Consider the following 115,343-nt stretch of genomic DNA (forward strand, 5'->3'; position numbering starts at 1 on the left):
CGGCCATCCTGTCCCTGAAGCCCTGCCAATCAAGCCAGGCCGAAAGGCCCACTATGCATTAGAGTCAAACCGGACCACTCAATAGGGGCAGGCTACGCGGTCCCGCGAAGATGCAGGACAGTTAGTCGCAATTCGCTGCATACCGCACCCTGTTCGGCGAGGAGAGGAGGATCGGCCGCCTGAAGTGTTCCCTGGCACGATCCACGGGCTAAGGGGCTCGCCAAAAGTAAGCGCAGAGGCAGGCAGATCGGAACGGGTGCGGTCGGCGCGGCGGCGGTGTTCAGAAGGAACAGATGGCTGCGCTCTGGACCGGGGCAGAGCGCTCTTCGCCATCCATGAAAATACATATCGCCACGGCAAAATGTGACGATGTTTGAGGTGGCATTCCGTTGCAACTGGTTGCAAATCTCAAGCGTGAGCCAAGGCTGCGGGGGTAATCTTAGATGGACGCGTGAAGCTCAGAGTTAAGGTGCCGCAGCACGTTCGGAAGGCTGGAAGTGAACCCATCCGACGTCTGGAATGTCTTGCAAGCAGTCTGCCGCGAAGCTGGCAGTCGAGTAGCCGAGGACGATCCTAGCAAGGTCTGCATCCGGCATTTCTCGTTCGTTGAATCGCCGCTGAGGTGCCGCTGGCGTCAAGGTTCTTCGCTGGACATAATCACGCTCGGGACATCGGCGGGGCAAAATGGAACAGCTGCCAAGCACATGCGACTTCGCAGTGATGAGCGACGCTCATCTCCTTCAGCTTCGAGCTGAGCTTCACGCGGAGCTCAGGAGGAGAGGTATTGCCCGAAGCGTAGGGCAAATGGCCGAACACCATGCAATTCGCTACTATAATCAAATGCCTGGGCGGCCCAAGCTGCTGGCGGCTCCCGTTGGCACTGCGAACGTCGATGCCTTGTCCAGGCGCGGTGAGCGCTACTCAATCAAGGGCGTAGTTGATGCGAAGAAGACGGGAACTGTCTATCCAGATAGCATCGATCCCGAAAAGCAGTTATTCGAGTACATAATCGTCGTTAAAATGCGACAGGATTGGTCATTGGACTCTATTTATGAGTTCACCTGGAAGCAATTCTTGGAGTGCCGAAGCTGGGACAAGCGAATGCACGCTTGGTATCTGGGGTTGTCCGTGAAGACATTGGCTACCGCGGAGCGGTTCCCTCCACTTTAGACTGGACTTAGCAAGTTGCCGTCGCGATCGAATTGTACGAATCGATCTCGCTGCGACAGTCCGCGCCTAGCGGCAGGTCACATGAAAATGTCCGTGCTGATCAGGCGAATAAACCCGTGCAGGTTGGTGTAATGGGCGAAGTTGCGCATCAGGAACATTGTGCGCACGTCGCCAAGGGATATCCTCGTTCCTGCGCAGGTAAGAGCCGGAATCACTGACGACGTTGAAGACGGCGTTGGCGAGGCAATAGACGCTGAAGCCGTGCGCCTCGTATTAGTTCTCCCCGCGCCCCGGCCATCAGGTGACCGGAGTGCGCGGGGCCTGCTGAGGCAGTTCGAAGCCGGCCTGGACCATCTTCTGAACCATGTACTTGAGCGCGTTTCGCTCAGACGCTGGCAGCCGGATGTCGCCACGGGTCAGACGCTTTAGGGCAGCGTCCGAGTTCGGTGTGAGCAGCCGGCGGCTACGGGCGAAGATGAGATAGGGCTGAGTGTCCGCCAGCATCGCCACTAGAACGTGATCAAAATCGACGTCCTTGTCGACCTTCTGGGCAGCGATGGTTTCCTTGCGGGCCAACTCGGCTTCGTCATGCTCGATGAGCAGGCCGTCCAGGCGATCATCGAAAATGTACTTCGAGGCCGCCACAGCGGCCCAGCACGCCTGCTGCTTGCAATACTCGCCGACGTTCTTCATCGCGGGAGGCGTATCCTTGATGGTCTCGGCGACCTGAGGTGCGATCCGTGCCAGGGCGTCGGCAATCTCGGCAGGCAGCTCCTGCCTTTGCCAAACGAGGGAGAGCGCGATCTCCTGGCCTCGGTTCTGGAGGTGCTGGACCAGCCAAGCGATGGCGTAGGTGACGATCTGCGCCTTGTACCCGCGATCTGCCTGATACCAATCAGATCGTCCGACGAGCCGATCTAGGCCGCGGAAGATGATGGCCTCGGCGACGATGGCTCGGAACCAGTGCTCGTTGAAGCGGACATCAGAGACCTCCCAGGCCTTGCCGGTCTTTTCCGCGAATTCCAAGAAGCACTTCTGGGCGCCGCGGCTCACGATGTGAGGGCGGCAATCGAACGTGACCTCAAATTTGGCGAGATCGGTCTTGTCGATGAACTGCTCCCGCGGGAACTCCAGTTCGAAGCGCTTGCGCTCCGCCTGCGTGCCGTAAGCCAGCCGGTCGCGGTACTGGCCACGAGCGCGCTCGTAAAACCATTTCGAGCCGGATAGTGCGCCGGGTTTTGGCGGGGCGGACATGTCGCGCGAGAAGCGCTCCAACACTAGGTGGATCGGATGACTGGAGAAGAAGTCGGCTTCGCTGATCTTGTTCTGCGTGTTGGCGTACCGCGAGATTAACGGCACGACCTCTTCGAGACGGTCAGGATTCACGACCGACAGCTTCATCTGGACGAAGACACGGCTGAGGTCGGCCTTGCGATCCTTCCGGGCACTGTCGCTGGCATAGAGAATCGAGGCCGTAGTCTGGCCGCCGTTGACAATCTGGAGGTTGTCGATGGACGCGATGCCCAAGCCGCCGCCGTCCAGCGGCGCAGTGGTGATGCCGGCGGCGGTGGCGGTCAGCCCGTTGTTGTAGGCGAAGAACATCTCCGGCGCTGCCTCCAGTGTCTTGATGATGCCGGCGTTCACCCTGGTCCGCGCCTGGAGGAAGGTGCGGACGTTCTGCTCAAGCAGCTTTGCGCCATGGAGGCCGTAGATTTCCGCGAGGAAGGTTCCAGGAACGGCGACGAGGTACGAGGTGTGCCCGCCATCGATGCTGTGCGCCGGCAGACAGGGCAATGGAGAGCCGTTAACCGCGGTGACGTCAATTTCGATGGGCTCGACGCCCCCCTTCGCGCTGATAATGCTGGCGTAACGGGCAAAGTCGAGTACGCTGCATACGAAAGGAACGCCCAGCACCTCGCCGGTCATCTCCGGCTTGCGACGCGTGGACAGCCGGGCGTTCGAGAAGATGACCACACGGATGCGCTTGATCTGGCTGCGACCGTTATAGATCGGCCAAGCGGCCTGGAACGACGGGCTCGTCTCGTCCACAGCATTGATGAAGGCCGGCTGCACCGCCAACTCACAGAAGCGGCGGACACGCCCGAAGAGAGTGTCGATCTGGGCGGCGTTGAGCGTTTGCAGTTCCTTACCGGATCGGAAATCCGAGACGGCCAGATAGAGATCGCCCCGGTCGCGTTCGAGGGCGAACCCATCGACCTGATAGGCCCCGCGCCGTTCGTTGCGGGCGGGCGTGTAGGTCAGGTCGATGCAGTCGCCATTCTCCGAGGCGAGCTTCGTGTAGAGCCGAAAGAAGGCGGCGGGTTGCGGATCGGCAGAGGCCTCCGCTTCAAACATCAGATCCTCCCAAAAGCGGTCGAAGGCGTCGTCGAGATCCCCTGTGCTCACGCGAGGCCCTCCGCCAGGGTCTTGTCGAGATCGACGGCGAAGCTCTGGCAGGCGCTCAGCAGGATCGCATAGGAGACCGCGTGGACGCCGGCCGGCAACATGACCGGCGTCAGGCGCGGGAAGTCGTCGCGCACCTCAAACAGCCGCCGGTCGATCAGAAGCCACTGCGGCTCGTCATATTCCTCTCTCCGGACATAGCGGCAGCCCTCCAGCGCCGTCTCAAACTGTTCAAGGATAACGGGTCCGGCGGCGACAGAACGCTGCGTGAGATCGTCGACGAGGGCGTTGAGTGAGACCGCCCCGCCGCCGGCCGGCGTGCGAGCGACCGCTTGGTGACACAGCAACAGGCGGCTGCCCGCCGTATCAAGCTGCGCTTCCGAGGAGATCAGCAGGCGATGGTCTGAGGTTGAGAGCTGGGTCTTCACCTCGACCTGCAAGGCGCCGAGGGCGAAGTCCTGCTCGTCGCGATGCGCCCCGCGCCAAGCCGCGACGCCGCCGCTCACGCCTACCCGTGGCACGACCTGATCACGCAGAAAAAGTAGCTCACCGACGAGGCCGATGATCTCCTCGATCGTCAGCAGGCCGTCGCGGCGGCGGCGGAGCATATTGTGCCAGTCGGCCAGCCGACGCAGGACCAGCCGTAGGCCGGGGCCGTTGGCACCACGCGGCTGATCGGCCGTGGCGTCGAGCAGATGCCGGCACAGCGCCCGGAAAATGTCGAATTGCTCGCGGTCCTCGAGCGTCAGGAGGAGGCGCGCGCCTTCACTGAGCCGGCGCTCCACCGAAAGATCGATGCCGTTGAGCTTCGGCGGCCTCGGCAGCTCCCGACATCCGTCGTCAGCGGTTAGGGCGAAGATGTACTGTCCGGCATGATTGCGCCCCCGGAAGAAATCGAGCGGATGGGTAGTCGAGGCCCGCCTCACATTGTCGGCGTGCTGATCGGTGGCAGGCGCGATGTTGTGCCAGTCGCTCTCGTCCATCAGACTTCTCCGGCCTGGACGGCATCATCGTCATCGTCATCCTCACGAGCGAACGCTTCCTCGATCTGCTTCCGATAGACGGCATTGACTTGGTAGCTCCGCTCGCTGGTCGGCTTTTCCGTCTGCGGGAGGCAGAAGCTCAAGGTAACGACTGGCCCTTTCAGCTTCAGGTCGGTTAGGCCCTCGCCAGGAGAGAAGACGTGGATCAGCAACATGGGGCGGACGCGCTGTGCGCAGTAGGCCTTGTCCCCGCGCAGTCGGCCGCTGGCCTTCTCGGCGTCACCCGCTTCGATCTGGTCCTCGGTTAAGCCGATCTGTGCATCGTTGGGATCAGCGACGCGATTTCGCCCGCCGGTTATACGGAAGCCGCCTTCCACTACATCGCCGGACGCCCGCGTCCGCAGCGGGAAGGAGAGATCGTCCCGCAGGACGGGCTTCGCTTCGCCACCGGCGGGATGGGGAATGGCCACATCCCACTCCGACATCTCGTCCCGGACCCGGTCAGCGAAATAGTCCTCGAACAGGCTGACATCACCACTGATCGGCCCCAGGTCGCCATGGGCCGCGGAGAACCGGAAGGCCTTTAACAGGATCATGACAGATCGTCCTGACCTCTGCTTCCAGACTTTGGCCTGAGCCGTCGACTTCTCCGGGCAGGGCGCGCCCAGCTCCTTAACGAACGCGCGGACGGCTTTAAGATTGCCTTCGTTGACCTGCTGGTTGTTCGGCAGGATGTAGCCTTCCAAATGCCGTACGGAGTAGTCCTGCGCGATCTTTATCTGGGTCGCGGTGCGCATCTTGTTCGCAGCAGTGATGCGGATCGCGGTCGGACTTTCCCGAACCTTCAGCCCGAAGTGTTCCGGAGTCATGCCGAGGTCGTGCATGCGGCGGACCTCATCGCGCAGCTCTTCGATTGCGCCGTTGATCTCGCGGTAGTGGTTGAGGGCGAGCTGCGGCAGGTAGACTCGGCAGATGTCTTCGTAGCCTGGTCGGTAACCGAACCAGCGGGCCATCTGCATGAGCGTGTCTGAAGCGGCTGTGTTGCGCAGGATGTAGGAGACGGTCAGCCCCTCGAGGGTCAGGCCGCGAGAGAGCGCGAGGCCGCCGATGGCGATTACATGCAGGCCGTTCTCGCGATGGGCGCGGTAGTCGAGCGCACCGCCCTTCATGTTTACCGTCACCGGCTGCACGCGCGCTGCCTCCGCCAGCACGGCCCTGACGGCGTCGAAGGTTTCCTCGTCTTCCCCGAACTCGCGGTCGAAGTCCTCTTTGAACTGGGCGATCACCGGATCGAGCAGCGCGTCCTGCCCCATGGCCAGGGCGGCGGAGTTCTGTAGGGTCTGGAGGTAGACGTAGACCTGTCCGTGAACCTTCTCCTGGATAGCGTTGAAGCGGCTCACGTTGATCATCATCGTGCAGTGCTGGCGGCCCTGGCCGCGTAGGATGCGGATAGCGCGGGTGAGTAGAAACACGCGGACCGCGGTCAGCAACGACGGCGGCAGAGTCACGGGGTCCTCCGCCTTGTGGTTCAGCGGCAGGCGCGTGACGTGGTCCCTTATGATCTCGACCATCGGCTGGCGGAGGTCGCCGTCGTCGGCGAACACGCGGGAGGCGCCGACATAAGTGTTCGGCGGATCGAGCGTTTTGATGAAGTGCTTTGGGAACAGATCGTCCTTCAGCATTTCGTTGTTGGAGTCGGGATCGATAAAGATGTTGGCGAATGGCGTGGCCGTATAGCCGACGTAGGACCGCCGTTCGAACAGCCCCATGATCTCTCGAATAACCGCGTTGATCGCCGTTGTCGCCTGGGGGTCTTTGGAAGTGTTAATCGAGGCGTTGTCGGCCTCGTCATCGATCAGCAATAGCGGCGACGTAATGATCTGGCCGTGGCCTTGTTCAATCAGCCAGTCGCGCAGTTTGGACAGCGGCGCCTTGTTCTTCTTACAGACGAATATGATCGGCTCGTTATGGGCGGCCAAGCTGAAGACCACGCCGCCTCCGGGGTCGCGGGTAAAGTCCTTGTCCCGCGACGTCCCATATGCGGGGAAGCGCTTCTTCATAGCATAGGTGAGGATCGGCAGCGGTTCGGCTGCCAGGGCATGGAAGATCGACTTCTTGCCGATGAAGGTTTCGTCCAAGCGTTCCTGGGTCTGGGCGCGCAGTGAATTGGTAATTCCGGCCAGCAGAATAATGGTGCGATAGCCGGCATCGGCCGCCTTGCAGATCAGAGCCGAGTAGTTGGTCGTTTTGCCAGACTGGACGTGGCCCATGACCATGCCGCGGCGGGACCCAGTGATGGGCGTCAACGGGTTGCCGGAGAAGTCGAGGATTTGATCGGTGACAGCGTCCAACGTGGCGACGACCGGCGCCGCCAGCGAGCCGCCTTCCAGATAGTACCGCTTCAGACGGTTCCAGTAGTAGAAGTCGATGGAGGCGCTGCTGTCCTTCAGCCAGGGCTTGAAGTCGCTGAAGACGGAATAGCCGCGTGTCTGGGTCTGGGTGAAGCTCGCCTCCAGTACCCGTAGCACCTCCGCCCGTTCCTCATCATCGAATCTGAAGGGTGAGGCGTCGATCTCGGCGCCGATGGCGCCGTCCGGCAGCGCGCGGCCGTTGCTGACTTCGTCTGCGTAGCTCTTCCCGATGCTCATGGTCAGATAGGCCAATTCGGCGCCCAGATCACGCATTAACCCAGCCCTTTTCCTTGAGTACGGCTTCCGTGGCACCCCAGGCCTCGCACCACGGCTCGGTCACTCGCAGCAGTGCTTCCAGAGAGGCGAAATCGCCACCGGCCTGCATCAGGAGCATCGGGAGCGCGGCATTGAGGTCGGCCTTGAAGATCACTGGATCGGTGAGCGTCTGGTGGATCGCGTCCGGCACGCGCGCGGCGTCCTGAGCGAAGGCGGCAACCGGGAAAGCCTGTTCGATTACCTTCAGCGCGGCATTGGCAGTCTGCTTCCGCTCGTCATCACCTGAATCCAGCAGCGCCTCAATCACCGGGTGCTCGCGGTTGATCGCGTAGCGGACCTCGCCGTCGCGCGCGTACCGGCTCCAGACGGAGGTCGTGCCGGCCCGATCCAGACGGCCGCCCCGCGAGCGGAACACGCGTGCGGAACGACGGCGAAGGCCGTCGACTATTTGGCGAAGGCGATTGCGCAGTACCGCGGGAAGCTGCGCGTCCGACTTGTCGATGGTAATCTTCCAGATGTGGTCGAGTGCGTTGGGGATATCCACTCGGACCCGAACGAGCTGCGATAGCTCGCCATGACGCAGAAGTCGAAACCAAGTGCCGCTGATGATAAGGCGGTGATTGCGGTAGACGTAGAAGCCCTGATTCCGGAGGAACCCTTCCTCGCCACCGAGCTGGTCATACTGGTTCGGCAGCAGCTTCGAATAGTGCGGCAGGATAAAGGGCTGGATATCGATGGTCCGGCCGCCGATCTCCAGCGGCTCTGCCTCAAGCTGCTGGGTAGCCTCGTGGTCGCGATAGAACGGGTCCAGTGGCTCGATCTTCCGTTTGTTGAGCCGAAGCGTCAGTTTCCGCCCGCGGACCTCCCCGGCCAAATAGCGGTGGAAGATCAGCGCCAACCGGTTCCCCGCGTGAACGATCAGCGCATTGAACTCCGCCTGTGTGATGCTGCCGTTCTCCGACAGCCGGTCGCAGTTGGTCCAGATCACCTCGACGCCGTCCTTGGTCAGCAACTCCGGGGAGGCCAAAGACGTGATGTCGCCGGCGTCGAGCACGCCCATGCGCCAACCGTCCACATCGGCCAAGTCCCACAAGCAGCCTGTCAACTCGCCACCCCGGCGGCTGAGCACTGTCAGGCGAGCACACTGCGAGAAGGAGGCCGACTTCATGCCCCAGCCGAAGCGTCCGAGGTCATCGGGGGCTCTCTCGGCGAGGGGGTTACTGCTGGCTGGCCGCATGGCTACCCGCAGTTCCTGGCCGGAGAGGCCATGCCCGTCATCGCGGATGCGGATCTCGGGGCTCCCGTCGTTGAATCGGCAGTCCAGGACGACCTCGCGAGCGCCGGCCTTGATGCTGTTATCGATCAGATCAGCCAGGGCGCCTGGCAGATCGTAGTTGCCGAAGCTGCGGGCCGATATCATCAGCGAAGCGGCATCAGGAGGATTCGTCTCGTACTTCATCCCGCGATCAGCCCTTCCGCCGACCGCGCGCCGTCCTTGCGTTGACGTGATGACATCCGATTCTCCCCCGGCACCACGCTATTTTATGCATTCAGGTCAGTAATCGTGAGTGGTAAAATGTAGTTTACGCAGCTCAGGCGGCCTCTGGATCCGCCTTTTCTTGGGCCTGATGCTCGGGCTGGCAAAGCAGGTCCCGTTTCAGGCGGCGGGCGACGGCCTCGGCCAGAAGCGGCGGCACGGCATTACCGATCTGGCGGAACGCCGCGTTCATCGCGCCGGCGAATCGAAAGCTGTCGGGGATCGACTGGAGTCGGGCCGCTTCGCGGACCGAGACAGTGCGCTTTTGCCCGTTATCCCAGTGGATATGCGAATAAGTGTCCTTGCCCATGTGCGCTGTCAACGTGCGCGACGGCAGAGCCGGGTTCAGCTTCCACCACTTGTTTGGGAACTTGCCCGGATCATACGGCGGCACATGCTTGGCGCGCAGCACTTCCCAGGCCTCCGATCCCTCCTGGGGCGGGCAGGCCAGAGCCTCCAGCTTCTCTTTGAAGATAGTTTCGGCGACAGAACTGGCGTGCGGGTAGTCACCGCCGTGCTTCATGCGCCGGAAAATCTCGAAGTCGCGAGGCGTGATCCGCACCACGTGACCATCGGTGTCGGCGTGTGAAATCTTGTGACCCGGCCACGCCCGCATCTTTTTCGCGAAAGCGCTCAGGTCCGTGGAGCTGGCGTAGGGCAGCCGGTCGGTAAGCTTCCGCCGTCGCATTTCCGCCGGCGCCGAGAAATGCTCGGTAATGCGCGGCAAATCGCCGAGCGCAGCCTTGACCGAGACTGCCTCCGGTAGCCCCTGACGAGCGCGCGGAATCTCGCCGAAGTGCGAGCCGAGAGCGGGAACATACTTGAGTGCCACCGTACGGGCGCTCTCGTAGCCAGATGGCAGCTTGGCGGCGTGGGTCGGCTCCGGGAAACCCGGCGCGAAGCCCAATGAGCTATCTATGGCTAACAGGAACAAGCGTTCCCGCATCTGCGGCACGCCGTAATAGGCAGCGTTCAGCAAGGTGTAACGGGCGCTGTAGCCCAGGGTCTCCAACGTCTGGCAGATTTTCTCCGGCACGTTGTGGCCGCCGTGATTGAGGATGTCTGGGACATTCTCTATGAGAATCGCCACCGGCTGAACGGCTTCGACGTATTGCAGAAACCGCTGATAGAGCTTGGCGCGCGGGTCGTTGACGTATGCCTCGTCGTCGCCGGTCACCGACCGCAGCTTCGAGCGTCCGATGCGAGCGAAGGCCTGACAGGGAAGGCCGGCTGCAAGAACGTCGAACTGGTCGACAACGTCACCGTCGAGGCCGATCTCCCTTGCCAACGTCGCCGGGTCTGAAGTGACCATGTCGCGGGCAAGGCTCCAGGCTGCCCTTCGCGTCTCAACCGGTGGCTCGAAGTTCAGGGCGTAGCTGGCCGCCGCGGTTTCATCGAACTCGACATGGCCCAGCAACTGGAACCCGGCGGATACCATCCCGAGTGACATACCGCCGCAGCCAGAGCACAACTCGAGCGCGCGCGGCGCGCTCCCGCCGCGCACTCGCTCCAGCTTCGCTTGCCGGGCCGCAGTGTTGATCTTCATCGGTCTTCAGATCGTCCGAGGTAAGCCGACAGGCGCGAGGCCACTAGTACCGAATCCTTAGCATTGCACTCCCAGATTACCAAGGTATCCCAGCCCTGGTTATGAAGCTCTTGCAGTGCTTTCTGATCGCGTGTGACGTTGGTCGCAAACTTCTCCGTCCAGAACTCGACGTTCGATTTGGGCTGGTAAGCTAGGTGGCAACCCGGATGCCGATGCCAGTAGCAACCGTGGACGAAGACGACCTTCCGCCTGCCGGGGAAGACCAGGTCGGGACTGCCCGGAAGGTCCCTACGATGCAGGCGGAACCGGAAACCCAGGCGGTGAGCGATGCGGCGCACCACCATCTCCGGCTTAGTGTTCTTGCCACGGATGCGGCCCATTAGCCGTGACCGTTCCTGCTTGTCGATGATGTCCATCAGCATGATCTGTGCCGGCGACCGGCGTCTGCCAAGACGTTTCGAAGCCGCTGATCTTACAACATGGCGGTTAGCATCGCTATTGGGGGCTTATTCGCCTCTAGAGCCAAGCTCTGCAAGGCCCGGTTCTGGACCAAAACCAACGGCCGCTGCTGCCGCCAACGCGACCTTCGATCCCGCGCCGAATGCTCTGAATTCAGTTTGGCCTGTCGACGCTAACACCTCATCCGCGAGTCGATCCCCTCTCGGCTTTTGTTTTCGTAGACCCGGCGGCGCCCGGTCGGAAGCCCTCGAGGAGATGGGGTGTTGTGGGCGCGGTATGTCGACAGGCAATCCGTGGGACGCGCCCTTGGGCGCGGGCATTGGTGGCATACTACACTAGGTTTCCCATCCCGTTGGAGCCGGTGGCATGTTCACGACGATGTCGCCGATAACACACTGAATTTTGCAACCCGTTGCACCACGATGCGCATCGGCAATGGCACCATCGGTGAAATGAGGCCGCCCATCGGGATCGGTCCTGTCGAAAAGCGCGCCGTACCGAGCTTGCGCGCTGTCACCTAGGCCCAGGACGGTGAAAGAAATTGCAACGAAGTGAGTCATGGCTGTTGCGCAACTACGGTTCGAGTCCTGATAGCGGACACGAACGGAAGGAAGCTTGCGCTCCGGCCGGGCCGAATTTAGGCGCCACCTCGCACAATTCCGCTACACAAACGAGCCCCACAGCCTCCTGTATATGTCTGATTTGACTGAGAAATTGGCGTCGAAGGGCGTTTCCTGCCGGGCCCACCATCATAAGAGGCAATGCGTATCGAGCCGTCGAAGACGATTCCGCCATTGCCGGCAGTCACCCAGCCCGCTCCGACCTGACCGACCAGAGACGTTCCCGAGGGTCAAAGAAGTTGTGTGAAACGTCGCCACCACTTCTTACCGATTGCGCCAGCGCGCCCAGCCCAAGAAGCATGACCGACGCCAGGGCGGTTGTCGTCTGCAGCCAGAAGCGGCGGGATGTGCCCTGCCGGCATGGCACCGGCGATCCGCTCCCCGTCGCGCCCTCTTGGCCGGCACGCGCTCGCTCCGCGCTCTCCCGCATGCCACCGTCCCCCCAAAGTAAGTCAATCTTACTTAAAGTCGGGTCGCGATCGATACGCCCGGACCAACCGTCGCTCCCATACTGACGAGGCCGGCAACCGCGGCGAACGAAGGCGCGCGTGGAGGGGCCGAGGACGTGGCGTCCTGCCGTGGAGCTTTCCGCACGCGCATCCGCCTGTTCGACGCTGCGCAATTGGTCATCCGACGTTCGAAAACAGTCAATCGATGAATGGAGCGGGGCGTAGGCTTTCCCTTGCGACGCCGCCAGCAGTGTGATCGCCAACACGGGGAACAGCAATGATTTCACGCAGTCTCGTTGCCTGCCTCACCTTGTCTGCCATGTTCGTCGGGTCGCCTGCCTTCGCCAACGACCCGGCGGCGTGCGCCAAACCGCGTTTCTCCGATGTCGGCTGGACCGACATCACCGCGACAACCGAAATCGCCAGGCAAGTGCTGGAAGGGCTGGGCTACAAGCCCGAAGTGTCCGTCCTGTCCGTCGCCATCACCTTCAAGGCGCTGGAGAATGGCGACCGCGACATCTTCCTCGGCAATTGGATGCCGCTGCAGGAGCCGACCCAGGGCCCGCTGGTCAAGGCCGGCAAGGTCGAGATCGTCGCCGACAACCTCAAGGAAGCCCGCATCGGCTTCGCGACCTCCAAGGCCGCCTACGATGCCGGCCTCAAGACCTATGCCGACATCGCCAAATTCAAGGACCAGCTCGGCGGCAAGATCTACGGGATCGAATCCGGAAGCGGCGCCAACAACACCATCTCCAAGATGATCGCCGAGAACACCTTCGGCCTGAAGGGGTTCGACCTCGTGGAATCGAGCGAGCAGGGCATGCTCGCCCAGGTCGCGCAGGATATCCGCCAGAACAAGCCGGTGGTGTTCTTCGGCTGGCAGCCACACCCGATGAACGTCAACCTGCCCATCGCCTATCTCACCAAGGGCAATGACGTGTTCGGGCCGAACGATGGCGGCGCGACCGTGGTCACGCTGACGCGGCCGGGCTATGTGAAGGAATGTCCGAATGTCGGCCGCTTCCTGTCCAATCTCGTCTTCACCGTCGCGATGGAGGATCGGCTGATGAGCGACATCCTCGACAAGAACATGCAGCCGGATGCCGCAGTGCGCGCCTGGATCAAGGAGAATCCCGCCGCGCTCGACAAATGGCTCGACGGCGTCTCGACGCTGGACGGCAAGCCGGGCCTGCCTGCGGTGAAGAGCGGCCTCGGCCTCTAGAGCCGCGCCCGGCGTGCCGCCGAGGGTGGCACGCCGAACTGCCGCCGATAGGCGCGCGAGAGCGAGGCGATGGCGGAGAAGCCCGTCCGCTCGGCGATGTCGGCGATGGGAAGGCTGGTATCGAGCACCAGACGTCGCGCAGCGCTCAGCCGCAGCGCGACGTAATAGGCTCCCGGCGACACGTCGATCGTCTTGAGGAACAGCGTTTCCAGCCCGCGGGTGGACAGGTCCACCCGCCGGGCGATGGCGGCGATCGTCACCGGCCGGTCGATATGGGTTTCCATGATGCGGATCGCCTTGGCGACGCGCGGCTCGTGCTGGCCGATGCGCCCGAGCGAAACGATCGGCTGGACATCCGAGCCGGTGCGCATCTCCTCATAGATGTAGAGGCTGGCGACATCGAGAGCCGCCGAATAGCCGTTGCGCGCGCGGATCAGCGATAGCATGCAGTCGAGCGCCGGCGTCGCCCCGCCGGTGGTGAACACCGGCTCGTCGACGACGAAACGGTCCGGTTGCACATCCACATGCGGGAAGCGGGCGGCGAAGTCTTCCAGGTCCTCCCAATGCGTGGTCGCCCGGCGCCCGTCGAGCAGCCCGGCAAATCCCATCAGCCACGACCCGGATTCGATGCCGCCGACGATCTTCGAGCGCGTCGCCCCTGCGCGCAGCGCCCTGAGGATGCGCGGCGTCGCGTAATTGGCCGCCTCGAAGGCGGCGAGCACGATCAGCGCATCCTGGGGATCCGCGGGCGCGAAGGCGCCGTCGACCGGGATCGGCAATCCGCAGCTCGCGACCGGCATTTGTCCGTCCATCGACACCAGCTTCCAGCGATAGGCGGTACGGCCGAGCACGCGATTGGCGCCGCGCATGGGATCGAGCGTCGCCGCCAGCGAGAGCAGCGACAGCCCGGAGAACAGCAGCAGCGTGACGTCCAGCGTCTCGTCGGAATGGGTGAAGATCATCGCTTCGCGAAGTGGGAAATCCGTTGCGCAAATAGTTGCGTCACGGTTTCGCTTCCCCGTCAAGCTTCGCGGAGTTTTACGGGAGCGCTGAGATGCCCTTGTCGATGAACCGCGATGTCTTCATCACCTGCGCCGTCACCGGCGCCGGCGACACGGTGGGACGTTCGCCCCACGTGCCCGTCACGCCGAAGCAGATCGCCGAGAGCGCCATCGAGGCCGCCAAGGCCGGCGCGGCGGTGGTGCATTGCCATGTGCGCGATCCCGAGACCGGCGCCGCCTCCCGCCGCCGCGACCTGTTCCGCGAGGTGACCGACCGCATCCGCTCGGCCGAGGTCGACGTGGTGCTGAACCTCACCGCCGGCATGGGCGGCGACCTGGTGTTCGGCAGCGTGGAGGCCCCCTTCCCGCTCAACGAGGCCGCCACCGACATGGCCGGCGCCACCGAGCGCGTCGCCCATGTCGCCGAGTGCCTGCCGGAGATCTGCACTCTCGACTGCGGCACGATGAACTTCAATCTCGGCGACTACGTCATGACCAACACGCCATCCATGCTGCGCGAGATGGCGCGGCAGATGACGGCGCTGGGCGTGCGGCCGGAGATCGAGGCGTTCGACACCGGCCATTTGTGGTTCGCCAAGCAACTCGTCGAGGAAGGGCTCATCGAGGCCCCCGTGCTGATACAGCTGTGCATGGGCATTCCGTGGGGCGCGCCGGATGACCTGAATACCTTCATGGCGATGGTGAACAACGTGCCGGCGGGCTGGGTATATTCCGCCTTCTCGATCGGCCGCAACGCGCTCGCCTACCCCGCCGCCGCGGTGCTGGCCGGCGGCAATGTCCGCGTTGGACTGGAGGACAACCTCTATATCGGCAGGGGCCAGCTCGCCACCAATGCCCAGCTGGTCGAGAAGGCCGCCACCGTTGTCACCGGCATGGGCGCACGCGTCATCGGCCCGGCCGAGGTGCGCGAGAAGCTGAAGCTGGTCAAGCGCTGAGGAGGAATGACGATGCTCGCACCCATCTCCCGCGCAGCCTGCATCGGCGGCGGCGTCATAGGCGGCGGCTGGATCGCCCGCTTCCTGCTCGCCGGCATCGACGTAAAGGTGTTCGACCCGCATCCCGAGGCCGAACGCATTGTCGGCGAGGTGCTCGCCAATGCCGAGCGCGCCTATGGCCTGCTTACCCAGGCGCCGTTGCCGGCGCGCGGCCGGCTCAGCTTCTGCTCCAGCCTCGCCGAGGCGGTGAAAGAGGCTGAATGGGTGCAGGAGAGCGTGCCGGAACGGCTCGATCTCAAGCACCGCGTGCTGGCGGAGATCGACGCGGCCGCCCCCGCGACGGCACTGATCGGCTCCTCGACCTCCGGCCTCAAGCCTACCGATCTTCAAGAGGGCCTGACGCATCCCGAGCGGCTGTTTGTCGCCCATCCCTATAACCCGGTCTACCTGCTGCCGCTGGTGGAGATCGTCGGCGGCAGCGCCACCGCGCCCGCCACCATCGAGCGGGCGAAGGAGGTGCTGGACGCCATCGGCATGAAGGGCGTGGTCATCGCCCGCGAGATCGAGGCCTTCGTCGGCGACCGGCTACTGGAGGCGCTGTGGCGCGAGGCGCTGTGGCTGATCAAGGACGACATCTGCGATGTCGAGACGCTCGATGACGTGATCCGCTATTCCTTCGGCCTGCGCTGGGCGCAGATGGGGCTGTTCCAGACCTATCGCATCGCCGGCGGCGAGGCCGGCATGCGGCACTTCCTCGCTCAGTTCGGCCCCTGCCTGCAATGGCCGTGGACCAAATTGACCGACGTGGTCGACCTCGACGATGCGCTGGTCGAGAAGATCGGCGCGCAGTCGGACGCCCAGGCGGCTGGCCTGTCGATCCGCGAATTGGAGCGGATCCGCGACGAGAACCTCGTCGGCATCGTGCAGGCCCTGAAGGCGGGCCGCGGTGGCGAAGGCTGGGGCGCGGGCAAGCTGCTGGCGGATTTCGAGCGGCGACTGCTCGCCGGCGCCCCGGCACCCGCGCCTACCGACCCGACGGCTCCGCTGGTACTGGTCGAGACCCGCGTCTCGCCTGCGTGGATCGACTATAATGGCCACATGACCGAGCACCGTTACCTGCAGGTCTTCGGCGACACCACCGACGCGCTGCTGCGGCTGATCGGCGTCGACCTCGCCTATGTCCAGGGAGGGCACAGCTACTACACGGTGGAGACGCATCTGCGTCATCTCGACGAGGCGCGGCTCGGCGAGACGTTGCGCACGACCTGCCAGATCCTGTCGTTCGACGAGAAGCGCCTCCATCTGTTCCACCGGATGTTCGCCGGCAAAGGCGAACAGGAGCGCGAAATCGCCACCGCCGAGCAGATGCTGCTGCATGTCGACACCGCGAAAGGTCGCGCGGCCGCGGCGCCGGACGCCATCCTCGCCCGCCTTCGCACCCTGGAATCGGCGCATGCACGGCTTGCCATACCTCATGGCGCCGGAAGGGCGGTCGGTGAAAGGAGACAGGCGGTGGGAACCGATTAGCGGTGATTAGATCGCATGCCCCCTGCGACAAGGCCACTTCCCAGGCTTCGGCATCCGCCCTGGCGGGCCGCCATTCCGTTTCACATCAAGGTATGAGGTACGGAAACCTGGGGGTGGAACTTCCCGGCGGGACATTCCAATGCACGGCCCAACCCCTCTATGAGGCCGAGGCACGGCAATTCCGCCTGAAGCGGCCGCATCCGACGGGTGCATGGGCAACCGGGCGGTCCGACCGCCCTTGAGGGTCGCCGAGCCTCCCCTTGATACGCCGCCAGGCCGGGAGCGAGGGCGGGGAATCATCCCCGCCCGCTGGGGTCACGGCAGCTGCCGCACCGCGCCCTTGGCGGCGCTGGTGGCGAGCGCGGCATAGGCCTTGAGCGCCGTCGTCACGTTGCGCTTGCGCGGTTCGGCCGGCTTCCAGCCCTTCGCCTCCTGCTCCTCGCGGCGGGCCGCGAGTTCGGCATCGTCGACCGCCAGATGGATGCGGCGGTTCGGGATGTCGATCTCGATGGTGTCGCCCTCGCGCACCAGGCCAATGGTGCCGCCTTCCGCCGCTTCCGGCGAGACATGGCCGATGGACAGGCCCGAGGAGCCGCCGGAGAAGCGCCCGTCGGTGACGAGGGCGCAGAGCTTCCCGAGCCCTTTCGATTTCAGGTAGCTCGTCGGGTAGAGCATCTCCTGCATGCCCGGCCCGCCGCGCGGCCCTTCATAGCGGATCAGCACGATCTGTCCCGCCTTGACCCGGTTGCCGAGAATGGCGGAGACCGCATCGTCCTGGCTCTCGAACACCCGGGCGGTGCCGGTGAAGGTCAGGATCGACTCGTCGACGCCCGCCGTCTTCACGATGCAGCCGTCCTCGGCGAGGTTGCCATAGAGCACCGCCAGGCCGCCATCCTTGGAGAAGGCGTGCTCGGCATCGCGGATCACACCGGTCTCGCGATCGGTGTCGACATCGTCGTAGCGGGCAGACTGGCTGAAGGCGATCTGGGTCGGGATGCCGCCCGGTCCGGCGCGATAGAACTCGTGCACGGCCTCGCTGGATGTCCGCTTGACGTCCCAGCGGTCGAGCGCGGCCTTGAGGTTCGGCGCGTGGACCGAGCCGACCGAGGTGTCCAGCAGCCCCGCGCGATCGAGCTCGCCGAGAATGCCCATGATGCCGCCGGCATGGTGCACGTCTTCCATGTGCACATCGCCGATGGCCGGCGCGACCTTGCAGAGCACCGGCACGCGGCGCGACAGGCGGTCGATGTCGGCCATGGTGAACGGCACCTCGCCCTCATGGGCGGCCGCGAGCAGATGCAGCACGGTGTTGGTGGAGCCGCCCATGGCGATGTCGAGCGTCATGGCGTTCTCGAAGGCGGCGAAGGTTGCGACGGAGCGCGGCAGCACGCTCGCATCGTCCTCCTCATAATAGCGGCGGGCGAGATCGACGATGAGATGGCCAGCCTCGACGAAGAGCCGCTTGCGGTCGGCGTGGGTCGCCAGTGTCGAGCCATTGCCGGGCAGCGACAGGCCGAGCGCCTCGGTGAGGCAGTTCATCGAATTGGCGGTGAACATGCCCGAGCACGAACCGCAGGTCGGGCAGGCGGACCGCTCGATCGCCTTCACGTCTTCTTCGGAGACGCGGTCGTCGGCGGCGGCAACCATCGCATCGACGAGATCGAGCGCCTTGGTCTTGCCGCCAAGCACCACCTTGCCGGCTTCCATCGGGCCGCCGGAGACGAAGACCGTCGGAACGTTGAGGCGCAGCGAGGCCATCAGCATGCCCGGCGTGATCTTGTCGCAATTGGAAATGCAGACCATGGCATCGGCGCAATGCGCATTGACCATGTACTCGACGCTGTCGGCGATGAGCTCGCGCGAGGGCAGCGAATAGAGCATGCCGTCATGGCCCATGGCGATGCCGTCGTCGACCGCGATGGTGTTGAATTCCTTGGCGACGCCACCCGCCGCTTCGATCTCGCGCGCCACGAGCTGGCCGAGATCCTTCAGATGGACATGGCCGGGCACGAACTGGGTGAACGAATTGACCACCGCGATGATCGGCTTGCCGAAATCATCGTCCTTCATGCCCGTGGCGCGCCAGAGGCCGCGCGCACCGGCCATGTTGCGGCCATGGGTGGTGGTGCGAGAGCGATAGGCCGGCATGGAATTCCTCCAGACTGTTTGCCGCGCTTATGCGCTTTACCCGGATATGGCGCAACTTGGCAAACGGGGACGGACGACCGGCCGACGACATCGCCGAGACGAGGCCGACGCCTCGGAGCGTTACGGCCTACCCGTGATCTGGCGAAAGCCCGAGGATTTCGGCGCCTCCATCCCCCCGGCTTCAGAAGCGGCGCCCATAGCACCGCCGGGCTCATCTATCCGTCGTCATCGCCCGTCCCGGTGCGTCACGCCGGCAGGCATTATTACTTTTATGTGACAGTTTCAGTCGCTATCGATGCCTTTCATGCCTGCTGGGAGCCGGTCTCTTCGCGGCAGGGATACCGGCCAGAAGCCGGGAACGAAGAGGAATGTCGACATGCCGGAAGGCAGCGCCACCACGCAGCCAAGCGTGACCGCCAGTGCACACGTGCCGGACGCCTGCGAGATCGAACTGAAGCTGCTGACAGATGCAAGCACGCTTGCCCGGCTCGTCGATGCCCCCGTCATTTCGCGCAACGCCACATCCAAGGGCGTGGTGAGGCGGCTGGAGGCAACCTATTACGACACCTCCGCTGCCGAGATCGCCGGCCTCGGAGCGTCGCTGCGCGTCCGGCGCAGTGGCAAGCAACATATCCAGACATTGAAGCTGGCAACGCCGGCGAACCCGCTGCAACGGCAGGAACTGGAAGCACCCGTGCCGGATATGGCGCCGCAGCTGGACATTCTGCCGACGAGCGATCTGGGCGCACCGTTCGAGACGCTGCAAAGTGCCGATCTCATCGCGATATTCACCACCAGGATCCGCCGCCACACGCGGACGGTGACATTCGGCGGCGCCGTGATCGAGGTGGCCTTCGATGAAGGCCTGCTGATCGCCGGGGAGCGGACCGAGGCGGTCTGCGAGATCGAACTGGAGCTTAAATCCGGCGAGGTCGGCGCCCTCTATGAGCTCGCCTTGTCGCTGCTGGAGCACGGGCCGCTTCGCGTCGGCACCCAGAGCAAGGGGGAGCGCGGATATGCGCTTGCCTTCGGCACGCCGCCCCTGGCCCAGAAGGGTTTCTCTTCCGGCATCGAGCCGAGCGATACCACCGACGAGGTCATCGCCAGGACGCTCGCGGCCTGCCAGCGTCATGTGATGGCCAATCTCGTGGCCGCGCAGCATGGGCAGGATCCGGAAGGCGTCCATCAATTGCGGGTCGCCCTGCGGCGGCTGCGGACGGCGATCTCGCTCTTTGGACGAGAGATTCCGGCCTCCTCACTTCAGGCGCTGGTTTTCACTGCCAGAAGACTCGCCAGCGGGCTAGGCCCCGCCCGAAACTGGGACGTCTTCCTGACCACGACGGTCGCCGAGATCGAGAGCCGGCAGCTTCCGGGGATCGAGTTCACCGATCTCAAATCCACCAGCGGGCCATTCCGCGAGCGCGGTTACGAGGCGGCCCGGGCCGACCTCATCGATCTCGAATGCACCCGCTTCCTTTTGTCCCTCGGCCGGGTGATCGAGCGGCGCAGCTGGCGCAACGATATCAGCAGCGAAGCTCTGGCGGTGCTGACCCAGCCCGCCCGGGAGTTTGCCGACCGCGCGCTGGCGCGGCTGAACCGCAAGGCCCTGAAACAGGGCCATCATTTCCGGCGGCTCGCGCCGGAGGCCCGCCATGAATTGCGCCTGACATTGAAGAAGCTGCGCTATGCGGCGGAGTTCTTCCTGCCGCTCTATGAAGACGACGGCGTCGTGCAGAAATATTTGAAAAGGCTGTCCCGGCTGCAGAACATCCTTGGCGCCGACAACGACGCCACGACGACGCAGTCGCTGCTGCGCGAGGTCGAGGCAAGCACGTCGAATCCGCAGGTGCACAAGGCCATCGGGGCGATCACCGGGTGGCAGGGGCGCGACAACATCGAGGCGGCCAGGGCGCTCCGGCAGACCTGGCAGCAATTCATCGACGCCGAGCCGTTCTGGCACTGACCGCGCGAGGCGCCCGGCACGGCGCGGGAAGGTGCTACCCGAGGCGATACCCTCTGCCGCTGTTCTGAGCGATGCTTGGCCTCGCTCTGGCTACCGGCCATTCCTCCCTTGGATGGGATGAGGCGGCGCCAGCAATTCGTCACGATCTTGTCACGGGGCAAGTGGACACCTCGGACTGACACGGACCAAATGCGGGTGCCCGAATGGATTATTTCAAGCGTTTCAACTTCCTGTTCGCAACGCCCGCCTTTGACCCGGAGGATCTGGAGGGCGCCCGCTACCATCAGATCGTCGAGGAAATCGAGCGTTCCGGCTTCGAGGTGGTGCGGGCGCGCAATCTGGAAGACGCCGAGATCGCCGTACAGACCGATGCCGCCATCGGCTGCATGATGGTGGACTGGGGCAAGAAGGGACTGGAGGGCAAGACCGCCTCGCTCATCAATCTGATGCGCCGGCGGGGATTGGACTTCCCCATCATCCTGCTCATCCGCCGCAAGCGGTTCGAGGACGTACCGGTGGAGGTGCTGGACTTCATCGACGGCTATGTCTTCCTCTCCGAGGAGACGCCTGCTTTCATCGCCAAGAACCTCATCAGCCGACTGAAGCAATATGCCGAGACGCTGAAGACGCCGTTCTTCGGCGCGCTGGTGGATTATGCCGAGGAGGGCAACCAGCTCTGGACCTGTCCCGGGCACAATGGCGGCGTGTTCTACTCGCGCAGCCCGATCGGCCGGGTGTTCATGGAGCATCTGGGCGAGGCGGTGTTCCGCGACGACCTCGACAATTCGGTGCTCGATCTCGGCGACCTGCTGACCCATGAAGGGCCGGCACTGGCGGCGCAGAAGGAGGCGGCGAAGATTTTCGGCGCCGAGAAGACCTATTTCGTCCTCAACGGCACCTCCACCTCCAACAAGGTGGCCCTCGCCGCCCTCGTGACCGATGGCGACCTGGTGCTGTTCGACCGCAACAACCACAAGGCCGCCCATCACGGCGCGCTGATGATCTCCGGCGGCATCCCGGTCTATGTCCCGACCGTGCGCAACGCCTGGGGGCTGATCGGCCCGATGGCGTTCGAGGCGCTGGACGAAGCGCATCTGCGCGAGCAGATCCGCACGCATCCGCTGGTGAAGGATCCCGAGCTGTGGCAGAAGCCGCGCCCGTTCCGCGTCGCGGTGGTGGAACAGTGCACCTATGACGGCACCATCCACAGCGCCGAGATGATCCTCAAGCGGATCGGCCATTTGTGCGACTACATCCTGTTCGACGAAGCCTGGGCCGGCTTCATGAAGTTTCACCCGCTCTATGCCGGGCGCTTCGCCATGGGCCTCGCCGAGCTCGGCCCTGAGGCGCCGGGCATCATCGCCACCCAGTCCACCCACAAGCAGCTGGCAAGCTTCTCGCAGGCCTCGCAGATCCACATGAAGGACCGCCACATCACCGGGCAGAAGCGGCGGGTGGAGCACCGGCGCTTCAATGAGAGCTTCATGCAGCACGCCTCCACCTCGCCCTTCTATCCGCTGTTCGCCTCGCTCGACGTCGGCGCGCAGATGATGAAGGGACGCTCGGGTGTGGTGCTGTGGGACGATACGATCCGCCTCGGCATCGAGCTGCGGAAGAAAATCCGCGCCGTGCGCCGCGAGTTCGAGGAGAAGGAGCCGCGCGTCGAGCGGCGCTGGTTCTTCGAGCCGTTCGTGCCGGACCGGGTGGCGATCCCCGACGTGTCGCGCCCGGACGCCGTGCATGACGTGGCGTGGGAGAGCATCTCCACCGACCAGCTCGCCACCAACCCGGCCTTCTGGCACCTCTCCCCCGGCGCGGCATGGCACGGATTTGCCGGCATGGAGCCGGGCTTCGCCATGACCGATCCCAACAAGCTCACCTTGCTGACGCCCGGCTTCGACCCCGCTACCGGCGCCTATGCCGAGCACGGCATCCCGGCGCCGGTGGTTGCGCAATATCTGCGCGAGAACCGTATCGTCGCCGAGAAGAACGACCTCAACTCGCTGCTGTTCCTGCTCACGCCCGGGGTCGAGGCCAGCAAGGCCGGCACGCTGATCTCCGGCCTGGTCGCCTTCAAGAAGCTGCATGACGACAATGCGCTGCTCGAGGAGGCGATCCCGGAATTCTACCGTCGCCGGCCGGCGCGCTATGCCGGCGTGCGGCTGCGCGACCTGTGCGGGGAGATGCACCGCTTCTTCCGTGCCGCCAATGTCAGCGCGCTCCAGGCGATGCAGTTCTCGGCCGCGCACCTGCCGCAGATCGCCCTCTCGCCGCACGAGGCCGCACGGCGGCTGGTTCGCAACGATGTGGACTATCTGCCCATCGACGCCATCGCCGGCCGTATCGCGACGACGCCATTCGTGGTTTACCCGCCCGGCATCGCCACCATCGTGCCGGGCGAGCGGCTGACCGAGCGCGCGCAGCCGATGATCGACTACCTCAAGATGTTCGAGGCCTGCTTCAACACGTTTCCCGGCTTCGACGTCGAGATCCAGGGCGTCTATCGTGAGACCGACGCCGCCGGACTTGTCCGGCTGCACACCTATGTGGTCGCGGAGTAAGCCGGGAGTGTCAGTTCGCCCATGAAGCAGGAGCCAGTGGTCCTCATCCGCCCGACCCGGGATGCGGACGTCGATGCCATGCTGGCGATCTATCGCCGCCACATCCACCGCGGCGTCGAGGAGGGCGTGGACGACAGCGACACGCCGCAGCCGGACGACCTGCGCGAGCGGCGCAAGAACCTGAAGAGCCGCCGCTTTCCCCACATCGTCGCGACGCGGGACGGCGAGGTGGTGGGCTATGCCTATGTGGTGCTGTTCCGCAAGCGCCCGGCCTATCGCTACACCGTGAAGCACTCGATCTACGTGCATCACCAGCATATCGGCCAGGGCATTGGCAGCCGGCTCATGCGCGGGCTGATCGATGCCTGCGCGGCGGCGGGCTTTCGGCAGATGATCGGCTATATCGATGCGGACAACACCGCGTCGCTGAAGCTGCACGCGCGGTTCGACTTCGTCCGGGTCGGGCTGCTGCCGGGCGTCGCCTATCGCTATGGCCGCTGGGCGGACAGCGTGATGGTGCAGCGCTCGCTCGGCCCCGGCTCCACCGCCCCGCCGCCGCCGCCCCCGCTCTCCACCCGCTGAAGACTTCGGGGGCAGCTGGAAGCCGGCGGTGCAGATAGGGTAGCGTGAGGCGAACGGCGATTGGCTGTGTTGAGGGAACCAGAATCCCGCCGATGACGATCTTTCCAAGGGAGAATTGCCGTTGTTTCCCGATGCCGGCACCCGCCTGCAGGCGATCATCTTCGACTTCGACGGCGTCATCCTCGATTCAGCCGGCCTGAAGACGCAGGCCTTTGCCGATTGTTACGCTGGAGAGGACGCGGAGAAGATCGCCGAGGTCGTGGCCTATCAGGAGCGGCACGGCGGGATCGGCCGCCGCGAGAAGTTCGCCTATTTCGAACGCGCCATCTTCGGACGGCCGGGGGATTCGGGCTCACTCGATGCGCTGTGCCGGCGCTTTGCCCAGTTCGTCGACACCGCCCTCCTCGATGCGCCGTTCGTTCCGGGCGCGGAACAGGCGCTCGCGACCTTGCAGGGACGCCTGCCGCTGCATCTGGTGTCCGGCATGCCGGAGGTCGAGCTGAAGGCGGTGCTGGCGCGCCGGCAGCTTTCCGGGCTGTTCACCTCCGTCGCCGGCTCGCCCAAGGCCAAACTGGCGGAGTTCCGCCGCATCCTGAGCGAGGGCGGCCATGCACCGGAGGCGGTGCTGGCGGTGGGCGATTCCCTCACGGAGTTCGATGCCGCGCTCGAGCTCGGCATTCCCTTCCTCGCCATTGTCGCTAAGGGCGCGCCCGACTTCTTTCCGGCCGACCTGCCCCGCCGCCCCGACCTGTCCGGCTTTCTCGATCTGGTTGCGGGATAGCCAGCCCGTGCGGGGCGACCGAGGAAGGACGGTTCAGTTCATCCACAAACCGCCGGTGACGTTGATCGCCTGCCCGGTCATGTAGGCGGATTCGTCGGAGGCGAGGAAGGCGACCACGCGGGCGATATCGTCGGGCACGCCGACGCGGCCGATGGGGATCAGGTGCTCGCGTTCCTTGGCCGTGGGCAGGCCCTGTTCGCGCGACATGCGGTCGGCGTCGTCGCGCATCCGGGTGCCGACGATAGAGCCGGGACACACGGCATTGACGTTGACGCCGAGCGGCGCCACCTCCGCCGCCAGCGACTGGGTGAACGCGATCACCGCCGCCTTGGACGCGGAATAGGCGGCATAGTTCGGCTTGCCGATCTTGCCGAACCACGAGGCGATGTTGACGATGCGGCCGGTGCGCCGCGCGATCATGTCCGGCAGCACCGCCTTCGCCACATGGAACACGCTGTCGGTGTTGATGCTGAACACCTGCCTCCAGGCGGCGGCATCGATGTCGACGACCTTGCCGACGGCGGTGATCGCGGCGTTGTTCACCGCGATGTCGATCGGCCCGAGCGCGGCCTGGATCCGCGCCGCCGCCTCCTCTACCGCCTCATGGCGGGCGACGTCGACGGCGAGCGCCAGCGCCCGGCGCCCGAGCCCGCGGACGGCTTCGGCGGTCTCCTCGGCGCCGGCGGCGTCGAGGTCGAGAATAGCGACGTCGCACCCCTCCTCGGCGAGGCGCGTGGCGACGCGGCGGCCGATGCCGATCGCGCCGCCGGTGACGAGGGCGACGCGTCCATCGAGATGGTACATGGCTTTCTCCGGCTCAGTGCGTGCGGCCCGGCGGGCGCGACCTAGTGGGAGTCCTGGCCGTCGAGGCCGGGCAGGTAGATGTCCTTGATGCGCGGATCGGCCGCCATCTTGGCGGCGGGACCCGAGCATTGCAGCGAACCGTGCTCCAGCGCGTAGACGAAGTCGGCGACCTCGAAGGACAGGTCGATGTTCTGTTCGACCAGGATGATCGACACCCCGCTCTCCGCCAGCTTCAGCACGATCTCGAAGATCTGATGGATGATGATCGGCGCCAGCCCCAGCGAGGGCTCGTCGAGCAGCAGCAGTTCCGGGCTGCCCATCAGCGCCCGGCCGATCGCCACCATCTGCTGCTGGCCACCGGAGAGCCGTCCGGCCGACTGGTGGCGCCGCTCGCCAAGGATCGGAAACAGCGCATAGACCTGATCGCGCAGCTCGGCGAAGCTCTTGCCGCGCCCGGGAACGTAGCCGGTGATCAGGTTCTCCTCGATGGAGAGCTGGAACACCCGCCGGCCTTCCGGGCAGTGGCCGAGGCCGCGCCGCACCATCTGGTACGGCTTGAGCCCGGCGACCTCCTCGCCCTTGAAGCGGATCGACCCCCGCGTCGCCCGGTTCAGCCCGCTGATGGTGCGCAGCAGCGTGGTCTTGCCGGCGCCGTTCGGACCGATGATGCAGACAACCTCGCCGGGCAACACCTCAAGGCTGATGCCATGTAAGACCTTCACCCTCCCGTATCCGGACTCGATTACGTCGACCGCGAGCAGCGGCTTCGATATCCTTGATGGCTCCTGGCTGGCCAAGATACGCCTCCTGCACTTCGGTGTTGCTCCGGATCTCGCCGGCGGTGCCATGCGCCAGCACCCGGCCGCGATTCATCACCACGATGGTGTCGGAGATCGACATGATCAGCTTCATGTCGTGCTCGATCAGCACCATGGCGAGACCGGGCGCGCGCAGCGCCAATATATGCTGCTTCAATTGCTCGGTTTCGCCATGGTTGAGCCCGGCAGCCGGCTCGTCGAGCAGCAGCACGCGCGGTTCGGCGACGATGGCACGGGCGAGCTCGACCAGTTTCTGCTGGCCATAGGCGAGGCTTCCGGCCTGCCGCTCGGCGTAGGCGGCGAGCCCCAGCCGCTCCAGCACCGCATGGCACCGCGCGCGGCGCTCCTCGGCGGCCGCACGGCCGCTCAGTCCGAAGGTATTGGCGATCAGGCTGCCGGCCTTGGGCGGCACCAGCGCCACTTCGAGGTTCTTCACCACGCTCATGCCGTCGAACAGGCGGATGTTCTGGTAGGTGCGCGAGAGGCCGGCATGGGCGATGCGATGTTTCGGCAGCTTCTGCAGCTCGGTGTCGCCGATCAGGATGCGCCCCGATGTGACGCCGTAGGAGCCGGCCGCCATGTTGACAAGGGTCGACTTGCCGGCGCCGTTCGGGCCGATCACCGCGGTGATGATGCCGGGCTTTACCTCGAAGGTGACGTCGTCGATCGCCGCCAATTCGCCGAACCGCTTGGTGACATGGTCGAATCTCAGCATTTGCCGCCTCCCAGCCGGCGCATCAGCCAGCTCGGGCCGAACTGCCGGGCGATGAGGCCGCGCGGGCGGGCGAGGATGATGATCACCAGCGCCATGCCGTAGAACAGCAGCCGGTAGTCGGCATAGGCGCGCAGCAGTTCCGGCAACAGGATCAGCAGGGTGGCGCCGAGCAGGGCACCGAACGGATTGCCGAGCCCGCCGACCACGATCACCAGCACGATGACCAGCGATTCCCAGAAGGTGAAGCTCTCCGGCGAGACGAAGCGCTGCATGGCGGCGAAGACCACGCCGCAGGCGCCGCCGATGAAGGCGCTGAAGGCGAAGGCGACCAGCTTCACGCGGGTGGTGTTGATGCCGCAGCCGCGCGCCGCATCCTGGTCCTCCCGCACGGCGGAAAGCGCGGTGCCGAGCGCGCTCTCCTGAATGCGCCAGACGAACAGGAACACCACCGCCAGCATCGCCACCAGAAGATAGAGGAAGTCGTCCGGTGTGCTCAGCGTCCAGCCGAACAGATGCGCCTCGTCGATGCGCGCAATGCCCTGCGGGCCGTTGGTCACGCCGTCGAGGTTGTTCATCAGCACGCGGATGATCTCGCCGAAGCCGAGCGTGACGATGGCGAGATAGTCGCCGCGCAGGCGCAGCACGGGAATGCCGAGCAGGATGCCGGCGATGCCCGCCAGGCTCGCGCCGATCAGCAGCACCAGCGCGAAGGGCAGATGGATGTCGAACTGGCCGGAAGCCAGCAGCGCCCAGGAGTAGGCGCCGATGGCGTAGAAGGCGACATAGCCGAGATCGAGCAGGCCGGCATAGCCGACGATGATGTTCAGCCCCAGCCCGAGAATGGCGTAGAGCAGGATCATGTCGAGGATACGCAGCGGATAGGCCGGCAGATGCGGCCCGACGATGAGGAGAAGGACGGGCACGGCGAGCAGCGCCAGCGCACCCGGCCACAGCTTGCGTGTCGCGGCGGTCGGAGGCGTCGATGCGCGGCGGGCGGGGTTTTCCATCGGCGGTGCTTCAGAAGTCACTCTTGTACACCATGGTTTCTTCGCTGACGTGCTCACCGAGCAGGCCCGCCGGGCGGAACAGCAGGATCAGGACGAGGACGGAGAAGGCGAAGATGTCGCGATATTCCGTGCCGATGAGGCCCCCGGTCAGCACCGGCATCCATGCCGTGGCGAAGGTCTCGATGAAGCCCAGCAGGAAGCCGCCGAGCACCGCGCCGGGGATCGAGCCGATGCCGCCGAGAATGGCGGCGGTGAACGCCTTCATGCCGATGACGAAGCCCATGGTGAAGGTGGCGACGCCGTAGAACGAGGAATAGAGGATGCCGGCGACGGCGCCGAGGCCGGGGCCGATGAAGAAGATCAGCGAAATCGCCATGTTCGGGTTGATGCCGACCAGCGAGGCGGTCTCGGCATTCTCGGCCACGGCGCGGATGCGTACGCCGAGATTGGTGCGGTTCACGAACAGTTCCAGCGCGGCCATCAGGATCACCGCGACGAGGAAGATGGTGATCTGCTTGTAGGTGATGATGGCGCCGAACACGTCGATCACGCCGCTGGGCAGGAACGACGGGTAGATCAGCGGCCGGCGGCCGCCGATCAGCATCACCGCGTTCTGGATCACCACCGCCATGCCGAGCGCGGAGAGCATCGGCGCCAGGCGCGAGGTGCCGCGCAGCGGCCGGTAGGCGACGATCTCGACGCTGACGCCGGCAAGGCCGATCACCACGAAGGTGATGAACCCGACGAGCAACCCGCCGGTGGGATGGCCGGCGACGCCAAGCGCGCCCGCAAGCGCGAGACCGATGAAGGCGCCGGCGGTGAACAGCTCGCTATGGGCGAAGTTGATCAGGCGCAGCACGCCGTAGACCATGGTGTAGCCGAGCGCGATGAGCGCATAGATCGACCCGACGGTCAGCGCGTTGATCGTCTGCTGGAGGATGAGGGCGCCCATGGCAGCCTTTCGATCGGTTGCGTGCGATGACGGGCGGAAAGAGGTCCGGCGCGGGCCGGAGACGCACCCGAAGGTGCAAGCACCGCGCCGGACCCAAGGGGCTTCACGACGAAAGGGGGGCCGCGTGAAGCAAATGCAGGGGAGCGGAACGCTCGGGCGTTATTGCACCAGCCCGAACTTGCCGTCCTTGACCGCGTAGAGGAACAGGAACGGCTTCTTCAGCTCGCCTTCCGGCGTGAAGGCCACGTGGCCGACGATGCCGTCGAAGTCGCTCTTGGCAATCTCGGAGACGATGCCGGCGCGGGTCAGCGGCGCGGGAGCCTTCTTCATCGCCTCGATGATGATGTTCGCCTCGACGAATCCATAGGCGGAATAGGGACCCGGCTCCTCGCCGAAAGCCGCCTTGTAGTCGGCCGCGAACTTCTTCAGCGCCGGCGAGGAATCATAGGGAGGCGCCTGGAACGACACCACCGTACCCTCCGAAGCCGGGCCGGCACCGGCGATGAAGTCCGGGGTGAAGGCGCTGTCGGCGGCGAAGAACGTCGCCTTGATGCCGAGTTCGCGCGCCTGCTTCACGAACAGGCCGACCGCCGGCATGACGCCGCCGAAATAGATCACGTCCGGATTCTCGGCGCGGATCGAGGAGAGCAGCGCGCTGAAGTCGACGTCGGTCTGGGCGATGCCGGAGAAGGAGGTGACGGCACCGCCGCCCTTGGTGAAGGTGTCGCGGAACACTTCGGCGACGCCCTGGCCGAAGGCCTGCTTGTCATGGACGATGGCGGCCTTCTTGGCGCCGAGCTTGGTCAGCGCGTAGTCGGCCGGCGCGCCGCCCTGCGACAGGTCGTTGGCGATCGGGCGGAACAGGTTCTTGTAGCCGGCCTTGGTCACCTTCGGATTGGAGGCGTTGGTAACCTGCGGCATGCCGCAGCGATTGTAGATGTCGGACGAGGGGATGGTCACGCCCGAGTTGAAGTTGGCGACGACGGCCAGCATGCCGGCATTGTCGCAGTGCTTCTGGGCGATCAGCGTGCCCTGCTTGGGGTCGCCGCCGTCATCGTCGCGCACCAGGACGAGCTTCTGTCCCTGGACGCCGCCCGCCGCATTGGCCTCGCGTACGGCCAGTTCCATGCCGTTCTGCCAGGTGGTGCCGAACAGCGCCTCGGCATTGGTGGTCGGGCCGGCCGTGCCGATCAGGATGTCGGCCCGGGCCGCTCCGGTGAGCGCGGCCACGGCAACGGCAGCGCAGAGCATGTTCTTCAAACGCATGTCAGTTCCCTTCTCTCTGGGGCCCGTTTCGGACCGTTTCTGCGCAGGGTGCCAACACGCGCCGGCAACCTGTTCTTCAAGCTATGTGGCGCGCCTTGCCCAGCCGCCCTTCGGCCAGCGACGCGATGAGATTGCGCGAGACGCGCTGGATGTGCGCCCGCAGCGTGTCGCCTCCCCGCCGGATGTCGCCGAGGCGGGCGAAGGCGATGAGCGCGCGATGATCGGCCAGTTCGCGCTCCACATCCTCCGCCACCGCGATCTGCAGGTTCACGTAGCGGTTGGCATTGTCGTGCACGGTCCGCAGCAGCTTCAGCGCGATCATATGACCGCTCGGGCGATAGAGCGCTTCATGGAAGCGCCAGTTGAGCTCGCCCCAGTTCTCGACGCTGCCGCTCGCCATGGCCTCGTCGGTGACGGTTTCGGCCAGCACGAAATCGGCTTCCGTCATGCGCGGAATGGCGGCCTCGAACAGCCAGGTTTCCATGCGCAGGCGGATCTCGAACAGTTCCTCGATCTCCTCCAGCGACAAGGAGGACACTACCGTCCCCTTGTGCAGCTCCGACACGACGAGGCCCTCGGCCTCCAGCTGGCGGATCGCCTCGCGCAGCGGGACGCGGGAAACCCCCAGCTCGGCCGCCAGCTTTTCCTGGCGCAACGGGGCGCCCTCAGCCAGCTGACCGGTGATGATCTGATGCCGCAGCTCGGTGACGATCTGATCCGTCAACGATTGGCGGCCGACTTTCGCGATCATTCCATTCGCTCCATATTGAATACGATATTCAATTGTCATAGATCAACAAGCACATTTAACAGGCACAAATGTTCAATAATTGCCTATTTTTTAGACTTTCTTTCCGATTTTTCGAGCCTATCCTGAATATTGTATTCAATCCTCTCTGCTGAGAGAGTGGAGCAGACTCATGTCGGAACAAGCGGGCGGCACCTCCCAGACCGGAACCGCCACCTATGCCGGCCACGTGCTGGCGAAGCAGCCGGGCGAGGCGATCAGCTATTGGCAGCCCGTGCCGGCCAACGGCCATATCGACGTGATCTTCGCCCCGGAAGTGGTGCCGATGGAGTTTCCCATCGGCTTCGGGACGCAGACCGTGCCGCCGGGCGGCTATGTACGCGAGCATGCTCATGACCGGAACGAGGAAGTCATCTTCGTCGTCAGTGGCAAGGGACGTGCCGTGATCGACGGCGTCGACCATCCGATGCAGCCGGGTTCGGCCTTCTTCATCGGCCGCAACCGCCGGCACATGTTCATCAACGAGGGCGAGGGCGATATCGTCTGGACCTGGCTCATCGTGCCGAACGGCCTGGAGGACTTCTTCCGTCTCATCGGCCGCCCCCGCCAGCCGGGCGAGCCGGCGCCCGAACCGTTCCCGCGCCCGGAGAACGTGCTGCAGATCGAGCGCGACACCGTCTTCGCCGCCCAGCCGGTCGACCAGCGCCAGCCCTGAGCCGGCCTCCCGTTCGGCACCGCGGCCGACCCATTCCTGACTGTCGAGGATTCCATGCGTCTCAAAGACAAAGTCGCCATCATCACCGGCTCCGCCGCCGGGATCGGTGAGGCGGCGGCCGAGCTATTCGTGCGGGAAGGTGCCCGTGTCGTGCTGGCGGACCGCAACGGCGAAGGCGCCGCCCATGTCGCCGAACGACTGGGCGCCAACGCCGTCGCCATGACGGTCGATGTCAGCCGCAGCGACGAGGCCAAGCGGATGGTCGACGCCGCCGTGGAACGCTTCGGCCGGCTCGACATCCTCGCCAACAATGCCGGCTACGGCATTCCGGGCACGGTTGTAAACACCGAGGAAGCCGACTGGGATGCGCTGATGGCGGTCAATCTCAAGGGTGTCTTCCTGTGCTGCAAGCACGCCATCCCGGTGATGGCGGCGCAGGGCGGCGGCACCATCGTCAACACCGCCTCCAACGTCGCCACCGTCGGCATCTTCGACCGCGCCGCCTATGTCGCCTCCAAGGGCGGCGTCGCCGCGCTGACCAAGGCGATGGCGCTCGATCATGCCGAGCAGAACATCCGGGTGAACTGCGTCGCGCCGGGCGTCACCTGGTCGAGCTATTTCGAGAAGATGGTCGCCGACCATCCCGATCCGGAGACCTTCAAGGCCAAGCTCAAGGCGCGCTCGCCGATCAACCGCTGGGCCCAGCCAGTGGAGATCGCCAGCGCCATTCTCTGGCTCGCCTCCGACGAAGCCTCCTTCGCCACCGGTGCGATGTTCACCGTCGATGGCGGCATGTCGGCCTGGTGAGGTCGATGGCCCCGGCGCGCCAGATCTCTCCGCACCAGGTGGCCCTGATCGGCTTCGGCGCCATCGGCCGCGCGCTGGCGGACGAGCTCGGCAAGGATTCCGCCTATCGCCTCGCCGTGCTGCGGCGCGGCGGCGCCCTGCTGCCGCGGCAGATCGAGGCGCTCGATACGTTGGACGCGCTGATCGCCGCCCGCCCTGCCCTGGTCGTCGAGGCGGCCGGACAGGGCGCCGTCGCGGCCTACGCCCCGGCGTTGATCGAGGCCGGTATCAGCCTCGTCATCACCTCCACCGGCGCGCTGGCCGAGGACGCCCTACTGCACCGCCTCGTCCTCGCCGCCGAAACCAGCGGCGCCCGGCTGATCGTGCCGGCCGGCGCCATTGGCGGGCTTGATTATCTCACCGCCGTCGCCGGCCTGCCGGGCGCGCGGGTGCGCTACACCTCGCGCAAGCCGCCGGCCGCCTGGGGCGAGGAGTTGCGGGCGCTCGGCCATGCCCCGGAGGCCCTCTCCTCGGCGGTGGTGCTGTTCGAGGGTGGCGCCGGCGAGGCCGCGCGGCGCTATCCCCGCAATCTGAATGCCGGGCTCACCGTCGCGCTCGCGGTCGGTCCGGCGCTTGCCGATGTGCGCGTCGTCGCCGACCCCGCCGTGACGGACAACACGCATGAGATCGCGGTGGAGAGTCCGGCCGGCAGCGCGCTGATGCGCTTCGCCAACCGGCCGGCGCCCGACAACCCCAAGACCTCCCTTCTCACCGCCCTCAGCCTTGCCGCTGCCGTACGGCGCCATTTCGCTCCCCTGGTCATCTGAAGGACACCGCCCGGCATGTCGCGCATTCTCGTCATCGGTGCCGGAATCGTCGGTCTCTCATGCGCCCACGCGCTGCGCGCCGACGGCCATGACGTCTCGGTGCTCGACCGCGACCCGCCGGGCGACAAATGTTCCTTCGGCAACGCCGCCGGCATCGGCGTCACCGAGATCATCCCGGCCTCGGTGCCCGGCCTAGCCTGGAAGGTGCCGGGCTGGCTATTCGATCCCTTGGGGCCGCTGTCGCTGCGACTCCGCCATTTCCCCAGGCTGGTGCCCTGGCTGCTGCGCTTCCTGAAGGAAGGCCGTTGGGACCGCGTGGAAGCGATCGCCGCCGCGCTCGCCACCCTGTCGGCCCGCACCTATGACGATCTGCTGCCGCTGCTCGCCGAGCTCGAGCTGACGGGCGACCTGCACCGCGTCGGCGCGCTGTGGGTCTACGAGACTCGCGAGGGCTTCGAGGCCGATATGCGCTTCCACCGGCTGCGCCGCCGGCATGGCCTCGTCTGCGAGGAAATGAGCGGCGAGGAAGCACGGCGGATGGAGCCGGCGCTCGCGGGCAGCATCCGCCACGCGATCATGACGCCGCAATGGTCGAACGTTGCCGACCCGAAGCGCGTCGTCGACCGGCTGCGCACTCATCTCGAAGCGCGCGGCGTCGTCATGAACAAGGGCGAGGCCGTCGGCATCGCCGGCCGAGAGGTGGCGACGACCGACGGCCGCCGGATCGGCTTCGACCGATTGGTGGTGGCGGGTGGCGCCTGGTCCGGCCGGCTCGCCCGGCAGATCGGCGACCGCGCGCTGATCGAGAGCGAGCGCGGCTACAACACCACCCTTCCCTCGCCCGGCGTCTCGCTCTCCCGCGAGGTGATCTTCGCCGAGCGCGCCTTCGTCGCCACCCCCATCGCAGCGGGGCTGCGCATCGGCGGCGCGGCGGAATTCGCCGGGCTGGACGCCGCGCCGAACTATGCCCGCTCGGACGCGCTGGCCGAACTCGGCCGCCGCTTCCTGCCGGGCCTGAACACCAGGGGCGGCACGCGCTGGATGGGTCATCGCCCGACCACGGCGGATTCGCTCCCCGTCATCGGCCGCTCGCCGAGGCGCGACGATGTCTTCTACGCCTTCGGGCACGGCCATACCGGCCTCACCTTCGGCCCCACCACCGGCCGCCTGATCGCCGAACTGGTCGCCGGAAGGCAGACCTCCGTCGACGTCGCCCCCTTCGCCATTCAACGCTTCAACTAGAGAATGCCGAGAGCTGCCATGACCTCGCCTCCCGCCAGCCCGCACACCTTCCTCTGCGTCGACGCCCACACCTGCGGCAACCCGGTGCGCGTGGTCGCCGGCGGCGCGCCGTTGCTGCCCAATGTGCCGATGGCCGAGAAGCGGCAGATCTTCCTCCGCGACCATGACTGGGTCCGCAAGGCGCTGATGTTCGAGCCGCGCGGCCACGACGTGATGTCCGGCTCCATCCTCTATCCGCCCTCGCGCGAGGATTGCGAGCTGGGGGTATTGTTCATCGAGGTGTCGGGCTGCCTGCCGATGTGCGGGCACGGCACCATCGGCACCGTCACCGTGGCGCTGGAGCAGGGCTTCGTGGTGCCGCGCGTCGAGGGCAAGCTGTCGCTGGAGGTGCCGGCCGGCAAGGTGGAGGTCGAGTACACCCGCAACGGCCGCTTCGTCGATCAGGTGCGGCTGTTCAACATTCCGAGCTACCTGCATGCCGAGAACGTCACCGTCGACATTCCCGGCTTCGGGGAACTCACCGTCGACGTCTCCTATGGCGGCAATTTCTACGCCATCGTCGAGCCGCAGAAGAACTGGTCCGGCCTCGACGGTATGACCGCCGCGGACATACTGAAATGGAGCCCGATCGTGCGGGCGGCGGTGCAGGCGGCGGTGGCGCCGGTGCATCCGGAGGATCCGCGCATCAACGGCGTCAGCCATGTGATGTGGGCGGATGGCCCCAAGCATCCGCAGGCGCATGCCCGCAACGCGGTGTTCTATGGCGAAAAGGGCATCGATCGCTCGCCCTGCGGCACCGGCACCTCGGCGCGCATGGCGCAGCGCGTCGCCAAGGGACGGCTCAAGGTCGGCGACGACTTCGTCCATGAGAGCATCATCGGCACGCTGTTCCACGGCCGGGTGGAAAGCGCCGCCGAAGTCGGCGGGCGGCCGGCCATCCGCCCGAGCATCGGCGGCTGGGCGCGCGTCTACGGCCACAACACCATCACCGTCGACGCGCGCGATCCGCTCGCCTTCGGCTTCCAGCTGGCGTGAGCGGGGGAGACACGCGATGATCCTCGAGGAACGCGACTACCACATCGTGCCGGGCCGCATGGGCGACTTCCTCAAGACCTATGAGACCCTGGGCCTCGACATCCAGAAGCACTTTCTCGGCGCGTTCGTCGGCCATTTCGTCACCGAGATCGGCGAGCTCAACCACGTCGTCGCTCTCTGGCGCTATGACAGCATGGCCGACCGCGAGGCCCGCCGGGCGAAGATGCTCGCCCATGGGCCGTGGCAGGACTACCTCGCCGCCATTAAGGGCATGATCCAGAGCCAGCAGACGCGCATCCTCACCCCCACCGCGCTTTCACCGATGCGCTGAGGCAGCGACGCCATGACCGCACGCCTGCCCTCACGCGACCAGCTGATCCCGCCGACGCTGCGGCCGGGCCGCGCGCTCGTCGCCGAGGGGCAGGCGCTGGCGCGGGACTGGCGGGTGGGCCGCAACGCCTTCCTCGATGCGGAAGGGGTAGCGAGCGAGGCGGCCTACAAGCGCCGCGAGGCCGCCGCCGGGCGCATCATGCAGCATGCCCATATCGGGTTTCGCAGCGTCGAGCGCACGGTATCGGCCATCGCGCAGGTGCACGAGACCGCGGCGCGGCATGGGGCACGGGTCAACCGTTTCGGCATCACGCTGGACATGTCGATGGGCTATCCGCCCGAGCTGCGCAGGGGCAGCCGGCGCGGCACCGGCATCGTGCTGGACGATGCGGAAAGCTTCGCCCGCATCACCAATGCCGCGCCGGCCGCCGCGCATTTCGGCGATTTCATGCTCGGCCTGCCCGGCGCGCTGGAGAACGCCAAGGGCGCGCTGGCGGCCGGCGCCACCGCCATCGGCAATCTCGGCCAGTATTTCACCTTCCGCCTGCCGGACTGGGACGACGACGTCGCCACCACCCACGCCACCGTCGCCGCGCTCGGGCTCATCGCCGCCCAGCCGGTGGAGGTGCTGGTGCATTCCAATCTCGACGACGGCTTTGCCGGGCTGTTCTCCGACATGAGCTCGGCGCTCGGCATGGTGCTCGTCGAGAAGCACATCGTCGAGACGCTGATCGGTGCGCGGCTGTCGCACTGCTTCGGCCACCATTTCACCGCGCCGCTGGTGCGCATGGCCTTCCATGCGGCGCTCGCCCGCGTGACCGATACGCCGGGCACCATGATCTTCGGCAACACGGTGAGCTACAAATCCACGCCCGCCGGCAATTATGCCAGCCTCGCCTCCTATCTGCAGGCCGATATCTGGGCACTGACGCGCACCCATTCGGGGCATGCGGTGAACCCGGTACCGGTCACCGAGAACGAACGCATTCCCGATATCGACGAGATCATCGACGCGCAGCTCTTCGCCCATCGCCTCGCCGAGCACGCCGGCACCTCGGCCGGCCTGATCGACCTCGTCCCGGTCGACGCGCTCGCCGACAGGCTGGTCGAGGGCGGTCGCCGGTTCGCCGCACGCACGCTGGCAGGGCTGGCCGAGACCGGCATCGACACCGGCGACGCGGCCGAGATGATGCTCGCTTTGCGCCGTATCGGCCCCAAGCGGCTGGAGGCCGCCTTCGGCGCCGGCGCGCCCGACGCCTCCGCATGGAGCGGGCGCCGCTCGGTGGCGCTCGCCGAATGGGTGGAGGAGCTGGAGCACGATGCCCGCGCCTGGGCCGCACGCGTGCCCGCGGAGGCCGCCGCCCGCATCGCCGGCTGGCGCCCCGTCGCCTGCGTCGCTTCGAGCGACGTGCACGAGCACGGCAAGAACCTCATCGCCCGCACGCTGGATCATCTCGGCGTGGCGGTGGTCGATGGCGGCACCTCGGTCGATGCCGACGATCTCGTCGCCGCCGCGCTGGCGGCAAGGGCCGACCTGATCGCCATCAGCACCTATAACGGCGTGGCGCTGCGCTATGCGCGCGAGGTCAAGGACGCGCTCGCCCGCGCCGGCGCCGATCTGCCGGTGTGCATCGGCGGCCGGCTCAACCAGGTGCCGGACGATTCCAATTCCGGCCTTCCGGTCGATGTTCGCGAGGACATTAGCCGGCTCGGCGTCATGCCCTGCGACACGCCGGAAGACCTCACCCGCCGGCTCGCCGACCTCGCCAACGCCTCTTCCAAGCCCAACGCCTCTTCCAGGCCCCAGGAAACGCCAAAGGACACGCAATGACCCGCTGGACCGGAGTTTTTCCCGCCGTCACCACCAAGCTGCGCGAGGATGAGAGCGTCGACCTCGCCGCCACCCAGTCCAGCATCGACCGGCTGATCAGGAGCGGCGTCTCGGGCGTCATCGTGCTGCCGATGCTGGGCGAGAACGCCTCGCTCACCGCCGCCGAACGCGAATCCGTGATCCTTGCCGCCAAGGAAGTCGTCGCCGGGCGCGTGCCGCTGCTCTCCGGCCTTGCCCATGTCGGCATGGCCGACGCGCTGGCCTCCGCCCGCCACTATGAGAAGCTGGGCGCCGAGGGACTGATGGCCTTCCCCTCCATCGCCTATAAAAGCGACCCGCGCGAGACGGCCGCCTGGTACCGCACGCTCGGCACCGGCTGCGGCCTGCCGATCATGATCTACAACAACCCGATCGCCTACGGCGTCGACGTGACCCCGGCGATCCTCAACGACCTCGCCGACGTCAGGAACATCGTCTGCATCAAGGAGGAGACCGGCGACATCCGCCGCGTCACCGACCTCTACAATGAGTGCGGCGACCGCTTCTCGGTGTTCTGCGGCGTCGACGATCTGCTGCTGGAAAGCGCCGCGCTCGGCGTCACCGGCTGGGTGTCGGGCATGACCAATGCCTGGCCGGTGGAATGCGTCGAGCTGTTCAACCTGTGCAAGGCCGGCACGTTCGACGAGGCACGGGCGCTCTACCGCATCCTCACCCCGGCCTTCCATCTCGATACCGATGTGAAGCTGGTGCAATACATCAAGCTCGCCGAGAAGGTGGTCTATGGCGCGCCGGAATGGGTGCGCGCGCCGCGCCTGCCGCTGGTCGGCGCCGAGCGCGAGCGGGTGCTCGGCGTCATCGAGGCGACGGTGAAGGCGCTCGCCGCCTCGCAAAGCCGCGCCGCCTGAGGAGGGAACGATGCGCTTCAGCCGCATGATCACCGTGGTCGGCGCCCATGCGGCCGGCGAGCTCAACGAGGTCATCACCGGGGGCGTGCGCGATGTCCCCGGCAGGACCATGTTCGAGAAGATGCAATATGTGCAGGCGCACCGCGACGAGTTGCGCAGGTTCCTCTTGAACGAGCCGCGCGGGCGGGTCTCGCAATGCGTGAACCTGGTGCTGCCGCCGACCACGCCCGAGGCGGATGCCGGCTTCGTCATCATCGAGTCGGACTATTACGTGCCGATGTCCGGCACCAACACCATCTGCACCGTCACCGTGCTGCTCGAGACCGGCATGATCCCGATGCAGGAGCCGGTCACCGAGCTGATCATGGAAGCACCGGCCGGGCTGGTGAAGGTTTCGGCTGAATGCCGCGACGGCAAATGCGTCAGCGTCACCTTCGACAACGTACCCGGCTTCGTCTTCGCGCTCGATGCCAAGGTGGACGTGCCCGGCCTCGGCACCATCGATGTCGACGTCGCCTATGGCGGCATGATCTACGCCATCGTCGATGCGGCGAGCCTCGGCTATTCGCTCGACCTGAAGGAAGCCGGCGAGCTGGTGGAAGTCGGCGAGCGCATCAAGAAGGCGGCGGCCGAGCAGGTGCCGGCGATCCACCCGGAAAACCCGGAGATCCACACCATCAACCAGACGCTGTTCGCCGGCCCGCTGGAACGCACCGCCGACGGCCTCGCCTCGAAGAACACCGTGATCGTCTCGCCCGGCCGGCACGACCGCTCGCCCTGCGGCACCGGCACCTGCGCCCGCATGGCGGTTCTACACGCCCGCGGACAGTTGCAGGTCGGCGAGCGCTTTAGCCACCGCTCGCTGATCGGCACCGAATTCATCGGCCGGCTGCGCGGCACCACCGACCTCGCCGGCGTCCCGGCGGTGCTGCCGACCATCACCGGCCCGGCCTGGATCACCGCTTTCCACCAATATGTGCTCGACCCGACCGACCCGTTCCCGGATGGCTACCGGCTGGGCGACACCTGGCCGGGCTATACCGGCGAGCAGCCGATCTGAACGATCCGGGAGATTCCATCATGCCGCTGATCGCCACCTCCGATGGCTGCCGCGTGCATTACGAGGTGCGCGGCAGCGGCGCGCCGGTGGTGCTTATCCCCGGCCTCGGCGGGGACGGGCGCTTTTGGACGCCGGCCGCCGAGCGGCTGGAGGCGCGCTTCCGGCTCATCCTCGTCGATCATCGCGGCGCCGGGCGCAGCGACCGGCCGGACGGCCCCTACACGATCGGGCGCATCGCCCGCGACGTCGTGGAGATCATGGACGCCGAGGGGTGCGCGACCGCGCATCTGGTCGGCCATTCCACCGGCGGCACCGTGGTGCAGACGCTGGCCCTGGATGCGGCCGGGCGGGTCGGGCGCATCGTCGTCTCGGGAAGCTGGCCGGGCCCGGATGCCCGATTCCGCGCGCTGTTCGCGGCGCGGCTGGCCTTGCTCGAAGCCAACCAGCCGGCCATCTACCAGGCCTTCACCCATGTGCTCGGCTATGACGCGGCCTGGATCGCCGCGCATGAAGCCGAACTCGACGCCGCCATCGCCCGGGCGGGCGAGGCGCTGGCGCCGCTGGCGGTGGCGGCCGAACGGATCCGCATGCTGCTGGCCTATGACCGCGCCGCCGATCTCGGCCGCATCTCGGCACCGGCGCTGGTCATCGGCGCCCGCGACGACGAGATGATCCTGTTCGAACAGTCCGAGCGCATCGCCCGCGCCATTCCGGGCGCGGAACTCGTCGCGTTCGAGGGCGGGCATTTCTACCCGCGCACCCGCGCCGAGCCGTTCGCGCGATACGTGGATGATTTCCTGGCCCGCTGAACGGGCGGCATCCAGCCGACTCGCCGGGCGGGCGATGGCCCGTCCGGCGCACGCCTCGCCCCTCAACTGGGGCCGAGATCGATAGTCTTCAGCGGCAGGTTCCGCATCCGCTTGCCGGTGGCGGCGAACACCGCGTTGACCATCGCCGGCGCCCGCCACCGCGATGGTCGGCACGCTTTCGCCAAGGCGGCCTTGGCGCAACGTCAGAACCGGGCGGCGGCCTGCTCGTGCGTGCTTCAACCGCGGTATCGCAGGGCGTCCACCAGCACGGAGAAGGCGGCGGAGGGCTGCCGCCGGCTCGGGTAATAGAGGTGATATCCGGGAAATGACGGGCACCAGTCCTCCAGCACCTGAACCAGCCGCCCATCCGCCAGATGCTCGCGCACCCCGTCTTCCATGACGAAGCCGAGACCGAACCCGGCGGTAGCGGCGGTGACGATCATGCGGACGCTGTTGAAGGCAAGCTGCCCCTCCACGCGCACCCGGAGCTCGCGGCTATCCTTCTCCAGCTCCCAGGCATAGAGGCCGCCCGAGCTCAGCATGCGCAGATTGATGCACGGGTGGTCGGCGAGGTCGTTGGGCGTGCGCGGGATGGGGTGACGTTCGAAATAGGCGGGCGAACCCACCACCACCATGCGCAGATCCGGCCCGATCCGCACCGCCACCATATCCTTGGCAAGCGCTTCGCCAAGGCGGACGCCGGCGTCGAACCGCTCGGTGACGATGTCGGTCAGGCTGGCATCGATGCTGAGTTCGACATGGATGTCGGGATAGTCCGGCAGAAACCGCTCCAGCGCCGGCCAGATGGCGGTTTCGACCGCATGCTCGGCGGCGGTGATGCGAATGGTCCCGGCCGGCTTCTCGCGCAATTCGCTCAACGAGGCGAGTTCGGCGCTGATGTTGTTCAGCGCCGGCCGCAAGGTGCCGAGAAGGCGCTCGCCCGCCGCGGTGGGCGCGACGCTGCGGGTGGTACGCGTCAGCAGGCGCAGGCCGAGCTGGGCTTCCAGCCGCCGGACGGTATGGCTGAGCGAGGACTGGGAGGTGCCGAGCCGGGCTGCGGCGCGGGTGAAGCTGCGCTCCTCCGCCACCGTGAGGAAGGCATTCAAATCGACCAATTCCTCGCGGCGCATTCATGAACTCCGGATATAGCTCCATGCAATCTATGGCGTCTAATACCGGGAATAGCTCACGAGTAGGTTATCGCCGACAGCGGCGCGCATGAGGCGCCCGCGCGGGGAACATCGAGCGTGGCGCTGCTCGCCGCGCCCACTGAGTACCGCTGATGAAGACCACCGGCTATGCGCCCAGTCGGCCGAAGCGGCGCTCGCCCCATTCGATTTCGAGCGCCGCGAACTGCGCGCGGACGATGTCGCGATGGAAGTGCTCTAACAGCCTTGCCGGCAAGGTGGAACTGTCGCTCACCTCCTGCACCGTGCTGGAGCACGGGGTTGTACATCTGCGCTATGCGGTGCAGACAACCGAAACCTGATCGGCCCGGGCCCCACCTCCGGTCCCGCGCCGCGCGTGGGACTTCGAGACAGAACGGCAAACGCCATGACCGCCGAACCCGATATCGTCATCGTTGGAGCCGGTGCCGCCGGCATCGGCGCCGCGCGCCGGCTGGCCGGTTCCGGCCTGGCCGTGCAGGTGATCGAGGCCCTGCCGCGCACCGGCGGGCGGGCCTGGACGCGCCAGGCCGCGGGCGTCCCGCTCGACGTCGGCTGCGAATGGCTGCATTCCGGCGATCGCAACCCGTGGACCCGCATCGCCGGGGAGACCGGCTTCACGGTGGATCGCCGCCCGCCGGCATGGGCGAGCCAGCACCCCGATCTCGGCTTCCCGGTGGCGGAGCAGGAAGAGGCCGACCGCGCCTTCGCGGAATGGAGCGAGCGGCTCGCCGCCGTCGCCGGCACCAGCGATTGCGCGGCCGACGCGCTCGAGCCGGGCGGGCGATGGAACCCCTATCTGCAGGCGTTGAGCGGCTTCATCAGCGGCGATAGGCTGGAGCGGATCTCGATCCGGGATTACTGCGCCTATGACGCGGCCTCCACGGGCGTGAACTGGCGGGTGAAGGAGGGCTACGGCACCCTCATCGCCGCGAGCTTTCCCGAGAGCGCCGCCCTCCGGCTGGCCACGCCGGTGGAAGCGATCGGGCTGGAGGGATCCGGCGTTTGGCTCGCAACCCCGGCGGGCACGATCAAGGCCCGGCTGGCGATCCTCACCGTATCGACCAATGTGCTGGCGGGCGGCGCCATCCGGCTGCCGCCGGCGCTCGATGCCTGGCGCGAGGCCGCCGCCCGCCTGCCGCTCGGCCGCGATGAAAAACTGTTCCTGGAGATCGTCGGCACCGGCCCCTTCGCACCCGAAAGCCATGCGACCGGCGACCCGTACGACGCGTCGACCGGCACCTATTACATCCGTCCCTTCGGCTGGCCGGTGATCGAATGCTTCCTCGGCGCCGACGGCGCGCGCAACGCCTCGCAGGAAGGAGCCGACGCCGCGTTCGAGCGGGCAATCGGGCAGATCGTCCGGGTGTTCGGCGCCCAGGCGCGGCACCACCTCCGGCCCTTGGTGGCCTCCGATTGGTTCGGCACGCCCTCGATCGGCGGCGCCTACAGCCATGCCCTGCCGGGGCATGCGGCGGCGCGCGGCGTGCTGGCGCAGCCGTTCGACGATCGGCTGCTCTTCGCCGGCGAAGCGACGCACGCGACCGATTTCTCGACCGCGCACGGCGCCTATGAAAGCGGGCAACGTGCCGCCGAGCAGGCGATCGCCATCCTGCAACGCCATCGCCGGTCGTAGCGGCATCCGATTGCGCGCCATGGTCCGGCAGGGTCGCCTGCGCCGGTGACGGCACGGCACACCTTGCGAGGGCGCCGACATCCGAACCGATATGAGGTATTATAGAACCTAAATCGGGTGAAATTTACCGGGCATTAACCATCCCGGACCCATGCTCGCCTTCGAGCCGGCCTCACCGAGAGGATGCGGCAGCTGGGCAGGGCGATCATGCTGACGAGACCGCAGCAGTCAGGAAGCGGATGGAGGCGAGGCCTCGGCTCTTCCGTGGCGGTGCTTGCGGTGCTGCTCGCCGCGCCGGCCGGCGCCGCCGACATCGCCTGCGATCTCACCGCTACGGCCCTGAGCTGCGCGGGGTCGGCGACCGGCGCGGATTCCACCGCCATCGGCGAGAGCGCGGAGGCGACGCAAGACGGCACCACCGCCACGGGCCAGGGTGCCAAGGCGTTTGGCAGCAATGCCAGCGCGTTCGGCCAGCTCGCGGTGGCGAACGGCGTCTCGTCAACCGCCGTCGGCCAGAACAGCGCCGCCAATGGCACCTCCTCCACCGCCATCGGCCGCAACGCCGCCGCCAATGCCGACCAGGCCACGGCGATCGGCGGCGATGCCGCCGCCAATGCGGTGGCCGCCACCGCCATCGGCCAGGGTTCGAGCGCCAACGGGCTGAACGCCACCGCCATCGGCCAGGGCGCCAACGCCAATCTCGATTACACCACGGCGGTCGGCTCCGGCGCGGCCGCGCAGGGAACCAACGCCTCCGCCTTCGGCTATGGCGCGCAGGCCAATGCGACCGGCACCACCGCCCTCGGCCAGGGCGCCAGCGCCGGCAAGGAGCAGGCCACCGCCGTCGGCCAGGGCGCGGCCGCCAATGGCACCGGTTCCACCGCGCTCGGCCAGCAGTCGGTCGCCAATGGCGATTCCTCGACCGCGCTCGGCCACAACGCCACCGCCAATGCCGAAGGCGCCACCGCCGTCGGGCGCATCGCCGCCGCCAATGCCGCCAGTTCCACCGCGCTCGGCTGGAACGCGACGGCGAACGGCGTCGGCTCGACCGCGCTCGGCCAGGGCGCCATTGCCGCGTTCCAGGGCTCGACGGCAGTCGGCCAGGGCGCCAATTCCTCGGCCGTCAACGCCACCGCCATCGGTACCGCGGCCAATGCCTCGTTCGAGAATTCGACGGCCATCGGCAGCGGCGCGACCACCACCCGCGCCAGCCAGATCGCGCTCGGCACCTCTTCCAGCACCTACACGATGCCGGGCCTCACCTCCTCGGCAAGCCGGGCGGCGCAGTCCGGCGCGGTGCAGATCGTCACCACCGACGCCGCCGGCAATCTCGCCACGGCGCCGTTCAGCGACATGTACAATCTCGAAAACGTCTATCAGCAGATCGACCGGGTGCAGGAGGGCGTCGCCATGGCGCTCGCCATGGACACCCCCAACCTGCCCTACGGCAAAGACGTCGCGATGAGCGCCCAATGGGGCACCTTCGGCGGCCAGAACGCGATGGCGTTCTCCGGCATCGCGCGGCTGATGGACGATACCCTGTTTCTCACGGGCGGCATCGGCTTCGGCCTCCAGGAGGGCACGATAGGCGGCAAGGCCGGATTGGTGATGGCATGGTGATCCTTCGTGTCGCTCTGCTCGGGCTCGCCGCCGGCACCGGGATCATGCTGGGATGGCCGGCGCACACCAGCCAGCCGGCGGGCTTCGTCACCGCACCGGCGCCGGAGCCGGCCGCACCCGCCATGTCCACCACCGCACCCGCCCTGTCCACCGCCGCGCCGGTGCTGACGCCGGTCGCGACCGCTGCCGCCATGCCGGGCGAAAAGCCGCACACCCCGCCGGCGCCGGTGCTGCTCGCCCTGCTGCGCAGCACGCTGGCCGCCGTCAATCAGGCCAATGTCACCGGCAATTATTCGGTGCTGCGCGATCTCGGCGCCCCGGCCTTCCGCGAAAACTACAACGCCGCCGAGCTGGCCGACCAGTTCCGGCCGTGGCGCGACAACGCGCTCGATTTCGCCGCCATCCTGCTGCTCGACGCCAAATTGTCGCGACCGCCCTCCATCGACACGAACGGCGTGTTGCGGCTGAAGGGCTATTTCCCGACCGCGCCGCTGCGCATCGGCTTCGACCTCGGCTTCGAGGCCATCGCCGGCAATTGGCGGCTGGCGACGATTTCCGTCGATGCGCGCAAGCTGGAAACCGGCGACGACGAGATCGCCATGGCCCGGCCCAAACCCCTCGCTCCGCCCCTCGCTCCCCCTGCACCGCCGCCGGCGAACGTCGCAACGGCGCCGGTCGTCCCTGCGCCGGTCGCCCAACGCGCCGCGAGCCCCACGCCGGCCGCCGGACCTACGCCCGCCGCAGGCCCCGCGCCGGCCACGGTCGCCAAGCCCGCCCCGTTCGCCATGGGGCCGCCGGCCCGGGCCGGCAGCTGGTGGAACTGACCGACACGCCCGAAGCGCCGGCCAGCCCCGCGCTCATTCCCGCCCGAAGGCGAAGCGGATGGCGAGGTTGAGGCAGGCAGGCAGCACCGACATATGCGTTTCGCCGGGCACCAGCGTGTAATCGGTGCGCAGGCCGGGAATCGCGCCGAGGCGCTCGGCCATCCGCCGGGTATTGTCGACGATGCGGCTTTCCTCGAAGGCGGCGAGGCGCTTGGCCTCGTCTTCCGCGCCGACCTGGAACGGCGCGAGCGCCTGCTCGTATTCCCCGGCGATCAGCAGCGCCTTTCCGTTCGCCGCGCGCCGCCCGGCGATGAAGGCCTCGGCGGCGCGCACGATGCCAGCGCCTTCCCACCAGATCGCCGGGCTCGCCGAGATCCAGCGGGAGAACGCCTCCGGCCGGCGGAACAGCGCATGCAGCACGAACAGCCCGCCGAAGGAATGGCCGAGGATCGCCTGCCTGGCCGGATCGATCGCCACCTGGCGGGCGATCTCCGGCTTCAGCTCCTCCTCGATGAAGGTGAGGAAGTGGTCGGCGCCGCCGGTGCGCACCTCGGGGCCGTCCGGCGTGTAGGGCGGGTAGCTCTGGCCCGGCGGCGGGCCCATGTCCCAGCTGCGCCGGACGCCGTCATAGGCGGCGTCCACCGGATAGCCGATGCCGACCATCACCCCCCAGCCGATGCCGGTGCCGAGCGGCCAGGCGGCCTGGACCCGCATGATGTCCGCCGCCGTGCCGGCGACGGCATTGGCGTCGAGATAGTACAGCACGGGCCACCCGCCCTCCGGCGCCTCGCCCGGCGGCCGGTACAGGAAGATGCGCCAGGGCGCGCCGCCCGCGCGGGAGGCGATGTCGAAGGTGACGGTGTCGGGGATCACGGCGGCGGTCGATGCGGGGGTCATGAGGCGTGCTGCTTTCGGGACAGGAGCCAGAGGAAGGCCGGGGCGCCGACCATCGAAGCGACGAGGCCCGCCGGCATCTGCCAGGGGAAGGCGACGACGCGGCCGGCGAAATCCGCCAGCACCATGATCAGCCCCCCGAGGAGAGCTGCGCCGTAGAGCTCCGGCAGCGGACGCCGCAGGCCGACGAGCCGTGCCAGATGCGGCGCCATCAGCCCGACGAAAGACAGCGGCCCGACCAGCAGTGTCGCCATCGCCGTCGCCACTGCGGCGAGCACCAGCGGCAGCAGCCGGCTCAGCGTCGGCGGCACGCCGAGGGCGCGCGTCGCGGCGGCTCCCAGCGGCAGCATGTCCATCCAGCGGGCCAGCAGCGGCAGCAGCGCCAGCACCAGGGCGGCGGCAGCCAGGCTGGCGGCCGCCGTCGCCGCCCGCAGGCCGTAGGTCGAGCCGGCCATCCAGTTGAACAGCAGCACCGCACGCGGGTCGCCGCTCGCCATCAGCACGCTCACCAGCGCATCGAGCAGCGCGCCGACGGCGATGCCGACCAGGATCACCCGCTCGGGCGCGCCCCGCGCGGTGCGGCCGAGCGCCAGCAGGGCGAGCAGCGCCAGCAGGGCGCCGAGCGAGGCGGCGGCGGTCTGCTGCACCGGCCCGAAATCGGCCAGCAGGAACAGCGCGACGGTGAGGCCGCAGGCGGCGCCGGCGCTCACCCCCATCACCTCCGGGCTCGCCATGGGATTGCCGGTCATGCGCTGGAGCAGGCAGCCGGCGACGGCGAGCAGCAGGCCGCCCGCCAGCGCCGCCAGCGCCCGCGGCAGCCGCAGGCTCCAGAGCGATGCCGGATCGCCGGGCCACGCCAGCGACCATCCGTCGAGACCCGGGCCGACACTCACCGAGACGAGGATCGCCAGCACCAGCAGCCCCGCGACGAGCGCCAGCACCCGCGCCGGACCGCCACGGCCCGGGCCGGCGCCCGTCGGCAGCCCGGCCAGCGCAGGCGGCGGCAGGCGCAGGCGCGGCACCAGCCACAGCAGCAGCGGCGCTCCCAGCAGCGCGGTGACCGCGCCGGTGGGCAGCATCTCGCCATAGGCACCGGCGGCGAGTTGCACCGCCTGGTCGGTCGCCCACAGCAGCAGGGCGCCGAGAAGCGCCGCGACGAGCAGTTGCGCTCCCGCCCGCCGGGCGCCGCTGATGCGGGCCAGCGCCGGCGCGGCCAGCCCGATGAAGCCGATGCAGCCGACCGCGGCCACCACGCAGGCGGTAAGCGCCACCGCCACGAGGAGCGTGCCGAACCGCGCCGCCACCAGCGACAGCCCAAGGCTGCGGGCGCTGGCATCGTCGAGCCCGAGCAGCGCCAGCGGCCGCACCAGCAGCGCGGCGGCGAGGCCGAAGGCGGCGAGGCGTGGCGCCAGGTACGCCGGTTCCGACCAGTCCTGCTGGCTCAGCGAACCGGCCCCCCACAGGAACAGGCCGGCGAGATAGTGGCTGTTGAACAGGGTGATCGACGCGGCGAGCGCGGCGCAGGTGAGGCTGGTGACCATGCCGGCGAGGATCACCACCAGCGGCGAGAAGCCGCTGCGCCGGGAGAGCAGCAGCACCACGGCAAGCGCGAGCCCTCCGCCGCCCAGCGCCACCCATTCCCGACCGAAGCCGATCAGGCCCGGCGTCCACACCAGCACCGCCGCCAGGGCGAGATTGGCGCCGGCCTCGATGCCGAGCGTGGTCGGCGAGGCGATGGGATTGCGCAACACCTGCTGCAGCAGCGCGCCGGCAAGGCCGAGCGCCGCCCCGGCGAGCAGGCTGACCGCCAGCCGCGGCGCGAAGCTGTAGGCGACGAGCATCTGCGCCGGGGACATCGCGTCCGGCGCCAGCAATGCCGGCCACCACGAGGCGACCGGCAACCGCGCGGCGAGGTTGCCGGCGGTGGCGCCGATGGCGAGGAGGCCGAGCAGGATCGGGAGGCCGGCCGAGCCGAGACGGCGCAGCCATCCCGCGCCGCCGCCGCCGGGAAGCCGCCGGGCGGCGCGTTCAGCCATTGCTCGGCCCCTCCGCGAGCACGCTCGCCAGCAGGCGGGCGAAACGCATGGCCGAAGGCAGCATGCCGAACATCAGGGCCGCTTGCATGCGATGCACCTGTCCGGCGCGCACGAAGGGCAGGCTGTTCCACAGCGGGCTCTCCGCCAGCCGGGCCAGCGTGTCGGGAGAGATCGGCTCGAGATAGACCAGCCGGCTTGCCGGGCTGTCGGCCAGCGCCTCGATCCCGACGGTGCTGAACCCCCAGTAATTGCTCGGCCGCGTCCAGCCATTGGTGAGGCCGCAGCGCTCCATCACGTCGCCGAAGAGGCTGCCGGCGCCGTAGATGCGCACATGGCGGGTATCGAGGAAGTTCACCACCATGATCGGCCGTCCGGCCACGCCGCTCTCGGCGAAGTGCCGCCGCATCGCCGCCATTTCCGCCTCGGCGCGCGCGACGAGCGCCTCGCCCTCCGGCGCGCGCCCGAGCGCGACGGCGAGCGCGCGGGTGGCGGTGACGCTCCGGTCGAAGGGATGGCCGACCGGCGGCGCGTAGATGGAGAATTCGCGGGTCGGCGCGATGGCTTCCAGCAGCGGCCGGATGCCGGCGAGATAGGGCGTGGTGACGATGAGATCCGGCCGCAGCGCGGCGAGCAATTCGAGATTGGGCTCGCGGTCGTTGCCGATATTCATGATATCGGCGGGCAGCGCCGGCTCGACCACCCAGTCCCCCCATCCGCCGGGGTCGGGCAAAGCGATCGGAGGCAGGCCGATCCCGATGAGGGTCTCGGCGAGGCCGAAATCCATCGAGACGATCCTGCGCGGCGGTCGAGCCGGCACTTCGGCGCGCCCGGCACCCGCCAGCAGAGGTTGGGCGAGCGCGCCGAGACAGAACCCGCCGCGCAGCACGGCCCGGCGGGAAGGAGGCGTCGTCGTGGTCACCAGCGGTACTTCACACCGGCGAGGACGGTGCGCGGCGCGCCGAGATAGCAATAGCCGGCGTCGCAGGTGACATATTCCTCGTCGAGCAGGTTCTGGGCGTTGACCTGGAAGCTCCAACCCTTGAGCTTCTCGTTGAGCACGCCGAAATCGTAGCTCAGCTTGGCGTCGACGAGGGTGTAGGCGTCGTTCTCGAAGGTGTTGAGCGAGTCGCCCCAGGTGGCGCCGGTGTAGCGCACGCCCGCGCCGAGGCCGAGGCCGGCAAGCTTGGAGCCGGACTGGAACTGGTAGTCCGCCCACAGCGAGAAGGCGTTCTGCGGCTGGCCCGAGGGCGTCAGCCCCACCGTCGTCGGGTCGCCGGCGACATTTTCGAGGTCGAGATAGGTGTAGGCGCCGCGCAGCCGCAGGCCGGCCCCGAGATTGGCCACCGCCTCAAGCTCGAAGCCGCGCGCGCGCACCTCGCCGGTCTGCACCTGATAGAGCGGATTGGTGTCGTCGGTAACGAGACCGTTCTCCTGGTTGATCTGGAACACCGCGGCAGTGAAAAAACCGTCGAAGCCGGCCGGCGCGTATTTCACGCCCGCCTCGATCTGCTTGGCCGTAGTTGCCGAGAAGGGATCGCCGTTGATATCGACGCCGATATTGGGCGCGAAGGAGGTCGAGTAGGTGACGTAGGGCGCGATGCCGTTGTCGAACAGATAGGTCAGGCCGACGCGGCCGGTGAACTCGCTGTCGTCATTGTCCTCGCTGGTGCCGTTGAGCAGGTCGTCATCCTTGGCGTCGACCCAGTCCTGCCGGCCGGTCAGGGTGAGGATCCAGCGGTCGAGCTGAGCCTGCTCCTGGATGTAGAGGCCGGTCTGCTTCTGGCTCTGGCGGTAGCGCGAAGAGTTGAACGGCGGATCCTCGGTGGTGCCGAGCGGTTGGCCGGTGTTGTAGCTGAAATCGGCTGCGGTGCCGAAGCCGATGCCGCCATCCAGCGACAGATAGGTGTAGTCGAGCCCGACCAGCAGCTTGTGCTGGACGGCGCCGGTGGCGAAGTCGGCCTGCAGTTGGTTGTCGACGGCGAAGCTGTCCAGCAGGTCGTGCACATAGCCGGTGTAGCGGCTGGCGATATTGGTGTCCGGGTCGAGCGAGGTCAGGCCGGTGTAGCGCACCGTGGTGTCGGCATTGCCGTAGCGCAGGTTCTGCCGGAAGGTGAACACGTCGTTGAACGCGTGCTCGGCGAGGTAGCCGACGCGCCACTGTTCCTGCGGCTGGCTGTTATAGTCGCCTGGAGACCGGCTGAAGGTCTCGGTGCCGGAGCCGTCCCAGCCATAGAAGGGCAGCGAGGCCGGGGTCTCGGATTTCTGATATTCGCCGAGGAAGGTGATCTTGGTCTGGTCGCTCGGCTTCCAGGTTAGTGCCGGGGCGATGAAGTTCATGTCGTTGACGCCGCCGCCGAGCGTGTTCGGCGAGCCGGCGTCGCGAAACAGGCCGGTCAGGCGGTAGAGCAGCGTGCCGTCCTTGTCGAGCGGCCCGCCAATGTCGAACTGGCCTTGCCACAGATCATAGTTGCCGCCCTGCAGCTCGACCTCGCCGAAGGCTTCCTCGGTCGGCCGCTTGGAGGTGACGTCGACCAGGCCGCCCGGCGAGCCGAGGCCATAGAGCGCCGAGCTCGGGCCGCGCAGCACGGTGACGCTCTCGACGCCGTAAGGCTCGATCTTGAACACCGACATGTTGGCGCCCGGCCAGCGCAGGCCGTCGCGGTAGATGCCGGTATAGGTGGCGTCGAAACCGCGGATGGTGAAGGCGTCGTAGCGCGGGTCGTAGCCGCTCTGGCCGGTGCGCACGCCGGGTGTATAGGCCACCGCCTGGGTCAGCGACTGCACGTTGCGGTCGTCGAGCTCCTGGCGGGTGACCACGGAGACCGATTGCGGAGTCTCGATCAGCGGCGTGTCGGTCTTGGTGCCGGCGGTGCTGCGGGTGGCGACATAGCCGACCGTGCCGTCGCCGCTGCCCTGCACGGCGATGGTGTCGAGTTCGATGCCGACGGTCTCGCCGGAGGTTGCCGCCGAGGCGGCCGGGTCGACGATGGTGACCCGGTTCGGCGCGGTGAAGCGATAGCCGAGGCCGGTGCCGCGCAGCAGCGCGTCCAGCGCCTGCTGGGCGCTCATCGTCCCCGAGACGGCGGAGGAACGCCGGCCGCCGAACTTGGCGGTATCGAAGAACACCCGCACCCCGGCCTTCTGCGCGAAGGCGAGCACGGCAGCGTTGAGATCCTGCGCCGGGATGTCGAAGGCGATCCGCGCGGGCGCGACACTCGCCGCCTGCGACGAGGGCTGCGTCTGGGCCTGGGCGCCCTGCATCGGCACCCCGAGGGTCACCGCCGCCACGCCGAGAACGAGGGCATGGCGGGCCGCACCGCCGAGATAATGCCGCCGCAGGCGCTGCGCGCCGCCGGTCACCCGAAGCCTCATCGATCGTCCTTCCCTGCCAGATCGTGCAATCGCCGGCCGGCTCGCGCCGGCTCGCAGGAAGGAAGACAACTGACGGGACCGTGACCGTAAAAAAAGTTGCGGCTTCGGACATATTTTCAATAAAGCACTGTGATCAATGGATAAATCGACCGCGAGCCGATTCCGAGCTCGGCGGTTATGGTCTCGATGGCATCGTCGAGATCGCGGGTCGGGAACACGCCGCTGACCCGCCGCTGCGCCAGCTCATCGTCGAGGATGACGATGCGCCCGCGACGGTAGCGGTTGAGCGTCTCCACCACATGGCCGAGCCGGGCGCCGTTGAACACCAGCAGCCCGCGCCGCCAGGCCGTCGCCGTCGCGATGTCGCGGGTGCGGACACGGCCGATGCCGCCATCGCGCCGATAACGCACCTCCTGCCCCGGCGACAGCACGACCGCCTTGCCGGCTTCCGCCGTGCCGGGCGCGACTTCCACCTGGTGCTCGATGGCCAGCACGTCCGCCGCGTCGCCGCTCTCCTCGACGACGAACTGGGTGCCGAGCGCAGTGGTGGAGCCGCCGGCGGCTTCGGCGACGAAGGGGCGCGTCTCGGCGCCGGCCTGCGGCGCCACCGCGAAGAAGGCTTCGCCGGCCAGCAGCCGCACCCGGCGCTCGCCGGCGCTGAAATCGAGCGCAATGGCGCTGGAGGCGCCGAGTTCCACCGTGCTGCCGTCCGGCAGCGGGACGGTGCGCAATTCGCCGGGCGCGGTGCGGTAATCGGCGGCGAGCATCAGCCAGGGATCGCCGAACTGGAAGCGGGCGACGCCGGCCGCCAGTACCAGCAGCCCGACCAGAGCCCCGGCGCGCGCCGCCTTGCGCGCGGCCGAGACCCGTCGGCGCGGCGGCACCACCGCGCGCAGCGGCCCGGGATCGAGACGCAGCGCCGCGAGCTCGCGCCAGGTGGCGCTCGCCTCCTCGAAGGCGGCGCGGTGCTCGGGATCCTGGCCCAGCCAGCGGCGCAGCTCACCCTTCTCCGCCTCGCTCAGCGGCGACCCGTCGAGCCGCGCCACCCACTCCGCGGCCCGCTGCTCGATGGCCTCCGCGTCCTGCTCCCTGTCGTTCACCGGTCGTTCCATGAAACGTCGCATCCGCCCCTATAGGACAACCGAGCCGGGGCGTGGCCGTAAAAATCGCCTCAGCGCGTCCGCAGGCGCCGGGTCATATGGGCGATCGCCATGGCGAGATGCTTCTGCACCGCGCTCTCGGAAAGGCCCAGGCGTTGGGCGACCTCGGCATGGGTTAGGCCGTCGATGCGGTTCAGCACGAAGATTTCCTGCGTCCGGCGCGGCAGTTCCTGCACCAGCAGATGGATGCGCTCCAACTGGAGGCGGGAATCGACCGCCTCCTCGGGAGAGGGCTGGTCGGCGGCGATGTCGCCGAGCGTTTCCGGCGCGACCACGTCGGTGCGCCGCCGGGCCTCCTGCTTCAGGTGGTTGAGCAGCAGGTTGCGGGCCACGGTGTAGAGATAGGCGCGGACGTCCTGGACGCGGGTTTCCCGTCGCTCGATGACGCGGACGAAGGTGTCCTGCACGAGATCGCTCGCCATGTGCTGATCGCCCAGCCGGCGATTGAGGTAGCGCCTCAGCTCGGTCCCATGCGCCGAGAAGACGAGCGACAGGTCTGGCTGCATGCGGGAGCGATCCACCATCCGCTTCGAGAGGACATCCGGACGCGTTTAACATGCGTGGGCGCGCGAAGTAAGCTCGGGAGCATCCAATTGGAATCGCTATAACTTGTGAGACGCGAATCCGATTTGAACTGTTCTTAACTCTACACGCCTCCACCTACCGAAAACCGGCCTCCCGCCTCCGGTTGCGCGGCCGACTACCAGTAACGGACTGGTGATTAGATGATGCCCGTCATGAAGCCTAGCCTTTGCGCGGGAGCGTAGAGGTGTTCGCCGTGGGCCGGGAGTTCGGCGGCGCAGCATCCGCGCGTCCTCATCCCTGAAGGAGAGGGCGAGAGATGAAATTCACACTCAATGGATCCGAACGCACCGTCGAAGCCGATGGCAACATGCCGCTGCTATGGGCGCTGCGTGACGTGGTCGGACTGACCGGAACCAAGTTCGGCTGCGGCGCGGCGCTGTGCGGCGCCTGCACCGTGCATGTCGACGGCGCGCCGGTGCGCTCGTGCCAGACGGCGCTTTCCGATGTCGAGGGCAAGAGCGTCACCACCATCGAGGGCGTCGGCGGCGAGGTCGGCACCGCCGTCGTCGCGGCGTGGCGCAAGCTGGACGTGGTGCAGTGCGGCTATTGCCAGTCCGGCCAGATCATGTCCGCCGTCGGGCTGCTCAGCGAGAACCGCAAGCCCACCGACGCCGACATCGACGCGGCGATGGACGGCAATGTCTGTCGCTGCGCCACCTATCAGCGCATCCGCGCTGCCATTCACGAAGCCGCCTCCAACCTCGCGTGAACGCCATGCACATCATCAAGCCCGCAGACTACGCCCGGATGCTTGAGCGCCTCGCGCCCGCACCGGCTCTCGCCGCGCCCTCGCGCCGCGGCTTCCTCAAGGCCGCCGCGGCCGTTTCCGGCGCCCTGGTCATCGGTGTGCGCCTCGGCCCGTCCGAGGCCTTCGCGGCCGCGCCGACCGATGGCCCGATGCCGAACGCCTTCGTGAAGATCGCGCCGGACAGCACCGTCACCGTGCTGATCAAGCATCTCGACATGGGCCAGGGCGTCACCACCGGCCTCGCCACCATCGTCGCCGAGGAAATGGACGCCGACTGGAGCCAGATGCGCGCGGCCTTCGCGCCCGCCGACGCCCAGCTCTACAACAACCTCGCCTTCGGCCCGGTGCAGGGTACCGGCGGCTCGACCTCGGTCGCCAATAGCTGGGATCAGCTGCGCAAGGCCGGCGGCGCCGCCCGGCAGATGCTGGTCGCCGCCGCCGCCGAGAAATGGAAGGTGCCGGCCGACAGCATCACCATCGAGAAGGGTACGCTGAAGAGCGGCAGCCACACCGCCAGTTTCGGCGAGCTGGCCGCCGATGCCGCCCGCCAGCCGATCCCCGCCGAGGTGAAGCTCAAGGACCCGAAGGACTTCAAGCTGATCGGCACGCGGCTGCCGCGCCTCGATTCCGCCGACAAGACCGACGGCAAGGCGGTCTATGCGCTCGACATCCGCCGCCCCGGCATGCTCACCGCCGTCATCAAGCGTCCGGAGCGCTTCGGCGCGACGGTGAAGAGCTTCGATGCCGCCGCCGCCAAGCAGGTGCCGGGAGTGGTCGACGTGGTCGCCGTCCCCGCCGGGGTCGCGGTGCTGGCGCAGAACACCTGGGCGGCGCTCCAGGGCCGCGAGGCCCTCACCACCGTCGAGTGGGATGAGAGCAACGCGGAGAACCGCGGCACCGCCGAACTGCTCGACGCGTACAAGAAGCTCGCCGACACCGCCGGACGCAGCGCCGCCAAGCGGGGGGACGCCGCCAAGGGCATCGCCGGCGCGGCCAAGGTCATCGAGACCGAGTTCGCCTTCCCCTATCTCGCCCATGCGCCGATGGAGCCGCTGAACTGCGTGATCGAGAAGACGGCTGATGGCGTCACCATCCATACCGGCTCGCAGTTCCAGACCATCGAGCAGGCGGTCACCGCCGGCATCATGGGCCTCAAGCCCGAGCAGGTGAAGATCGAGACCGTGTGGGCCGGCGGCTCGTTCGGCCGGCGCGCCACCACCACCGCCGACTATGTCGCCGAGGCCGCCACCATCCTCAAGGCCATTGACGGCCGGGCGCCGGTCCATCTTGTCTGGACCCGTGAGGACGACATCAAGGGCGGGTATTACCGGCCGATGTTCTATCATAAGGTCCGCGCCGGGGTGACCGCCGATGGCAGGATCGCCGGATGGGAGCAGAGCATCGTCGGCCAGTCCTTCATGATCGGCACGCCGTTCGAAGCCTTCGCGGTGAAGGAAGGCGTCGACGGCACGTCGGTGGAAGGCGCGTCCGACACCCATTACGACATCGGCAATCTGATGGTGGAGCTGCATTCGCCGCAGGTGAAGGTGCCGACGCTGTGGTGGCGCTCGGTCGGCCACACCCACACCGCGCATGTGGTGGAAGTGACGATCGACGAACTCGCCCGCGCGGCCGGCCGCGACCCGGTCGAGTTCCGGCTCGAACTGCTGAAGGACAAGCCGCGCCACACCGGCGTGCTCAAGCTGCTGGCCGAGAAGGCCAACTGGGGCACCAGGCCTGGCACCGGCAAGGGTCGCGGCATCGCGCTGCATGAGAGCTTCAACACCGTGGTCGGCAGCGTAATCGACGTCTCCGTCGTGAACGGCCAGATCAAGGTCGACAAGGTGGTGTGCGCGGTCGATTGCGGCATCGCCGTCAACCCGGATGTGATCGCCGCCCAGATCGAGGGCGGCGTCGGCTTCGGGCTCGGCGCGGCGCTGCATGACGAGATCACCCTGGACAAGGGCGTCGTCGAGCAGGCCAATTTCGACACCTACATCCCGCTGCGCATGTCGGAGATGCCGAAGGTCGAGGTACACATCGTGCCGTCGGCCAACGCGCCGACCGGCATTGGCGAGCCGGGCGTGCCGGGCGTCGCCCCGGCGCTGTCCAACGCCATCTTCGATGCCACCGGTCAGCGGCTGCGCTCGCTGCCGTTCCGGCTCGAAGACTTCAAGGCATGACCTACCGGACGGGGGAGGGCCGCCACCGGCCCTCCCCCGTCCGACGGCGTAAGGCATAGTGCGTACCCCGCGTTGATCCGGCAGGGCGGAATGACCGCCGCAGGAGAGCGGCTCGGATCGTTCGCTCCCGATGCGAACCGCCGGCCACACCACGGGCACGAGCCGCCGCCGCCCTGCTGACACCCCCGAAAATCTCATAAACGGCAAGGGTTTGAACCAAAGCTCCCTCGCCGCCCGGACACGCCGGACGCCGGTGATCCGGTGTGCAGCTCTCCACCTCCCGCCCGCTGGCCCGGCTGCCTCTCCCCGATCGCCATTCAACTGTTTCTAATTTCGAACTGTACAAAGCAGAGACTGGCGTTTTCCGGGAGGAACGGCTATGTCGGATTCTCGCATTCGGGGACGACGGACCGAAGCGCTGAAAAGCCGGGGGCACGCTCGGCAAAGTGAGAGAACGCATGCTGACAAGTTCGACCGACCGGGCGGCGGTCATTTCGGCATATTTCGCTGAAACCGAGCGGTTGATGAAGCGCCTCACCGAGGTGAGCGACGACGTGGCCAGCGCCGCGGAAGCGTGGATGGCGGCGCTGACCAATGGCGGCAAGGTGATCTTCTGCGGCAATGGCGGCTCGGCCGCCGACGCCCAGCATCTCGCCGCCGAATTGATGGGCCGCTTCCTGTTCGACCGCGAGCCGATGGCGGCGCTGTCGCTCACGGTGGATACGTCGGCGCTGACCGCGATCGGCAACGACTATGGCTACGAGAACACCTTCTCGCGCCAGCTCCGCGGCATCGGCCGGGCCGGCGACGTGCTGGTCGGCATGTCGACCAGCGGCAACAGCGCCAATGTGGTCAAGGCCTTCGAGGTGGCGCGCGAGATGGGGATCGTCACCATCGGCCTCACCGGCGCCAATGGCGGCAGGATGACGGCGCTGTCGGACATCCTCATCGCCGTGCCGCACGGCCAGACCAACCATATCCAGGAAGCGCATATCACGGTCGGGCACCTGATCTGTGCGCTCGTCGAGTCGACCCTTTGCTCTCCCAAGCGCTGATCCTCTGCGGTGGGCTCGGCACGCGCCTCGGTGAGCTGACGGCGGCCACTCCGAAGCCGATGCTGCCGGTGGCCGGCCGGCCGTTCCTGGATCACCTGATCCAGGAAGTCGCCCGCTACGGCATCACCCGCATCGTGCTGCTGGCCGGGCGCTTCGGCGAGCAGATCGTCGAGGCGTTCGACGGCAAAAGTCTCTACGGCGCCGATATCGAGGTCCTGGTGGAGCCTGCTCCTCTCGGCACCGGCGGCGCGCTGGCTTTTGCCGCGCCGGTACTGGATCCCGAGTTCCTGCTGCTGAACGGCGATTCCTGGATCGATGCCGATCTCGTGCGCTTTGCGCGCGCCTTCCACGACGCCCGGGCCGCCGAGCCCGGCCTCGCCGCGCAGATGCTGCTGCAGCAGGTGCCGGATGCCGGGCGCTTCGGCAGCGTCACCCTCGACGGCCATCATGTCCGCGCCTTTCTGGAGAAGAGCCCGGAACGCGCCGGCAAGCCGGGCCTCATCAATGCCGGCGTCTATCTGCTGAGGCGGGAGATTATCGATCTCATCCCCTCCGGCACGGCGTGCTCGCTGGAAGCCGACGTGCTGCCGCGCCTCGTCGCCGCCGGCCGGGTGGCCGCGGTCGCCGCGCCGCCGGGCAGCTATTTCATCGATATCGGCATACCCGAGACCTTCGCCCGCGTGCAGGAGGAACTGCCGCGCGTGCGCACCCGTCCGGCGATATTCTTCGACCGCGACGGCACGCTGAACCGCGATGCCGGCTACACCCACCGCGTCGAGGACCTGGCCTGGATGCCCGGCGCCCGCGAGGCGGTCGCCCATGCCAATGCGGCCGGCTACCTGGTCTTCGTGGTGACGAATCAGGCCGGCGTCGCGCGCGGCCATTATGACGAAGCCGCGATTCTCCGCTTTCACCGGGCGATGCAGGACGAGCTGTCGGCGGTCGGCGGGCACATCGACGCCATCGAATGGTGCCCGCACCATGTCGACGCCGCCGTCGAGGCCTATCGCCGCGACTGCCGCCGCCGCAAGCCGGGACCGGGCATGCTCGAGGACCTTCTCGCCGCCTGGCCGGTGGACACGGCGCGCAGCGTGATGATCGGCGACACCGAGGCGGACATGCAGGCCGCCGCCGCCGCCGGCATTCGCGGCCGGCGCTACGAGGGCGGTTCCGTGCTGGATCTGCTGCGACAATCGATCTGAACCCCGAGGCACGACATGTGGATCAGCAGAACTCCCTTGAGGGCGAGCTTTCTCGGCGGCGGCACCGACTACCCCTCGCATTTCCGCGCGCATCCCGGTGCCGTGCTTGGCGGCACGATCGACAAGTACGTCTACATCCAGGCGCTGCCGCTCGCCGCGATCGCCGAGCAGTCCTTCCGCGTCACCTACCGCACCACGGAGAGCGTCGCCCGGGTCGAGGACATCCAGCATCCTGTGATCCGCGAGGCGCTGAAGCTGCACGGCTGGACCGCGCCGCTCAACATCGCCACCATGTCGGATCTGCCGGGCTCGACCGGGCTCGGCAGTTCCTCCTCCTTCACCGTCGGCTTCCTCAACCTGCTCAACCGCATGCGCGGCATCGAGCTGACGCGCTATGAGCTGGCCCGGCAGGCGATCCATATGGAGCAGGACATTCTCAAGGAGAATGTCGGCGTGCAGGATCAGATCCACGCCGCCTTCGGCGGTCTGGCGCGCTACGAGTTCACCGGCGATTCGTTCTCGATCGAGCCGCTGCGGCTGACCACCAGCCGCCTCACTCTGCTGAACAGCTCCATGCTGCTGGTCTATACCGGCGGGCAGCGCAGCGCCTCCACCGTGCTGCAAAGCCAGGACCAGCGGACCAAATCGGGTGCCAATGAGAGCTATCTGCGCGAGATGTACGAGATGACCCGCATCGGGGCCTCGCTGCTCGAGGCGGCCGGCGACGACCTGTCGACCATCGTGCGTTTCGCCGAGCTGCTCGATCATGGCTGGCAGTTGAAGCGCCAGCTCGGCAACTCGGTGTCGAACTCAGCCATCGACGAGCTCTATATTCACGGCAAGGAACTGGGCGCCTGGGGCGGCAAGCTGCTCGGCGCCGGCGGCGGCGGCTTCGTGCTGTTCCTCGCCGACCCGAACCTGCACCCGGTGTTTTCGGAACGTTTCGGCAGCGGCAACGTCGTCAAGGTGGCGCTCACCAATGGCGGCTCCACGGTCACCAATATTCACTAGGCCACAGGTCACCAGAGGCACCGGGGGCGCAGCCGTAACCGGCGGACAAATCGACACCAGCCCGCCACGCCCTCCCCTTGCATCCAACCGATCCGCTCAACTACGGATTGGCATGTCGGCCCGAGACGCAGACAAGGACGTTCCATGAGCACAGGCCGCATCATCCTCGTTCCTCCCGCCTCACCGGGCAGCAAGGGCGATGAGGGCATGCTGCGCGGTGCCCTGGAACTGTTCCGCCACCATGCGGTCGTCATCGTCAATCCCGGCCCGGAATGTCTGTGGCTCGACCGGCTCGCTTTGGCGTCGGAGGGATCAAGCGTCAGCGAAGCTCCCGGGCCGATCCGAGACTTCAGCGGTCAGCTACGGCCGAACGACGTCCTTTTCCTGCTCGGCGCCGACATCATAGACGGCACGTGCGGGCTTGAGCCGAGCTTCGAGCGGCTCGATCTCGTGACGGAAGCGCTGCTGCACGGGCTTCCGGTTTTTGTCTCCTGCTCGTTCCGTTCGCGGGTTGCGTCGGAAATTCTCGAACGCCTGCGCCTCATGCCGGGCGTCAATTTCCTGCTGCGGGATGATCATTCGCTGGAGAACTTCCGGCGCCAGACCGGCCTGAAGGGGCGTTACTTCCCCGACATTTCCTTTTTTTGTTCTCCAGTGCCCACCGCCGTGACCGAGTCCGTGCTGGCGGAGATCGCCGCCTCCGACGGTCTTCGCCCCGTCATCGGCCTCAATTTCGCGGAGCATTCGTTCCGCTCGTTCTTCAACGAACATACGCATGAAAACCGCCTTCTCTTCGTCGCCGACATTTTGAACGAGCTGTCGCGGGCGCATCCGGACGCGCTCTATGTGCTGTTTTCCAATGATGAGCGCCGGTGGGAAAACCATCCTTCTGACGACGACTATCAGGATCTCGCTCTCGACTGGATCACTCGGCATCTCGGCGAAGGTCGCGCCATCAAGGTCGATCCGGAGATTGGCTACAGCGGCAACATAATCGTACTCGGCGCCGTCGATCTGCTGGTGACCGGACGCATGCACCTCTCGCTGGCCGCATTCCGAGCGAAGACGATACCGCTGGTGATGATGGCGGAGGGCGCCGGCTATTCGTCCATCGACAAGATGCGGGGTGCTTTCCATAAGCACCTCGGCACGACCGAAGCCGTAGTTTCCGATGTCGGCCGGCTCGGGGAGCTCAGCAAAACTTTCCTGTCGGAGCGGCCACAGCTTCAGGCGCGCCTTGCCGAGCGCGCCATCGAACAGACATCATCCAACCTGCGGGACGTTGAACGACTCATGACGGACATCGAGGGCAGCCGGGTTTTGGCGGATGACGACAGCGCCCCGCCGATGGCCGCGCTGGTCTCGGCGCTCGCCAGCGTCATCCGGCGGTCCGACGAGCTTGCGGAAGAGCGCGCGCTGTCCGACAGCCTGCGCGGCCGCATCGATGACCTCACGGCAGCCGCACATGATGAACGCCTCAAGGCTACGGATCTCGCCGCCCGGCTGCAGGCGAGCGAGCAGACACTGGCCGAACTGAACGGTCAGCTTCAGGCACGCGAACGCATCGCCTTGAATCTTCAGGCGGGCATCGAAGCCCGGGAGCAGGCGCTGAAGGCGCGTGAACTCGAACTCAACAGCCTCGGCGAGGCGAACCGCCAACTGGAGATCGACGATCTGCGACGGCAGCTCGCCGAGGCGAAATTCGCCGGAGAGGCGGCACACCGTCAGGCGGAACAGCGCTGCGCCGCGATGACCGCGGCCGGCGACCGGCTGGTGCGCGAGCTGCGCCGGGCCTATTCGAAGCCGATGCGGCCGCTGCGCAAAAGCCTGGAGCGGGCGGCGCTGCGCTTCCTTCTTCTGGCGGCGCCGGTGCTGCCCGAGCGCACCGCCTTCAGCCTCCGCCGCTCGCTGCAGAGCCGCAAGCCGGCCCGCTTCCAGCAGGATTGGCTGGTGGCGTGCGGCCATGCGGTGGAACCGGCCCGGCAGCGGACGAAAGCCGGCTCCTCCCTGCACGCTCTGGCGCTGCGCACGCTTGCGAGCCTGGTGGCGCCGGTCTCGGCGTCGAGCGCGGTGCGGTTCCGCCGCTCCGCCGACAAGCGCGATCCCAGGAAGATTGCCGAGGCGCGGCGCGACGCCGAATTGCTCATCAGCCTCACCGCCGAGGCGGCCGACCATGGCAAGGCCAGGGCACCGGTCGACGATCCCCTGCGCGCGAAGCGGATCCTGGTCGCCGACTACCGGCTGCCGCGCCCCGACGTGTCGGCCGGCGAGCGCGCCACCTTCGGCGTCATCGCCGATCTGCGCGCCGTCGGCTTCGAGGTGGTGTTCTGCGCCACCGACCTCACCGACACCGCGCCCTACCGGCAGAACCTTGAGGCGCTCGGCGTCACCGTGATCACCCGGGCCAGCGGCTATGACAGCGCCAGTGACTATGTGCGGGCCGAGGGGGCGACATTCGGCGCCTTCTACTTCGTCCGCTTCGATGTGGCGGAAGCCATGCTGCCGGCGGCGCGACAGGTGGCACCCGACGCGCTGATGGTGCTGCACGCGCCCGATCTCTACTTCCTGCGCGAGGGCCGCGCCGCCGAGCTGAGCGGCGATCCGGCCATGCGCGCCAGGGCGGAGGCGACGCGCGAGCGCGAGGTGGCGATGATGCGCGCCGTCGACCACGTCATATTGGTCAGCCCCGCCGAGATCCCCTTCCTCGCGGAATATGTCGATCGCGACAAGATCTCGGTGTTCCCCGCGCTCTACAGCCCGGTCGACGAGGACCCGCCGGGCTATGCCGGCCGGGAGCATGTCTTCTTCCTCGGCGGCTTCAAGCATCCGCCGAATGTCGATGCCGTGCTGTGGTTCGTCGGCAAGGTATGGCCGCGGGTGCGCGCGGCGCTGCCCGATGTCGAGTTCCACATCGTCGGCGCGGAGGCGCCGCCCGAGGTGGTGGCGCTGGCCGGCGAGCCGGGTGTGCGCCATGTCGGCTATGTCCCCGATCTCGAGCCGGTGCTGGCCTCCTACCGGCTCAGCGTCGCGCCGCTCCTCTATGGCGCGGGGATCAAGGGCAAGCTCGGCGCCAGCCTGGGCGCCGGCGTGCCCTCGGTGTGCACCGCCATCGCGGCGGAAGGCATGGGCATCGTCGATGGCCTCCACGCGCTCATCCGCGACGAGCCGGAAGCCTTCGCCGATGCCGTCGTCGCCCTCTATCGCGACAGCGCGCTGTGGTCGCGCCTTGCCGACAATGGCCGGGGACTGGTGCGGGAGAATTTCGGCGAACTCGCCAACCGCTCCTCGCTGCTGCGGGTGCTGGACCGCGCCCGGGTGCTACCGCTCGATCTGTATGTCGAGAGCTGCCGCACCGCGGCGCCGGCGGCTTTCCCGTCCTACGACGCCAGCACGCCGATCGACGTGTCGATCATCGTGCCGGCCTACAACAAATGGGAGCTCACCCGGCCCTGCCTCAGCTCGGTGCTGGTCGCCGGCCGCGCCACCGGCATCCGCTACGAGGTGATCCTGGCCGACGACGGTTCGACCGACGAGACCGTGGATGCGGCGACGCTGTTCCCCGGCCTGCGGGTCGCCAGGGGCGAGCGCAACCAGGGCTTCCTGTTGAACTGCAAGACCGCCGCCGCCCGGGCCAGCGGCCGTCACCTGCTGTTCCTCAACAACGATACCGTGGTCCTGCCCGGCTGGCTCGAACCGCTGCTGTCGGAGATGGACGCCGATCCGCGCATCGCCATTGCCGGCTCGAAGCTCATCTATCCGGACGGCGCGATCCAGGAAACCGGCGCCGTGCTTTATTCCGACGGGTCGGCCGGCAATATCGGCCGCGGCCGCGAGCGGCAGACGCCGCTTTATTCCCTGTCCCGCGAGATCGACTATGCGACCGGCGCCTCGATGCTGGTGCGCGGCTCGTTCTGGCGCGAGATCGGCGGCTTCGACGAGCGCTACGTGCCGGCCTATTGCGAGGATTCCGATCTGGCCATGACCGCCCGCGCCAAGGGCCACCGGGTGGTGTGCGTGGCGCCGTCGCAGGTCATCCATTTCGAGCACGGCTCCTATGCCGAGGAAAGCACGGCGCAGCCCAAGCAGCTGGCGCAGCGCCACGGCGCCATGCTCGTCGAGAAATGGCGCGACACCTTCCTGATCGATCATCTGCCGGCCGGCACCGCGCCGGACATCGCCGCCGCCCACGCCGAACGCCAGCCGCCGCTCTCCGCGCTGGAGCGCCGGCGCTCCGGGGCGCTGAACGTGCTGTATTTCAGCCCCTTCCCCTCGCATCCGGACAATCACGGCAACCAGGCCACCATCCAGGCCTTCGCCCGCAAGTTCCAGCAAATGGGGCACAAGGTGCATTTCGCGCTGCTGGAAAGCCACATGTACGACGCCAGGACGCTGGCGATGATGCATGCGGCCTGGGACAGCCTCGACATCCTGCCCAACACCCACGGCCTCGGCTCCGACGGCCAGCCGATCCCGTTCGACGGCTGGTACGAGGAGGGGCTCGGCGAGCACATCAGGCTGCTCTGCTCCACCCGTGACATCGACGTGGTGTTCTGTTCCTACGTGTTCCAGTCGCGCCTGCTCGACTACGTGCCCGCCCACATCCTCAAGGTCATCGACACCCACGACAAGATGGGCGACCGCTACGAGATGCTGCGCCGGAACGGCCAGCCGCTCGAATTCTTCTCCTGCTCGCCGGAGGAAGAAGGCGCCTATCTGCGCCGCGCCGACCTCGTGGTCGCCCGCCGCGCCGAGGAGGCGGCCTATTTCAACTCGGTGACCGGGCGCGAGACCGCCATCGTCATCCCGCATGTCGAGGAAGCCCGCTTCCTCGACCGTGCCTTCACCCGCATGGCCAATGTCGGCATGGTGGCGAGCGCCAACCGCATCAACCTCGCCATCGCGCTGCAGCTGCTGCAGGCGATCGAGCGGCAGATCGACGGCAAGCCGTGCCCGTTCACCCTGCATATTGCCGGGCAGGTGCGCGACATGATCCAGGATCTCGCGCCCGAGGAAGCCGCGCTGTTCGCCCGGCCCTGGGTGAAGCTGCACGGCTTCGTGCCGGATATCGGCTCCTTCTACGCGGAGGTCGATGTCGTGGTCTCGCCGGTGACGATGGGCACCGGCATCAATGTGAAGACCGTGCAGGCCATGGCCTATGGCATGCCGCTGCTGACGACCAAATGGGGCGGTAAGGGCATCGAGACCGGCGATCCGATGCACGGCCATGCCGATCTCGACGAACTGGTGGCCAGCCTGCTGCGGCTCGCCAGGGATCCGAGCCCGCTGACCGGGCTCGCCGACACCAGCCGGCGGCGCTACCAGGCATTCTATGACGACAGCATCGCCGCCATGGAAGGCATGTTCGCCGCGGTGAAGCACTAGCCGCCGCACCGTGCCGGCATTGCCGGCACCGCTCCCCGCCCGCGGGCGCCGCGGCGCGGCCGTTCGAGGCGCTCGGATCAGGAGCCCGTGCCGCGCGGTGCGGACGCGGCGATCTCCGCCGCCAGCCGCTCCACCGCCCGCCACCGCTCCCAATCCTCGGTGATGGTCCAGCCGGGGCGGCCGACGCAAGCGAGCGGCAGGCGGTAATGGAAGGCCGGCCGCGGCTTGACCTTGCCGGCGAAGCGGGGAAACGCCGCGCCGGCGCTGAAATGAAGCAGCAACGGCAGCATGTCGAGCGAGCGCTTGCGCGTCGGGTTGGCCGCGAGGTAGTCGCGGGTGAATGTCGCGAGGTCGGGCCAGTACCCGCCCGCCAGCACCCGCCGGACATAATCGGGCGGAAAGGCCGGCGGCGCGTGGACACGGGCGAGCAGGCCGGCGCCGATCTCGCGCCGCAAATGCGGCTCAAGGGTCAGGAACGCCTTGAAGGTGGCGACGATCTGGCGTGGATCGGCGCTCGGCTGCGCCACATTGAAATGCAGGCCCAGCCCGTCGAAAAGCGTGGCGCCCTCGCCTCGCGCCCCGGCTTCGCGGAGAAGAGCGACGAGTTCGTTCACCCGGTCGAGCTCGAAACGGTCGAACGGGCCGATGATCAGCTCGCGCGGCACGAAGGGCGCCAGCAGGCCGCCCAGCCCGATCACCAGCGCCTCCGGCAGGCCGGACAGCGGATTGCCGGTGCCGCGATGCGGATGCACATGGCGGATGTCGAGCTCGATCCGCATGTCGCCGAGGCGGCTTCCCAGCACATGGAAGGCCTGCGGATCCTCCTCGGCGACCCGGCCGCCGAAGCCGCGTTGCAGCGCCTGCGCCGCGGCGCGGACGGAGAGGCCGGAAAACTCGATCTCCACGCCGACCGGGCTGGAGGAAGGCTGGAAGGCGGTGGTGTCGACGGACGTCGCCTGCATCGTAAGGACCGACATCAGCCATGCATGAACCGATACTGCCGCAGGGTCAATACGAGGCCGCCCCTCCGCGCCGCGCGGTGGGCCACCGGGAAACACCGCGCGGGCGGGCCGCAGCGGCTGGCCATCCGCCTCGCGCCGACCCTCTCGACCCGTGCGGCTCCCCGCTTGTTGAACGCCTCGCCGATCCGGCGAGGCGATGGCAGGTGACGCCGATCCCGCCAAGAGGCCGCGCCACGCGATCCGCGCGCTTGCGAGCCGGCTGACCTTAGGCACCGTCCCGCCCCGCAGCGGCTGGCGACGGCGGACGATGCCGCACGCCCGGCCTCCGCATCACGGCGTGGTCATGATCCTCGGCGTACCGCAATTGGGGGGCGCACAGTCCGGCGTCGGCATGCCGTGCACCGAAGGCGTGATGGTGCCCGGAGGTGGTTGCCGAATCGCCGGCGCCGCCGGTGATGGCGGCATGGTCGGATTGGGCTGGTTCGCCGAGGGTCGCTGCAGCGTCGGGTCCCCGGCTGGCGGCGACGAGAGGGCCGGGGCGGAACTGTTGCCCGTGGAGGTGCCGCCGGAGGTCTGGGCGGCGGCGGGTGTTGCAGCGGCCAGCACCAGCAACGCCCCGGCCGCGAGCGAAATGCGAAAATGCCCGTTCATGCGATCCTCCCTGCTCGGGAGGCAACGCTCCTATCGCCAGCCTGTTCCGGCCGCGGCGTCGGCATCGATCCCGCCTGCCCTGTCCGCCCCGGCGCGCGGGACGGACAGTGCCATCTTCGACCTGCCCGCGGCTCAGTCGGACGACGGCCCACGCAAGGCGTGGTAGTCGCGCAGGAAATACATCAGCCCCTCGCGGGCGCCCTCGTCGCCGAGGCCGACCACTTCGCAGAACAGCACGTCATGGGTGCCGACCTCGACGAACCGCGCGATCCGGCAGTCGAAGCTCGCCAGCGCTCCCAGAAGCACCGGGGCGCCGGTGACGCCCGGCTGCCATTTCCCCGCCTGGAAGCGCTCGGCGGGCGGCACCCGGCCGCCGAAGCGGTCGGACAGTTCCTGCTGCCCGGCCGCCAGCGTGTTGACGCACAATACCCCGTTGGCATGGACGATGGCGCTCGCCGACGAGCCGCGATTGAGGCACACCAGCAGCGTCGGCGGGTCGTCGGTGACGCTGCACACGGCGGAAGCGGTGAAGCCGTGGCGCCCGCCGGGCCCGTCGGTGGTCACCACATTCACCGCCGCGCCGAGGCGCGCCATCGCGTCGCGGTACTGCTGCCGGCCGACCGGAGCGAGCCCCGGTTCAGCCGGCACGATATCTTTCTTGAGGCAGGGGCTCATCGCCGCCCTCCTAACTCGCCGCGCACGTGGCGCCGCAGCTCAGAATTCACGCAGATTGTCGCGCAGAAGCTGGTGCTTGTACTCGGTGCGCACAAGCCCGCGCGCCTGCAGCTCAGGCACCAGCCCGTCGCAGATCTCGGCGATGTAGCGGCGGGAGACGCGCAGCACCGGGGTGGTGATGAGGAAGCCGTCGCCGCCGACCTCCGCCATCGCCGCGCCCATCTTCTCCGCCACCTGCGCCGGGGTGCCGATCAGTTCCATGGAGGAGACGAGGCCGCCGCCGCCGGCCGCCGCCAGCTGGCGCAGCGTCTTGCCGGAGCCCCATTGCTGGAACTTGTCGAGCGTGCCGGATTCGCCGTTGGTCACCAGCTTCTCGGGCAGCGGCTTGTCGAGGTCATACTTCGAGAAGTCGATCTCGGTGATGGCGGAGATCGAGATCAGCACGTCGGTGACGAAATTGTCGGACATGGTGACGTTGTCGTAGCGAGCGCGGGCCTCCGCCTCGGTCTCGCCGAGGCTGGGGCAGATGCAGAAGAACACCTTGATGTCGTCCGGGTTGCGGCCGAGCTTCTCGGCGCGGGCGCGGATGTCGGCGCGGAACGCCTTCATACCCTCGACGCCGTTCGCCACCGAGACGATGGCATCGGCATGCTGGGCGGCGAAGTCGCGCCCGCGCGGCGAGGCGCCCGCCTGGAGATAGACCGGCCGGCGCTGCGGCGAGGGCACAGTGTTGAGCGGCCCGCGCACCTTATAGAAGCGGCCCTCATGGTCGACCGTGTGCACCTTGGAGCCGTCGGCATAGATGCCGTTCTTGCGGTCGAGCACCACCGCGTCCGGCTCCCATGAATCGAACAGCTTGCCGACCACTTCCATATATTCGTCGGCCATGGCGTAGCGGTCCTCGCGCGGAGGCAGCTGGTCCATGCCGAAATTCTTCGCCATCAGGTCCTCGGCCGAGGTGACGACGTTCCAGCCGAAGCGGCCCTTGGTCAGGCTGTCGATGGTGGAGGACAGCCGCGCCAGCATGAAGGGCGGGTAGGCCATGGTCGACATGGTCGCCACCACGCCGAGATGCCGCGTCGCCATGCCCATGGCGACGGCAAGCGGCGCCGGGTCGGCCTTCGGCACCATCATGGCGTGCTTGAGCGAGAGGTCGCGCGAGGCGCCATAGGTCTCCGGCACCATCAGCTTGTCCTCGATCATGATCAGGTCGAAGCAGGCGCGCTCCATCGCCTGCGCCATCTCGATGTAGAACTGGCCGTCCCACGGATTGCCCCCCTGCCCGAACGGCTCGCGCCATTCGTCGGGCGTGAAGTTCATGAACCAGGCGAGGTGGAAGCGCTTGTCGGCCATATCGGTCAGTCCTTCACCAGTGCCGCCGCGGAGCTGCCGCCGGCGGAAAGAGAATCGTCGCTGAGAGAGTCTTGGGGAACCAGGGAGAGGCGCAGGCGGGCGCGTTCGGCCTCGAAGCGACGGCTGGCGCGCGCCACCGCGCACTTGGCCTCGAAATCGGAGACGATGGTGGCGCCGAAGCGCTCCGGCGCCTGCGGGTCGTTGCGCCGCCGCTCGACGGCGATCACCCGCGTGCCGAGCAGGAACGCCTCCGGCAAATCGTGGGTGACCATGACGATGGTCATGGCGTTCTCTTCCCACAGCTCGCTGACCAGTTCGTGCATCTGCTTGCGGGTGCCGGGGTCGAGGGCGCCGAACGGCTCGTCGAGCAGCAGTACCTTCGGCTTCATGATCAGCGCCTGCGCCAGGGCGAGGCGCTGCTGCATGCCGCCGGAGAGCTGCGCCGGGTATTTTTCCGCATGCTCGGCGAGGCCGACGCGGGTCAGCAGCGCCATGGCGCGCTCCTCCACCATGCGGCGGCGGGCGCCGAACAGCCGGCCGAGCATCGGTGACGCCGCCCATTGCGGGCCCATCATGACATTGCCGAGCACGGTACGGTGCGGGAACACCGAGTAGCGCTGGAAGACGACGCCGCGATCGGCGGTCGGCTCGGGGGCGATCGGCTCGCCGTCGATCAGGATGCGCCCGCGCGTCGGGGCCTCCTGCGACAGCAGCAGGCGCAGGAAGGTGGTCTTGCCGGCGCCGGACGGGCCGATGACGGCGAGGAACTCGTGGTCGTCGAGCGTCAGGTTGATGCGCTCGAGCACGATGTGTGCGCCATATTCCTTCCAGACATTGTCGAAGATGATCTGGGTCATTCAGGCCGCCTTGATCCGGTCCCAGGGATAGGCGACGGCGGCGATCTTGCGCAGCGCGTAGTCCATCAGGAAAGCGAGCAGCGTGATCCAGGCGACATAGGGCAGGATCACGTCCATCGCCAGATAGCGGCGCACCAGGAAGATGCGGTAGCCGAGCCCGCCCTCGGCGGTGATCGCCTCGGCGGCGATGACGAACAGCCAGGCGGCGCCGAGCGAGAGCCGCACCGAATCGATGAGGCGCGGCATCACCTGCGGCAGGATCACCCCGGTGATCATCTGCCAGGTGGAGGCGCCGAGCGTCTGCGCCTTGATGATCTGCTCGGTCGGCAGCGAGGCGACGCGCAGCATCACGTCGCGGGTGATGAAGGGGGCGATGCCGAACACGATCAGCACGATCTTGGAGAGTTCGCCGAGGCCGAACAGGATGAACAGGATCGGCAGCACGGCGAGCGGCGGGATGAGCGAGAAGGCGGCGAAGAACGGCTCGAAGGTCGCCCGCAGATAGGGGACGAAACCGACGAGGATGCCGAGCACCAGCCCGACCAGCGCGGAGATGCCGAGGCCGAGGAACAGGCGCTGCAGGCTCAGCCAGGTGTCCCACCACAAGAGATACTGCTTGGTGGCGATGTCGATGGTGGTGCCGAGCCTGACCATGCTGGCATAGAAGGAGGCGAAGCCGGGCATCAGCTTGTCGGCGGGATCGATGGCGAGCCGGGCGCTGGAGCCGAGGAAATAGACCCCCACCAGCAGCACGAATGGCAGGGCGGCGAGGATCACCCGCACGCCCGGACGGGGCGCGTAGTTGATGATGCGACGCATGGTTCGGCCTTTCCTGTGGCGGTCTTCACCGAGCCCGCCTTCTGTGCTTGTTTCTTCCCTCTCCCCGCCCGAATGCGGCTGTTGCCGCGTTCGGGTCCGGCGAGGCCGACGCCGGAAACATCCGGCTTCGGTGGAGAGCCCAGCGGGCACCTTCTGCTTCTTTCTGTCCCTCTCCCCGCCCGAACTCGGCCGTGGCCGAGTTCGGTTCTGGCAAGGCCAAAGCCGGAAACATCCGGCTTTGGCGGAGAGGTGGCCCGCGCAGCGGGTCGGTGAGGGGTTCCAGCGGCTGGGAAGCGTGGCTCCCCCTCACCCCACCCCTCTCCCCGACGGGGAGAGGGAGCCGGTCGTTCGGCTTGACACAGCTGGCGCCCTTTCCCCGGATCGGCGCCGCGTCGCACGCGCCTGTCCGAGAACGGAGCCGTCAAAGCTTGCCGTCGGCCGCCATCTTGGTGAAGCTGGCGTTGACCCGCATCTTGATGTTGGCCTTGTCGCCGAGCACGGTGCCGTCGGCGACTTCGATGCCGATCGTGTCGACGCTGGTGGCGCCCTGGCCGAACAGTCCCTGCGAGAAGCAGAAGGTGCGGATGCTGTCCCAGATCTTGGCGTTGTCGGCGGAGATCAGGAAGGCCAGCGCCTCGGCCGGGGTGTAGAAGAAGTGGGTGGTGTCGAGCTGGCTCTGCAGGCCGCCGGCATCGGTGCCCATGGCGCTGGTCATCACCGCCCGCATCTCGTCGCCCTTGGCGCCGCCGGCCTTGAGGTCGCCGAGCGCCTCGTACCAGGCGCCGACGACCGCCTTGGCGAAATCGGGATTGTCCTTCAACACCTCGGTCTTGCCGACGAACACGTCCATGATCTCGCCGGGGATCTTCGACGAGTCGAACAGCACGGTGGTGCCGGCGACCTTCTGCATGTCCTCGGTCAGCGGCTTCCACGACACCGCATGCGCCAGATCCTTCTGCGAGACATAGGCGGCGGCGATCTCGCTATCGGAGATGTTCACCGTCTTGGTCGCCGTCGGGTCGGTGATGCCGGCCTGCTGCAGGCCGCGGTTCAACAGGTAGTGCGAGACGCTGTATTGCAGCAGGTAGACGTCCTGGCCGGCCAGTTCCTTGATGTCCTTGGCGGTCTTGGAGAGGACGATGTCGTTGCCGTTGGAATAGTCGGTGATCAGGAACACCGAGGTGTCGACGCCGCCGGCCGCCGGCATGGTCAGCCCGTCCATCGAGGCGACGCCCACCGCGTCGATTTCGCCGGCGATGAACTGGTTGACCGAGCCAACATAGTCGTTGGCCTGGATCAGTTCGATGTCGAGGCCGTATTTGTCGGCCCATTTCTTCATGATGCCGGACGACTTCATATAGGCCAGCGGCATGAAGCCGATATAGACCGTGTAGGCGACCTTGAAACTCTTCTTGGGGGCGGCGTGCGCCGGGCTGTCGGCACCGGCAAGGACGACGGCGGCGAGGCCGGCGGCAAGCGCGGCAGCTCTCAGGAAACGCTTCATGGGGCGGGGCTCCGGGTCGCGGGGGGGGACGTCGCTGGATACCTCGCTATTAAGCGTTGACTTAATACGGCATGCAAGCCTAACAAACAGGCACGCTTAGCATATGAGCAAGGCAGACAATTCCGTGCTTTTCCGATCGGTACTTCTACGGAGGAACGCATCATGACCGCAAAAGCGGCACGCCGGCGCCTGCCCCCGGCGGAACGCCGGGCGATGATCCTCGACGAGGCGCTGCGGCTGTTCGCCGAGCGGCACTATTCGGTGGTGACGGTGCGCGACATCGCGCAGGTGTGCGAGATGAATGTCGGCCTGCTCTACCATTACTTCGACAACAAGGACGATCTGGTGCGCCGGGCGCTAGAGCACGCCATCCAGCAGCTCATGCTCGGCTATGAGGCGCGCCGTACCCATCAGCCCGACCCGCTCGCCGAGATCCTCGCCTGGCTGGAGAGCCATATCGAAATCGCGCCGACGCTGATTCGCATGGTGAAGCTGATGGCCGACTATGCCAGCTCGGGCATGCAGGACGAGGTGCTCGACGCGTTGGTCGCCGGCTTCTATCGCCGCGAGAAGGAACTGCTGGAGGATGCGTTGCAGCGGGGCATCGCTGCCGGGCTGTTCCAGCCGCACGACATCTCGCGCACGGCGCGCCGCATCGGCCTGATGCTGGACGGCATCTTCTTCGCTTCCACCAGCCGCGGCGACAATCGCGTCGCCCAGGACATCCGCGACCTTGCCGAGGTGGTGCCGGGCTGGATCGGAGTTGGCGCCCCGCACGCACTGCCCACCTCTTGAAAGTGTGTCCCCATTTGACGAACGAGCAGCGAAACTCCCTCTCCCCGTCGGGGAGAGGGGTGGGGTAAGGGGTCTTTGACGATTCCCGCCGTTTCCCAATGGCGTCTCCCCCTCACCGCTACACCTCGCGAGCCAACTCACCGCCTAAGCTGCATGTTTCCGGCCTGGGCCATGCCGGAAGCCAAACCAGGCAACAGCCAGGCTCGGGCGGGGAGAGGGAATGACAGGCCGCAGGCCGCCGCCGCAGCGGCATCTTGGAACCCGCGGCCGCTTCAGGCATGGTCGGCACGACTCGGGGCTCCTCCCCACCCATCGAGACCTCCCCGCATGCCCAGCGTCGCCGCCCGCCCCTATGACTGGCCGCATGGAAGCGACCTCGCGCCGGCCACCGTCGCGCTCATCATCATCGATATGCAGCGCGATTTCTGCGAGCCCGGCGGCTATGTCGATGCCATGGGCTATGATGTCGGCCCGGCGCAGGCGCTCGTCCCCCGTATCGTGGCGCTGCGCGAGGCGGTGCGCGGCTTTGGCGGGCTCGTCGTCTACACCCGCGAGGGCCATCGGCCGGATCTCACCGACCTGACGCCGCAGAAGCGCTTCCGCTCGCGCGCCGCCGGCGCGGAGATCGGCAGCCCCGGCCCGCTCGGACGCTTGCTGATCCGTGGCGAGCCGGGATGGGACATCGTGCCGGCGCTCGCCCCGGCGCCGGGCGAGCCGGTGATCGACAAGCCCGGCTTCTCCGCCTTCTATGCCACCGACCTCGACCGCATCCTGGTCGCCCGCGGCATCCGGCATCTGCTTATTTGCGGCGTGACGACAGATGTCTGCGTGCACTCGACCTTGCGGGAGGCGGTCGACCGCGGCTACGAGCCGCTCTTGATCACCGATGGCTGCGCCGCCACCGTCGAGGCCAATCATCGCGCCGCGATCGAGACCATCTGCACCGAGGGCGGCATCTTCGGCGCCGTGGCCGAGAGTGCGGCAGTGATCGCCGCCCTTCGCGGCTGATCCTTCAGGACGGAACGGACCAACGGGAATGGAAGCGGTTTTCGACGGGCATAATGATGTGCTGCTGCGGCTGTGGGAACATGCCAAAGCGGGCGAAGACCCGGTGCGCGAGTTCGGCGAGGGCACGGAGCGCGGCCATATCGACGCCCCCCGCGCCCGCAAGGGCGGCCTCGCCGGCGGGCTTTGCGCCATCTACATCCCCTCCGGCGAACTGATCCTGAAGGAGGCCGATGCGAACGGCCACTATGCCACCCCGCTCGCCGCGCCGCTGGAGCGATCGCCCTCACTGGACATCGCACTGGACATGGCGGCCATCGCCTTCCGGCTCGATCGGGCCGGCCTGTGGAAGCTGTGCCGCTCCACCGCCGAGATCCGTTCCGCCATGGCCGCCGGCACCTTCGCCGCCGTGCTGCACTTGGAGGGCTGCGAGGCGATCGGGCCCGACCTCGCGGCGCTGGAAACCTTCTACGCCGCCGGCTTGCGCTCGCTGGGGCCGGTATGGAGCCGCAACAACATCTTCGGCCACGGCGTCCCCTTCGCCTTCCCGATGAGCCCGGACACCGGGCCAGGGCTGACAGAGGCGGGCTTCGAACTGGTCCGCACCTGCAACCGCATGGGAATCCTCATAGATCTCGCCCACATCACCGAGCGGGGTTTCTGGGACGTGGCGAAGACCACCGACCAGCCGCTGATCGCCAGCCATTCCAACGCCCATGCGCTGACGCCGGTGGCGCGCAACCTTACCGACCGCCAGCTCGACGCCATTCGCGAGAGCGAGGGGCTGGTCGGGCTCAACTACGCCACCACCATGCTGCGGCCGGACGGCAAGGAAGATGCCGACACGCCGCTTTCGGCGATGGTGGCGCATATCCGCCATCTTGTGGAACGCGTGGGCATCGATGGCGTGGCGCTCGGCTCGGACTATGACGGTGCCACCATCCCCGCCGCGATAGGCGACGCCAGCAGGCAGCAAATACTGGTGGAAGCGCTGGCGGCGGACGGTTTCACGGCGGAAGAACTCGCCAAGCTTTGCCGGGAGAACTGGCTGCGCGTGCTCGCCCGCGCCTGGCACGAGGTCGGCTGAGATCCCCGCTCAGTCGGCGCGCTCGCCGGTGATCTCGCTCAGGCGGCGGCTCATCTCCTCGCTGTAGCGGCGGATGGCATGCGTCTCGGTGAGCACGCCGGCAAGTCGTCGGTGGCTCGCGTCGTCCACCACCGCGAGAACGTCCGCCTCGGCACCGGCGAAGGCATCCAGCGCCTCGCGGATGGTCATGTCGGGCAGCAGCACAGCGTCGGCAAGATGCAGCAGCGGGCGCAGCGTGGCCGGCGCCTCGCCCTCCGCCTCGGTCGCGGCATAGAGCGACGCCGTCGGCACCATGCCGGCATAGGTGCCATCGGCGGCGGTGGCGACGACATAGGTGGTGGAGCCGGCCGGATAGGTCCGCCGGGCAGCGTCGAGCGGCGTATCGGCATCGAGTTGCGGCACCTCGATCCGCATCAGGTCCCGCACCTTGAGATCGCGCAGCCAGCCGATGTCGTGCGCGCCGCGGATGCTCTCGCCGCGCAGATGGAACCGCCAGGTCGCGAAGGAGAAGCCGAACAGCCGCCGCGTCATCAGCGAGGAGATGCCGGAGGCCGCGAGCACGGCAAGGGTGAGATTCAAGTCGCCGGTCATCTCCAGCGCCAGCAGCGTCATGGTCATCGGCCCGCCGACGACGGAAACCGCCAGCGCGCTCATGCCGATCAGCGCATAAAGCGCATGGTCCGCCGCCAAGCCGGGCAGCACGAATTCCAGCCCGCCGGCGAACACCCGTCCCGCCAGCACGCCCATCAGCAGCGAGGCGAAGAACAGGCCGCCGCGAAAGCCGGAGCCGATGGAGACCGAGGAGGCCGCCACCTTGGCCAACAGCAGCAGCGCCAGCGGGGCCAGCAGTTCGTCACGCGCGATGTGATGGTAGACGGCGCCATGACCGGCGGAAAGCACGGCGGGCGTGCCGAGCGCCATCAGTCCGACCACCAGCCCGCCCAGCGCCGGCCGGACATAGACAGGCACCGGCGCGCGACGGAAGCCCGCCTCGACCAGCGTGGCGCCGCGCATCACCGCGATGCCGACAACAGCGCAGAATGCGCCGAGCAGCAGCACCGGCGGCAGGTCGGCGAGCGCCGGCGCGGGCAGCGACGGCAAGGACGGCAACGCCTCCGGCATCAGCAGCCGGCGCGTGAGGGCAGCGGTGAAGCTCGCCGTCATCATCGGCACGAAAGCCGGTATGGCATAGGTGCCGAGGATCAGCTCGAAGCCGTAGAAGGCGCCCATCAGCGGTGCATCGAAGGCCGCGCCGATCGCCGCGCCGGACGCGCACCCCACCATCAGCCTCAGATCCGCACGGCGCAGATGCAGTGCCTGGCCGAAGCGGGAGGCCAGCCCGCTCGACGCCTGCGTATAGCCGGCTTCCAACCCGACCGACGCACCAACCCCGCTCGATGCCATGGTCTGCACCGCGACGATGAGGCTGTCCCGCAGCGACATGCGGCCGCCATGCAGCGCGTTGGCCTCGATGGGATCGACCGGCGCAGCGGAGGAGATTCGCCGGACCAGCAGCCCGGCAATGCCGAAGGCGAGCCCGCCGAGCGAAGGCACCAGGACGAGCAGCAGCGGTGCGAGTCCCGCCGTGGTGGAGAGGTGGGCATCGGGCGCGATGCCGAACAGCAGGATATGCAGAAACTGGGTCGCCAGCCCCAGGGCGACCACCACCACGCCGGCCAGGATGCCGACCGCGCCGGCAAGCGCGACGAGCGCCAACTCGCCGGTCCGCACCATGGAGCGCAGACGGGCGGCAACGGATCGCGATTGGGGAGCGGGATCGGGCGTCACGGGCCAGCCTTGCGGAGCGGCATTGCTGTCCCGTGTTTAGGCAGCGCCGGCGTCGCAGGCAACCGTGACGCCGGCGCAAAATGCCGGCGGCGTCAGCGCCTGCCGGCGCTCGGGTCCTCGATCTCGGCTTCCGGCCGGTCGGTGCCGTCGGCGGTCTCCTGATGCCAGGCCCCGGCGGCGTCCTGATAGAGAATCGGCCGGGTCTCGCCGGTCAGCGATTGGCGGGCCGCCGCCTCGCGGGCCGCCCTCAGCGCGCCCTCGTGGGTGGCATGGGTTTCGGAGAACACATCGCCGAGCTTGTAGGCCCAGCCACCGTCATGCTCGACGATCTCGTAGCGTATATGGCTCATCTCACATTCCTCCCGGCCCTGAAAACGGCCGGCACCGACGCCGGTTCCGAACGAAGCGCGGGCATCAGCCTAGCACTGTTGCCGCGGCGCGACTTGCCCATTCCCATGGCGCCTGTCCGGCTTCCGAAGCGGAAAGCGGGTGGCGAGGGCGGTCGGAATGGGCTATCGAGCCACGCCCGGGCCCGAGCGGCCCGTGCAGAGTGCGGAGTGCAGACCATGCGTGCCGACCCCCATGAGCTGACCGGCTCCGGCGCACGGGCCACGCGCAAGGAGTGGGTCGGCCTCGCCGTCATCGCCCTGCCCTGCCTCGTCTATGCGATGGACCTCACCGTGCTGAACCTCGCGGTGCCGCAGCTCGCCCTGCATCTGGCGCCGAGCGCGACGCAGTTGCTGTGGATCATCGACATCTACGGCTTCATGGTCGCCGGCCTGCTGATGCTGATGGGCACGCTCGGCGACCGCATCGGCCGGCGCCGGCTGCTGCTGATCGGCGCCGGCTGCTTCGCCGCCGCCTCGATCCTCGCCGCCTTCTCGCGCTCGGCAGGCGAATTGATCGCCGCGCGGGCGGTGCTCGGCATTGCCGGGGCGACGCTGGCGCCCTCGACGCTCTCGCTCATCCGCAACATGTTCCTCGACGAGCGCGAGCGCACGCTGGCCATCGGCGTGTGGATCGCCTGCTTCTCCGCCGGCGCCGCCATCGGCCCGCTGGTCGGCGGCGCGGTGCTGGCGCATTTCTGGTGGGGCGCGGTGTTCCTGCTCGCCGTGCCGGTGATGGTCGGGCTGATCGTGCTGGGGCCGATCCTGCTGCCGGAATATCGCGACGCCCATGCCGGCCGGCTCGATGTCGTCAGCGCCGCACAGTCGGTGACGGCGGTGCTGGCGCTGATCTACGGCATGAAGCATGTCGCCGCCGCCGGGCCGGACGGGCAGGCCGCCGCGGCGGTGGCGCTCGGCCTCGTGGTCGGCGGATTCTTCGTCGCCCGCCAGAACCGTCTCGCCGACCCGATGATCGATCTCTCGCTGCTGCGCCGGCCGATGATCGGCGCCGCGCTCGGCATCAACATCATGGCGATGTTCGGGGCGATGGGGATCTTCCTCATCCTGTCGCAATATTTGCAGCTCGTGCTCGGCATGGGGCCGTTCGAGGCCGGATTGTGGACCGCGCCCTCCGGCGTGTGCTTCGCCATCGGCTCGCTGGCGACGCCGCATCTGGTGCGCCGCATGCGTCCGGCCGACCTGCTGGTGGCGAGCCTCGTCCTTGCCGGCTCCGGCTTCCTGCTGCTGACCCAGATCGAACGCGCGCCGCTGCCGGTGATGTCGGCCTCGATCATCCTGCTCTGCCTCGGCCTGTCCCCGGTCGGCACCCTCACCACCGATCTGATGATGCGCGTCGCTCCGGCGGAGCGGGCCGGCGCCGCCTCGGCGATCTCGGAGACCAGTTTCGAGTTCGGCGGCGCGCTCGGCATCGCCGTGCTCGGCAGCATCGTGGCGGCGACCTATCGGATGAACATGGAGCACCTCACGCTGCCGGAAGCCGGCGGCGAACGGCTCGCGGCCGCACGGCGCACCCTCGACGGCGCGGTGACGGCGGCGCAGCAGCTCGGCGGCCCGGCGGGCGAGGCGCTGATGCAGGCGTCGCATGATGCCTTCTCACGCGGGCTGGTGTTCGCCACCCTTGCCTGCGCGGTCACCACGCTCTTCGCCGCCATCGTCGCTCGCCGGCTGCTGGGCAGGTCGCGCTAGCCGCCGCGACGAAGGATCGAGTTGCGGCGGAACCGGGGAGGTTTCATAGTCAGCGCAACGGATTCCCCGATCTATGATCGCAGCGTGTACGGCCTTTTCGAGGTCGATGGTGGCGGAGGGAAGCGAGGCGTCCGTCCCTGCCCTGTCCAACCCGCCGGTGCCTCCCTCCATGCCGCGTAAACCGTCTAACATCGTCTATGCCGCCGACGACAAGATGCCGCTCGGCACGCTGCTCATTCTCGGCGTGCAGCATGCGACGCTCGCGCTGCTCTTCGTGGTCTATCCCCTGGTCGCGGCCACCGAGGCCGGACTGTCCTTCAGCGACACCCAGATCCTGATCACCAGCTGCATCATCTTCATGGGGGTGGCGACCATCCTCGAATGCCTGCCGCGATCGAAATCCGGCGCCGGCCTGCTGTTGGTGCAGATTCCCAACACCCCGCATCTGCCGCTTGCGGTGCAGGCGCTCTCGGCCGGCGGCCCCGCGCTCTATGCGGCGATGAGCCTGATCGCGGCGGCCGCGCAGTTCTCCCTCACCCGGTTTCAGGGGGCGATGCGGGCCATGTTCCCGCCGGAGATTTGCGGCGTTGCCGTGACCATGCTGGGCGTGGCGCTGGCCGCGCCGGCGCTGCGCCGCATGTTCGGGCTCAGTGCCCATGAGGTGACGACGCTGCTCGACCTGCGTTATCCGCTGGTGAGCTTCACCGCACTCCTGATCATCATCGTGCTGGCCATCTTCTCGCGCGGCGCGCTGCGGCTGTTCGCCGTCGCCATCGGCGCCGGCGTCGGCTGGGTGCTCGCCGCCTATGTCGGGGTCGCCCGCGCTCCGGCGGAACCCGGGCTCGGCGCGCTCGCCCTCGTCGATCTGCCGCAGCTCGGCTGGCCCGGCCTCGCCTTCTCCTGGGCCATGCTGCCCGCGGCGGTGCTGACCGGCATCATTTCGGCCGTCGACATGCTCGGCACGGTGGTATCCATGCAGCGCATGGACGACGCCGACTGGCGCCGCGCCGACATGGGACAGGCGGCGCGGGCCATCCGCGCCAACACGCTGAGCGACGTCGGCGCCGCCGTTACCGGCGGCTTCGCCAGCGCCTCCTCCTCGGCCGCCATCGGCGTCGCCTTCGCCACCGGCGCCACCGCCTGGCGCATCGGCGTCGTCGCCGGGGTGATGATCCTGCTCGCCGCCTTCTCGCCGAAGCTCATCGGCGCGCTGACGGTCATTCCCGATCCCGTCGTCGGCGCGATCCTGGTCTACAGCGCCGCGTTCCTGATCGTCGCCGGCATGGAGCTCATCCTGTCCCGGCGGCTGAGCGACCGGCGCATCTTCACCGTGGGTCTGGCGGTGATGGCCGGGCTGGCGGTGGCGATCCTGCCCGAGCTGGTCCATGCGGCGCCGAGCTGGGCGCAGCCGATCCTGGAATCGCCGCTGTCGGTATCGACGGCCGTCGCCGTCGCCCTCAACCTGTTCTTCCGCATCGGCATCCGCCAGGAAGCGGCGGTAACGGTGACCACCGACGACAACCCGTTCACCGTCGCCACCGAGTTTCTCGAAAGTCAGGGCGATGTATGGGGTGCGCGGCGCGACGTGGTTTCCGCCGCCATTCCGGTGGTCGCGGAAGCGGTGGAGATGCTGCTCGACACCGGCATCGCTCCCGGCACGCTGGAGATGCGGGCGAAATTCGACGAGATGAACTTCGACATCGTGCTCGCCTATCAGGGCGAGCCCATCGAGATTCCGACCTTGCGCCCTTCGCCCGAGGACCTGCTTGGCGACAGTGCGGCCGTGGCCCGCTTCGTCGGCTACATGCTGAGCAAGCGCGCCGACAAGCTGGTGATCGGCAAGAGCGGCGATCGCCAGACGCTCACCTTGCGCTTCGAGCACTGAGGCGCGTCGAGCCGGCTTGCCGGCAAGCGCCGATCTCGGATAGTTCTGGTGCGAAAGCATGCGGGCGCATCCCTGCGTCCGCCGAACCCTAGAGCCGGAGCCGTGTCTTCGATGCAGATCGACCGCTTTGTCGAAAAGAACGTGGTGATCACCACCGTGAAGGGGCGTCTCGACAGTTCGACCTCGCCGAAGCTCGACGAGTTCATGGCGGCGATTCCGGAGGGCAGCAGCGTGCTGCTGCTCGATTTCGCCGAGCTCACCTATATCAGCTCGGCCGGGCTGCGGGTGGTTCTGAAGGCCGCCAAGCTGGCGAAGGGCTCCGGCGTCGTCCTCGCCATTTGCGGGCTGATCCCGCCGGTGCACGAGGTGTTCGACGTCAGCGGCTTCTCGACGCTGATCCCGATCCATCCGAACCGCGACGCCGCGCTGGCGACGCTGGGCTGATCGCTCGATCCGATATGGCCGGGGGCACATGATCATCGACCGGATCGACTTTCGCCTCGCCAATGACCTTGCGGAACTCGGGCCGCTTGTGCGGGCGCTCGATTTCTTCGGCGAAGCCGTCGCGCTGCCGCCCAAGACGGCGCATCGTCTCACCCTCGCCATCGACGAATTCGTCAACAACGCCGTCGACTACGGGTATCCCGACCACCGGCAGGGCGAGATCACCGTGTCGATCCGCCATCGCGTCGAGCATCTGGAAATCGTCATCGCCGATGATGGCGACGCCTTCGATCCGCTGACGGCGCCGGCGCCGGATCTTTCCGGCTCCATCGAGGAGCGCCGCATCGGCGGCCTCGGCGTTCATCTGGTGCGCACCCTGGCCACCAGCTTCGCCTACCGGCGCGAGGACGAGCGCAACGTGGTGACGCTCGCGCTGGCGCTCGACGCCTAGAGGGGGACCCGGCCGGGGTGCCGGCTGGCGCTCAGGCGCGATGGGCCTGGGTGAGGCTGTTGACCAGTTGGCGCGCCAGCCAGACGATGCGCTCGAACAGGATGGTCATCCGGAACAGCGCATCCTGCTGCATCGGCGTGACGGCGTTCTGCGAGGACAGGCGCTGACGCAGCGCCTCCATGACCTGGTCCCGGTGCCCGAGCAGGCTGAGCACCATCTCGGGATCCTCGGCCCCGAGGCTTTCGCCATGCTCCGCCACCGCGCCGAGCAGCGCGTGCAGGGATTCGATCAGCCGCCTGGCGGTGGGCAGGGCCTGCGCCGGCCCGGCGACCTCGGCGAATTCGCCCAGCGCATCGTGGAGGGCACCGACATTGGCGGCGGCATCGTCCAGCAACAGCGCCACGGCTATCTGCCGCCGGCTCATCTGGCCGTCCAGCAGCGCGGCCAGATAGGCCTTGACGCTGCCGGCGAGGGTGACGCCCGCCACCCTCAGCATCGCCGGAGCGGGCGTGGTCGCATCCGGCTCCTCGCGCACCTTGTCGAGCATCATCGGCAACCGCTCGGCAAGCCGCGCCAGCTCGCGCACGGCGAGGTCGAGCGCGGCGGCGGGATCGGACAGCGATTCCCGCAGCAGGAAGGCCGGCTGCGCCAGCGTCTCGGCGGGGCTGGCCGGCAGGTGGCGCTCCATCAGGCGGCGGGTCATCGGCTGGGTGAGCGAGGCGATGAAGGCGCCGCCGATCTGTGCCAGCAGGAACAGCACCGCAATCTGCGCGCGCGGATCGCCATCGGCGGGCAGCACGCCCGCGAGGGCCTGCGGAAACAGCGCGGCGGCGACGCAGACCAGCGCCAGCAGCAGCGAGCCGGCTCCCTTCTGCACCACCTGGATGGCGAAGATCAGCCGTCCGGCCATGGTTTCGCCCGGCACCATCACGGCATTGTTGACCATGCCGGCGGCGTTGGCGCCGGCGACCAGCGGCAGCGCCGAGCTGAGGTCGAGCAACCCGCCACCGACCGCGGCGACGGCGATCGCCGCCGCGACCGAGGAGGATTGCGCCGCCAGCGAGAAGCCGAAGCCGATCAGTGCCAGCAGCAGCGGATGCTGGAGCGCGACCTCCCACCAGGGATTGTGCATCAGGCTGTCGCGCACCGGCCCCACCGCCACCGCGACCAGATGCATGCCGAACAGCAGCAGCGCCGCGCCGAGCGCGGCCTCCACCACATGGCGCATGCGCTCGCCGCGCGCGAGCTTGAAATAGGTGACGAAGCCGGCGATGCCGATGACCACCCCCGCCGCCGTCGAGGTGTCGATGGCGACGATCAGCGGCAGCAGGGCGGTGCCGACATTGGCCCAGTTCGGCGCGCCGAGCGCCGGGCCTGGCGGCAGCACGCCGCCGCGGATGAAGGAAACGATGATCCAGGACACCGCCGTGGAGCTCTGGGTCACGATGCCGGCGAGGGTGCCGCTCACCGCGCTGCTTATCGGCCCGCGCAGCGCATGGGAGAAGGCGGCACGGCCGCGCCGGCCGACCAGCGGCACCAGATTGGCGGACAAAGCGCGCACGCCGATGAAAAACAGGCCGAGGCCGCTGAGCAGCAGCGCCAGGGTCGCCATGCGATCAACGACCCCCAAGAAGCAAGAACGGCATCCGATCCCCTTGACGGCTCATGCACGAAAAGTCCGGACAGGCTTTATGCAGCCCGGCCATCGCCCCATGCAACACCGGGGCCGGCAAAGAGCGACGCGGCCGCCGGCTCAGCCGGCCTCGCCGAGCAGCGCCCTGATCTTGCCCATCAGGCGCGGCAGCTCGACCGGCTTGGTGTCGAAATCGTCGCAGCCGGCCGCCAGCGCCGCCGCGCGGTCCTGCTCCATCGCGTGGGCGGTGAGCGCGATCACCGGAATGGCGGCGGTGGCGGGATTGGCCTTCACCCGCCGCGTCGCCTCCCAGCCGTCCAGCACCGGCAGGCTCATATCCATGAGGATGATGTCGGGGCGGCGCGCGCTGGCGAGATCGACGCCCTGCTGCCCGTCCACCGCCAGCAGCACCTCGAAGCCGTTGCGCAGCAGACGCCGCGAGAGCATGTCGCGGTTCATCTCGTTGTCCTCGACGAGGAGTATCGTCGCCATGCCTGTCATCCTGCCCGTCCGGTCGCGACCTTGCTGCGCCCGGCGATCGCCGCCAGCGCCGCGCCCAGCGTGCCGATCGGCTGGGCGCTCTTGTTGAGGATGAGTAGCGTGTTCTGCGCCAGATAGCTGCGCTCGGCCTCGGTGAGTTCCTTCGCCGTCAGCACCACGATCGGCAGGTCGGCATGGGCGGGGTTGGCGCGCGCCTCGCTGAGAAAGGTGAAGCCGTCCATCACCGGCATCATCAGGTCGAGCAGCACCAGCGACGGCGCCGGGTGGACATTGAGCCACGCCAGGGCCTCACGCCCGTTGCCGGCCTCGGCGGCGTGCAGCCCGCCATCCTCGATGGCGGCGCGCACCATCGCCCGCACATCCGGGTCGTCGTCCACCACCAGCACCTGGCCCGCGCCGTCGCCGGGGGTGAATTTATGGATCAGCCCCAGCAGGCGCTGCCGGTCGATCGGCTTGGTCATGTATTCGGAGGCGCCGAGCGCATAGCCGAGATTCCGGTCGTCGACGATGGTGAGCATGATGACCGGGATATGCGCCAGCTCCGGCTCGGACTTCATGATGCCGAGCACCGACCAGCCGTCGATCTTCGGCATCATCACGTCGAGCGTGACAATGTCGGGCGGGTCGCGGCGCATGATGTCGAGCGCGTCGATGCCGTCGCGGGCGTGGCGCAGCACATAGCCCTCCTTGCCGAGGGTGGCGGCCAGCACCTCGTGGACGGCGGGATCGTCATCGACCACCAGCACGGTGATCGCCCCGGCATCGGCCGGCGCGCCGGCATCGACCAGCGGCTTTGCCGGCTCGGCGGCCACCGCCGCCTCCGCCGGCAGCTCGATGAGGAAGGTGGAGCCCTCTCCCGGCACGCTGGTCACCAGGATGGTGCCGCCGAGCATGGCGACGAAATGCTTGGTGATGGTCAGCCCGAGCCCGGTTCCGCCGAAATTGCGGGTGGTGGAGGAATCCGCCTGGGTGAAGGCCTGGAACAGCCGCCCGATCTGCTCCTCGGTCATGCCGATGCCGGTGTCGCGCACCTCGAAGCGCACCGAGCCGGGCCCCTCGCCGCTGTGCTGCCGGGTGACGGTGAGGCTCACCTGCCCGTCCTTGGTGAATTTGGCGGCGTTCGACAGCAGGTTGATGAGGCTCTGCTTGAGCTTGGTGACGTCGGTGCGCAGCGAGCCGAGATCGAGCGGGCAGTCGATGACGAGGCGGTTGCCGTTCTTCTCCATCATCGGGCTGACAATGGTGCGCACCTCGTCCACGGTGCGGTTGAGAAACACCTGCTCCAGATAGACGTCCATGCGACCGGCCTCGATCTTGGACAGGTCGAGGATGTCGTTGATGAGCCCCAGCAGGTGCTTGCCGGCCGCCTGGATCTTGTCGAGGTCCGCCACCATCGCCGTGTCGCCATTGTCGGCGGCGTCCTCGCTGAGGATCTCGCTATAGCCGATGATGGCGTTGAGCGGCGTGCGCAGTTCGTGGCTCATATTGGCGAGGAAGGCGGACTTCACCTGGCTTGCCGATTCCGCCGCTTCCTTGGCGTCGCGCAGGTCCTGCTCCATTTTCACCCGGTCGGTGATGTCGACGAAGGTGGCGATGATCGCCGGCGCGCCGCGGAAGTCGAGATCGCCATGGGCGACCATGGTCCAGACCGGCGTGCCGTCCGGCCGCAGCAGCACGAACTCCCGCCGCTCGCTGGGCGGGCCGGAGAGGATGTCCCACAGCTCTCGTCCCCTTTCGGGGCTGTCCAGCACATCCTCCACCGGCCGGCCGGTGAAGGCGGCGGCGGGGCGGCCGAGCAGCCGCTCCACCCCGCCATTCACATGCAGGAGGGTGTGGCTGGCGCGGTCGACGATGATGAGCCCGACCGGCGCGGCGGCGTCGATGGCGCGCAACTGCTCCTCGTCCTCGCGCAGCTTCATCTCGGCCAGCTTGCGCTCGGTGATGTCGGTATAGATGGCGATGAAGCCGCCGCCCGGCACCGGATCGCGACGTACCTCCAGCACGGTGCCGTCGGGGCGGGTGCGCTCGAAGCGATGGGGATGGTCGAGCTGGGCCACGCGCTTGGCCAGCACCTGCTCTATGTCGATATCGTCGCCGAACTCGCCGCGTGCGCCGAGGTAGCGGATATAATCCTGGAAGGTATGGGCGGAGGTGAAGAACTCGTCCGGCATGTCGAGATATTCGCGGAACAGCCGGTTCCAGGTCACGAGGCGGTAATTGGCATCGTACATGGCGACGCCCTGCGCCATGTTCTCCAGCGTCGCCCGCAGCAGCGTCGCCTCGCGCCCCAGCCCGCCGGCGTCGAAGGGACAGGCTTCGCCTTCCCGCTGTTCCGCGTCGCTGCCCATCGGTCTCGTTCCCCCAAGCTTGCGCACCGGCCTGCAATAAGGCGCGGCGGCGATTCCGGCCAGATTACGCGAAGGTCAAAAGGATCGCCGCCATGTCGTCCGAGGCTGGCTCCCCGGCCTCGAAGACGCGCACCGCGTCAACCAGCAGGGGCAGGGTCCACCCCTCCCCTTGCGGCGCGGCGGCCAGCAGGTCGCCGACCCGCTCTTCGCCATAAAGCGCGCCGGCCGGGTTCTGCGCCTCGGTGAAACCGTCGGTCACCACAAGGAGCCGGTCGCCCGGCGTCAGGTCGCCGCGCTCGGCGCGATAGGCGAAACCCTCGACGATGCCCAGCGCCGGCCCGCTGCCGCCGCCAAGGCGCGCGACCCCGCCGTCCCGGCGCGCGAGATAGGGCGGCACATGGCCGGCGCGCACATAGGCGAACGCGCCGGTCGCCAGGTCGACGCTGACCAGCGCGAAGGTGACGAACATGCAGCCGGCATTGCCGCGCGCCAGCGCCTCGTTGACGAGCCCGACCGCCCGCGCCGGATCGGCGAACAGTTCCGGCGCGTCCGGCCGTGCCGCCAGCGCCCGGAACAGCGCGTGGGTGCGCGCCATCATCAGCGCCGCGCCGGCGCCCTTGTCGGAAACGTCGCCAAGCGCCAACACGACCCGGTCGTCGCCGATGAAGAAATAGTCGACGAGATCGCCGCCCACTTCCTTTGCCGGCTCCAGCAGCGCCTCGATGGCGATGCGCCGGCCCGCCGCCTCGCCGGCAAAAGGCGGCGGCACCAGATCGAGCTGGAGGGTGCGCGCTTCGTTCAGCTCGGCCTGCTTGCGCTTCAGCTCGTCGCGGGTGCGGTCGCGCAGCGCCTTCTTCTCCAGCGTGGCGAGCACGCGGGCGCGCAGCAGCGTCGGGTTGAACGGCTTGAAGATGAAGTCGTCGGCGCCGAGTTCGATGCAGCGCACCACCGGATCGAGCTCGTTGAGCGCGGAAACCACGATCACCGGCAGTTCGTTCAGCCGGCCGTCGCGGCGCAGCGCCTCCAGCACCCCGAATCCGTCGAGCTCCGGCATCATGATGTCGAGCAGCACGAGGTCGTAAGGCGTCTTGGCGATGGCGGCCAGCGCCTCGTGGCCGTTGGTCGCCTCGTCGATGCGGCTGAGGCCCAGCCGGCGCAGGCGGCGGGCGAGCAGATCGCGGTTCTCGGCCACGTCGTCGACCACCAGGATGGCCGCATTCTGGTCCACCATGCCGCGACACCACCACGTTGCGCCGGATCGGGAAGGCGCCCTGCGGCGCCGCGGCCGGACTATCTGCGCAATCGCGCCGCTTCGCAACGCTTGGCAGCGACGGAACCCCGCCGCCCGCTCCCGCATTCACAGGCAAGAAGCGGAGAGCCTCATGCTGACGATCATCGTGCTGATCCTGATACTCGTCCTGCTGGGCGGCGGCTATGCCGGCCACCGGGCCTACGGCCTGCGCGGCCTCATCGGCGTGCTGGTCATCGTGCTGCTGGTGCTGGCCGTGCTCGGCTTCGTCAGCGACGAGATCGCCGTCGGCCCGGGCGTCGCCCCGATCATGCGGGAATAGCCGGCTCGGCGTCGACGCCCGCGGCGGGGAAACCGCCCTCCCCCGCGTTGCTCAGATGCCCTGGCCGCCGGAGACCTCGATCCGCTGGGCATTGATCCAGCGGTTGTCCTCGGTGAGCAGGCTGGCGATCATCGGCCCGATATCGTCCGGCACGCCGACCCGCCCCAGCGCGGTGATGCCGGCAAAGAAGGCGTTGAACGCCGGCGTGTCGCGGACGGCGCCGCCGAAGAAGTCGGTCTCGATCGCCCCCGGCGCCACGGTGTTGACAGCAATGCCGCGGCTGCCCAGTTCCTTCGCCAGGTAAACGCTGAGCACCTCGACCGCGCCCTTCACCGCCGCATAGGCGGACCAGCCGGGAGTGGCGACGCGGGTAAGCCCCGAGGACAGGTTCACGATGCGGCCGCCATCGGCGATCAGCGGCAGCAGCGTCTGGGTGAGGAAGAACACCCCCTTGAAGTGCACGTCCACCAGCCGGTCGAACTGCTCCTCGGTGGTGTCGCCGATCAGCGCATGTTCGCCATGCCCGGCATTGTTGACGAGATGATCGAAGCTGTCGCGCTGCCAGGTCGCGCGCAATGCCGTGCGCAGCTGTTGCGCGAACGCGGGAAAGGCCGCGACGCTGCCGGTATCGAGCTGCAGCGCCACCGCCTTCCGGCCCATCGCCTCGATCTCGGCCACCACGGCCTGGGCGTCCTCCTCCCGGCTGCGATAGGTCAGGACCACATCGCCGCCCTTGCGGGCGATGTGGAGGGCGGTATTGCGCCCGAGGCCGCGGCTGCCGCCGGTCACGATCGCGATTTTCGTCATGGGAACAGCTCCTGTGTCATGAGATGTTGAGACCACCCGATCATCGGAGCGACGCGCCGGCGCTTGTTGCCGAAAGCTCGACATGTCTTGCCTATTCCTACGAGACCGCTTCGCAGGGCGCCCCGGCTCGGCTAGGATCGCCTCATGATCGACACCCTGCTCGATGCCGTCCGCCGCTACACGCAGCTGCATGCCGATGCGGCGGGGGTGGCGCGCACGCCCATTCCCGGCCTCACCACCCTTCGCGCCACCGCGCCGAGCGGGCTCGATTATGCCATCGCCCGGCCGCTGGTCGCGCTGGTGGTGCAGGGAAGCAAGCAAGTCGCCATGGCCGGCCAGGCCTTCACCTTCAGCGCCGGCGACTCGCTGCTCATCACCGCGGATGTGCCGACGGCAAGCCGGATCCTGCACGCCAGCGTCGGCGAGCCCTATCTCTCGCTGGTGCTGGATCTGGATCCGGCCGTGATCGCCGAGCTGACCGTGGAGATGACGGCGGCGCCGGTCACCGACGCGGCGCCGGTGCAGGTCGAGCCCACCGATGCCGACGTCGCCGATGCGGCGCTGCGGCTGATGCGCCTCGTCGAGCGCCCGGCCTCGGTGCCGGTATTGCAGGCGCAGCTCGTGCGGGAGATGCATTACTGGCTGCTGGCCGGCCGGCACGGCGCGGCGATCCGCCGCCTCGGCTATCCGGACGGCCATGTCCGGCGGGTGGCACGCGCGGTCGCCGTGCTGCGCGCCGAGTTCGCCCGGCCGCTCACGGTGGCCCACCTTGCCGCCGTGGCGGGAATGAGCCCGTCCTCGTTCCACCAGCATTTTCGCGCCGTGACCTCGCTCTCGCCGCTGCAGTTCCAGAAGCAGCTGCGATTGATCGAGGCGCGCCGGCTGATGCTGTCGCAAGGGCTCAATCCGGGCCAGGCCGCCTTCTCGGTCGGCTATGAGAGCGTGCCGCAGTTCACAAGGGAATATGGCCGCATGTTCGGCGCGCCGCCGGTGCGGGATATGAAGAGCGCCCGGAACGGGATGGAAGCGGCGGCCTAGCCGGTCAGCGCGCCGTCCAGCCGCCGTCGACCCTGAGACTGTCGCCGGTGACGAAGCGCGCGCCCGGCGAGACGAGGAACAGGATCGATTGGGCGATGTCCTCCGGGGCGGGCAGCTCGTTCAGCGGCACCATGTCGTAGACGAACTGTCGGAAGGCGGGATCCTCGAACATGCCCTGCGTCATCGGCGTCACCACGAAGGTCGGCGCGATGGCGACGACGCGGATGCCGCGCGGCGCGAGTTCCACCGCCATCGCCTTTGTGAGCCCCTCCACCGCGTGCTTGGTCATGCAGTAGACGGTGCGCTTGGGCGAGCCGACATGCCCCATCTGCGACGACATGTTGACGATGACGCCACCGCGATCCATCGCGCGCGCCGCGGCGCGGGCGACCCGGTAGACCGAGCGGATATTGAGCTCGATCATCCAGTCGAGCGTCTCGTCGTCGACATCGACCATCATCTTCGGCCGGTTGCCGCCGGCATTGTTGACGAGGATATCGAGCTCGCCCATCGCCTCGATGCTGGTCAGGAAGTCCGCATCGCGCACATCCGCCACGCAGGGCTCGATCCGCCCTTCTCCCTCTTCGGCGAGTTCATCGAGATCCGCGCGGGTCCGCGCCACGGCGATGACGCGGGCGCCGGCCTGCGCCAGCGCCAGCGCGGTCGCCCGGCCGATGCCGCGCCCGGCACCCGTCACCACCGCCGTCTTTCCTGCGAGCATCGGCAGCATCGGGCTCAGCGCTCCTCGATATCGGCCGCGAGGCCGGCCGCCTCGATGCCGGCGACCGCGCAGGCCTCATCAACATCAGAGGTGTCGCCGCTGATCCCCACCGCGCCGATGATGCGGTTGCCGCCGTCGCGGATGAGCACGCCGCCCGGCACCGGCACCATGCGCCCCTCGGTGACGGCGGCGAGCGCGGTGAAGAAGGTGCCCATCTTCGCCGCCCGCGCGGCGAGGCCGCGGGACGAGATGCCCATGCCCAGCGCGCCCCAGGCCTTGCCATGGGCGATATCGAAGCGGGCAATGCCGCTGCCGTCCTCGCGCCGGGCGAGCTTCACATGGCCGCCGGCATCGAGCACCACCACGGTGAGCGGCTGGCTATCGCCGGCCCGCGCCCGTTCCAGCGCGACGCGGCCGATGGTGTCGGCCTGTTCGAGGGTGAGGTCCGCCACGGCTCACTCCCCCTTGCCATGCGCTTCGGTCATGCCCTTGAGCACCGCGAACAGCGAGGCGGTGTCCTCCTTGCCGCGCCCCTGCGCGAGGGCGGCGAAATAGAAAGGCAGGCTCGCCGTCATCAGCGGGGTGGGCGCGCGCATCTCGCGGGCGAAGTCCATGATGAGCTGGAGATCCTTGATGTAAATGTCCATCTTCATCGTGGCCGGCTCGTAGCGCTCCTCGATCATCAGCGGCGCCCGCACGTCGAACATGCGCGAGCCGCCCGCGCCCGGCCGGATCGCGTCATAGACGAGATTGAGGTCCAGCCCGGCGCGCTCGGCCAGCAGCAGCGCCTCGGCGGTGGAGAGGTTGTGGATCGTCACCAAGAGGTTGGCGATGTATTTCAGCTTCATGCCGGTGCCGAAGCCGCCACAATAGCGCACGTCGCGGGCAAAGCCGGCGAAGGCCGCCTCCACCTTGCGGAAGGCCGCCTCGTCGCCGCTGGCATAGATGGAGAGGTCGCGCTTTGCCGCCTGCGCGCCGGTGCCGCTCACCGGACAGTCGAGCACATGAGCGCCCTTCGCCTCCAGCGCGGTGCGGCAGGCCTCCTTGGCGTCGATGGGGAGCGTGCCCATCTCGCACACCACCGCACCGGGCCGCACGACCTCGGCGATCTCCTTCGTCACCGTCTCCAGCGCCTTCACCGAGGGCAGCGCCAGCAGCAGGATATCCGCCGCCGCCGCCACCTCGCGGGCGGTGGCGACGCGCTGGCCGCCCTGCCCGGCCAATGCCGCCATCGCCTCCTCGGCCATGTCGGTGCCGACCACCGCATGGCCGCTGTCCAGCAGGTTTTTCGCATAGGCCGAGCCCATGATGCCGAGACCGATGATCCCGACGGTCTCCTTCGTCGCAGTCGTCACGCGCGCTACTCCGCCGCTTGCCTGGAAATGTCGAGAAACTCCGCCACCCGCGCATTGAAGCCGGCGACGTCCTCCATGTTCGCGATATGCGCGACACCGGGCAGGATTTCGAACTGGGCCCCGGGCGTCACCGCCGCCATGGCCCGCATCGCCTCCGCCGGCGCCCCGGCATCCTCGGCGCCGACGATATAGAGCGTTTCCGGCTCGAGGCGCGGCAGATGCCGCAGATAGTCGAGGCCCTTGAGCGCCTGCGCGCAGCCTATATAGCCGGTCGGCGAGGTCGCCAGCACCATGCGCGCGGCGCGATCGGCCACCTCCGGCCGGGTCTGCCGGGTCTCGGCGGTGAACCAGCGTTCGAGGGTGCCGGTCAGCACCGCGCCCATTCCTCCTGCCGCGACGGCGGCGATGCGCTGGTCCCAGCCGGCGACGAAGGGAGGCGGCGCATCCGCGCGGGCATCGGCGCAGATCAGCCGGTTCACCCGCTCGGGATGCGCGAGGCCGACGCCGAGCGCCGTCATTCCCCCCATGGAGAGGCCGAGCACATCGGCCTGCCGGATGCCGACATGGTCCATCACCGCGATGAAATCGGCGACCAGCATGTCGAAGCTGTAAGGGCCTGCCGGCGCGCTGCTGCGTCCATGCCCGCGGGTGTCGTAGCGCAGCACCCGGTAGCTCTGGGTGAGGAAGGGGATCTGGTCGTCCCACATGGTCAGGTCGGCGGCCAGCGAGTTCGACAGCACGATCCACGGCAGATGCCCGGCACCATCCACCCGCAGCGCGAGTTCCGCGTCGCCCGAGGCGACGATGTCCGTGATACCCGTCGTCATGATGCCCGTCATGGGGCGCCTCCCTTCCCGTTGGTGTTTCCGGGGCGTTTGCCGCCTCCGGCCCGTCGCGACGCTAGCGGCGCCCCGCGCGGGCGGCGAAACCATAAGTTCTGATCCCGCCGATCATGAATGCTGATTGCCGTCCGGCGGACCGCGCCGGACCGGATGGCGGCCTCGCCTTTCCTCTCATTGACGTGGCCGGACGATTGACAAAGGCGGCGGTTCGATTTGATATTTATCAAACGATAAACAAATCTGACGCGGTTGCAAAGCCCATCCCGCCATCATCGACGCCGCAGTCGGAGGCCGTGCTGCACAGCCACTTCCACCCGGATCCTGCCGCATGGCGGGCCGGGCCAAAAATCCAGAAAAGTGAGGAAACCCAATGGATATCGACGTCGGACTCGCTGCGATCGAGGAAGCCTCGCGCAAGCTTTCCAACTGGGGTCGCTGGGGCAAGGACGATCACAGCGGCACCCTCAACCTGGTCACGCCGCAGGACATCGTCGACGCCGCCAAGCTGATCAAGACCGGCCGCACCTTCGCGCTCGGCATCCCGCTCGACCGCGAGGGCCCGCAGAACGGCCTGTTCGGCGGCCGCTTCAACCCGATCCACCAGATGCTCGCCACCGGCACCGACGCCGTCACCGGCCAGCAGGACTGGAACAAGATCCGCTACGCCGACGACACGCTGAACCTGTGCGTGCAGGGCGCCACCCATTGGGACGCGCTCGGCCACATCTTCTACGAGGACAAGGCCTATAACGGCCACGACCCGCGCCACATCAACGCCCGCGGCCTTAACGTGCTCGGCATCGAGCACTCCAAGTCGAAGATGAGCGGGCGCGGCGTCCTGCTCGACATCGCCCGCTTCCGCGGCGTCGACTGGCTGAAGGACGGCGAATCCATCTCCAATGACGAGCTCGATGCCTGCGCGAAAGCCCAGGGCGTCGAGATCCGCCGCGCCGACTTCGTCATCCTCCGCACCGGCCAGATGGAGCGTTGCCTGGCGGAAGGCGAATGGGGCGGCTATGCCGGCGGCGACGCGCCGGGCGTCAAGTTCGAGAACTGCTACTGGTGCCACGAGAAGGAGATCGCCGCGATCTGCTCCGACACCTGGGGCGTCGAGGTGCGGCCGAACGAGACCACCGAGGCCAACCAGCCCTGGCATTGGGTGGTGATCCCCGCCATGGGCCTGTGCATGGGCGAGATCTTCTATGTGAAGGAGCTCGCCGAGGACTGCGCCAGGGACGGCGTCTACGAGTTCTTCTTCTGCGGCCCGCCGCTGATCATCACCGGCGGCACCGGCTCGCCGATCAACCCGCAGGCGATCAAGTAGCGCCGCGTCGGCCGACCTCGCCGGACGGCGGCACGGAGGCCTTCGCCTTCCCCGCCGCCGCTCCCTCGCCGCTCATCCTGCCGCTCATTGATTGGAGCCGATCATGGCTGCCGCCCGCAAGGTCATCATCACCTGCGCCTGTACCGGCGCGATCCACACCCCGTCCATGTCGCCGCATCTGCCGGTGACGCCGGACGAGATCATCGCCGACGCGCTCGGCGCCGCCGAGGCCGGCGCCGCGATCCTGCATCTGCACGCCCGCAACCCCGAGACCGGCAAGCCGGACCAGACGCCGGAGGCGTTCGGCCGCTTCCTGCCGCAGATCAAGCAGCAGACCTCCGCCGCCATCAACATCACCACCGGCGGCAGTCCCTATATGAAGGTCGAGGAGCGGGTGCTGCCGGCCGCCCGCTTCAAGCCGGAAGTCGCCTCCCTCAACATGGGCTCGATCAATTTCGGCCTCTATCACCTGCTCGACCGCTACAAGGACTTCAAATTCGAGTGGGAGCGCCAGCATCTGGAAGCCACGCGCGACCTGGTGTTCCGCAACTCCTTCAAGGACATCGAGTACATTCTGGAGACCTGCTACGGCAACGGCACCCGCTTCGAGTTCGAGTGCTACGACATCGCGCATCTCTACAATCTGAAGCACTTCCTCGATCGCGGCCTCGTCAAGCCGCCGCTGTTCGTGCAGTCAGTATTCGGCATTCTCGGCGGCATTGGCACCCATCCCGAGGACATCATGCACATGAAGCGCACCGCCGACCGGCTGTTCGGCGATCAGTACCGCTGGTCGGTGCTGGGAGCCGGCGCCTCGCAGTTGCGCGTCGCCGCCATGGCCGCCTCGATGGGGTCGAATGTGCGGGTGGGGCTGGAGGATTCGCTGTGGATCGGGCCGGGCGAGCTGGCGCCGTCGAGCGGCGCGCAGGTGCGCAAGGCGCGGCAGATCCTCGAAGGCATGGGCCTCGAGATCGCCACGCCCGAGGAAGCGCGCGAGATGCTGGATCTGAAGGGCGCCGACCAGGTGGGCTTCTGATCGGGCGGAGGGCGGACGACGTGAATTCTGACCGGAGGACTGTCCGAACATGCTGAACGCCGCCATCATCGGGCTGGGCCGCTGGGGCCAGACCCTCGTCGGGTCGGTGCAAGGCACCAGCGGCCTGCTCCGCTTCACCAGCGGGGCCACCGGCAACCGCGCCAGGGCGGAGGCGTTCGCCGCCACCGCCGGTATCGCCCTCAGGGACAGCTATCGGGAGGTGTTGGCCGATCCCGCCGTCGAGGCGGTCGTGCTGGCGACGCCGCATCTCCAGCACGCCGTGCAGATCGAGGCCGCCGCGCGCGCCGGCAAGCACGTCTTCGTGGAGAAGCCCTTCACCATGAGCAAGGCGAGCGCCGAGGCGGCAGTCGCCGCGACCGAGGCCGCCGGCGTCACGCTCGCCCTCGGGCATAACCGGCGCTTCCACCCGCACATGCAGCGACTGCGCGCCCTGGTGCGCGCCGGCGAACTCGGCACCATCCTGCATTGCCATGGCGAGATGAGCTCGCCCACCGGCCTGTTCCTGCCCAAGGGGGTGTGGCGCACCGATCCCGAGCAGTCGCCGGCCGGCGGCATGACCGGGCTCGGCATCCATCTGGTCGATTCGATGATCGACCTGTTCGGCGAGATCGAGGCCGTCGCCTGCCAGAGCGTCAACCGCGCCGCGCCGTCGGGGGCGCAGGACACCACCTCGGTGATGCTGCGCTTCCGCAGCGGGCAGACCGGCACCCTGCTCGCCTTCACCGCGACGGCGCCGGTGTTCCGCTTCGCGGCCTACGGCGCCAGGGCGGTGGCCAGCATCGCCACGCCGACGCTCGATGCCTTCAGCCTGGAGCCGGCCCCGTCGGCGCCGGGCCAGCCGGCACCGGCCGCCACCCATGAAACGCTGGCCGGCTTCGACACGCTGCGCGCCGAGCTGGAGGCCTTCGCCCGCGCCGTGCGAGGCGAGGCCCCCTATCCGATCACGCCGGCCGAGATGATCCATGGCGTCGCGGTGCTGGAGGCGATCGTCGCCGCCGTCGGCCGGGACCGCTTCGTCACTGTCGCCTGAGGGAGATCGCCATGAGCACTGCCACGCCCCGCACCCTGATCGTCACCGGCGGCTCCAAGGGCATCGGCGCCGCCATCGCCGGTGCCGCCGGCCTCGCCGGCTTTCGCGTGGCGCTCAGCTACAAGGGCGATGCCGCCGGGGCCGAACGGGTCGCCCGCGGCATCGAGGCCGCCGGCGCCGAGGCGTTGATCGTCCGGGCCGACGTGGCGCGGGAAGCCGACGTCCTCGCCCTGTTCGAGGCGGTCGACGCCCGCTTCGGCCCGCCCGACGTGCTGGTCAACAATGCCGGTGGCGTCGGCCCGCTCGGCCGGGTGGAGGCGATCGGCGCGGAGGCTCTTGCCGAGGTGATGGCGATCAACGTCCTCGGCAGCTTCCTGTGCTGCCGCGAGGCGGTGAAGCGCATGTCGACCCGCCATGGCGGACGCGGCGGCGTCATCGTCAACATGTCCTCGCGCGCCGCCGAGCTCGGCGGTGCCGGCGAATGGGTGCATTATGCCGCCAGCAAGGGCGCGGTGAACAGCCTCACCATCGGCCTCGCCCGCGAGGTGGCGGCGGAAGGCATCCGCGTCAACGCCGTCGCGCCCGGCCTCATCGCCACCAATCTGCACGCCGCCGCCGGTGCCCCCGACCGGCTGGAGCGCCTCGGCCCGTCGATCCCGATGCAGCGCCCCGGCACGGCCGGGGAGGTTGCCGATATCGTGATGTGGCTCGCCTCCCCCGCCAGCGCCTATGTGACCGGCGCGATCGTGCCGGTGGCCGGCGGCCGCTGACAGCCTTTCCCCTTGCAACGCCTTGACGACGCGCCGGCCGCCGGCCGGGCGGCAGACGCTGCGGCGCGGCATGGATTCAGCTTGCGAACGAAGCGCAAATCATCTTGCATCGTTGACATGATCGAAAATCCGCGTGATTATCTACCGATAAATAAACCTGCACCGCCGCGTTGAGAACCAGCGGCGGGCAACGCCAAGCCGACGACAACAAGCCGACCGGGATGCCCATTGCCCGCGCGGGGTTCGTGGAACGGCCCGGACGACACTGCCCAGAACAACAAGCCGCCCGGCAACGATCCGGGGGCATCGGGAGAAGACGACCATGGCAACACGACGCGGCGCTCTGGCGCTCGCGGCCGCTTTGGCGGCCCTCATCATCACCCCCGGCGGCATGTCGGCGGCGCGCGCCGACCCGGTGAAGATCCGCATCGGCTGGTCGACCATGCCGGGGCATCTCATCCCGGTGCTCTACAGCAAGCCGGAAATCCTCAAATATTACGGCAAGAGCTACACGGTGGAGCCGATCCGCTTCCGTGGCTCCTCGCCGCAGATCACCGCCATGGCGGCGGGCGAGATCGACATGGCGGCCTTCGGCCCGCTGGTGCTGGCGCTCGCTGTCACCAATGCCCGCCTCGACGCCAAGGTGGTGGCCGACATCATCCAGGACGGCGTCGGCGACTATCACAGCGAGACCTTCATGGTCCGCGCCGATTCCGGCATCGAGAAGGTGACGGATATGAAGGGCAAGCGGGTGGGCACCAACGCCATCGGCTCGGCCTCGGACACCGCGATGCGGGCGATGTTCCGCAAGAACAACATGCAGGACAAGCGCGACTACACCATGGTGGAGGTCGCCTTCCCGAACATCCCGGCGATGATCGACGAAAAGAAGATCGACCTCGGCACCGTGCTCCAGCCGATGTCGGACCAGTTGCTCGCCACCGGCAAATACAAGGTGCTGTTCACCTCCAAGGATGCGATGGGCCCCTCGCAGCTCGTCTTCCTGACGGCCAATGGAAAGTTCCTGAACGACAACCGACAGGCGCTGATGGACTTCTTCGAGGACCACGTGCGCGCCGTGCGCTGGTTCACCGATCCGAAGAACCATGACGAGGCGGTGAAGATCATCGCCACCTTCATGCAGCAGCCGCCGGAGACGCTCGGCTACCTGTTCACCAAGGAGGATTATTTCCGCGATCCCTTCATGGTGCCGAACGTCAAGGCGATCCAGGAGAGCGTCGACATCGCCGTCGATCTCGGCCTCGCCCCGCGCGGCATCAAGGTCGACCCGGACTATGTCGATCTCAGCTTCGTCAAGGAAGCGCAGAAGCGGATCGAGGCCAGCCAATGAGCATGCTCCACACCGCGGTCGCCACGCGCGGCCGGGCCCACACCGCCAGCGGCATCTCGGTGAGCGACGTCTCCCACACCTATGGCGCCCGCACCGCCGGCGGCATGCTAGCGCTCGACGGCATCAACCTCGAGATCGGCGATGGCGAGTTCCATTGCCTGCTCGGCCCCTCGGGCTGCGGCAAGAGCACGCTGCTGTATCTGATCGGCGGTTTCATCCCGGTGCAGGCGGGGGTGATCTCCACATCGGCCGGACCGGTCACCGCACCGGGCCCGGACCGCAGCATCGTTTTCCAGAACTTCGCGCTGTTCCCGTGGAAGACGGTGAAGGACAACGTGCTCTACGGCCTCCGGAAGGCGGGCTTCGCCGCCGCCGAGCGCGAGCAGCGCGCCCAGCGCTACATCGACATGGTGCACCTCACCGGCTTCGAGAACGCCTATCCTTCCCAACTTTCCGGCGGCATGCAGCAGCGCGCCGCCATCGCCCGCACGCTGGCGGTCGATCCGGGCATCCTCTTGATGGACGAGCCGTTCGGCGCCCTCGACGCGCAGACGCGGCGGGTGATGCAGGAAGAGCTGCGCACCATCTGGCGCGACAGCCGCAAGACGGTGGTGTTCGTCACCCATGATGTGCAGGAGGCGGTGTTCCTCGCCGACCGCATCTCGATCATGAGCGCCCGCCCCGGCCGCATCCAGCACGTCATCGACGTCGACCTGCCGAAGGATCGCGGCGAGGAAATCCTGGAGAACCGCGCCTTCATCGGCCTCAGCGAGCATATCTGGCGGCTGGTGCGCGAACAGGCGGTGGCGGCGACGCGAGGGGCGCATTGATGACCGACGTCCTCGCCGGCAAACCGGATCGGCGCCGCAGCGGCCCGTCATGGTCCTACACCGTCGTCAACACGGCGCTGCGGTTCTCGCCGCTGCTGCTCCTGGCGCTGGGCTGGGAGTTCCTCGGCCTCAGCGGCCTCGTCTCGCAGCAGATGCTGCCGGGGCTCGGCGACATCTTCTCGGCCTTCTCCGCCATGCTGTTCGGCGGCGACCTGCTCTACAACACCGCGCGCTCGATCAGCCGCGCCGCCACCGGCCTCGGCGCCGCGGTGGTGGTCGGCGTGGCGGCGGGTCTGCTGATGGCGTCGTTCCGCACGGTACGGCTGCTCATCAACCCGATCGTGCAGATCTTCTACCCGATGCCGAAATCGGCGCTGATCCCGGTGGTGATGATCTGGCTCGGGCTGGGTGACTCCTCGAAGATCCTGCTGATCTTCCTCGGCTGCCTGCTGCCGGTGGTGGTCGGCACCTATAATGGCGCGCGCGGGGTCAACCCGTTCCTGCTGTGGTCGGCGGCGAGCCTGGGCGCCTCGCGCTTCGAGGTGCTGCGGGAAGTGGTGCTGCGCGCGGCGATGCCGGACATCCTCAATGGCTGCCGCACCGCCCTGGCCTTTTCCTTCATCCTGATGGTCAGCTCGGAATTCGTCATCGCGACCGATGGCGTCGGCTTCATGATCTCCTCGCTCGGTGACGGCGGCCAGTATCCCGCCATGTTCGCCGCCATCTTCTTCGTCGCCGGCATCGGCTTCGCCGCCGATCGCCTCTACGCGATGCTGTCCCGGCGCGTGCTCCGCTGGAGGGAGGCATGATGAACATGGCCGAGGCCCGCCCTCTCGCCGATGCCCGCAAGTCGCCGGTGCAGAAGGTCCCGGCGCCGCGCCCCGCCCGCTCGATCTCGCCGCAGGTGGTCGATGTCGGCGTGCAGGTGGCGGTGGTCGTCGTCCTCGCCGGCATCTGGGAGTTCGGTGCCCGCTTCGGTGCCCTCAATCCCTTCCTGCTGCCGCCGCTCAGCGTGGTGCTGGGCAGGATCTGGGAAGATGTCCTCGCCGGCACCGTGCCGGTCGATCTCGGCCTCACCCTCTACCGGGCGCTCACCGGTTTCGCGATCGGCGCCGTCATCGGCATCCCGGTCGGCATATTGATGGCGCGTTCGGCGGTGGTGCGCTGGTTCTTCGATCCGCTGGTGTCGATCGGCTTTCCCATGCCGAAGATCGCCTTCCTGCCGATCTTCATCCTGTGGTTCGATATCTACGACACCTCGAAGATCATCATGGTGGCGTTTTCCTGCTTCTTCCCCATCGTGGCGGCGACCTATGCCGGCTGCTCCAGCCTCGACAAATGGCCGATCTGGTCGGCCCGCTCCTTCGGCGCCAGGGAACGGGACCTGCTCTGGGAGGTCTATCTGCCGATGGCGATGCCGCAGATCCTCACCGGGCTGCAGGTGGCGCTGCCGGTGGGCATGATCACCACCGTCGTCACCGAGATGCTGATGGGCGGGCGCGGCGTCGGCGGCGCGATGATCATGGCCGGGCGGTTCGCCGACTCCGTCGGCGTGTTCGCCGGCATCGTGCAGATCATCCTCCTCGGCTTCGTGGTGGTGAAGAGCGTGGAGTTCATCCGCCGCCGCATCCTGATCTGGCATCCCGAGAGCCGCCGGTGACGCCGGCGGCAGAGGCTCCGTCCGGGCCGGTGCCGATGGTCGTTGCCTATGGCGCCGGCAAGCCGCCGGCGGAGGCGGCCGGCCTCGTCAACCTCCCCCGGGTGCGGCTGCATCCGGGGGAGGTGCTGCGTCTCAACAGCGAGGATTTCGAGCTGCCGCTGCCGGTCATCGGCCAGGAAAAGGTCGCGACCGACCTATGCCTGGCGGATCATCTCAAGCATCTGTCGGGCGGCTGGAACGGCACGGCCGTACGGTTCATCGACGACTATTTCGCCCATCTGCGCCGGGTCGTCGCCGATCATCGCGAGGAGATCGCCCGGCGGCTCGGTCCCCTGGCCGGGTTGTTCGCGCCGGAGGATATGCTCTATTCCGCGCCTCTGCCGCTGCCGCGCGCGCTGCTGCCGCTGCCGGCGGAAGGCGGCGGAACCGAGCCGATCCCGGTGGACATGTTCTTCTGGCTGGGTGGCTATGCGGAGGCCGTCCTTTTCGCTCCCTCCGCCCTGATGCCGGCAGCGGAGCGTCGCCGACGCGCGTGCCTGGCGGCGGCCGGCATCCATTTCACCTGCCTGACGGCCGGCGATATCGGCAGGCCGGAGACCTTCGCGGCGCTGCTGGGCGAGACGGGAGGCGCGTTCTGGCGGGACGAGACCTTGCCCGTCGCCCCCGGCGCCCCCCGACTGCCGGCGTTCTAGCCCGGCCCCGCCCCGTTACTGGCGCGATACCAGTCGGCGATCTCCTCGCCGGTCATCATCGCCACCTGCCGGCGCGACAGCACGTAGTCGAGCAATTCCTCGAAATAGCCGATGCGGTGCGGCACGCCCGTCAGATAGGGATGCGTGCTGATCGCCATCACCTTGGCGTTGTCGGCCCCCTCCTCCCAAAGCCGGTCGAACTGGTCGATGCAGCGGCGCTGGAAGGCATCGGAGGGCTGGTGCTGCACGGCATGGACGACGATGTCGTTGGTCTCCACCGAATAGGGCACCGACAGCATCGGCCCGTGCGCGGTGGACAGCTCCAGCGGCAGGTCGTCGATCACCCAGTTGGCGACATAGCCGATGCCCGCCTCCTTCAGGAGATCGAGCGTCTGGTCGTTCTCGGTGAGGCCGGGGCTCTCCCAGCCGGGAGGTGGCCGGCCGGTGAAGTCGCGGATGGTCTCGACCGTGTCGAAGATCGCCTGCCGCTGGTCCTCCACATGGTGCATGGGCTGCTGCACGAACCCGTGCCCCATGAACTCCCACCCGGCGTCCCGCGCCGCCCGCGCCACCCGCTCATAGGAGCGGCAGACATGGCCGTTGACCGCGAAGGTGGCGCGCAGGCCACGCGACTCGATCGCCTTCAGCAGCCGCCAGAAGCCGACTCGCATGCCGTATTCATGCCAGGCCCAGTTCGGCAGGTCCGGCATCAGTGGCTGGCCCATGGGCGGCGGCAGCACCGTGCGCGGCATGGCGCGGGCGATCGACCATTCCTCGACATTGACGATGATCCACACGGCGACGCGCGCGTCGCCGGGCAGATGCAGGCGCGGCCGGTCCGGAAAGGCCAGATACGGCGCGCGCTCACTCAACAGATCCATGCTCACAGCCCCAGCAGCGCCCTGGCGGTGCCGCCGGCGACCTTGGCGCGCGTCTCGTCGTCGAAGCTCTCGACGCTGAGTATGTGCTGCACCGGGTCGTAATCGGCCATGTCATAGGGATAGTCGGTGCCCATGACGACGTGGTCGGCGCCGTAGGTCCTCACGAGGTATTCGAGCTGGTGCGGGGTGAACACCACGCTGTCGAAATAGACCCGCCGCAGATAGTCGGTCGGCGGCTTGGGCAGCCCGCCATTCGAATCCTTGCGCGCGCCCCAGGCGTGGTCGATGCGCCCGGAATAGCCCGGCAGGTAGCCGCCGCCATGCACCGCCAGCAGCTTCAGCTTCGGGTGCCGCTCCAGCACGCCGTCGAAGATCAGATAGTGCAGCGCCACCGTGGTCTCGAGCGGATTGCCGATGATGTTGCTGAAGTAGAACCGCGTGAACCGCTCGCCGCCGGTGAAGCCGTTCGGGTGGATCATGATCAGCGCGCCGAGTTCCTCGGCCTTGGCGAAGACCGGCTCGAATTCCGGCGAGGAAAGCTCTTTCCCGTTCACATTGGTGAGCAGCTGCACGCCCTTCAGCCCGAGTTCGCGCACGCAGCGCTCCAGCTCGGCCGGCGCGCTGGCCGGATCCTGCATGGCGAGCGTCCCCAGCCCGGCGAAGCGATCCGGCCGCTTGGCGACGAAGGCGGCGATGCCGTCATTCACCATGCGGTTGGCGACGACGCCGTGCTCGGCATCCACCGTGTAATAGCACTGGAACGGCGGCGGGGCGACGACCTGGATGGAAATGCCCAGCTTGTCCAGCACCTTGATCCGGTCGTCGATGTCGACCATGGTGGAGGCGCGGTCCTGGTCCTGGCGCTGGTTCACCGCCCGCGTCTCGTCGTTGGAATATTTCACCATCGCGATCTGGCCGACATCGAGATGCGGCTGCACATAGGCCTGCGCGGCCGGCACCGCGACATGGGCGTGGATATCCACCGTCACCGTGTCGAGCCGGGCGGGGGTCGGCGATGGCCGGCGCGCCGAGGTGGGGCCGTAGCGGTTCACATTGCCGCCCAGCGTCCGGGCGTCGATGATGCTGTGGTCCATGAAACGTCCTTTCGGGAAAATGATCCCGGCTTATGGCCGGGTGCGGCGCCGGCAGAGGCCGGCGCCAGCCGGGGCTCACATGCTGTGGCCTCACATCCTGTGGCCTCACATGCCGTGGCCGCCTCACATGCTCTTGGCCTTCCAGGCGGCGACATCGGCGGCGACCTGCTCGCGCGAGAAGTCGTTGGCGGGGTCGATCAGGCTGCGGTCGAGGAAAGTTGCCGGGTCGATCTCCTTCTGCAGTTCGCCGAGCTTGACCATCGGCCCCTGCACCCGCTTCCACACCTCCGGCTGGAGATCGCCGAATTTCGGCGTCACCGAGTAGTTCATCGGGATCGAGGCATCGAGGAATTCGCGGCCGAAAGCGGCGTTCTCCCATTCCTCCGGCACCGCCTTGCGGCACATCACCGCCAGCGCCTCGACATCGACCTTGCCGACCTCCATGCCCTTGGACCAGGCGCGGAAGAAGCCGATCAGCGGCTGGCGCAGTTCGTCCAGCTTGCCGCCATTCACCACGAAGGAGTTGGCCGGCGTGTCGGCGACCTCCGCCGGGGTGATCAGCCTTATCTTCATGCCGTTGGCCTGCAGCGACAGCCAGTCCGGCACCGCGCCGGCAATGGCCGAGACGGTCTGCTTGCGGAAGGCATTGGCGAGCGTCGGCCCGGCCTCGCCCACCACCACCGTCTTCACCTCGTCGATGGATACGCCCTTGGTGTCGAGCGCGATGGCGAGCGTGGTGCGGTCGCGATCGGAGACCAGGCCGACCGTGGTGCCCTTCAGCTGCTCAACGGACTGGACCGGGCTCTCGGCGCTCACCGCGATGCCTTCCGGCGCCCGCTGCATCGCCTCGTACACCACCTTGATCGGGATGCCGGCCTGTACCGACTGGAAGGTCTGCGGCGCGTCGAGCATGGCGAGCTCGGCCTGGCCGTTCTGCACGAAGGCGACATAGGGCACGGTGGTGGAGGAAGGCAGCAGGTTGACCTTGATGCCCTCCTTCTCGAAATAGCCCAGCGCCTCGCCGGCGATCAGCGGATAGAAATTGGCCGAGCGCGGCAGCGGCATGATCACATTGATCGTGCGCACTCCCTGCGCCGCGGCCGGCCGGGCCACGAAGGACCCGAGCGCGAGACCGGCAGTGGTCCCGGCCATGAGGCCGAGATAGCTCCGGCGCGATATCAGCGTGTTGTCCGTCAACATGACGCATCCTCCCATTCGACGCCTTCGGCGCCGTTATCCTTGTGCGGGTTCAACGGATGATCGGGCGGCGGCGCCGTCGCCCGGCCGGTTCGGGGGCGCGGCGTTCAGGCCTGCCGGCGCAGCGCGGCCCAGGCCTTGGCCTTCTTGCGGCTGATGGCGGTCATGCGGGCGTCGTGGCGCCAGTAGACCAGCCAGTTGTCGGCCCATTCCATCAGCACGAAGAGCACGTAGCCCATCGCGGTGAGGATCACGAGCACGGCGAAAGAAGAGGCCATGTTCAGCGCGAAGGTGTAGCGCTGCATAAGCACGCCCATGCCCTCGCTTGCCGAGATGAATTCGCCGACGATGGCGCCGATCAGCGCCAGCGAGATCGCCGTCTTCAGCCCGGCCATGATGATCGGCATGGCGTTGGGCAGCATCAGGCTGAAGAAGATCTGCCGCTTCTTGGCGCCGAGCGAGCGGAACATCTCGCTGGCATCTTCATCCACATTGAGCAAACCCGTCAGCGTGTTGATGAAGGGCGGGAAGAAGCAGATCAGCGCGCCGATGGCGATCTTCGGCATCATGCCGAAGCCGAGCCAGGCGATGACGATCGGCGCCAGCGCGATGCGCGGCGTCACCTGCAGCGCGATGATGTAGGGCGAGATGTAGCGGCGGAAGCTGTCGTTGAGCCCGGCCGCCACCGCCAGCCCGATGCCGATCACCGAGCCGATGACGAAGCCGGCGACCGCCTCCCACAGCGTGATGCCGAGATGGAACCACACCGTGCCCTGGTAGAGCAGCATGTTGACCAGCGAGACGGCAATAGCGCTCGGACGCGGCAGGATCAGCGGATCGACGAACTCGTAGGTGCTGGCGAGCTCCCACACCAGCATCACGCCGAGGAACAGCGCGAGATGGCGGGCGACCCGCCCGGCGAGCGTGCCGCGCTCCTGCGCGACATCGGTCATGGAGAGATTGCCGTCGGTGGCGAGGCTCATCTCAATGCCCTCCCAGAATGGTGCGGACCTCGCCGACCAGACGGTTGAATTCCGGCGTCTGCATCAGGCCGATCTCGCGCGGGCGCTCGAAGGGGACGTCCACTATCCTTGCGAGCCGGCCGGGGCGCGGCGTCATCACCATCACCTGGTCGGCGAGGAAGATCGCCTCGGAAATGTTGTGGGTGACGAACAGCACGGTGGCGTCGACATCGTCGACGATGCGCAGCAATTCGAGGTTCAGCCGCTCGCGGGTGAACTCGTCCAGCGCGCCGAACGGCTCGTCGAGCAGCAGGATGTTGGCGCCGGTCTGCAGCAGCCGGGCGAGCGCCACGCGCTGCTGCATGCCGCCGGAGAGCTGGCGCGGAAAGCTGAACTCGAAATCCTTCAGCCCGACCAGTTGCAGGAGATCGATGGCGCGCCTGCGGTCGGCATCGGTTGTGGCACCCTGCACCTCGGTGGGCAGCAGCACGTTCTCCACCGCCGTGCGCCATTCCAGCAGCGTCGGGCGCTGGAACATCATGCCGACCTCGTGCGAGGGGCCGTTGACGCCGTGGCCGAGCACGCTGAGCTCGCCGGCGGACTTGCCGATCAGCCCGGCGACGAGACGCAGCAAGGTGGACTTGCCGCAGCCGCTCGGCCCCACCAGCGAGACGAAGCTGCCGCGCTTGATGTCGAAGCTGGCGCGGTCCAGCGCTACCACCTCGCTGTTGAAGGCCTTGACGAGGTCGCGGGCGGAAATGACGATGTCGGGGTCGATATGGCTGGTCGAGGCGGCGACCAGATGGCTGGCGATGGCGTTCATCTCGCTCCTCCGCGTCGCGCACGCAGCCGGCGGCGTTCGCCGGTCAGGCGTCGGGACGGCATGTGGCGTTTCCCTGGCCCTCGGCCCGTCTTCTGCATGATGCGGACGGGTCCGGGGCATCCCCGTTGGCGGGGCCGTTACTCCCCTCGGCGGGGCCTTGCGCGCAGCCGGAAACCGCCGGCCGCACAGGCACGCCGTCCGTCAGGCGACGACGGGACGGCTTTCGAGAGCCCGCAGGATCTGGCCCTGCGAGCGGCCGATGTGACGCTTCAGCATGCGCGCGGCGGCGTTGCCGTTGCGGGCCTGCAGGGCGTCGATAATGTCGTTGTGCTCGCGCAGCGGCCCCTCGTTCTGGTCATGGGCGACCACGGCCGAAAGGCTGACCATGCAGAGCCGTTCATAGAGATCCATCACCCGGCCCATCTCCTCCGCCAGCCGCCGGTTGCGCGACAGGCTCGCGAGGTGGTGGTGGAAGCGGCGATTATACTCGGTAAAGAGCGGGATCGAGGCGGTGTCGGCATCGCGAAACATGTCGAGCCCCGCGAGTTCCTCGTCGCTGGCGACCACCGCCGCCTTGCGCACGCCGGCGGTCTCGAGGATCAGCCGCAACTCCAGCATGTCGGCGGCATCGCTCACCGAGACCTGCCGCACGCGGTGCCCGCGCCGCGGCTCGATCACGATCAGGCCTTCCAGTTCCAGCTTCTGCATGGCGTCGCGCACGGGCGACTTGCTGACGCCGAAGCGCTCGGCGAGATCGGCTTCCCGCAGTTCCGCGCCGGGCACGATGGCACAGGACAGAATGTCCCGCCGGACCATCTCATAGACCCTGTTGCGAACCAGATTCATCCGAACCGCCTCACCTCTGAGATATCACCGAAGTTATATTGATCGACCGATAACGTCAATATGTCGCGCCGGTGACGCTGAGGAAATCGGAGAATTTTTCCTCAAACTCTCGCGAAAATCCCCCACCTATACGGTTTCCCCGCCGCTATCGGCGATCACAAGCGAGGTGATCCTCCAGCCGAGATATCTCAACCGGCCGGCATGAGCGCATAAAAAAGGCCGGAGCATGCTCCGGCCGCAGGGCAGGTTCAGGGGAGGAACCGCCCAAGGTTCCGGGGCGCGTCAGCCCGCCCGGCGCGCCGCCGTGGCGTAGTCGACATTGCCGCCGCCATAGCGGCGCACGCGCACATTCGCCTGCTCGGCATGGCCGAGGAAACCTTCCAGCACGCACAGCCGCGAGCAATATGCGCCCACCTCGGCGCTAGCCGCGTCGCTCAGCACCTTCTGATAGGTGCAGGTCTTGAGGAACTTGCCGATCCACAGCCCGCCGGTGTAGCGCGCCGCGCGCCGGGTCGGCAGCGTGTGGTTGGTGCCGATCACCTTGTCGCCATAGGCGACATTGGTGCGCGGCCCGAGAAACAGCGCGCCGTAATTGCGCATGTTGGCGAGGAAATAATCCGGATCGGCGGTCATCACCTGCACATGCTCGGAGGCGATGCGGTCGGCCTCGGCAACCATTTCCTCCACGCCGTCGCAGACGATCACCTCGCCGAAGTCGCGCCACGCAGCGGCGGCGATCTCGGCCGTCGGCAGGATGGCGAGCAGCCGCTCGATCTCCGCCATGGTGTCGCGCGCCAGCTTTTCCGAGTTGGTGAGCAGGATGGCCGGCGAGGTCGGCCCGTGCTCGGCCTGGCCAAGCAGATCGGTGGCGCAGATCTCGGCATCCACCGTGTCGTCGGCGATCACCAGCGTCTCGGTCGGCCCGGCGAACAGGTCGATGCCGACGCGGCCGAACAGCTGCCGCTTGGCCTCGGCGACGAAGGCATTGCCCGGCCCGACCAGCATGTCGACCGGCGCGATGGTCTCGGTGCCCAAGGCCATCGCCGCTACCGCCTGCACGCCGCCCAGCACCAGGATCTCGTCGGCGCCGGCCAGATGCATCGCGGCGACAATGGCCGGGTGCGGTCCGTTGCGGAAGGGCGGCGCCGCCGCCACCACGCTTTTCACCCCGGCGACCTTGGCGGTCACCACGCTCATATGGGCGGAGGCGACCATCGGATATTTGCCGCCCGGCACATAGCAGCCGACCCGCTCCACCGGCACGTTCCTGTGTCCGAGGACGACGCCGGGCAGCGTCTCCACCTCGAGGTCGAGCATGCAGGCGCGCTGCTTCTCGGCGAAGTTGCGCACCTGCGCCTGCGCGAAGCGGATGTCGTCGAGATCGGATTTCGACACCTTGGCCAGCGCCGCCTCGATCTCCTGTTCGGACAGGCGGAAGCTCGCCGGCGACCATGTGTCGAAGCGCTCGGAATAGCCGCGGACGGCGGCGTCGCCGCCGGTTTCGATCTCCTTGAGGATGGTCTCGACGGTGGCGCGCACCTGCGCGTCGGCGTCGGCGCGCTCCTCGATGGAGCGCGCGGTCTTGAGATGGCGGGCCATGCTTTCCTCCCGGCGCCGAGCCGCGGCGCCCAACCTGATGCACCCAATCCGATGCACCCTTGCTTCCGATTGAAATCGGCTGTTATTTATCGAGTGAAAACTAAATCCTCCGGCAGTGTCAAGACGAGGCTTGCTCCCTCATTCGCCTCCATGTTATTTATCGAACGATAATTAAATAGGAGGAACGCCATGCGAGCCACCGGCCTGAACCATCTGTCCATCGGCGCCAGGGACGTCGATGCCTCGGTCCGCTTCTATGTCGAGATGTTCGGCATGGAGGTGATCCCCACCTACAATTTCGGATTCCGCACCCAGTATCTGCGTTGCGGCGACCAGCAGCTGCACATTTTCGGCCTGCCGGATGCGACGCCGCGCTATCAGCACTTCGCCATCAACGTCGACGACTTCATGGGCGTCTATGAGCGCGCCCGCGACGCCGGCCTCATCGACCACGCCACCTTCGGCAACGGCGTCAACGAGATGCCGGACGGCACCGTCCAGCTCTATCTGCGCGATCCCGGCGGCAACCTCGTCGAGGTGGACTGGCCGGATGTCTCGAGCCTGGATACCGCCCGCATCCCCGAGCTAAAGCGCCTCGCCGATCGCTTCGAGCAGGTGGGCGAAAATCTCGAGGCGACGCTGTTCCTTGAACGCCGTCGCGCCTGAGGGAGGCCGCGATGATGGACACCATTGCCGACCCGCGCACCGCCCGCTCCCCGGCGGACCAGCGCCATGACGAGCTGCTGCAGCGCGCCACCGACCTCGCCTCTGTGTTCGCCGGACGCGCGGCGCGGGCGGAAGACCTGCGCCGCCTGCCGCCGGAGAACGAGCGCGACCTGCATGCGAGCGGCCTCTACCGCATGCTCCAGCCGCAGGCCATCGGCGGCGCCGAGCTCGGCTATGAGAGCCTGATCACCATCGGCGCCGCGCTGGCCGCCGGCTGCGCCTCCACGGCGTGGAACCTCACCAACCTCGCCAGCCATCACTGGATGCTGGCGATGTTCCCGCCCGCCGCGCAGGACCGCGTCTGGAACGAGGATCGCGACGCGCTGATCGCCTCCTCCTTCGTCTTTCCCGCCGCGAAGGTGGCGAAGGCGCCCGGCGGCTATGTCGTCTCCGGCCGCTGGCCGTTCTCCTCCGGCGTCGATGTCTGCGCCTGGAACATGCTGGCCGGCGTGGTCCGCGCCGAGGGCGAGGCGCCCGACCACCGCGTGTTCCTCATTCCCCGCTCCGATTACACCATCCTCGACACCTGGCACGTCACCGGGCTCAAGGGCACCGGCTCCAACGACGTGGTGTGCGAGGAGGTGTTCGTGCCGCAGGAGATGACGGTCTCCGTCGCCGACCTCAAGGGCGGCGCGACGCCGGGCAGCGAGCGCCATCCCGCCCCGCTCTACCGCCTGCCGGTGTTCGCGCTGTTCCCGGCCATCCTGTCCGGTGTCGGGCTCGGCAATGGCGAGGGCGCCCTCACCGATTACGTCGCCTCCACCCGCAAGCGCTCGGCCAGCTACACCGGCGCCCGGCTGGCGGAGTTGCAGAGCATCCAGATCCATATCGGCAGCGCCGCCGCCCGGCTCGCGCATTCCCGCCGCATGATGCTGGCCATCTGCGAGGAGGCGATGGCCGATGCCGCGCGCGGCCACGTGCCCGATCTCGTCACCAAGTTCGCCTACCGCCGTGATCTCGCCTTCGCCACCGATCTGGCGACCGCGGCGGTCGATGAGATCAATACCGGCAGCGGCGCGCAGGCGCTTTACCTCGCCGGCAGCCAGCAGCGACGCTTCCGCGACGCCCATGCTATAAGCGCGCATATCGCCTTCAGCACCGATGTCGCCAACGCCGCCTTCGGGCGTCTGGTGCTCGGCATGGAGGCCGACAATCCGGTGGTGTGAACAACGCGGCGCCGTACAAAGGGAACACGACGACACAGATGGCCGGACGTTCATCCACATCGCTCGCGGCGGCCGAGAAGCCCGCGCCGCCGCGGCGCACGCGCAACAAGCCGGAGGAACGGCACAGGGAGTTCGTCCGCAAGGCCATCGAGCTGTTCGCCGAGGTCGGCTTCGAGGCCGGCACGCGCGAACTTGCCCAGCGCCTCGGCGTCACCCAGCCGCTGCTTTACCGCTATTTCCCCAGCAAGGACGACTTGATCGCCGCCGTCTACCAGGAGATCTACGTCAATCGCTGGAAGAAGGAATGGCGCGAAGGCCTCGTCGACGAGAGCCGGCCGATCCGCGAGCGCATCATCGCCTTCTACGAGGACTATGCCAGCACGATCTTCACCCCCGAATGGATCCGCATCTACCTCTTCGCCGGCCTGCGCGGCGTCGACATCAACCGGCGCTACGCGGCGACGGTGGAGAGCGAGATTCTGCGGCCGATTACCCTCGCCACCCGCGCGAGCTTCGGCCTCGGCGGCGAGGATCCTCCCACGCCCGAGGAGGTCGAGCTGTTCTGGACCCTGCAGGGCGGCATCTTCTACTATGGCGTGCGCGAGATCGTGTACCGGTTCCCGATGCCGGTGGACCGTCCGACCATGATCGGCAACGCCGTCGATACCTTCCTCGCCGGCGTCGGCCCGGTGCTCAAGCGCCTCGCGGAGCGCGACGGCGAAGCCGTATAGACGATCTGCCCACCAACGCTCGAACATCTTCGCTTTGATCGAAGATGGCCACCGCCTATGATCGGGGCTCATTCCCATCGCCCCTGCGGAGAGCGTGTCCCGTGTCACTTCAGCCAGTCGCGCCCCCCGACGACGATGCCACCACGCTGGGCATCGAGATCTATGCCCGCCTGCGGCGCGACCTCATCGCCGGGCATCTCAAGCCCGGCGAGCGTCTGCGCTTCCGCCAGCTCAGCGCCGCCTATGGCGTCGGCATCGCGCCGCTGCGCGAGGCGCTGTCGCGGCTGGTCTCCGACCAGCTGGTGCGCTTCGAGGGCCATCGCGGCTATACGGTGGCGCCGCTGTCGCTCTCCGATCTGCACGATCTGTGCGCCCTGCGCACCGAGCTGAGCTGCAACGCGCTGCGCCGTGCCATCACCCGCGGCGACGAGGATTGGGAAGCCGAGATCCTCGCCGCGCTGCACCGACTCGAGCGCACGCCGCTTCCCCACTCGGTCGAGGACCGCAAGACGGTGGACGAGTGGGAGCAGCGGCACGACCGCTTCCACTACAGTCTCATCGCCGCCTGCGATTCGCCGTGGCTGCTGCACTTCTGCGGCGCGCTGTCGGATCACTTCCAACGCTACCGCCGGGCGGTGATCGTCGTCACCTCCTCGTCCGAAGCCTTGCTCAAGCGGGTGCGCGAGCAGCACCGCACCGTGGCCGAGGCGGCGATCGCCCGCGACGCCGAGCGCGCCACCGCCATCCTCGCCGAGCACTTCCAGGGCAGCGTCGAGGTGGTCATCCGCAACTATGAGGAAGTGTCGCGCAGCCTGTCGGCGGGCAATGGCGACGACGCCCCCTAAGCGACCCTTGGCCCCCCGAGCGTCGTCCGCGGGCGAACCATCAACGCCTCGCTTTATTGACATCCATATTTTGTTCGAACATCCTTGCGATTAACAATCACAAGGACCGTTCGACGGGCTGGGCTCGCGACGATCCGCCGGGAGGACGCCGCATGCTCGACCACACCAAAATCGCCGATGTGAAGATCGACCTCATCTCCGGCATGCGGCTGATCGCCCATGACGGGCTGGCCGGTTTCGGCGGGGTCGGCGAAGGCATGTCGCTGCAGCGTGCGCCGGATGGCAGGCGCATTCTCTGGGTGGCGCATGAGGGGCCGCCGAAGAACTTCACCGGCGTCGACGTCACCGATCCCAGCCGGCCGAAGGTGATCGTGCAGACCGAGCTGCCGCACAACAAGGTGCGCTCCAATTCGCTGGAGACGACCGGCGACCTGATGGCGGTGGCCTACCAGACGGTGCAGCCCGGCCTCCAGCCGGCCGGAATCGACCTGTTCGACATCTCGGTGCCGGAATCCCCCCGGCTGATCAGCCATTTCGACTGCTCGGGCCCACATTCGCGCGGCGTGCACCAGGTGTGGTTCGTCGATGGCGAATTCATCCATTGCGCCGCCGGCGCCGCCGACTTCACCCCGCGCAACCCGCTCGACGACCAGGCCTACCGCATCATCGACGTGCGCAACCCGTCCAGGCCGGTCGAGGCCGGCCGCTGGTGGATGCCCGGCACCGCCGAGGGCGACGAGGCCGCCCCGCCGGAGCGGCTGAAGATCGACAGCGGCTTTCGCTGCCACAACACCAATGTCTATCCCGACCGCCCCGACCGCGCCTATGTCGGCTATATCGATGGCGGCTTCTACGTCATGGACATCTCCGACAAGTCGCGGCCCACCGTCCTCTCGCGCTTCAACCCGAACCCGCCCTTCCCCGGCTTCGCGCACACGCTGCTGCCGCTGTTCGGCCGCGACCTCGCGGTGGCGAGCCATGAATGCGTCCACGACAACGGCTTCGATTGGCCTAAGCTCACCTGGCTCATCGACATCCGCCGCGAGGACAACCCGGTGCCGCTATCGACCCTGCCCATGCCCTCCTTCGAGGAATATGGCCGCAAGGGCGGGCGCTTCGGCTGCCACAACCTGCATGAGAACCCGCCGCGCGACACAGCCCTCCACTCCGAGACGCTGCTGTTCTCGACGCTGTTCAATGGCGGGCTCCGCGTCCACGACATCAGCGATCCGCTGGTGCCGCGCGAGGTCGGCGCTTTCGTGCCCTCCGCCCCGCCCGGCGCCCGCGTGCCGGCGATCCAGATCAACGAGGTCTATGTCGACGAGAACGGCATCGTCTATTGCGGCGATCGCCATGCCGGCGGGATCTACATATTGGAGCTCGACCTCTGAGCCCATGGGAAGGGTAAGGGCATGACCATCCCCGTCATCCTGATCACCGGCTTCCTCGGCAGCGGCAAGACCACGTTGCTCAACCACCTGCTGCGCGATCCGGAGATGGCCGACAGCGCGGTGATCATCAACGAGTTCGGCGATGTCGCCATCGATCATCTGCTGGTCGAGAGCGCCATCGAGAACACCGTGGTGCTGCAGAGCGGCTGCATCTGCTGCACCGTGCGCGGCGATCTGGTCGATACGCTGGATGATCTCTGCGCCAAGGTGGCCCGGGGGGAACTGCCGGCCTTCTCGCGCGTCGCCATCGAGACCACCGGCCTCGCCGACCCTGCCGCGCTGGTCCGCGCCTTCCTGACCGAACGGATGCTGGCCGCGCGTTTCGATCTGCACGCGGTGGTCGCCACCGTCGATGCGGTCAACGGTGCCGGCCAGCTCGACAGTTTCGCGGAGGCGCGCCATCAGGCCGCCCTCGCCGACATCCTCGTCTTGACCAAATCCGATCTGGCGGCGTCCGCCGCGATCGCCGAGCTCACCGCGCGGCTGCGGACGATCAATCCCGGCGCCGCGCTCATCCCGGTGGTTCGGGGGCAGATCGCGCCGGCGGCTCTGTTTGCCGAGGTGCCGGCGCAGCCGTGGCGCCAAAGCGAGCAGGCTCTCGCCTGGCTCAACAGCGAGGCGTTCGCGGGCCCCGACGCTGCCGGCTCGCCGCATGATGACGACATCCGCGCCTTCGCCGTCACCCTCGACCGGCCGGTGACGCGGGAGGCGTTGCGCGGCTGGCTGCGGTCGATCCTGTCGCTGCGGGGAGACGACCTGCTGCGCATGAAAGGCATCGTCGCCCTGCGCGGCGAAACCGCGCCGATGGTGGTGCATGCGGTGCAACAGGTGATGCACCCGCCGGTACAGCTGACGGCCTGGCCGAGCGACGATCACACCACCCGGCTCGTCTTCATCACCCGCAACATCGATCCGGAAGCATTACGTAGCAGTCTTGAAGTTCTCGTCGCGCGGGCGGCGGCGTGAAGCGCGCGCTGAATCCGGCCCGGCATCGACACCATAACCGGCGTCGGAATTATGTATGCAATATGCTTCACCCATTTTCACGAAGCATTCCCATACATAATTTCGTACATAAGTCAGCAAAACTGACATTACATGCTCCTCCCGCTCTTTTTATTTGAAAGCAGGCTAGCACGAAATCCATAACTTTGTCGATAAATCGAATCAATAACTGAGACGTGAGAAATAGATACGTCGACTTCGAATCGGATTGGTCGATTTATCTCCGATAATTTTCGGAAACGATGCCACGTGTCGGTCCAGGCCACCGCTTGCGTAGCGCGGTACAGCGGCAATAGCTGCCAGACATTTCCGATAAATACATTACCCATGCCGATATGTACTATAGGCATGTCGTTTCGATATGGATTGAATGAGAATAAATATTTCATTTTAACTTGACATACCCGCAACGGCATCTTTTCCTCAGGTCACAAGACGTCACAAGACGCTGTGCCACTGCAACGCCTGGGAAGGAACGCCACATGATCCCCTCTCGTGCCGCTCGGCCCTTACATTTGCGTCTGAAGCGCGCCGCGCTCGCCGCCGCCCTTGGTGCCGCGCTGGTTGCGGCGCCGGCCTCGCTCAGGGCGCAGACCGCCCCTGCCGGCCCCATCGAGATCACCACCGGCACCAGCCCCGGCGGCACGCCGGATGTGCTGATGCGCCGGGCCGCCAAGATCCTCAACGAGCAGAAGATCATCACCAATCCGCTGGTGGTGCAGAACCGCACCGGCGGCTCGTGGATGGTGGCCGCCAATTTCGTCATGGGAAAGCAGGGCGATCGCAACGTCGTGCTGTG

Annotated in this window: 100 protein-coding genes (1 of these 100 running past the window's edge); 53 read left to right on the forward strand and 47 right to left on the reverse strand. The window is 67.6% G+C overall.

Going from position 1 to position 115,343, the window contains the following annotated elements:
- Positions 1-804: 804 nt before the first annotated feature.
- The gene (locus J2X65_RS11550; RefSeq protein ID WP_310201067.1) at positions 805-1,170 is read left to right on the forward strand and encodes a hypothetical protein; all 366 of its coding nucleotides are present in this window, start codon (positions 805-807) and stop codon (positions 1,168-1,170) included.
- Positions 1,171-1,467: 297 nt separating this feature from the next.
- Here J2X65_RS11550 and J2X65_RS11555 read toward each other — a convergent pair whose 3' ends face one another.
- From J2X65_RS11555 to J2X65_RS11580, 6 genes are all read right to left on the reverse strand, one after another.
- Complete coding sequence (locus J2X65_RS11555) at positions 1,468-3,576, reverse strand: AIPR family protein (RefSeq protein ID WP_310201068.1); 2,109 nt, start codon at positions 3,574-3,576, stop codon at positions 1,468-1,470.
- A complete protein-coding gene (locus J2X65_RS11560) occupies positions 3,573-4,556 on the reverse strand; it encodes a PD-(D/E)XK motif protein (RefSeq protein ID WP_310201069.1) in 984 nt (327 codons plus the stop codon). Before J2X65_RS11560 ends, J2X65_RS11555 begins: the two co-directional genes overlap by 4 nt.
- Entirely contained in the window at positions 4,556-7,240 is a 2,685-nt protein-coding gene (locus J2X65_RS11565) for a Z1 domain-containing protein (RefSeq protein WP_310201070.1), read from the reverse strand. Before J2X65_RS11565 ends, J2X65_RS11560 begins: the two co-directional genes overlap by 1 nt.
- The gene (locus tag J2X65_RS11570) at positions 7,233-8,702 is read right to left on the reverse strand and encodes an ATP-binding protein (protein WP_310201071.1); all 1,470 of its coding nucleotides are present in this window, start codon (positions 8,700-8,702) and stop codon (positions 7,233-7,235) included. Before J2X65_RS11570 ends, J2X65_RS11565 begins: the two co-directional genes overlap by 8 nt.
- 133 nt (positions 8,703-8,835) lie before the next feature.
- Entirely contained in the window at positions 8,836-10,326 is a 1,491-nt protein-coding gene (locus J2X65_RS11575; protein ID WP_310201072.1) for a DNA cytosine methyltransferase, read from the reverse strand.
- Positions 10,323-10,748: a DNA mismatch endonuclease Vsr gene (locus J2X65_RS11580; protein ID WP_310201073.1), complete on the reverse strand. Its 426-nt coding sequence runs from the start codon at positions 10,746-10,748 to the stop codon at positions 10,323-10,325. The genes J2X65_RS11575 and J2X65_RS11580 overlap by 4 nt, the downstream gene beginning before the upstream one ends.
- Before the next feature lie 1,383 nt (positions 10,749-12,131).
- On the opposite strand from J2X65_RS11580, the gene choX reads away from it, so the two are divergent.
- A complete protein-coding gene (choX, locus tag J2X65_RS11585) occupies positions 12,132-13,076 on the forward strand; it encodes a choline ABC transporter substrate-binding protein (protein ID WP_310201074.1) in 945 nt (314 codons plus the stop codon).
- On the opposite strand, the gene J2X65_RS11590 is transcribed toward choX, so the two are convergent.
- Entirely contained in the window at positions 13,073-14,038 is a 966-nt protein-coding gene (locus tag J2X65_RS11590) for a GlxA family transcriptional regulator (protein ID WP_310201075.1), read from the reverse strand. The genes choX and J2X65_RS11590 overlap by 4 nt on opposite strands.
- Before the next feature lie 92 nt (positions 14,039-14,130).
- Here J2X65_RS11590 and J2X65_RS11595 point away from each other — a divergent pair, with 92 nt between their 5' ends.
- Both J2X65_RS11595 and J2X65_RS11600 read left to right on the forward strand, forming a co-directional pair.
- The gene (locus J2X65_RS11595; protein WP_310201076.1) at positions 14,131-15,033 is read left to right on the forward strand and encodes a 3-keto-5-aminohexanoate cleavage protein; all 903 of its coding nucleotides are present in this window, start codon (positions 14,131-14,133) and stop codon (positions 15,031-15,033) included.
- Between the two features lie 6 nt (positions 15,034-15,039).
- The gene (locus J2X65_RS11600) at positions 15,040-16,560 is read left to right on the forward strand and encodes a carnitine 3-dehydrogenase (RefSeq protein WP_310201077.1); all 1,521 of its coding nucleotides are present in this window, start codon (positions 15,040-15,042) and stop codon (positions 16,558-16,560) included.
- Positions 16,561-16,875: 315 nt separating this feature from the next.
- Here the strand turns inward: J2X65_RS11600 and ilvD are convergent, their stop codons facing one another.
- Positions 16,876-18,708 (reverse strand): dihydroxy-acid dehydratase, encoded by a 1,833-nt coding sequence (gene ilvD / locus J2X65_RS11605; RefSeq protein WP_310201078.1) that lies wholly within the window; start codon positions 18,706-18,708, stop codon positions 16,876-16,878.
- A gap of 376 nt (positions 18,709-19,084) precedes the next feature.
- On the opposite strand from ilvD, the gene J2X65_RS11610 reads away from it, so the two are divergent.
- The 4 genes from J2X65_RS11610 to J2X65_RS11625 all read left to right on the forward strand — a co-directional run bounded on the left by J2X65_RS11610 (position 19,085) and on the right by J2X65_RS11625 (position 24,595).
- Positions 19,085-20,671, forward strand: coding sequence for a CHAD domain-containing protein (locus J2X65_RS11610; protein WP_310201080.1), 1,587 nt, complete (start codon positions 19,085-19,087; stop codon positions 20,669-20,671).
- A gap of 203 nt (positions 20,672-20,874) precedes the next feature.
- A complete protein-coding gene (locus J2X65_RS11615; protein ID WP_310201081.1) occupies positions 20,875-23,232 on the forward strand; it encodes an Orn/Lys/Arg decarboxylase N-terminal domain-containing protein in 2,358 nt (785 codons plus the stop codon).
- A gap of 21 nt (positions 23,233-23,253) precedes the next feature.
- Positions 23,254-23,814, forward strand: a complete 561-nt coding sequence (locus J2X65_RS11620; protein ID WP_310201082.1) for an N-acetyltransferase family protein — start codon at positions 23,254-23,256, stop codon at positions 23,812-23,814.
- A gap of 121 nt (positions 23,815-23,935) precedes the next feature.
- Positions 23,936-24,595: an HAD family hydrolase gene (locus J2X65_RS11625; RefSeq protein ID WP_310201083.1), complete on the forward strand. Its 660-nt coding sequence runs from the start codon at positions 23,936-23,938 to the stop codon at positions 24,593-24,595.
- Positions 24,596-24,628: 33 nt separating this feature from the next.
- Here J2X65_RS11625 and J2X65_RS11630 read toward each other — a convergent pair whose 3' ends face one another.
- From J2X65_RS11630 to J2X65_RS11660, 7 genes are all read right to left on the reverse strand, one after another.
- Complete coding sequence (locus J2X65_RS11630; RefSeq protein ID WP_310201084.1) at positions 24,629-25,399, reverse strand: glucose 1-dehydrogenase; 771 nt, start codon at positions 25,397-25,399, stop codon at positions 24,629-24,631.
- Positions 25,400-25,440: 41 nt separating this feature from the next.
- On the reverse strand, positions 25,441-26,121 hold the full coding sequence (locus J2X65_RS11635) for an ABC transporter ATP-binding protein (protein ID WP_271180601.1): 681 nt from the start codon (positions 26,119-26,121) through the stop codon (positions 25,441-25,443).
- Positions 26,093-26,932, reverse strand: a complete 840-nt coding sequence (locus J2X65_RS11640; RefSeq protein WP_310201085.1) for an ABC transporter ATP-binding protein — start codon at positions 26,930-26,932, stop codon at positions 26,093-26,095. Before J2X65_RS11640 ends, J2X65_RS11635 begins: the two co-directional genes overlap by 29 nt.
- Complete coding sequence (locus J2X65_RS11645) at positions 26,926-27,939, reverse strand: ABC transporter permease subunit (RefSeq protein WP_310201086.1); 1,014 nt, start codon at positions 27,937-27,939, stop codon at positions 26,926-26,928. Before J2X65_RS11645 ends, J2X65_RS11640 begins: the two co-directional genes overlap by 7 nt.
- Positions 27,940-27,949: 10 nt before the next feature.
- On the reverse strand, positions 27,950-28,891 hold the full coding sequence (locus J2X65_RS11650) for a branched-chain amino acid ABC transporter permease (protein ID WP_310201087.1): 942 nt from the start codon (positions 28,889-28,891) through the stop codon (positions 27,950-27,952).
- 159 nt (positions 28,892-29,050) lie between these two features.
- Positions 29,051-30,157 (reverse strand): branched-chain amino acid ABC transporter substrate-binding protein, encoded by a 1,107-nt coding sequence (locus J2X65_RS11655; protein WP_310201088.1) that lies wholly within the window; start codon positions 30,155-30,157, stop codon positions 29,051-29,053.
- Between the two features lie 76 nt (positions 30,158-30,233).
- On the reverse strand, positions 30,234-30,908 hold the full coding sequence (locus J2X65_RS11660) for a GntR family transcriptional regulator (protein WP_310201089.1): 675 nt from the start codon (positions 30,906-30,908) through the stop codon (positions 30,234-30,236).
- 169 nt (positions 30,909-31,077) lie between these two features.
- Here J2X65_RS11660 and J2X65_RS11665 point away from each other — a divergent pair, with 169 nt between their 5' ends.
- The 10 genes from J2X65_RS11665 to J2X65_RS11710 are packed head-to-tail and all read left to right on the forward strand — an operon-like array spanning position 31,078 to position 40,445.
- Positions 31,078-31,620 (forward strand): cupin domain-containing protein, encoded by a 543-nt coding sequence (locus tag J2X65_RS11665; protein ID WP_310201090.1) that lies wholly within the window; start codon positions 31,078-31,080, stop codon positions 31,618-31,620.
- 54 nt (positions 31,621-31,674) lie between these two features.
- Positions 31,675-32,427: an SDR family oxidoreductase gene (locus J2X65_RS11670; protein WP_310201091.1), complete on the forward strand. Its 753-nt coding sequence runs from the start codon at positions 31,675-31,677 to the stop codon at positions 32,425-32,427.
- 5 nt (positions 32,428-32,432) lie between these two features.
- Complete coding sequence (locus J2X65_RS11675; protein WP_310201092.1) at positions 32,433-33,233, forward strand: aspartate dehydrogenase; 801 nt, start codon at positions 32,433-32,435, stop codon at positions 33,231-33,233.
- A 15-nt stretch (positions 33,234-33,248) separates the two neighbouring features.
- A complete protein-coding gene (locus J2X65_RS11680) occupies positions 33,249-34,475 on the forward strand; it encodes an FAD-binding oxidoreductase (protein ID WP_310201093.1) in 1,227 nt (408 codons plus the stop codon).
- 18 nt (positions 34,476-34,493) lie between these two features.
- Complete coding sequence (locus J2X65_RS11685; protein ID WP_310201094.1) at positions 34,494-35,510, forward strand: 4-hydroxyproline epimerase; 1,017 nt, start codon at positions 34,494-34,496, stop codon at positions 35,508-35,510.
- A 16-nt stretch (positions 35,511-35,526) separates the two neighbouring features.
- Positions 35,527-35,841 (forward strand): NIPSNAP family protein, encoded by a 315-nt coding sequence (locus J2X65_RS11690; RefSeq protein ID WP_310201095.1) that lies wholly within the window; start codon positions 35,527-35,529, stop codon positions 35,839-35,841.
- A 12-nt stretch (positions 35,842-35,853) separates the two neighbouring features.
- A complete protein-coding gene (locus tag J2X65_RS11695; RefSeq protein ID WP_310201096.1) occupies positions 35,854-37,671 on the forward strand; it encodes a cobalamin-dependent protein in 1,818 nt (605 codons plus the stop codon).
- Positions 37,668-38,576, forward strand: coding sequence for a dihydrodipicolinate synthase family protein (locus tag J2X65_RS11700; RefSeq protein ID WP_310201098.1), 909 nt, complete (start codon positions 37,668-37,670; stop codon positions 38,574-38,576). The genes J2X65_RS11695 and J2X65_RS11700 overlap by 4 nt, the downstream gene beginning before the upstream one ends.
- A 10-nt stretch (positions 38,577-38,586) precedes the next feature.
- Positions 38,587-39,636, forward strand: a complete 1,050-nt coding sequence (locus J2X65_RS11705; protein ID WP_310201100.1) for a proline racemase family protein — start codon at positions 38,587-38,589, stop codon at positions 39,634-39,636.
- Positions 39,637-39,656: 20 nt separating this feature from the next.
- Positions 39,657-40,445, forward strand: a complete 789-nt coding sequence (locus J2X65_RS11710; protein ID WP_310201102.1) for an alpha/beta hydrolase — start codon at positions 39,657-39,659, stop codon at positions 40,443-40,445.
- A 236-nt stretch (positions 40,446-40,681) separates the two neighbouring features.
- Here J2X65_RS11710 and J2X65_RS11715 read toward each other — a convergent pair whose 3' ends face one another.
- Positions 40,682-41,575, reverse strand: a complete 894-nt coding sequence (locus tag J2X65_RS11715) for a LysR family transcriptional regulator (RefSeq protein ID WP_310201104.1) — start codon at positions 41,573-41,575, stop codon at positions 40,682-40,684.
- Between the two features lie 152 nt (positions 41,576-41,727).
- Between J2X65_RS11715 and J2X65_RS11720 the strand changes: the two genes are divergently transcribed.
- From J2X65_RS11720 to J2X65_RS11735, 4 genes are all read left to right on the forward strand, one after another.
- The gene (locus J2X65_RS11720) at positions 41,728-41,934 is read left to right on the forward strand and encodes a hypothetical protein (RefSeq protein ID WP_310201106.1); all 207 of its coding nucleotides are present in this window, start codon (positions 41,728-41,730) and stop codon (positions 41,932-41,934) included.
- 65 nt (positions 41,935-41,999) lie between these two features.
- Positions 42,000-43,247 (forward strand): FAD-dependent oxidoreductase, encoded by a 1,248-nt coding sequence (locus tag J2X65_RS11725; RefSeq protein WP_310201108.1) that lies wholly within the window; start codon positions 42,000-42,002, stop codon positions 43,245-43,247.
- 264 nt (positions 43,248-43,511) lie between these two features.
- Positions 43,512-44,867, forward strand: a complete 1,356-nt coding sequence (locus tag J2X65_RS11730) for a hypothetical protein (RefSeq protein WP_310201110.1) — start codon at positions 43,512-43,514, stop codon at positions 44,865-44,867.
- Entirely contained in the window at positions 44,861-45,691 is an 831-nt protein-coding gene (locus tag J2X65_RS11735) for a hypothetical protein (protein ID WP_310201112.1), read from the forward strand. The genes J2X65_RS11730 and J2X65_RS11735 overlap by 7 nt, the downstream gene beginning before the upstream one ends.
- 33 nt (positions 45,692-45,724) lie before the next feature.
- Here J2X65_RS11735 and J2X65_RS11740 read toward each other — a convergent pair whose 3' ends face one another.
- From J2X65_RS11740 to J2X65_RS11765, 6 genes are all read right to left on the reverse strand, one after another.
- Positions 45,725-46,588: an alpha/beta hydrolase-fold protein gene (locus tag J2X65_RS11740; RefSeq protein ID WP_310201114.1), complete on the reverse strand. Its 864-nt coding sequence runs from the start codon at positions 46,586-46,588 to the stop codon at positions 45,725-45,727.
- Entirely contained in the window at positions 46,585-48,621 is a 2,037-nt protein-coding gene (fhuB, locus tag J2X65_RS11745) for a Fe(3+)-hydroxamate ABC transporter permease FhuB (protein WP_310201116.1), read from the reverse strand. The genes J2X65_RS11740 and fhuB overlap by 4 nt, the downstream gene beginning before the upstream one ends.
- On the reverse strand, positions 48,614-49,540 hold the full coding sequence (locus tag J2X65_RS11750) for an ABC transporter substrate-binding protein (RefSeq protein WP_310201118.1): 927 nt from the start codon (positions 49,538-49,540) through the stop codon (positions 48,614-48,616). The genes fhuB and J2X65_RS11750 overlap by 8 nt, the downstream gene beginning before the upstream one ends.
- Positions 49,537-51,993: a TonB-dependent siderophore receptor gene (locus J2X65_RS11755; RefSeq protein WP_310201120.1), complete on the reverse strand. Its 2,457-nt coding sequence runs from the start codon at positions 51,991-51,993 to the stop codon at positions 49,537-49,539. The genes J2X65_RS11750 and J2X65_RS11755 overlap by 4 nt, the downstream gene beginning before the upstream one ends.
- Positions 51,994-52,109: 116 nt before the next feature.
- A complete protein-coding gene (locus J2X65_RS11760) occupies positions 52,110-53,093 on the reverse strand; it encodes a FecR family protein (protein WP_310201122.1) in 984 nt (327 codons plus the stop codon).
- 71 nt (positions 53,094-53,164) lie between these two features.
- A complete protein-coding gene (locus tag J2X65_RS11765) occupies positions 53,165-53,659 on the reverse strand; it encodes an RNA polymerase sigma factor (RefSeq protein ID WP_310201124.1) in 495 nt (164 codons plus the stop codon).
- A gap of 335 nt (positions 53,660-53,994) precedes the next feature.
- On the opposite strand from J2X65_RS11765, the gene J2X65_RS11770 reads away from it, so the two are divergent.
- The 6 genes from J2X65_RS11770 (at position 53,995) to J2X65_RS11795 (ending at position 65,319) form a co-directional block, all read left to right on the forward strand.
- The gene (locus J2X65_RS11770; RefSeq protein WP_310201126.1) at positions 53,995-54,447 is read left to right on the forward strand and encodes a 2Fe-2S iron-sulfur cluster-binding protein; all 453 of its coding nucleotides are present in this window, start codon (positions 53,995-53,997) and stop codon (positions 54,445-54,447) included.
- 5 nt (positions 54,448-54,452) lie between these two features.
- Positions 54,453-56,669 carry a molybdopterin cofactor-binding domain-containing protein gene (locus J2X65_RS11775; protein ID WP_404977696.1) on the forward strand — a complete coding sequence of 739 codons (2,217 nt, stop codon included), beginning with the start codon at positions 54,453-54,455 and terminating at the stop codon, positions 56,667-56,669.
- 458 nt (positions 56,670-57,127) lie between these two features.
- Positions 57,128-57,724: a D-sedoheptulose 7-phosphate isomerase gene (locus tag J2X65_RS11780; protein WP_310201128.1), complete on the forward strand. Its 597-nt coding sequence runs from the start codon at positions 57,128-57,130 to the stop codon at positions 57,722-57,724.
- Positions 57,706-58,926, forward strand: coding sequence for an HAD-IIIA family hydrolase (locus J2X65_RS11785; RefSeq protein WP_310201130.1), 1,221 nt, complete (start codon positions 57,706-57,708; stop codon positions 58,924-58,926). The genes J2X65_RS11780 and J2X65_RS11785 overlap by 19 nt, the downstream gene beginning before the upstream one ends.
- A 15-nt stretch (positions 58,927-58,941) precedes the next feature.
- Positions 58,942-59,937, forward strand: coding sequence for a galactokinase (locus tag J2X65_RS11790; protein ID WP_310201132.1), 996 nt, complete (start codon positions 58,942-58,944; stop codon positions 59,935-59,937).
- 144 nt (positions 59,938-60,081) lie between these two features.
- Positions 60,082-65,319, forward strand: a complete 5,238-nt coding sequence (locus J2X65_RS11795; protein WP_310201134.1) for a glycosyltransferase — start codon at positions 60,082-60,084, stop codon at positions 65,317-65,319.
- Between the two features lie 77 nt (positions 65,320-65,396).
- Here J2X65_RS11795 and J2X65_RS11800 read toward each other — a convergent pair whose 3' ends face one another.
- The 7 genes from J2X65_RS11800 to J2X65_RS11830 form a co-directional block, all read right to left on the reverse strand.
- A complete protein-coding gene (locus J2X65_RS11800; protein ID WP_310201136.1) occupies positions 65,397-66,296 on the reverse strand; it encodes an amidoligase family protein in 900 nt (299 codons plus the stop codon).
- A gap of 315 nt (positions 66,297-66,611) precedes the next feature.
- Positions 66,612-66,932 carry a hypothetical protein gene (locus J2X65_RS11805; protein ID WP_310201138.1) on the reverse strand — a complete coding sequence of 107 codons (321 nt, stop codon included), beginning with the start codon at positions 66,930-66,932 and terminating at the stop codon, positions 66,612-66,614.
- 132 nt (positions 66,933-67,064) lie between these two features.
- A complete protein-coding gene (locus J2X65_RS11810) occupies positions 67,065-67,607 on the reverse strand; it encodes a flavin reductase (protein ID WP_310201140.1) in 543 nt (180 codons plus the stop codon).
- Positions 67,608-67,646: 39 nt separating this feature from the next.
- The gene (locus tag J2X65_RS11815; RefSeq protein ID WP_310201142.1) at positions 67,647-68,960 is read right to left on the reverse strand and encodes an NtaA/DmoA family FMN-dependent monooxygenase; all 1,314 of its coding nucleotides are present in this window, start codon (positions 68,958-68,960) and stop codon (positions 67,647-67,649) included.
- Positions 68,961-68,965: 5 nt separating this feature from the next.
- Complete coding sequence (locus tag J2X65_RS11820; protein WP_310201144.1) at positions 68,966-69,817, reverse strand: ABC transporter ATP-binding protein; 852 nt, start codon at positions 69,815-69,817, stop codon at positions 68,966-68,968.
- Entirely contained in the window at positions 69,818-70,636 is an 819-nt protein-coding gene (locus J2X65_RS11825; RefSeq protein ID WP_310201146.1) for an ABC transporter permease, read from the reverse strand. It lies immediately after the preceding gene.
- A 421-nt stretch (positions 70,637-71,057) separates the two neighbouring features.
- Positions 71,058-72,140: a putative urea ABC transporter substrate-binding protein gene (locus J2X65_RS11830; RefSeq protein ID WP_310201148.1), complete on the reverse strand. Its 1,083-nt coding sequence runs from the start codon at positions 72,138-72,140 to the stop codon at positions 71,058-71,060.
- 162 nt (positions 72,141-72,302) lie between these two features.
- Between J2X65_RS11830 and J2X65_RS11835 the strand changes: the two genes are divergently transcribed.
- The 3 genes from J2X65_RS11835 (at position 72,303) to J2X65_RS11845 (ending at position 75,027) form a co-directional block, all read left to right on the forward strand.
- Positions 72,303-72,935: a TetR/AcrR family transcriptional regulator gene (locus J2X65_RS11835; RefSeq protein WP_310201150.1), complete on the forward strand. Its 633-nt coding sequence runs from the start codon at positions 72,303-72,305 to the stop codon at positions 72,933-72,935.
- Between the two features lie 327 nt (positions 72,936-73,262).
- Positions 73,263-73,943, forward strand: a complete 681-nt coding sequence (locus J2X65_RS11840; RefSeq protein WP_310201152.1) for an isochorismatase family cysteine hydrolase — start codon at positions 73,263-73,265, stop codon at positions 73,941-73,943.
- A 28-nt stretch (positions 73,944-73,971) separates the two neighbouring features.
- Entirely contained in the window at positions 73,972-75,027 is a 1,056-nt protein-coding gene (locus J2X65_RS11845; RefSeq protein ID WP_310201154.1) for a dipeptidase, read from the forward strand.
- Between the two features lie 9 nt (positions 75,028-75,036).
- Here the strand turns inward: J2X65_RS11845 and J2X65_RS11850 are convergent, their stop codons facing one another.
- Complete coding sequence (locus tag J2X65_RS11850; RefSeq protein ID WP_310201156.1) at positions 75,037-76,815, reverse strand: chloride channel protein; 1,779 nt, start codon at positions 76,813-76,815, stop codon at positions 75,037-75,039.
- A gap of 92 nt (positions 76,816-76,907) precedes the next feature.
- Entirely contained in the window at positions 76,908-77,165 is a 258-nt protein-coding gene (locus J2X65_RS11855; protein ID WP_310201158.1) for a DUF2188 domain-containing protein, read from the reverse strand.
- Between the two features lie 216 nt (positions 77,166-77,381).
- Between J2X65_RS11855 and J2X65_RS11860 the strand changes: the two genes are divergently transcribed.
- The 4 genes from J2X65_RS11860 to J2X65_RS11875 all read left to right on the forward strand — a co-directional run bounded on the left by J2X65_RS11860 (position 77,382) and on the right by J2X65_RS11875 (position 81,688).
- On the forward strand, positions 77,382-78,908 hold the full coding sequence (locus J2X65_RS11860) for an MFS transporter (RefSeq protein WP_310201160.1): 1,527 nt from the start codon (positions 77,382-77,384) through the stop codon (positions 78,906-78,908).
- A gap of 169 nt (positions 78,909-79,077) precedes the next feature.
- Positions 79,078-80,793 (forward strand): solute carrier family 23 protein, encoded by a 1,716-nt coding sequence (locus J2X65_RS11865; RefSeq protein WP_310201162.1) that lies wholly within the window; start codon positions 79,078-79,080, stop codon positions 80,791-80,793.
- A gap of 111 nt (positions 80,794-80,904) precedes the next feature.
- Entirely contained in the window at positions 80,905-81,237 is a 333-nt protein-coding gene (locus J2X65_RS11870; protein WP_310201164.1) for an STAS domain-containing protein, read from the forward strand.
- A 28-nt stretch (positions 81,238-81,265) separates the two neighbouring features.
- Complete coding sequence (locus tag J2X65_RS11875; RefSeq protein ID WP_310201166.1) at positions 81,266-81,688, forward strand: ATP-binding protein; 423 nt, start codon at positions 81,266-81,268, stop codon at positions 81,686-81,688.
- Positions 81,689-81,719: 31 nt separating this feature from the next.
- Here the strand turns inward: J2X65_RS11875 and J2X65_RS11880 are convergent, their stop codons facing one another.
- The 4 genes from J2X65_RS11880 to J2X65_RS11895 all read right to left on the reverse strand — a co-directional run bounded on the left by J2X65_RS11880 (position 81,720) and on the right by J2X65_RS11895 (position 87,401).
- Complete coding sequence (locus J2X65_RS11880) at positions 81,720-83,300, reverse strand: Na+/Picotransporter (RefSeq protein ID WP_310201169.1); 1,581 nt, start codon at positions 83,298-83,300, stop codon at positions 81,720-81,722.
- Positions 83,301-83,441: 141 nt separating this feature from the next.
- Positions 83,442-83,813 (reverse strand): response regulator, encoded by a 372-nt coding sequence (locus J2X65_RS11885; protein ID WP_310201171.1) that lies wholly within the window; start codon positions 83,811-83,813, stop codon positions 83,442-83,444.
- A gap of 5 nt (positions 83,814-83,818) precedes the next feature.
- The gene (locus tag J2X65_RS11890; RefSeq protein WP_310201173.1) at positions 83,819-86,170 is read right to left on the reverse strand and encodes a response regulator; all 2,352 of its coding nucleotides are present in this window, start codon (positions 86,168-86,170) and stop codon (positions 83,819-83,821) included.
- Between the two features lie 64 nt (positions 86,171-86,234).
- The gene (locus J2X65_RS11895; RefSeq protein WP_310201176.1) at positions 86,235-87,401 is read right to left on the reverse strand and encodes a fused response regulator/phosphatase; all 1,167 of its coding nucleotides are present in this window, start codon (positions 87,399-87,401) and stop codon (positions 86,235-86,237) included.
- A gap of 151 nt (positions 87,402-87,552) precedes the next feature.
- On the opposite strand from J2X65_RS11895, the gene J2X65_RS11900 reads away from it, so the two are divergent.
- Positions 87,553-87,741, forward strand: a complete 189-nt coding sequence (locus J2X65_RS11900; protein WP_230361638.1) for a hypothetical protein — start codon at positions 87,553-87,555, stop codon at positions 87,739-87,741.
- Positions 87,742-87,792: 51 nt separating this feature from the next.
- Here J2X65_RS11900 and J2X65_RS11905 read toward each other — a convergent pair whose 3' ends face one another.
- Positions 87,793-88,548, reverse strand: a complete 756-nt coding sequence (locus tag J2X65_RS11905; protein ID WP_310201180.1) for an SDR family oxidoreductase — start codon at positions 88,546-88,548, stop codon at positions 87,793-87,795.
- A gap of 144 nt (positions 88,549-88,692) precedes the next feature.
- On the opposite strand from J2X65_RS11905, the gene J2X65_RS11910 reads away from it, so the two are divergent.
- Positions 88,693-89,586 (forward strand): AraC family transcriptional regulator, encoded by an 894-nt coding sequence (locus tag J2X65_RS11910; protein WP_310201182.1) that lies wholly within the window; start codon positions 88,693-88,695, stop codon positions 89,584-89,586.
- A gap of 4 nt (positions 89,587-89,590) precedes the next feature.
- Here the strand turns inward: J2X65_RS11910 and J2X65_RS11915 are convergent, their stop codons facing one another.
- From J2X65_RS11915 to J2X65_RS11930, 4 genes are read right to left on the reverse strand one after another with little or no spacing between them, the layout of a single operon-like run.
- Entirely contained in the window at positions 89,591-90,316 is a 726-nt protein-coding gene (locus J2X65_RS11915) for an SDR family oxidoreductase (RefSeq protein WP_310201184.1), read from the reverse strand.
- A gap of 5 nt (positions 90,317-90,321) precedes the next feature.
- Positions 90,322-90,759, reverse strand: a complete 438-nt coding sequence (locus J2X65_RS11920; protein WP_310201185.1) for a heme-binding protein — start codon at positions 90,757-90,759, stop codon at positions 90,322-90,324.
- 3 nt (positions 90,760-90,762) lie between these two features.
- Positions 90,763-91,662, reverse strand: a complete 900-nt coding sequence (locus J2X65_RS11925; RefSeq protein ID WP_310201187.1) for an NAD(P)-dependent oxidoreductase — start codon at positions 91,660-91,662, stop codon at positions 90,763-90,765.
- Between the two features lie 5 nt (positions 91,663-91,667).
- On the reverse strand, positions 91,668-92,501 hold the full coding sequence (locus tag J2X65_RS11930) for an alpha/beta fold hydrolase (protein ID WP_310201190.1): 834 nt from the start codon (positions 92,499-92,501) through the stop codon (positions 91,668-91,670).
- A 373-nt stretch (positions 92,502-92,874) separates the two neighbouring features.
- Here J2X65_RS11930 and J2X65_RS11935 point away from each other — a divergent pair, with 373 nt between their 5' ends.
- The 9 genes from J2X65_RS11935 (at position 92,875) to J2X65_RS11975 (ending at position 101,218) form a co-directional block, all read left to right on the forward strand.
- Entirely contained in the window at positions 92,875-93,828 is a 954-nt protein-coding gene (locus tag J2X65_RS11935) for a cyclase family protein (RefSeq protein WP_310201192.1), read from the forward strand.
- A 103-nt stretch (positions 93,829-93,931) separates the two neighbouring features.
- Positions 93,932-94,864, forward strand: a complete 933-nt coding sequence (locus tag J2X65_RS11940) for a 3-keto-5-aminohexanoate cleavage protein (RefSeq protein WP_310201194.1) — start codon at positions 93,932-93,934, stop codon at positions 94,862-94,864.
- Positions 94,865-94,913: 49 nt separating this feature from the next.
- The gene (locus tag J2X65_RS11945) at positions 94,914-95,915 is read left to right on the forward strand and encodes a Gfo/Idh/MocA family oxidoreductase (protein WP_310201196.1); all 1,002 of its coding nucleotides are present in this window, start codon (positions 94,914-94,916) and stop codon (positions 95,913-95,915) included.
- A gap of 11 nt (positions 95,916-95,926) precedes the next feature.
- On the forward strand, positions 95,927-96,685 hold the full coding sequence (locus tag J2X65_RS11950) for an SDR family oxidoreductase (RefSeq protein ID WP_310201198.1): 759 nt from the start codon (positions 95,927-95,929) through the stop codon (positions 96,683-96,685).
- Between the two features lie 322 nt (positions 96,686-97,007).
- Complete coding sequence (locus J2X65_RS11955; protein WP_310201199.1) at positions 97,008-98,036, forward strand: ABC transporter substrate-binding protein; 1,029 nt, start codon at positions 97,008-97,010, stop codon at positions 98,034-98,036.
- Positions 98,033-98,866 carry an ABC transporter ATP-binding protein gene (locus tag J2X65_RS11960; protein WP_310201200.1) on the forward strand — a complete coding sequence of 278 codons (834 nt, stop codon included), beginning with the start codon at positions 98,033-98,035 and terminating at the stop codon, positions 98,864-98,866. Before J2X65_RS11955 ends, J2X65_RS11960 begins: the two co-directional genes overlap by 4 nt.
- A complete protein-coding gene (locus J2X65_RS11965; RefSeq protein WP_310201201.1) occupies positions 98,866-99,675 on the forward strand; it encodes an ABC transporter permease in 810 nt (269 codons plus the stop codon). The genes J2X65_RS11960 and J2X65_RS11965 overlap by 1 nt, the downstream gene beginning before the upstream one ends.
- The gene (locus tag J2X65_RS11970) at positions 99,672-100,526 is read left to right on the forward strand and encodes an ABC transporter permease (RefSeq protein WP_310201202.1); all 855 of its coding nucleotides are present in this window, start codon (positions 99,672-99,674) and stop codon (positions 100,524-100,526) included. The genes J2X65_RS11965 and J2X65_RS11970 overlap by 4 nt, the downstream gene beginning before the upstream one ends.
- Positions 100,523-101,218, forward strand: coding sequence for a hypothetical protein (locus tag J2X65_RS11975; protein WP_310201204.1), 696 nt, complete (start codon positions 100,523-100,525; stop codon positions 101,216-101,218). The genes J2X65_RS11970 and J2X65_RS11975 overlap by 4 nt, the downstream gene beginning before the upstream one ends.
- Here the strand turns inward: J2X65_RS11975 and J2X65_RS11980 are convergent.
- The 7 genes from J2X65_RS11980 to hisD form a co-directional block, all read right to left on the reverse strand.
- Positions 101,215-102,099 carry a polysaccharide deacetylase family protein gene (locus J2X65_RS11980; protein WP_310201206.1) on the reverse strand — a complete coding sequence of 295 codons (885 nt, stop codon included), beginning with the start codon at positions 102,097-102,099 and terminating at the stop codon, positions 101,215-101,217. The genes J2X65_RS11975 and J2X65_RS11980 overlap by 4 nt on opposite strands.
- A gap of 2 nt (positions 102,100-102,101) precedes the next feature.
- Entirely contained in the window at positions 102,102-103,193 is a 1,092-nt protein-coding gene (locus tag J2X65_RS11985) for an amidohydrolase family protein (protein ID WP_310201208.1), read from the reverse strand.
- Positions 103,194-103,316: 123 nt separating this feature from the next.
- Positions 103,317-104,393, reverse strand: coding sequence for an ABC transporter substrate-binding protein (locus tag J2X65_RS11990; RefSeq protein WP_310201210.1), 1,077 nt, complete (start codon positions 104,391-104,393; stop codon positions 103,317-103,319).
- Between the two features lie 104 nt (positions 104,394-104,497).
- The gene (locus tag J2X65_RS11995; protein ID WP_310201211.1) at positions 104,498-105,373 is read right to left on the reverse strand and encodes an ABC transporter permease; all 876 of its coding nucleotides are present in this window, start codon (positions 105,371-105,373) and stop codon (positions 104,498-104,500) included.
- A 1-nt stretch (position 105,374) separates the two neighbouring features.
- Positions 105,375-106,175 (reverse strand): ABC transporter ATP-binding protein, encoded by an 801-nt coding sequence (locus J2X65_RS12000; RefSeq protein WP_310201213.1) that lies wholly within the window; start codon positions 106,173-106,175, stop codon positions 105,375-105,377.
- A 201-nt stretch (positions 106,176-106,376) separates the two neighbouring features.
- Entirely contained in the window at positions 106,377-107,021 is a 645-nt protein-coding gene (locus J2X65_RS12005; RefSeq protein WP_310201215.1) for a GntR family transcriptional regulator, read from the reverse strand.
- Positions 107,022-107,303: 282 nt separating this feature from the next.
- Complete coding sequence (gene hisD / locus J2X65_RS12010; protein WP_310201217.1) at positions 107,304-108,620, reverse strand: histidinol dehydrogenase; 1,317 nt, start codon at positions 108,618-108,620, stop codon at positions 107,304-107,306.
- Positions 108,621-108,809: 189 nt separating this feature from the next.
- Here hisD and J2X65_RS12015 point away from each other — a divergent pair, with 189 nt between their 5' ends.
- The 7 genes from J2X65_RS12015 to J2X65_RS12045 all read left to right on the forward strand — a co-directional run.
- On the forward strand, positions 108,810-109,286 hold the full coding sequence (locus J2X65_RS12015) for a VOC family protein (protein ID WP_310201219.1): 477 nt from the start codon (positions 108,810-108,812) through the stop codon (positions 109,284-109,286).
- Positions 109,287-109,297: 11 nt separating this feature from the next.
- Positions 109,298-110,512, forward strand: coding sequence for an acyl-CoA dehydrogenase family protein (locus J2X65_RS12020; RefSeq protein ID WP_310201221.1), 1,215 nt, complete (start codon positions 109,298-109,300; stop codon positions 110,510-110,512).
- Positions 110,513-110,550: 38 nt separating this feature from the next.
- A complete protein-coding gene (locus tag J2X65_RS12025; protein WP_310201223.1) occupies positions 110,551-111,243 on the forward strand; it encodes a TetR/AcrR family transcriptional regulator in 693 nt (230 codons plus the stop codon).
- Between the two features lie 101 nt (positions 111,244-111,344).
- A complete protein-coding gene (locus J2X65_RS12030; RefSeq protein WP_310201225.1) occupies positions 111,345-112,088 on the forward strand; it encodes an FCD domain-containing protein in 744 nt (247 codons plus the stop codon).
- 152 nt (positions 112,089-112,240) lie between these two features.
- The gene (locus J2X65_RS12035) at positions 112,241-113,479 is read left to right on the forward strand and encodes a hypothetical protein (protein ID WP_310201227.1); all 1,239 of its coding nucleotides are present in this window, start codon (positions 112,241-112,243) and stop codon (positions 113,477-113,479) included.
- A gap of 21 nt (positions 113,480-113,500) precedes the next feature.
- The gene (locus J2X65_RS12040; protein ID WP_310201229.1) at positions 113,501-114,505 is read left to right on the forward strand and encodes a GTP-binding protein; all 1,005 of its coding nucleotides are present in this window, start codon (positions 113,501-113,503) and stop codon (positions 114,503-114,505) included.
- A gap of 521 nt (positions 114,506-115,026) precedes the next feature.
- Positions 115,027-115,343, forward strand: the start of a protein-coding gene (locus J2X65_RS12045) for a tripartite tricarboxylate transporter substrate binding protein (protein WP_310201232.1). 706 nt of this gene lie beyond the right edge of the window; 317 of the gene's 1,023 nt are visible here — the first part of the coding sequence; its start codon is at positions 115,027-115,029; the stop codon falls past the right edge of the window.

It is taken from the genome of Ancylobacter sp. 3268, assembly GCF_031456575.1.
Lineage (GTDB): Bacteria > Pseudomonadota > Alphaproteobacteria > Rhizobiales > Xanthobacteraceae > Ancylobacter.

Bases quoted from the DNA above. Each gene is read 5' to 3' on its own strand.
- J2X65_RS11550 (WP_310201067.1), top strand. From the start codon at position 805: ATGGCCGAACACCATGCAATTCGCTACTATAATCAAATGCCTGGGCGG.
- J2X65_RS11560 (WP_310201069.1), bottom strand. From the start codon at position 4,556: ATGGACGAGAGCGACTGGCACAACATCGCGCCTGCCACCGATCAGCAC.
- J2X65_RS11565 (WP_310201070.1), bottom strand. From the start codon at position 7,240: ATGCGTGATCTGGGCGCCGAATTGGCCTATCTGACCATGAGCATCGGG.
- J2X65_RS11570 (WP_310201071.1), bottom strand. From the start codon at position 8,702: ATGAAGTACGAGACGAATCCTCCTGATGCCGCTTCGCTGATGATATCG.
- J2X65_RS11575 (WP_310201072.1), bottom strand. From the start codon at position 10,326: ATGAAGATCAACACTGCGGCCCGGCAAGCGAAGCTGGAGCGAGTGCGC.
- J2X65_RS11580 (WP_310201073.1), bottom strand. From the start codon at position 10,748: ATGCTGATGGACATCATCGACAAGCAGGAACGGTCACGGCTAATGGGC.
- choX (WP_310201074.1), top strand. From the start codon at position 12,132: ATGATTTCACGCAGTCTCGTTGCCTGCCTCACCTTGTCTGCCATGTTC.
- J2X65_RS11590 (WP_310201075.1), bottom strand. From the start codon at position 14,038: ATGATCTTCACCCATTCCGACGAGACGCTGGACGTCACGCTGCTGCTG.
- J2X65_RS11595 (WP_310201076.1), top strand. From the start codon at position 14,131: ATGCCCTTGTCGATGAACCGCGATGTCTTCATCACCTGCGCCGTCACC.
- J2X65_RS11600 (WP_310201077.1), top strand. From the start codon at position 15,040: ATGACGATGCTCGCACCCATCTCCCGCGCAGCCTGCATCGGCGGCGGC.
- ilvD (WP_310201078.1), bottom strand. From the start codon at position 18,708: ATGCCGGCCTATCGCTCTCGCACCACCACCCATGGCCGCAACATGGCC.
- J2X65_RS11610 (WP_310201080.1), top strand. From the start codon at position 19,085: ATGCCGGAAGGCAGCGCCACCACGCAGCCAAGCGTGACCGCCAGTGCA.
- J2X65_RS11615 (WP_310201081.1), top strand. From the start codon at position 20,875: ATGGATTATTTCAAGCGTTTCAACTTCCTGTTCGCAACGCCCGCCTTT.
- J2X65_RS11620 (WP_310201082.1), top strand. From the start codon at position 23,254: ATGAAGCAGGAGCCAGTGGTCCTCATCCGCCCGACCCGGGATGCGGAC.
- J2X65_RS11630 (WP_310201084.1), bottom strand. From the start codon at position 25,399: ATGTACCATCTCGATGGACGCGTCGCCCTCGTCACCGGCGGCGCGATC.
- J2X65_RS11640 (WP_310201085.1), bottom strand. From the start codon at position 26,932: ATGCTGAGATTCGACCATGTCACCAAGCGGTTCGGCGAATTGGCGGCG.
- J2X65_RS11645 (WP_310201086.1), bottom strand. From the start codon at position 27,939: ATGGAAAACCCCGCCCGCCGCGCATCGACGCCTCCGACCGCCGCGACA.
- J2X65_RS11650 (WP_310201087.1), bottom strand. From the start codon at position 28,891: ATGGGCGCCCTCATCCTCCAGCAGACGATCAACGCGCTGACCGTCGGG.
- J2X65_RS11655 (WP_310201088.1), bottom strand. From the start codon at position 30,157: ATGCGTTTGAAGAACATGCTCTGCGCTGCCGTTGCCGTGGCCGCGCTC.
- J2X65_RS11660 (WP_310201089.1), bottom strand. From the start codon at position 30,908: ATGATCGCGAAAGTCGGCCGCCAATCGTTGACGGATCAGATCGTCACC.
- J2X65_RS11665 (WP_310201090.1), top strand. From the start codon at position 31,078: ATGTCGGAACAAGCGGGCGGCACCTCCCAGACCGGAACCGCCACCTAT.
- J2X65_RS11670 (WP_310201091.1), top strand. From the start codon at position 31,675: ATGCGTCTCAAAGACAAAGTCGCCATCATCACCGGCTCCGCCGCCGGG.
- J2X65_RS11675 (WP_310201092.1), top strand. From the start codon at position 32,433: ATGGCCCCGGCGCGCCAGATCTCTCCGCACCAGGTGGCCCTGATCGGC.
- J2X65_RS11680 (WP_310201093.1), top strand. From the start codon at position 33,249: ATGTCGCGCATTCTCGTCATCGGTGCCGGAATCGTCGGTCTCTCATGC.
- J2X65_RS11685 (WP_310201094.1), top strand. From the start codon at position 34,494: ATGACCTCGCCTCCCGCCAGCCCGCACACCTTCCTCTGCGTCGACGCC.
- J2X65_RS11690 (WP_310201095.1), top strand. From the start codon at position 35,527: ATGATCCTCGAGGAACGCGACTACCACATCGTGCCGGGCCGCATGGGC.
- J2X65_RS11695 (WP_310201096.1), top strand. From the start codon at position 35,854: ATGACCGCACGCCTGCCCTCACGCGACCAGCTGATCCCGCCGACGCTG.
- J2X65_RS11700 (WP_310201098.1), top strand. From the start codon at position 37,668: ATGACCCGCTGGACCGGAGTTTTTCCCGCCGTCACCACCAAGCTGCGC.
- J2X65_RS11705 (WP_310201100.1), top strand. From the start codon at position 38,587: ATGCGCTTCAGCCGCATGATCACCGTGGTCGGCGCCCATGCGGCCGGC.
- J2X65_RS11710 (WP_310201102.1), top strand. From the start codon at position 39,657: ATGCCGCTGATCGCCACCTCCGATGGCTGCCGCGTGCATTACGAGGTG.
- J2X65_RS11715 (WP_310201104.1), bottom strand. From the start codon at position 41,575: ATGCGCCGCGAGGAATTGGTCGATTTGAATGCCTTCCTCACGGTGGCG.
- J2X65_RS11720 (WP_310201106.1), top strand. From the start codon at position 41,728: ATGAAGACCACCGGCTATGCGCCCAGTCGGCCGAAGCGGCGCTCGCCC.
- J2X65_RS11725 (WP_310201108.1), top strand. From the start codon at position 42,000: ATGACCGCCGAACCCGATATCGTCATCGTTGGAGCCGGTGCCGCCGGC.
- J2X65_RS11735 (WP_310201112.1), top strand. From the start codon at position 44,861: ATGGTGATCCTTCGTGTCGCTCTGCTCGGGCTCGCCGCCGGCACCGGG.
- J2X65_RS11740 (WP_310201114.1), bottom strand. From the start codon at position 46,588: ATGACCCCCGCATCGACCGCCGCCGTGATCCCCGACACCGTCACCTTC.
- fhuB (WP_310201116.1), bottom strand. From the start codon at position 48,621: ATGGCTGAACGCGCCGCCCGGCGGCTTCCCGGCGGCGGCGGCGCGGGA.
- J2X65_RS11755 (WP_310201120.1), bottom strand. From the start codon at position 51,993: ATGAGGCTTCGGGTGACCGGCGGCGCGCAGCGCCTGCGGCGGCATTAT.
- J2X65_RS11765 (WP_310201124.1), bottom strand. From the start codon at position 53,659: ATGCAGCCAGACCTGTCGCTCGTCTTCTCGGCGCATGGGACCGAGCTG.
- J2X65_RS11770 (WP_310201126.1), top strand. From the start codon at position 53,995: ATGAAATTCACACTCAATGGATCCGAACGCACCGTCGAAGCCGATGGC.
- J2X65_RS11775 (WP_404977696.1), top strand. From the start codon at position 54,453: ATGCACATCATCAAGCCCGCAGACTACGCCCGGATGCTTGAGCGCCTC.
- J2X65_RS11780 (WP_310201128.1), top strand. From the start codon at position 57,128: ATGCTGACAAGTTCGACCGACCGGGCGGCGGTCATTTCGGCATATTTC.
- J2X65_RS11790 (WP_310201132.1), top strand. From the start codon at position 58,942: ATGTGGATCAGCAGAACTCCCTTGAGGGCGAGCTTTCTCGGCGGCGGC.
- J2X65_RS11795 (WP_310201134.1), top strand. From the start codon at position 60,082: ATGAGCACAGGCCGCATCATCCTCGTTCCTCCCGCCTCACCGGGCAGC.
- J2X65_RS11800 (WP_310201136.1), bottom strand. From the start codon at position 66,296: ATGTCGGTCCTTACGATGCAGGCGACGTCCGTCGACACCACCGCCTTC.
- J2X65_RS11805 (WP_310201138.1), bottom strand. From the start codon at position 66,932: ATGAACGGGCATTTTCGCATTTCGCTCGCGGCCGGGGCGTTGCTGGTG.
- J2X65_RS11810 (WP_310201140.1), bottom strand. From the start codon at position 67,607: ATGAGCCCCTGCCTCAAGAAAGATATCGTGCCGGCTGAACCGGGGCTC.
- J2X65_RS11815 (WP_310201142.1), bottom strand. From the start codon at position 68,960: ATGGCCGACAAGCGCTTCCACCTCGCCTGGTTCATGAACTTCACGCCC.
- J2X65_RS11820 (WP_310201144.1), bottom strand. From the start codon at position 69,817: ATGACCCAGATCATCTTCGACAATGTCTGGAAGGAATATGGCGCACAC.
- J2X65_RS11825 (WP_310201146.1), bottom strand. From the start codon at position 70,636: ATGCGTCGCATCATCAACTACGCGCCCCGTCCGGGCGTGCGGGTGATC.
- J2X65_RS11830 (WP_310201148.1), bottom strand. From the start codon at position 72,140: ATGAAGCGTTTCCTGAGAGCTGCCGCGCTTGCCGCCGGCCTCGCCGCC.
- J2X65_RS11835 (WP_310201150.1), top strand. From the start codon at position 72,303: ATGACCGCAAAAGCGGCACGCCGGCGCCTGCCCCCGGCGGAACGCCGG.
- J2X65_RS11840 (WP_310201152.1), top strand. From the start codon at position 73,263: ATGCCCAGCGTCGCCGCCCGCCCCTATGACTGGCCGCATGGAAGCGAC.
- J2X65_RS11845 (WP_310201154.1), top strand. From the start codon at position 73,972: ATGGAAGCGGTTTTCGACGGGCATAATGATGTGCTGCTGCGGCTGTGG.
- J2X65_RS11855 (WP_310201158.1), bottom strand. From the start codon at position 77,165: ATGAGCCATATACGCTACGAGATCGTCGAGCATGACGGTGGCTGGGCC.
- J2X65_RS11860 (WP_310201160.1), top strand. From the start codon at position 77,382: ATGCGTGCCGACCCCCATGAGCTGACCGGCTCCGGCGCACGGGCCACG.
- J2X65_RS11865 (WP_310201162.1), top strand. From the start codon at position 79,078: ATGCCGCGTAAACCGTCTAACATCGTCTATGCCGCCGACGACAAGATG.
- J2X65_RS11870 (WP_310201164.1), top strand. From the start codon at position 80,905: ATGCAGATCGACCGCTTTGTCGAAAAGAACGTGGTGATCACCACCGTG.
- J2X65_RS11875 (WP_310201166.1), top strand. From the start codon at position 81,266: ATGATCATCGACCGGATCGACTTTCGCCTCGCCAATGACCTTGCGGAA.
- J2X65_RS11880 (WP_310201169.1), bottom strand. From the start codon at position 83,300: ATGGCGACCCTGGCGCTGCTGCTCAGCGGCCTCGGCCTGTTTTTCATC.
- J2X65_RS11885 (WP_310201171.1), bottom strand. From the start codon at position 83,813: ATGGCGACGATACTCCTCGTCGAGGACAACGAGATGAACCGCGACATG.
- J2X65_RS11890 (WP_310201173.1), bottom strand. From the start codon at position 86,170: ATGGGCAGCGACGCGGAACAGCGGGAAGGCGAAGCCTGTCCCTTCGAC.
- J2X65_RS11895 (WP_310201176.1), bottom strand. From the start codon at position 87,401: ATGGTGGACCAGAATGCGGCCATCCTGGTGGTCGACGACGTGGCCGAG.
- J2X65_RS11900 (WP_230361638.1), top strand. From the start codon at position 87,553: ATGCTGACGATCATCGTGCTGATCCTGATACTCGTCCTGCTGGGCGGC.
- J2X65_RS11905 (WP_310201180.1), bottom strand. From the start codon at position 88,548: ATGACGAAAATCGCGATCGTGACCGGCGGCAGCCGCGGCCTCGGGCGC.
- J2X65_RS11910 (WP_310201182.1), top strand. From the start codon at position 88,693: ATGATCGACACCCTGCTCGATGCCGTCCGCCGCTACACGCAGCTGCAT.
- J2X65_RS11915 (WP_310201184.1), bottom strand. From the start codon at position 90,316: ATGCTGCCGATGCTCGCAGGAAAGACGGCGGTGGTGACGGGTGCCGGG.
- J2X65_RS11930 (WP_310201190.1), bottom strand. From the start codon at position 92,501: ATGACGGGCATCATGACGACGGGTATCACGGACATCGTCGCCTCGGGC.
- J2X65_RS11935 (WP_310201192.1), top strand. From the start codon at position 92,875: ATGGATATCGACGTCGGACTCGCTGCGATCGAGGAAGCCTCGCGCAAG.
- J2X65_RS11940 (WP_310201194.1), top strand. From the start codon at position 93,932: ATGGCTGCCGCCCGCAAGGTCATCATCACCTGCGCCTGTACCGGCGCG.
- J2X65_RS11945 (WP_310201196.1), top strand. From the start codon at position 94,914: ATGCTGAACGCCGCCATCATCGGGCTGGGCCGCTGGGGCCAGACCCTC.
- J2X65_RS11950 (WP_310201198.1), top strand. From the start codon at position 95,927: ATGAGCACTGCCACGCCCCGCACCCTGATCGTCACCGGCGGCTCCAAG.
- J2X65_RS11955 (WP_310201199.1), top strand. From the start codon at position 97,008: ATGGCAACACGACGCGGCGCTCTGGCGCTCGCGGCCGCTTTGGCGGCC.
- J2X65_RS11960 (WP_310201200.1), top strand. From the start codon at position 98,033: ATGAGCATGCTCCACACCGCGGTCGCCACGCGCGGCCGGGCCCACACC.
- J2X65_RS11965 (WP_310201201.1), top strand. From the start codon at position 98,866: ATGACCGACGTCCTCGCCGGCAAACCGGATCGGCGCCGCAGCGGCCCG.
- J2X65_RS11970 (WP_310201202.1), top strand. From the start codon at position 99,672: ATGATGAACATGGCCGAGGCCCGCCCTCTCGCCGATGCCCGCAAGTCG.
- J2X65_RS11980 (WP_310201206.1), bottom strand. From the start codon at position 102,099: ATGGATCTGTTGAGTGAGCGCGCGCCGTATCTGGCCTTTCCGGACCGG.
- J2X65_RS11985 (WP_310201208.1), bottom strand. From the start codon at position 103,193: ATGGACCACAGCATCATCGACGCCCGGACGCTGGGCGGCAATGTGAAC.
- J2X65_RS11990 (WP_310201210.1), bottom strand. From the start codon at position 104,393: ATGTTGACGGACAACACGCTGATATCGCGCCGGAGCTATCTCGGCCTC.
- J2X65_RS11995 (WP_310201211.1), bottom strand. From the start codon at position 105,373: ATGAGCCTCGCCACCGACGGCAATCTCTCCATGACCGATGTCGCGCAG.
- J2X65_RS12000 (WP_310201213.1), bottom strand. From the start codon at position 106,175: ATGAACGCCATCGCCAGCCATCTGGTCGCCGCCTCGACCAGCCATATC.
- J2X65_RS12005 (WP_310201215.1), bottom strand. From the start codon at position 107,021: ATGAATCTGGTTCGCAACAGGGTCTATGAGATGGTCCGGCGGGACATT.
- hisD (WP_310201217.1), bottom strand. From the start codon at position 108,620: ATGGCCCGCCATCTCAAGACCGCGCGCTCCATCGAGGAGCGCGCCGAC.
- J2X65_RS12015 (WP_310201219.1), top strand. From the start codon at position 108,810: ATGCGAGCCACCGGCCTGAACCATCTGTCCATCGGCGCCAGGGACGTC.
- J2X65_RS12020 (WP_310201221.1), top strand. From the start codon at position 109,298: ATGATGGACACCATTGCCGACCCGCGCACCGCCCGCTCCCCGGCGGAC.
- J2X65_RS12025 (WP_310201223.1), top strand. From the start codon at position 110,551: ATGGCCGGACGTTCATCCACATCGCTCGCGGCGGCCGAGAAGCCCGCG.
- J2X65_RS12035 (WP_310201227.1), top strand. From the start codon at position 112,241: ATGCTCGACCACACCAAAATCGCCGATGTGAAGATCGACCTCATCTCC.
- J2X65_RS12040 (WP_310201229.1), top strand. From the start codon at position 113,501: ATGACCATCCCCGTCATCCTGATCACCGGCTTCCTCGGCAGCGGCAAG.